This is a genomic window from Wolbachia endosymbiont of Spodoptera picta (genome assembly GCF_018141665.1).
Lineage (GTDB): Bacteria > Pseudomonadota > Alphaproteobacteria > Rickettsiales > Anaplasmataceae > Wolbachia.
The window spans coordinates 57,672-173,014 of record NZ_CP067976.1 but is presented as its reverse complement, the minus strand read 5'-3'; the positions used below and the strand labels follow the sequence as shown (position 1 = coordinate 173,014).

The window sequence follows — 115,343 nt, the reverse complement described above, 5'->3', positions numbered from 1 at the left end:
GGGATTAATAGGCGGATTCTGTCACTTATCAATAGGGCAAGAAGCAGTTGCAGTTGGGACTCAAGCTGCATCAAAATCTGGTGATGCTTTTATCACAAGCTATAGAGACCATGGCTTAATGCTTGCATGTAACTCTGATCCGAATGTTGTGATGGCAGAACTAACCGGCAAAGAAACAGGGTGTTCAAAAGGCAAAGGTGGCTCCATGCACATATTTGATGTTGAAAAAAATTTCTTTGGTGGACATGGAATAGTAGGTGCACAAGTCCCAATTGGCACAGGAATAGCATTTGCTAATAAATACAAGAAAAAAGATAACGTTGTATTCACATATTTTGGTGACGGTGCTGCAAATCAAGGACAAGTATATGAATCATTTAATATGGCATCTTTGTGGAAGTTACCTGTGGTTTATATCATAGAAAATAACGAATACGCAATGGGAACTTCTGTACAAAGATCAACTTTAGTAACTGAACTATATAAAAGAGGAGAGAGTTTTGGTATTCCTGGAAAACAAGTTGATGGAATGGATTTTTTCTCTGTCTATGAGTTAACAAGTGAAATAGCTGAGCATGTACGTGGGGGAAAAGGACCTCTCTTGCTTGAAATGAAGACATATCGATATCGTGGCCATTCAATGTCAGATCCTGCTACTTATCGCTCAAAAGAAGAAGTTGAAGATATGAAGCAAAATCATGATCCTATAAGCACCCTAAAGCAGTATATAACAGACAATAAAATCGCTTCTGATGAAGAATGCAAAGCTATTGATAAGGAAATACGAGATTTAGTAAAAAAGTCAGAAGATTTTGCTAAAAATAGTAAAGAGCCAGGCATTGATGAACTATATACTGATGTTTATAAATTTGTTAGCTAATCAGTTGCCATCAAAATTATGTTTTGGCCTACTATAGATATTTTTTGGCAGCACTTAACTTTATTATATAACAGCCTAGTCAATAGAAACTGTAGTAACTCTTATATTATTGATATACAACGCTCTTGGATCATAGGTTAAATGAGTTTTATTTGACTTTTTGTGCTAGTTTGCAGAATATAAAGTTATTAATTGAATAAAATACATGACAAAAGAAAACTGGGAGACAGTAATTGGACTTGAGGTACACGCTCAGGTTTCTTCTAAGACAAAGCTATTTTCTAGTTCACTAACGGAATTTGGCACTGAGCACAATACTCAAGTTTCTCTAGTTGATGCAGCAATGCCAGGTACATTGCCAATATTAAATTATTTCTGCATAGAGCAAGGAATATGTACCGGTCTTGCACTTTCTGCAGAAATTAATAAATGCTCTTACTTTGATCGTAAAAATTATTTTTATCCCGATTTACCACAAGGTTACCAAATAACCCAGTTCTTTGAGCCAATAGTTAAAAATGGTAAAGTGTTTATCAATAATAATGAAAAAGAAATAAGAATCGCAAGAATTCACTTAGAGCAAGATGCAGGAAAGAGTATTCATGAAGAAAGCAAAACTTACGTAGATTTAAATCGTGCAGGTGTTGCTTTAATGGAAATTGTTTCAGAGCCAGATCTTCGTTCATCTGCAGAAGCTGCAGAATTCATGAAAAAATTGAGGCAGATTTTGCGTTACATCGGTTCATGTGATGGTGATATGGAAAAGGGGTCACTTCGCTGTGATGCAAATGTTTCTGTTCGCCCAAAGGGTAGTAGCACATTTGGCACTCGTTGTGAAATAAAAAACTTAAATTCAATACGTTATATTGTACAAGCTATAGATTATGAAGCACAAAGGCAGATCAAAATTTTGGAAAGCGGAGGAGAAATAAGTCAAGATACCTTATTGTTTGATGTCACTTTAGGAAAAACAAAAGTGATGAGAAGCAAAGAAGATTCAAGTGACTATAGATATTTCCCTGAACCTGATTTGCTACCTGTTGAAATAAGCCAAGACAAAATTGATTCTATTAAATCATCTTTACCCGAGTTGCCAGATCAAAAAAAACTTCGATACATAGAGGAATTAGGTATCAATGAATATGATGCAGACGTTATCACTTCTGATAAAGAAATTGCCGATTATTTTGAAAAATTAGCAAAAAAGCATGATTCAAAGATTGCAGTTACCTGGTTAACCGTCGAGCTTTTCGGTCGTTTAAATAAAACAAATATTGATATTGTTAGCTCTCCAATTAAAGCAGATGCTTTATCCGAACTCCTCGACTTTATCGTCGATGGAACGATCTCTGCTAAACTTGGTAAACAAGTTTTTGATATTATGTTTGAAACTGGAAAGCCTGCATCCCTTATTATAGAAGAGCAGAATCTCAAGCAAATAACTGACACATGTCAAATCTCAGAGATAATAGATAAAATCATCAATGACAACCAAGATAAAGTTCAAGAATATAAGGGTGGTAAAACAAGATTGTATGGGTTCTTTGTTGGTGAAGTCATGAAATCCACCAAAGGAAAAGCCAGCCCTGATGTCGTAAACTTGGTTTTGAGTGAAAAATTAAAATTGAGTGCCTAGGTGTACGGTCCCAGATCTTTTGCTATTTGCTTGACTTGTTTCTTTACATAGCTTCTAATTTAAATTCTGCTGTCTATTCTCTTTCATTCATAACCTTTTGCAAAACGTTTTTGCTTTCTTCTCTGCTGGTCACTATTGCTTATATAAAGCAAGTACAGTACTGAATGATGTTGCAAGCACTCAGTTCGGCAATATTATCGATTTAAGACGAAGTTAAGATTTCGATTTTTTATTCAAACTCTTCTGAAAGTTTTTATACATATTGAAGACATCTTGATAATTTAGGTGAGTGTAAACTTGAGTAGTTTCAAGGCTTGAGTGGCCAAGCAGCTGTTGTATTGATCTTATGTCAATATCTTCCTGAAGCAAATGAGTAGCAAAACTATGGCGAAATGCATGTGGAGATAAAATTTCTGGTAAGTTTAAAAATCTTCTTATTTTTTGCAAACGATTAGCAACATAAGTTCTTCCCAATTTTTTTCCTCTTACCCCCACAAAAAGATGTCCCGCTTCGTCAAAGTGGGGACAAGCTTTTATATATTTTTGTATACACTTTTTTACTACTGGAAGAATAAATACCTGCCTTTGTTTATCTCCCTTACCTGTTACTATTAAACTTTCATTGCTAATATCACTAACCTTAAGATTCAGTGCTTCAGTGATTCTTAAGCCCGTACCATATAGCAGAACGACAATTGCAATTTCTCTTTTTACCACCCAAGGCTCGCCTAGATCAGGCAATTTCATTTCTTTCAATAGAGTTTCTATGTTAGATATTGAAAGTGCTTTAGGTAGAGTTCTTCTCTGAATTGGCCTTGATAAAGAAAATACCGCTTCATTATTTATTTCATAATTGTTTTTTATATATTTGAAAAAATTTCTGATTACTGACAATGCGCGAGTGTTAGATCTTGCATTTACACCTCTTGCATAACGAGAGGTAAACCAACTTCTCAGTTCAGGTATGCTTAATTTTTCTAAAGAGCCAACATTTACTTCTTCACCAATGTGAGTATTTAGGAAACTTATAAGATCTTTGAGGTCCCTCATGTATGACTCCAAAGTGTTTGGTGAGTAAGACCTGTTGTACTTTAGCCAATCATACCATTTTTCAATGATTGAACCGAGGTCCACAGTTACTTTTTAAAGAAAGCATCGATGCACGCATCCCTAAAGGCTTCATTTATATCAGGATGAGAGTGACAAATTCTGTATATATCCTCTGCTGCTGCACCATATGCCATTGCAACCGCTGCTTCATTGATTAGCGTATCAGCGTATGCTCCTATGATATGTACACCGAGTATTGTATCTGCTTTGCTACAAGTCAGAACTTTCACGAATCCCTCAGCATCGTCAGTGACTTTTGCTCTACCGTTTGCAGCAAATTGACATTTACCAACTTTATACTTTCGACCAGCACTTTTTAGTTCTTCTTCAGTTTTACCGATTGAAGAAACTGCAGGGTGGGTGTAAATGACTGACGGTATGATTTCATAATCAACGTGAGGCAATTGCCTTGCTAGTATCTCTGCAACTGCCACCCCTTCTTCCTCAGCTTTGTGAGCAAGCATTGCTCCACCAATCACATCACCAATAGCAAATATTCCTTTCACATTAGTTTCATATCTGTTGTTAACTTGAACGAAACCGCGATTATCTTTTTCCATTTTTTCATCAATACCAAGACCATCAGTACATGGTTTGCGTCCTGCTGCCACCAATACCTTATCCGCCTCTATAGTGTTTGTTTGATTATCTTTTACAGAGCAAACTTTCACACTCAAAGAGTTACTACTTTGTTTTATTCCCTCAACTTTAGTGCTAAGTAAAAATTTTATTCCTTGTTTTTGTAGACTAGAAAGTAGAGACTTACTTAATTCTCCATCCATTGCTGCAGCGATTCTGTCAAAAAATTCTACTACAGTGACTTCAGACCCTAGCCTCCTCCATACAGAAGACATTTCAAGCCCTATTGCTCCGGCTCCGATTACGACAAGTTTTTTTGGTACTTCAGTTAAAGACAATGCACCAGTTGATGAAATAATACTTTTCTCATCGATATTAATTACTGGCAAAGAAATAACGTCAGAACCGGTTGCAATTACTATATTTTTTGTCTTCAGCACCTTACCTTCAACTGAAACTTCAAGATTGCCTTGATCAAAAGAAGTAATTTTTCCAAGTCCATTGATCTTAGTAATTTTGTAAAGGTTAAACAGATATTCTATGCCTTTTCCAAGTTCCTGAACTCTAGCGTCTTTATAGCCTATCATTTCTCTCAAATCGAGACTTACATCCTTAACTTTTATGCCAAGTTTTGATAGATTATTTTTCGCGCTAGCATACTGATAAGAGGAATGGAGTAATGCTTTTGATGGTATACACCCAACTCGCAAACACGTGCCACCAAAAATGCTATTTTTGTCTATACAAGCAACTTTGAGTCCAAGTTTTGCAGCAGCAATAGCGCATTTGTAACCACCTGGACCACCACCTATAATAATCAAATCATAATCAGTCATAAAAAACAAACCTATTTTCTAAAGAATAAACACCATTTCCTTCAGTCGTTATATACATCTTACCATGGGTAAATACTGGAGGATGAAACACATTACCGGGTATTTTAATTACCCTTCCTGTACTTTCAGATCCAGGAAAAGCAAATATTGAACCTTTATTACTTGTTACCCAAAGCGTATGGGCATACATAATTGGAACAAACAATTGCACATTCTCTATAAAATCAGATGTCCAAACTGTTTTTCCACTTTGTATGTCGATGCCAATTACCTTATTATCTTTAGTCACCATGAAAATTCTTCCGCCTTCTTTTCGTTTCTCTGCAGGAATAAGAGGGCTATAATATGACTCAATGTTTGATATACTTTTTACTTGTAGTGGCCTTGACCATAAAATATTTCCTGAGTTTACGTCAATGCTATAAATATAAGAGTTGCTCGTAGCTATTAAGATATTATCGTGTACTCTAGGTGTAGTAGTTACATCTGTAAGCTGTGTGTCTAAAAGATTTGTAGCTAATTTTTGGCTCCATAGTTTTTTACCTTCTTCATTAAAAGCTATTAACTCGCCATTTGAAAATGGTGCCATTATTTTATCATTAGAGACTGCTGGTGAGATGGAATATAAACCTCGAACCTCATTTATACCATTTTGATAAGCCCAAATGGGGCTGCCATCTTTTATATCAAATACATGTAGATAGTTATCAATAGTCAATACTACCAACTTATTGTTTATTACTATTGCTTTCCCTCTTGCCGGAGCTCTTAATTCTTTTTCCCATTGAATCTCCCCTGTTTTCGCATCTATTGTGTGTAGAATGTTATCCACTACAAAGAAAACATTTTCTTTGTAGCTCGATAAACTCATATTACCAATTTTTTTCCTACTTGAGAGGTATAATTTCCAATTTATAACTCTTGGGTTATCGATATCAAAGGAATATAAGGTACCGTGCTTGTCTGGTAAAATAACGCTATTTTCTGTAAGTATTGGAGCTACATATCCTTGAGATAATTTTTTATCTACTAAACTTATTCGTTCGCTTGCCATTGTATAGTTACTATACAATAACATTATCATGACAATTATTATTTTCATTATTTAGTGAAAACAAGATCCATTAATATACATACTAGAAACGTAAATCACAACGAAAATGTTCTTAATTGTGGATCAAAAGCATTAACGTAATGTCATGCCATTATGTAAAGATTCTCTTACTGTAATAATTTTTATCAAGTATTGGTTAAAACACATTTCGATAGCCCAGACTAACGCTGTCAGTAATATTACCATAATATGAAATGGAAATGGATGCAGCATTTTCACGATGAAAGATATTGTTGTAATGTCATTCATTTAAACTATGCATATCAATTTGAAAAATGTACATTGTCTTATGCTATAGTACCTAAAAGTAAATGCTCAACATACAAAATAACGCTTCACTTTGCAGGCAATGGATATTCTTGGCAGTACTTGCTCTTGCTTGTTCTGGACTGCTGTCAATAATTGTTATTTTTCTACGATTGCCTTTTATTTCTTCTCTCATTCCTTCTGCACAATATATCTTTGATAATGCACTGGTGATACACGTAAATTTGTCAATTTTGGTATGGATGTGCTCTATAATATCTCTGCTATTCATCATAAACTTAAAACACACCAATCATTGGTTTAACTTCTCATGGATTCTTTCAATCCTTTCCATGCTGCTAATGTTTATATCTGCATTTGTTCCAAATACTGAAGTTATCAAAAGTAACTATATACCTGTATTACAAAACAAATTATTTTTACTTGGACTCAGTCTTTTCATTACCAGCATATTGATAAATACAGCTCTAGCCTACATATCAAATAAACAAGACTCATATCTTTCAATCGGACAAATTGGCCTGGTCATTATACTTGTGTCATCATTTCTTTGTGTTGTTTTAGCACATAAAAATATGCCTCCAGGTCTATATCACTCAGACAAGAATTTATTTTATGAATATCTCTTTTGGGGAGGCGGACATTTACTGCAGTTTGCCTTTGCTCAAGCAATGTTTTTAGTTTATTTGATCATACTGAATGCTCGCTATATTAGTCTAAATAAAATTACCATTTTACCACTATTTATAAACACAGTTTTGACCGTAGGTGCGCCGTTTATATACTTTATTTATTCGGCGGATAGTGCTGAATTGATACAGTTTTTTACCTGGCATATGAGAATTGCTGGAGCAGTTCTGCCGTGCTTTTTAACAATATTAGTGTATTGCAACACAAAAACTCTGCTCAATGATAAGGGCAATTATCTTCTCCACTCGTTTGTATTGTTCATTTATGGAGGTGTGCTTGGAGTGCTAACTATTGAAGGAAATGTCACTATCCCTGCGCATTATCACGGTTCTGTGGTTGGTATTACTATAGCTTTTATGAATTTTGTCTACTGGCTGTTACCAAAATTGGGCTGTAAAGAAATAAAAAGCTCCATAGTAAGATTACAGATTTATGCATATAGCTTGGGACATTTTCTCCACATTACTGGACTTGTTTGGCTTGGTGGATATGGTGCCTTAAGAAAAGTTGCAGATCTGCCAAGTATTTCATCAATGTTGGCACGTGCTTGTTTTATTACGGGTGGAGCTATATCAGTTATTGGTGGAATGTTATTCGTAATAATTGTGATTTTACATCTTCTTAAAGGCAAGGCTCGTACCAACTAACCCACAGAAACAAAACTAAAAATTTTAGTGTAAAATTACTATATTTACTTTGTACTATGGCTCAAACAACCTGCTTCAAATTTGGAAAGGCAATGAAATGAAAAAAACTATATCAAGCTAGACTGAATTCTTATTTGCTACTCCTTGTGGTTCTTGTGTTCCATTTACTTGAGAGCTAGGTTTCATTATTAAACCACCAGCTAAGAATGCAGATACTGTTGCTATAACAACGATTAACCACATGTCCAATTTAGTTGTATGTTCAAGTGTAATATACACTACTAACCCAACAGCAAGACCAGTACTAGCAGTAGCGATGTATGTTGCTTTTTCTTTTAGTTGTTTATTTGCTTCATTTTTGGTTTCTAATATTTTCTTTTCTTGCTGTAACTGCTGGATTTGAGTATTTATTTTTTGTTTCAGTTCATTCGATACTTCACTTTTTAGTTCATTTTTTATTTTATTTTTTAATTTAGATATTGCCTTTTCTGGGCTTTTTTTAACTTCTAGTTCCAACACGTCCTCAAGCAATTCTGCTAGTTTTATTTTTTCGTTGGAGGGCAGATAGTATGGATCATATAGAGCATTAACAAGATCTTGTAAATCAGAAAATTTAAAATCAGGCATAATAAACCTCAATACTAAAAATTTATCGTGTAATACATAAAAAACTAAAATCAAGAAATTTTGTATTATAAACTAAAATGTCAGACATTAAAATTGCTGTATTTGCTCAATTGTGCTAACTTAAAGCTTAAAACTGAAAAATATTTATGTTGGAAGAAAAATACAGCTTTAGAGAAGTTGAAGACAAATACAATGTATTATGGGAAGGAAGTAAAGTTTATAAATGGAGTAGTGAAAAGGGTAACACTTTCACTATAGATACGCCCCCACCAACGATATCAGGAAAGTTGCATATTGGCCATATATTCAGCTATTGCCACACAGACTTTATTGCAAGGTTTCAGCGTATGCTGGGAAAAGATGTATTTTATCCAATTGGGTTTGATGATAATGGCCTTCCGACTGAAAGGTTAGTTGAGCAAACCTATAAAACCCGCGCAAAAGAAGTTGGCAGAGAAAAATTTATAGAGATGTGCCATGAGGTTATTGAAAAATCAAAGCAAGAATTCAAGGAATTGTTTAAATCAGTTGGCATTAGCTATGACTGGGATTTGGAATACCACACGATCAGCAAGGAAGCTGTGGCACTTTCTCAAATGTCATTCATTGATCTATATAATAAAGAGTATGCATACAGAAAAATGCAACCTATTCTTTGGGACCCAGTCGATAAAACTGCAATTGCACAAGCAGAAATAGAGGATAAAGTCTTTGAGTCATTTTTGAACACGATAGTTTTTTCCACTGAAGAAAATGAGCAGATTAAGATTGCAACTACACGGCCTGAGTTGCTTCCAGCATGTGTTGCAGTTTTTTGCCATCCAGAAGATGCACGCTACACTCAGCTGATTGGAAAAATAGCCGTGGTGCCAATAACAGGAGCAAAAGTTCCAATAATAGCTGATGATAAAGTTAAAATAGATAAAGGTACTGGGCTTGTTATGTGCTGTACGTTTGGTGATGAGCTCGACATATATTGGCAGCAAAAGCATGGTCTGCCGATGAAAATTATTATCGATCAGGATGGTAGGATAAGTCTAGATTCAGTGTATGGTAATAATAGATCCCAGTGTCAAGGCACTGGGATGACAAAGGGGAGTGACATTCCAGTGCTTGACACTGGAATCCAGCCATTAGAGGAGACACACGCTCCAGCGCGTGACGCTGGAATCTACGATGAAATAAATGGCCTAAGGGTTAAAGAAGCAAGAAAGAGAATTATTGAAATCCTAACTGAAAAGGGCCTTTTGATAGAAAGTACTAACATTTCTCATTTCGTAAAGTGTGCAGAAAGATCTGGTGCATCACTTGAAATATTACCAACTTATCAATGGTTTATCAAGACTTTAGAGCAAAAAGCTCAAGTGTTAGATAAAGTAAAAAAGTGTAGTTGGCATCCAAAGTCTATGCGTAAACGCATGGAGGTATGGATAGAAGGGCTAAATTGGGATTGGTGCATTTCAAGACAGCGTTATTTTGGTGTGCCATTTCCGGTGTGGTATTCAAAACGTAAAGGGGAGGAGGGTAAAATCATTCTAGCTGAAGTAAAGGATTTGCCTATCGATCCACTCAAAGATTTGCCAAAAGGGTATATTAAAGAAGAGGTTACCCCAGACCAAGATGTAATGGATACGTGGGCCACAAGTGCGATCACTACTCAACTAAGTGCACTGGCAGTAAACAGTGAGCTCGGTTTACCAAGCCATCGGTATGATAAGATATTTCCTGCAGATCTGCGCAGCCAAAGCCATGAGATAATAAGAACTTGGGCTTTTTATACGATTTTGAAGGCACATTATCATGCAGATTCACTGCCGTGGAAAAATATCATGATTAGTGGTTGGTGTTTGGCCGATGATAAAAAAAAGATGAGTAAATCAAAAGGTAATATCATCACTCCTCATGTAATGCTTGAAACCTATGGAGCTGACGTAGTACGCTATTGGGCAGCAAACTCAAGACTTGGAGTTGACACAGTCTACTCTGAAAATATCTTCAAAATTGGCAAACGACTTGTTACGAAACTTTGGAATGCTAGCAAATTTGTTTCCATGTTTATGGAAAAACATCAAGCATTGAGCATAAATTCCATCAGTGAGACGATGGATAAGTGGATATTGTCCAAATTATATAAAGTGATAGAAAAAACGACGAACAACCTATTACAGTTTGAATACTGCGAAGCTTTGAGCGCAATAGAAGAATTTTTTTGGAAAGATTTTTGTGATAATTACTTAGAGTTAGTTAAAAAACGTGCATATGGAGATGCATTGGACAGCGAGGCAAACATGAGTGCGAAACAGAGTTTGGCATATGTACTCAATATTATTTTGCGGTTATTTGCACCATTTTTGCCATACATTACAGAGGAAATATATCATCAGTTGTATAGTTATAACTCTGTTCACAATAAAAGTAATTGGCCTAACAAGGAAGAACTTATCTATGATAAGTATTCTGAGGAAATGGGAGATAATTTCGTACAGATATTAAACCTTGTGAGAAAAATAAAAGCAGATAATAACGTATCAGTTAAGCATCTTATACAAAAGTTGATGATAAAAGCGAGTGTAAAAGAGGATGAGTTAAATTATTCTGCTCAGCATGATTTGCAGTCAGTTTGCAATGCTGAAGTGATAGAATGGGTTGAGAGTACAGAAGCAGAGATTATAACTGAGAATGGAAAATTTACTGTAAGTTTATTGATTGATGTAACTTAGCATTCATATTACTATACTAATTATTTAGTTGTAAGATAATAATGATTGGTAATTCATATGATAATAAAATTGAAGAACAAAAAGATGATTATCATGACTTCATTCAAAGGTTTTTGTTTTTGCTCGGTAAGATAAAAGAAAAGAATAAATCAATTCACACTGCTGTAGCTAGTTTTCGCATATTATCTTTTTTAATAAAATACAATGCCAATTTTAATGAAGATGAAGTGTATAAAGCCGTTATCCAAGATTTCAATAATGTAAAGGAGGCGAGACTAGAGCTTCAAGATAAGGCTAAAAAAGTATTGAATGGGTATATTGAAAGTGGCGTTGAAACAGTGTCAATATATGGTAGTTGTGCGGAAGTTAAATTGGGAGCTAATAAAAACAAATTCAAAGTCAGTGAGTTTTTGAATAGTAATTTGTGCCAAGATAATGGAATTTCAGGGTTTTCAACTCTGCATAGCAATGGAAAAAATGGAATGCACGGTTTTGTTTCTGAAGAAGGAATAAGGCACTATGTTGTAACTGATGGTGCATACGAAATGACTCTGAATTGGTGTGATGAGGACGGAAAAAAGTGCACTATTATAATTAATATTGATGCTAATTGTATAGAACTTATCGAGCGTAATCGTGTTACTGATGATCAATTGAAAGCAAATAAAGATGTAAAAATAGGTAACTTATTCTTGTATCAAATAAAATTTAGAAATAAGGAGAAAGGCAATCATAAATCATCTGAGATTGTGATAGAAAATAGTAATAGAAATATTAACATTCAAACAACTCAAGAAATTGAGCGTGGCAGCAAAGAAGCTCAAATAGGCAGTACTAAAATGCAAGACAAAATTGCACAAGTTGTAGATGACAGCTTAAACGAAAGAATTAATAAATTGGAAAAAGGAAATACAAGATTAACTGGAAATAATCAAACTATATTAGAACAATTACAGCAAAAAATGAGAAAGGTGGAGGAATTAAATGGAAAGGTAAGGGAAAAAGATGAAGTTTTGGCTGAAGTAACACAAAAACTCAAGCAGCTAAGTGATTCGGTAGAGAGTGAATTTGAAAGGAGAAAAGTAGAGAAGGAAAAGTTAGAGGAGAAGTTAAGGAAAGCGCAAAAAGAGATACAAAAGTTAAGTAAAGAAAAAGCTGAATTAGTGCAAGAAAAGCAAGGCTTGGAAGAATATGCTAAAATTCTAGTTGTCAAAATACAAAAACTAGTTAATCAAATAGGGCGATCAGATCTTAAACTGGATGAATCAATAAATGAAAATAAAAGGTTAGAACAAGAATTGAATGATACTAAAAAAGATTTAGGTGATAAATATAGTGAAATCCAGAGATTAGAAAGTCAATCACATGAATTAGAATCTAAAAAAGTAACAGAATTGATGACATGTTTAGAAAAGAAAGAGAAAAAAATAGCAGAGTTAGAAGCGCAGTTGCAAAAAGAAAGTTCTGAAACTTATGATTTAATACTTAAATCATCGGATTTAGAAGAAGAAAAAAGACGATTACAAGAAAAGTTAAATGAAAAAACTCAAGAAGTGATTAAACTAACTGTAGATTTAGAAGAACTAAGTAAGCAATCGGAAGAGAAAGAAACTAAATATTTCAGTAGGATTAAAGAGTTAGAAAAAATTCTTAATAAAGAAAGAAAAAACAGTGAAGAGTTGGAAAATTATAGCATCAATCTGGAGGAAGAAAGTCAAATTCAACATGAAAAGTACAAAGAGTTACTATTTGAGAAGCATTCTATAAAAGAAGAAATTTCAGATTTGAATGATCAATCTTCATTAGTTCATCAGAATCGTGTGAGCTTAGCACAAGATTTGGCAAAAAACATGATATATTTGTTCAAAGAGAATGTAAGAGAAGGAGATAAAGTGATTATATCGCAGGAAACTGTATTAGAGATTGTGAATAGATTGGAGGAATTAATCAAGAATGTTGGAGTCAGTGATCAAGAAATAAAAGGAGTAATTGAAGAAATATCTGTACAAACTAATGATAGCCTTGTTCCTTCAGATATAAGTAATGGAGATTTATCAGCACTACCAAATAAAGAGCTGGATGAAGCTTCATATTCAGAAGATTTTGGATATTCTAGTAGATGTTCTATTCCCGTCTGATGCCACCTTGCATTTTGAGTTTAGTTAGAATATCAACTAAAGCTTATCACTGGTACAATTGTGATAAGTGTTCTCCTCTACAGGTAAGACAATTTTAATCAATATATACAAGACTGCTGAAGTTTTGTATATGGGTGATGAGCAATTTACTTAATAAATATAATACATTTTATTTTATAGCTAGTTCTCTGACTACTCTCACGTTACTTACATCTTTAGCGCTTATTAATGTACCTAGTTCTTTAATTCTCGCTTTAGCTGTATTATCTGTTTTGGCTTTTATGATTTTGTATAAAATAATTATTGACACTAGTAAAGTGGAGAAGAAATTTGCTCACAAAGAGCGTGAGTTGACTCAAGAAAAGCACAATTTATACGAGGAAGAAAGAAAATTTGGTCAAAAAATAGAAGCTGAGAGGAAATCTTTTCTTAAAGAAAAAAAATCTTTGGAGGAGAAATTAGAAGCAAAAATGATCCATATAATTGGAATAACAGACGAATTAGAAAAAGTAACGAAGGAGAAAGATGAGCTTGCTGCACAAGAAAAAGAACTACTCCATAAAATCTCATATTTGTGTAAACAGTTACAGGAAAAAGAAGCTAATCTAACTGAGAGGAAAAAACTTATAATCGAATTGAAAAGAAAAATAGACAATGATAAATATGAAGAATTATATAAGGAAGTAGAGAAATTATCTAAAGAAAAAGAGGAGTTATCTAAGGAAATAGACAAATTACGTAAAGAGAAACATATACTATATATGAAAAAAGAAGAATTACATAAAAGAAAAGAAGAACTTTGTGTGAAATTAGATGAATTACAATGTAAATTTAAAGAAATTGATCAGAAAAATAAAAACTTATCTCAAGAGTTAAAAAGGAAATTTGAAGAGCTAGATAAAGCAGACGGTTTAATTAAAAATCAATCTTTTGAGTTAGACAGAATAAGACAAGATTGTAATAACGAAGTGAAAAATTTAAGAAATTCACTTTTAGAGCGAGACAGTCAAATAAAACAACTTCAATATGTGATAGATAAGATAGAAGAATCGATAAGAGAAAATGAAACAATTAAAGATTATAGCAAAAAAATAATATTAGGGGAGACTCAGAAAATAAAATTTATATTAGGGCAGCTTGTGCAATTCAAGCCAATTAAAGGTTCCAAAACATCGGAGGAAACGTCTGATTTTTTACAGGAAGATCTTGGATATGCCAGTCGTTCACCCACTCCGACCAGATTATCGTGTTCAGTGTCTGTACAAAGCATTGCAAGTGGACCAACCCCTAAATATGGATTGTAAAATGCAACAATTACTCTTATTATAAAAAAAATTATACAAGATAATGAACCCAATAATATGCGCACTAGATACACAAGATTTGAATAAAGCTATATCTTTAGCTAATGGTCTGCGTGATAAGGTTGGCATGGTCAAGCTTGGGTTGGAATTTTTTGCTGCACATGGCCCTTCTGGAGTGAGAGAAGTTGCAAAATGCAATATACCAATTTTTTTAGATCTGAAATTGCATGATATTCCAAACACTGTCGCTAGAACGATTGAAGCAATCAAGATTCTAGATGTTGAAATGCTAACATTGCATATCAGTGGTGGAACAAAAATGCTTAAAGAAGCACTAAGTGTAGTGCAAGGAAAGAAAATAAAGCTAATTGGAGTAACAGTACTAACCAGCATGATCAATGAAGATCTGAGTGAACTCGGAGTAGCAAGGGAAGCAAAATCACAGGTAATTTTGCTGGCAAAGCTTGCAAAAAAGATTGGACTACATGGAGTAGTTTGCTCTGCACTAGAAGCTCAAGAAGTGCGCCAAGAATGTGGTAAAGACTGTAAAATTATTACTCCAGGAATCCGTATGAATTCAACTCATAATGATCAAAAAAGGACAGCAACACCAAAAGAAGCAATAAATTCAGGAGCTGATTATATCGTAATTGGCAGACCCATTACAAAAAGTGACAATCCCGCAAGTAGTGCAGAGTTAATATTGAAATCCCTTACTGATTGAAGCAGGGCAGATAAGGTAGCATAGGGTAAAAGCAACAAACGGTATGTATCCGTTCAGCAGGGTGGCAAAACAAGGTAGACGAGAAAAGATAACTAAATGGGTGTCATCCCAGTGCTTGACACTGGGATCCAGATATAAAAAGTATTTGCAAATTATGCAGTAAACAATAGTCCTTAAGGACATATGTCAAAAACAATGTCCAAAAACTAGATCCCAGTGTCAAGCACTGGGATGACATCATAGACACGCAAAGCTACTTGTTTCGAAAACAGTATGTTAAACTAATTTTGCCCGAACACAAAGGCAGTGCTTGACGCTGTTTACTATGCAAGTTGCCACAATGTTCGTACAGCTGTGACTGAAATGATAAAAAGAGGATAATTAAAGGATACCATTTATTGTTTTAGCAAATTTGTACAGCTACGTACTTTATTTGCACATTCTTCTGAACAGATACGCAGCGAAAAAAAATGCTTAACACAAAAAAATGGATGCTGTATAGTGCTAACAATTAAGTATAATATTTACCGTGGTGTAATACTACACTACCTTTTTTTACTTCAACAAGTAATCATTATTATTTTTTTCTCACTACCAAGTAGCTTACGTTCATTTGTATCTACCATGAAGCCAATGCTAAAATCCAGAAAAAAGACCAGTGAATGGCAGGCGCGAGCATTATACGTATACAGTTGTATGAACGTTGTTTACCATGAGGGCGCCATCCCAGCACTGGGATCCATATTGTAAACAAGCGTTTGAGTTATAATAAGCTGCCATTCACCGGTCTTTTTTCTGAATGCAGTTTACATGATAACAAAAAGGTACTGAGATTAAAGATTACCTTCAAATTACAATACTATTCTAATTTTATTTTTAAAGGAGGCTATTATGTCACTTACTGATATCGCTCACCGTGTTAATGAACTCGCTTCATCATGGGAGCAATTTAAATTAATAAATGATCGCAAACTAAAAGAAATCGAAAGCAAAGGACCTGCAACGATCGAGCAGCTATGCAAGATAAATAGTAATATTGATAATTGCAAAGAGCGCTTAGATTTTATTGAAACCTCAGCTCAACGCCCAGAGATTAGCACAGATTTTAATACAGGTGATAAATATTTTTCTGATTATATTCGCAAAGGAATGGAAAACAGGTTATCACATAAAACCCTAAGTGGAGATGACAATGATATTGGAGGGTATTTAGTTACTCCTCATATTGTAAAACGCATAAACAAGCGTGTAACTGATTCATCTCCAATGCGGCAGATATGTTCCAATCAAAGAATCTCTACTGAAACGCTGGATTATATTATAGAAGATTGTGACCGTGCTGGTGCAGGTTGGAGTGGTGAAGTAGTAGACGACGAAGATGGTGGCTATAAATCCAAGTATGATTTTGCACAAGACACAAGTACACCTAAAATTCAAAAGATTTCCATCACAACTTATGAGCTCTATGCTCAGCCGCAAATATCACAAAAATTGCTCGATGATGCATTTGTCAATGTTGAAAATTGGCTTGTAGAAAAGGTTACCGAAACTTTCAGTAAGAAGGAGAATGAAGCCTTTATTAAAGGTGATGGCACTTTTCAGCCTAAAGGAATTTTAACTTACGAAAATGGAAATGGTCATAATAAGATAGAGCAAATTAAAGCTGATAAGCTAGACAGCGACGCCATAATGATATTGTACTACTCTCTAAATGAACATTACTCTAAAAATGCATCATTTTTGATGAACAGGAGTACGTTAAAGGACGTGAGGCTACTAAAATCTGAAACAGGTCAGTATCTTTGGCAGCCGAGTTTATCGCTTGAAACACCAGATACTTTAATGGGAATACCAGTATATCAATCTGTTGATATGCCACCTACAATGATTGCAGTAGCGGATTTCAAACAAGCTTATAAGATCGTAGATAACAGAGGAATGAGAATACTTAGAGACCCTTATACAAACAAACCTTATGTTAGATTTTTTGTCACTAAGCGTGTTGGCGGGGAGGTTGTCAACACCAGTGCTATTAAATTGTTGAAAATTGCGAGCAAGTACTAAAATTTTTATGAAATAATTGACATATTATACTTTTTATGTAATAATTAAATTATTATTAATTTAAGGAGTAAAATATGTTAAAAAAATAAAAGAGTTTTTTAAGTGGATTGCAGGAAGAATTGCATCAGTCTGGAACAGCATTAAAAACTTGTGGTCTGGTCAATCGGATCAAAAGATTCTAACGAGAAAAGATGTGATGACGAAACTAATAAATGGTAAAGCCAATTTTTCTTTTGCTATTGTAGAAGATAATAGTAAGCGGTTAGTAATCCATATAAGGGACAAGGACATACTAGAATCTCTGGATTGGAGAAATATTAATTATGAAGATCCATCAAAATATCGTGTATGTGTCAAACGTGACAAAGATATATTCAAAATTACTTACAGCGAACTTGTTGCCGTGAACAATAATTTTGTATCCTTTATAGTGAACTCGGTAGACGATGGTAAAACTTCGTCTTGTGAGTTAGAAGGAATGAAAAAGATGTTGGGTTTAAATAGTAATCGTGAAGTTAGTATTATAGAGAAAATATCTCAGAAACCTGAAGTTGTAAGTTCTACATCTAAAGTGCCTGCAAGTGATAGCAAGGTACTAAGCTCAGAAGCTGGTAAACCTAGTAAGTTGCTAGATAATCTATCTAGAGAACAACTTATGAAGTCAAAACTTATTATACCAACTTTCTAAAGAGTATCTTTTCTTCACAAAAGAGCACCTCCTTTGGTGCTCTTTTTTTCTTTATAAGTTTTCTCCATAGGAGAAAATTGACTAATTACAATTTGTATCTTCCTCGTATCAATTTTCAATAGATTCATCGATGTATAGCTATAGTTTTATCAGTGTAAGGCTAAATATGCTAAGCTTATAAAGATGACAAAGCTTCAAAAAAAGCCTAACATAGTGGAAAAAGCTTTATGAAAATCAAAGTTGGAGTAATAGGCTGCTTAGGCAGAATGGGTAAGAAAATACTCAATGAATTAATTACAAATACCAAAGTGGAAGTAGCAGGTGCTGTTGCTCGCTTGGGCAGTGAGTATATAGGCTTAGATATTGGGCCTATTGTAGGAAATAATTGCAATTTAGGAATCAAAATTACAAGTTCTATTAGTGAGGTATTTGAGTCGTCCGATGTTGTAATAGATTTTACAACAAAAGAATGTATGCTAGACTGCCTTAAGGCGGCCGTGAAATTTAAAAAACCGCTAGTTAGTGGCACAACTGGAATAGAAGGTCTAAATTTAAAAGAATATGCTGCTAAAGTTCCAATATTATGGTCAGCAAATATGAGTATAGGAGTTAATGTGTTGCTGAAATTGGTAAAAGAAGCTGCCAAGCTTTTAGGTAATGAGTATGACGTTGAAATTTGGGAAATGCATCACAATTTAAAAAAGGATTCACCATCTGGAACAGCTATAGAGTTTGGTAAAGCAGTTGCTAACGCTGCAAAAGTGGATTTTGAGCTCAATCAATATTCACATAATAATTCAAATATAAGAGGGAAAGGGGGAATAGGCTTTGCAGTATCTCGTGGAGGTGGAGTAATAGGAGATCACAGTGTCATGTTTGTCAATTCCGATGAACGAATAGAATTAAATCACAAGGCAATTAATCGTACAACGTTTGCTAGAGGGGCGGTTCAGGCAGCAATATGGTTGTGCGAGAATAAACAGGAAATACCAGGACTTTATTCAATGCAGGATTTAGTATGAGCGATAAATATGCTTTCGTTAAAAATTTAAATCTTTGGTATGGCTCTAAACAAGTTTTATTCGATATAAATTTGAATATTTGCAAAAAGAAAGTCACAACTTTTATCGGACCTTCTGGGTGCGGTAAATCGACATTTTTGCGTTGTTTTAATCGTATGAATGATTACGTACCTGGATGTAGAGCGACTGGTGAACTGGTAATCGATGGGCTGGGTAATATATATTCACGTGATATGGATGTTGTATTGCTCAGAGCAAAAGTTGGTATGGTATTTCAAAAACCCAACCCTTTTCCAAAATCAATATATGATAATGTTGCTTATGGGCCTAAATTGCATGGCATGGTAAAAAATAAGCAAAAATTAGATGAAATAGTAGAAAGTAGTTTAACTAAGGTTGGTTTATGGGAAGAGTTGAAAGATAGATTGCAAGATAGTGCACTAAATTTATCTGGTGGCCAGCAACAAAGATTATGCATTGCTCGTGCAATTGCAGTAAAGCCAACTATTTTATTAATGGATGAACCATGCTCTGCTCTTGATCCAATGGCAACCAATGCAATCGAAAATCTTATACAAGAATTGAAATTGAGGTTCACCATAATTATGGTAACTCATTCGATGAAGCAAGCTAAAAAATTATCTGACAGCATAGTTTTCTTTTGCAATGGCAAGATTGTTGAATTCGGAAGTACTCAAGAAATCTTTGAAAATGCTCAGTCTCCTTTAACGAAGGAGTATATTCTGGATCATTAGCTTAATAGTTGATATTTTAATTTTTTCTATGTATAATTTTATCAAGTTTGTTGTGATAGGGGGTTAAAATGTTTAGTACAAGTGAAGCAACAAAAAAGTTGTTTAAAGCTATTGAATTTCAAAATGCTAGTGGTGAAAGAATAAAACCTGAGGAAGCTTGGAATCATTTTCAACAAGCATTGAAAGAAGGAGCGAATGTTAACGCTTTTGAGGATGGGATGACACCTTTGATGTGCATTGCTTCAGCTTTTGTTACTAGTAATAACGAGGAACATCAATATTTAGAGCTTATGGCTAAGTTGCTTGTAGAACATAAAAAAATCGATTTAAATATTAAAAGCAAGCAAGCTGTTATTAAGAAAAAACCAAAGGAACATGATGGTTATCCAGTGTACGAATTTGAGGGGAGAGAAGTAGTAGATAAGGGTATAAGGGGTTGTGTATACCTTGACAATTTACAACCTGTTAATGAAGGATTTATACCTCAAAATTATGCTCGTGCAGAGGAGGAAATTAAGACCGGCAAGAAGGAAAAAAATACAGCTCTACACATTGCTTGCAAGTTGGGAAATGTAAACATGATAGAAATATTACTTACACATCCAAATATCAAACCTAATATTAAAAACTATGAAAACAAAAGTCCAAGAAATTGTATTGCAGAACATGTTAAGGAAATAATAGAACCAGAGTTCATAAAGGTAGAAGAAGTTGCTCAAAAAAGGAAACAAATTAATTATGCTTGTGCTTTTTTGTTATCTGGAGTACTTGCTGCTGGTATATGTTTCGCAGTTGATAACCCAACTCCGCTTGTTGCAACTTCGTTGCTTTTTCTTGCAATAGGATGCGGTTATCTGTATAGAGTAAATACAGTTATTAATGATGTAAGTTTCTCTCAAGTTATTGTGAACGAACGTGCTAGTGATGTATCTGTTCAGGTAAGGTATCATTCCAGCACTTGATGCTGGAATCAAGTTTTTCATTTAATCTCATTGAATTTAGCATAAGCTCAGTTTACTTGTAAATTTTTCTGGATCCCAGTGTCAGCTACTCGGATGACAGGAGTATGAAATGGGGCTACTTGACCATTTAGTTGTCTTTTCTCATCTACCTTATTTTATCACTCTGCTGAACAGATACCTTTACTTTTTATAATTTCATTGGCAATAATACGGCTTTCAAAATCGACACTTATTATGTCAGATAGTGAGTTAATATCAGAGTACTTGTCAAAGTTTTCTATTGTTGATTTTACTACCTCTACTACTTCTAAAAAGCCAATTCGTGATTTCAAGAATTCATTAACAGCTATCTCATTTGCAGCGTTCAAAACAATACTATTTGTATGTGGAGAAGAAGAATTTAACACTTCCATGCTTAGCTTTAGTGAAGAAAAACATTTGTGGTCTGGTTCTTGAAAGGTCAATTTTCCTTGCTTTGTTAAATCTAATTTATGATTTAAAGTTGATCTTTCTGGCCAAGATAAAGCATATGCAATGGGAATTTCCATATCAGTTTCTGCAAGCACAGCAAAGCTGAATCCATCGTGATAAACGACAATTCCATGTACTATCGATTCAGGGTGCACTACTGCTTCAATTCTATTTGGACTAATATTAAACAAATGATGTGCTTCTATTATTTCTAGTGCTTTATTCATCATTGTTGCACTATCAACTGAGATTTTCTTTCCCATTTTCCAAGTAGGGTGACTTAGTGCCTGATTTACTGTGATATTTCTTAATTGTTCAAGGCTATAATTTAAAAATGGTCCACCAGAGGCAGTGAGTATAATCTTTTCTACACATTTATCATCATTTTGCAAAACTTGAAAAATTGCGTTGTGTTCAGAGTCGATGGGAATTATTTGTACGCTCCTTTCTTTAGCTTTTTCAAGCAGTAACTTGCCACCACAAACAATGCTTTCTTTATTTGCTAGGGCAATAACTTTAGTACCGCTTTCTATAACCTTTATAACTGGCTCAAGGCCTGCGATGCCAACTATTGCAATAACTGAGAGATCAACGGGTAGAGAAGCAACATTTGCTAGACCTGGAGCACCAACTTCTACTTTGACGTTTGTACCAAGTAGATCTTCTTTTAAATCTTTGTAGAACCTTTCATCAGAAATGGCAGCATATTTTGCATTAAGTAGATTTGCCTGTTGTGCTAGCAGAGCAAAGTTAGAATTGGCACTTAGTGCTTCCACCTGATATTCTTCCTTTCTCTTTAAGAGCAAATCTACAGTCTTTTTTCCAATGCTTCCTGTTGATCCTAAAACTGAAACTTTTTTCACTAATTACAATAAAATCTTCTTAGTTATTTAGTAACCAAGCTCATGATCATCACCAACAGATGGTGAAGGACCAGGTGAAAAAGATTGGCCATGATGATCACCTGCATCATGCATATCATGCAAACTATCGGCACTTTGAGCTATTTCATTGTTAGAGTGGGGATAATCATCCGGATGATGCCCCTCATCACCGTAGTCCATACCCATTCCTTCTGATGGCATATCTTCTCCACCACCACCTGAAAAATATTCAGCAAGACTTTCAAGAAATTTTATGCCAAACATATTACCTGATTTCCCAAATAACGTTACTAGACTGCTACCACTTACCAAACCTTCGAATACATTATTATAAGCAGCAATTGCTCCTTCATGAAAGTTGAACATCCACTTCATTCCATCCACAATTGTTGCAACAGAGTCACTATGACCAAGACCGAAACCACTTTTCTCACTAGCGGCTTCCTGGTGTTGCTGCTGTGCCTGCCATTCTGCAATATTTGGACCTTGTGCTTCACTCATAAACTTTTATTCTAAGCCTTAAGCTATTATTTTACCAAAAACACTGTAAAATATCAATTGTTTAAGAGAGGTTATCATAAAAATAGCTAACACTAAGCTATTTTTATGATTCTGATTACTCTATACCAAAACATCGATGATGTGCTGTAGTAACAAAGTGATGAAGGAAGGTCCTTGAGGTTTAAAACAGCTTCTATTTTTTCTTAGAAGACTGCTCCTCTCTCTTTCCTTTTTATTTTATTATCTTAATGTTAACTTACTCAAAAATTATTGACAAGTACTAATAATTTAGTTATTATTAGTAATAAGGAAGAGAAATGCTTACTAATGATTTATCTAATAATAAAATACCTGCACCGCCACCACCACCTTCCCCACCTCCGGGTTGGAAAAACACTTGTAAGCATAACGATAAAGATGGAAAATCTCCTAGTGTTATTGCAGAAAAAAGCAGCAGTGGCAATAAGCCAAGAAGAGATCAATCTAAGAGTCCTGTTCAACAACCAACTGTAAATCCTACAAATAGTAAACTATTCCGGAAAAAACAAAAAGAACATAATGCGAATGGCGAAACTGCAGATAAAGGAAGCAATATTAGACAGAGTGAGAAAAATAGAAGCTCAACTCCCAAGAATGTATTTCCTAGAGTTTTTAGTTCTCAACAAGATAATTGTAATAGTAACAAACCTTCCAGTAATTCAGGAACTAACAATAGTACTCAATCAGAAAAAGGGGCTATTTGAGAATTCTATTCAACTTGCAACAGAACAAAAAATCGATACTCCCATTTTGATTAATACTTTAGTTGGAATAAGTAAGACAGCTGCCTTAAAATATTCAATTGCTACTTTGTTGCTATGTATATCTAGTGTTACAGCTGTTATATATACATATCTTTCGATTTCAGTAACACTAAGTGATCCAGTACTTTTCACAGTTATTGCTTTTGTTTCTGCATCGGTTATGTTGAGCTTAGCTGCATATCTTATCAATTCACACCTTTCTGCAATAAACAGCGAGAAAGGAGTTGATCCTGGTAGAAAACAATCACAAGATTTACAGAAAGCAAAGGGACTTGAACACAGCAATACTTATACATCCAGGAGGTGGCAAGCAACAAGAAAGTGGAGGTTTTCATTATCACTTCCAGTAACGCTTGGAACACCCAGTGCACCGACACCACTTACTCTAAAGAATAATACTACTAATAAATCCATACCCTCTGAGTTGTTCAAAGTGTTAAAAGAACGAAGGAAAGCAATTGATGAAGAGGACAACGTACAACAGCAAAACAACGAAGTATGTCAAAATCAATCACAAGATAGTAGTTTACAGAAAGCAAAAGAACTTGAACATAGCAATACTCCTACACCATCATTTCCAGTAATGTCTGGAATACCCATTGTACCACTACTACCTCCGCCACCTCCTCCATTGCCACAAGGTGCTGTTTCACCACCATCTCCTCCTTCAGCTCCAGATGGAATTAATTCATTGAAAAAGACCAATGGTTCTGATAAGCCTGGTGCTGAAGTTAGTAATAACGCTAATCAATCGGATGCTAAAAATGCTATGCTTGCACAGATAAAGCAGGGTGTTAAGTTGACAAAAGTTGTCGATCAGCCTGAAGCTGCTAAAAAGCCAAGTAATAACGGAGGTGGAGATCTTATGAAGAATGCATGGGACACAATGATGAATTCTCCTCTTCTAGGAGAAGGAACTAAATCCTCAGATAGCAAAAGTGATGACGAAGATGATGATCAAAATCGTACACCCGATAGTGAGTGGGAAGATGAGTCTCCAACCCCGCAATCAGACAGTAACAAAAGAAGCGAGAGTCCTGACAGTGGTCATGAATCTGATGATAATGTAAAACCTAAATCCACAACTCCACCACGTTCTACACTAAAGGCAGAGAAGCCATCGATATCGCCTAAGCCTGTTAATTCAAAAACGAAATATGAAGCTTCTCCTGCAGCACAAGCAAATAATGTTGACTCAGTGAATAGTGAGGTGCAAAAACCATTTTCTTTGGTTGATCAAAATTATGGTGGAAAAGCAAAACCATTTCAAGTTCAAAGTGTCATAGATCGAGGTAAGAGCAGTAGTGCACCCTTCTTAAAATAAGTTTACCTACAGGTCTGATTGTATTAAGATTACTTAGTACAATCAGATTTATCAAATGCGCTTATCTCAATATTACCTGCCAACTTTAAAAGAAACCCCTGCTGGTGCTGAGATTATTTCTCATCAATATTTATTACGTGCAGGCTTAATCAAGCAGACAGCATCCGGCATTTATTCTTGGCTGCCGCTTGGTCTTTTGGTACTTAAAAATATTGAAAATATTATCAGAGATGAAATTGGTGCGATTGAAGTGTTGATGCCTTGTGTGCAGCCAGCAAGTCTTTGGCGAGAGTCAGGACGTTACGATGATTACGGCAAAGAAATGCTGCGCATTAAGGATAGGCATGGGAGCAATATGCTTTTTGGTCCAACACATGAGGAGGTGGTAACTGATTTGATTAGAAATACGGTAAAAAGTTACAAAGATTTACCACTTTGTTTATATCAAATTCAGTGGAAGTTTCGTGACGAAGTAAGACCTCGTTATGGCGTTATGAGAGGCAGGGAATTTCTGATGAAGGATGCATACAGTTTTGATGTAGATTACGAAGGTGCACTGAATTCATATAATTTGATGTATACAACTTACATAAAAATCTTCAAACGCATGGGACTTACTCCAATTGGAGTTCGAGCTGATACGGGGCCAATTGGAGGAAATTTGAGCCACGAGTTTCATATATTGGCAAACACTGGTGAAAGCACTTTATATTATGACAATAAATTTTCTGAACTACTAGAGAGTGAAGATATTGAAAGTCTGAAGAGCATATATGCAGTTGCAGACGATATGCATGATCCTAAAATTTGTCCTATACCGCAAGAACAGTTAAATGTTAGTAAAGGTATTGAAATAGGGCATATTTTTTATTTTGGCGACAAATATTCAAAGCCTATGAAGGCAAGTGTTACTTCTCAAGATGGAAAAAATGTTAATATGCATATGGGTTCATATGGTATTGGAGTTTCAAGGCTTGTTGGCGCAATAATAGAAGCTTTCCATGATGATAAAGGAATTATCTGGCCAGAGGCAGTAGCTCCTTTTAAAGTTGGTTTGATCAATTTACAAACGAAAGTAATGGAGGCTGCAGATAAAATATACAAAGCTTTGAAAAGCGATGAAGTGCTTTATGATGATACGGACGAAAGTGTAGGAGTGAAATTTGCCAGAATGGATCTGATAGGCTTGCCGTGGCAAATAATTATTGGAAAGAAAGCAGTAACTTCAAATATAGTTGAAGTAAAAAATAGGGCAACTGGCGAGGTAGAGGAAATACAAGTTGAAGAAGCAATAAATCGCTTTAGCACAAAATGATATACGGTATTGGCACTGACATAGTATATATACCCAGAATATTGAGAATATCACAAAAATACGGGGAAAAATTTCTCAATAAAGTCTATACTAAGAAGGAGATAGAGATAAGCAAAAAATATAATAGCCAAGAAGTAAGAGCAAAATATTTTGCTAAACGCTTTGCTGCAAAGGAAGCTTTTGTTAAAGCGCTAGGCACTGGATTCAGCCAGGGAATTATAATGAAAGATATAGAAATATACAGTAATATCAGGGGAAAACCACATCTTGCTATCACAAAGGATTTCATCTCGAAAGACTACAAGATACACCTTTCTCTAAGTGATGATCAAGATTATGCTACTGCGTTTGTTGTAATTTGCGTTGAGTAGATATTGTTTAGTACATACGATTTCAAAAATTTTTTTGAAATTATACTTTGACCTACACAGATCGACCTTTCTGTGAATCCTGGTTTCTGCTTTCTTCAACTTGTTTTGCAAAAGACGTCTCTTGTGTATTCATATGTTGAAGTGGTTTAGCAATTTCGCGTACAACGGCAGTAACTGTAGTTAAAAACGCCTTGCACAGTCCACCTAAAACTCCACCAACTGCTTCTCTACCGTACATACGAGCTTGCTTTTCATTGTCATCAGCAGTTTCCCCTGCCCTCCTTCTTGGATCCATTCTATGAGCAATAACTGAAAACAACACCCCCCTAATTGAAGACTTCACTCGTGCTTTTGCCTTCTGAACATCTTCATCACTTGCTACTTCATGTTTTTCCCTACTATTCATTAGCTCCTTTTGTTGTTGAAAACTTAAGATCTCTTCCATCAGTTGTTTCTTTCTCTTTTCCAGAACTCTTTTCTTGGACTCTGATTTATCGCGAGTGTGTTTTGTGGTTTCAAGTTCTACATCAATATCCTCAGATGCTGCTTGGCTATATAAGGTTTCTATGAGCCTATCTATACTTCGCTTTACTTGCATAGTCCTTTCGTAACTATCTAAATTATCAACTCCTTCATCAATTTGACTTAAAATATCCTCGAAAGGTTTTAAATACTCTTTAAATTGCTCTTCGAGCTGATTTTCATTCTTCAAACTCCTTTCTCTTCTGTCATCGCTATTCTCTTCAACATTATCATCGCCTTCTTCGAAAAGATCCTCATCGTTCATAATTTTTTTTAGTTTATTCCCACTTATTATTATTGTATATGAAAAAATTAAATTAACACTAATGAAAAGTGTTCACAACTTCAGCACTGGCTAAAACTACAGTGAAGCTGTCAAAAGTGGCAGGATCATAATATCTCTCATACAATTCAACCGAACACCTGAGTTTTATCTTCTCCTTAGCATTAAAACTAATCTCATAATCATTATTAGAGTTTAACATTGCAGAATTACGCAATAATTCATCAGCCAATACTGAATTTAAAATGCCATTAATTTTTATTGTAATCTTTCTACTTCCAGCACAATCAAGCACTTTTCTCCAGCCAAAAGAGGAAATCTCTTTCATCTCCTCTTTGTTATTACGCAAAGTAAACCTTAAGTTTCGTATATTATTCAGCACAACAAAATTATTGTCATGACCTTTAATTTTCAGCTGTAATTTGCTCATCGCTACCTCCTTGTATTAAAATATCAAAATTAATTGTTGAATGTAAAACTTCATCATGCTGATTTATAGCACAATTACTTTCCAAAATGGTCTCACTACTAATGCTCTTTACCACCAAGCTAATATGCTCTATAGCAGCAAGCATGCTGCTTATATGATAAGTATATATGTCGCATGAAAATCTTACTTTTGTAGCAAAATTAGATAGCATATGCAGGTTAACATAATTTACTATGCGCAATCTCAGATAAGGAATAGTAACCTGCTCAGGCAGGTAATCATAGATGTTAGTAACATATTTCTTTAAATCAGAGTTTGCTTTTAATTCTGCATAAATACTATTATACAACTCATTTATAATTTGAATTTTTTCCATCTCACAGATACGGCTAAGAACATTGCAATTTGTAGGTACAACAGATGGTGTCATCACATGCCCAGACACTGGTTCACTTTATAATGATGTCATTCCAGTAGCTCTTTCTTGTCATCCCAGTGTCAAGCACTGGGATCCAGGAATTTTATTAAGTTGGTAAGCATAAAAGTAGCCGTTTTATTTTAAAATACAACGTTTTGATGATCATGAAAAAACTGGATCCCAGTGCTTGACACTGGGATGACATCGAAGGGGATACTCGGATGACACCATCTGTTGTATCTGCTATTGAATGACAAACAGGAACTACAAAACAACCTTTGGTTCGCGAAATGGAGAATACACCTTCTTCACTTCAGATAAATGGCTACTTACTTCTGATTCACGATTTTTATAGAGAGCAGAAACATGCTGTATAATACCTAGCTTTATTTGCTCAGGAACACTATCATAACCAGCTTCATATACAACATCAGCTCTTATTATGCTCAAATAATTGAAAAATTCAATATAGCTTCCTATATCACTAAAATAATAACTAAGTTTTCTATTCTTATCAGTAGCCAATATTATTTTATTCACAGGACCATAGCTTAAATAGATTCTACGAGGTATATAACCTTCATATGAAACTTGCCACGTTTGCTTTACTAGAGACTTTTCCATATGCCACTGAGCATAATCAGTTGCCATAAAAATAAAACTTGAAATCAACTTATCATCTTGATCATTTTCAATTCGTAAAAAAAATTTAACCTCTCCTAAAGTTACTGGAAAAGATTTAGGCTTAGACTTACGTTGTATATTTATGATTGGATACTTTAGTCTTGTTGACATAACAACCCTCCTTTTCTATATATAGCTAAAATAAGTAAGACTTATCCATAAAAAATCTTACTTATTTTAGTTATCACTTAATATTAAATTGCAACAGCAACTCTATCGTACAAGTATATTGAGAAGAGAACGTATTAACGCTGTTTCTCCTTTTTTATTGATCAAGTTTACTAAGCCAGATTTTAGTAGATTGACATTCTGAGAATGAATGTTATTGAAAGTGGAGTTTATTTCTTTAGCAAGTAGACTGCGAAATTTCTGCACACTTTCATATGCGATATTTTCAAGTTCATGTGCAAACTTATCTTGAGCTACAGCTGATATGTCTTCAACTTTCTCATTGAACTCTTCTAGCTTTCTTTCCTTACCTTTAAAATTTTTCGTAAAAGTTTTCATATTAATTGGCCTCAACTATTCTTATAATTATAATGACAATAAAAAGACTACCGAAGTAAAAAATTAGCACTACAATACTGCAAACAACAGCAGCACACCAAACCGGTTCACTTTATAGCGTAAATTCAAGTATGTCATTCAAGTAGCCCCTTTGATGTCATTCCAGCGCGTGACGCTGGAATCGAGTCTTTCAACCGTTGTGTTTTAGCATAAAGCAACTACTTTTGTGCTTACCAACCTAATAAAATTTCTGGATGCCAGTGTCTGGGCACTGACCATTTGCTGTCTTCAAAAATGAATGTTCGTACAATTATGTGTCACGTGCTGGAACATAAGGTGTCATTCAAGTAGCCCCTTTTTTCTCATCCCAGTGCCCAGACACTGAGATCCAGGAACCAGCGTCACGCGCTGGAAAATGACACCCTCTATACAAACGTACTGTTTTAAACGTTTTATAAGCCCGTTTCAGCTTATATTAGGTAGAAATTATTGTGAAGACATAAAGTGCACATAGCGGAAAGATTTATAAGACGCCAACTGTATAATACTTTTGTCGTTTAATCTGAACAGATTGAAGGTAATAAAACACTTTCAATTTTATAGTAAGGAAGCTGAAAGATTTGTCAAGTAGTTTTCTTACCTTTTACAGGTACAATTTACATGCTACAATCAAATTTTCATAACTAGTGAATAAAAATGCAAAGAGATAAAATTAAAGTAGAAATAAAAAAGTTATCACATGGCGAAAGCCTGCCTCTTCCCTGTTATGCAACTATGCAGAGTGCTGGTATGGATCTTTATGCTGCATTGGACGACTCTATTATTTTAAATCCACTTGAAAGGTTACTTATTCCAACTGGCATTGTGATTGCAATACCAAACGGTTTTGAAGGACAAGTTCGCCCACGTTCTGGGCTTGCTGCAAAACATGGAATCACTGTCTTAAATTCTCCGGGCACTATAGACTCCGATTATCGAGGTGAAGTTAAAGTTTGCCTAATCAATCTAAGTAATCAGCCATATGAAATAAAAAGAGGAGAGAGAATCGCACAAATCCTCATCACTCCTGTATCTCAGGTAATTTGGGATGACAGAGAAGAATTCTGCACAGAAGAAACCGTCCGCAATGAAGGGGGCTTTGGCTCAAGCGGTAGGTAGTTCATTATATGTAAGTTGACTGTATTGATTTTTTGATATATAATATTAATATATTATTAACTTATTTTAAGAGGAAATTATGTCAATTTAAAAAAAACACCGTCACAAAACAAACATTGCACTTGCAGCACTTACTTCTCTATGCGTCATAGGTGCAGTAACAACACTTTCAGCTCCATATTGGGTGTCTTCAACTTCGATTTTAGCGCCACTTGCAGTTTTTGCAGCTACACCACTTGGAATGAGTCTACTTGCAACTGTTGCCGTTGCATTGGTTAGTTTAGCAATATATTCCATCATCAAAAACAATAAAATATCTGAGCCTAAAACTCTGAACATTGTTATTATAATGAATAAAAAAGATCTATTTGTGAAAGTAAAAAATGAAGATTTTGAGTATATCAAAAAACACAACCAAAATAAGAATCAAGATGGCAGTGTTATCTCCGATGAGTATCTTATATATTTTAGCTTAGAAAGTAACAGTTACTACATTACTGCTACAAGTAAGGAAATGGATAACAATGATGGATTATTAAAGATAAATTCATTAGGAAGAAAAAATGATCAAGGTGAGTATGAATTAATAGATGAATATAGAAAAAAGTTAGAAACGTTAGGTTTAGGCGTTGAAGAAAATGGTCCTAAAGAACTCATCATTAAACTTGTGCCAAGCTCAATTATTAGATCACCAGAAATTGAGCAACAAGAGAAAGAAAGATCATTATCCAGACAAGTATAAAAGGGGTAGACTAAATAAGCCTGCCCTTCATTTTTTAGTGTTAGTTATTTAAGCTTATTATAGAAGCTGTCTCAAAGTATCCGTTCAGATGTATGACTAATGTGTAAATATCGAAGCAAAAGTGGTATCATCCCAGTGCTTGACACTGGGATCCAGTTTTCTTGATAAATTTACCAAAAGTGTTTCATTCTATAACGCAAAATCCATACTTACCAAACCGAATGCATTACTTGCAATCTCGATCCCAGTGTCAAGCACTGGGATGACAGAAAAAAGAGCACTGCCATCATATTGGATAACACCATTTATTTCTATAGCTGTCTTTTCTATCTTATTTTGCCACCCTACTGAACGAATACCTTACGAGAAGTTACTAAGGATTTTTATTTAGTCTGACTGCATCCTTTACCTTATCTAACAACCCATTAATAAAGCCAATTTTGTTTGGAGCATCAAGTAAATCAGATGCAATGTTAGTATATTCATTAATAACAATTGGTGCTGGTGTATCAAAATCAATTAACTCACATACTGCAATACGCAAAATAGATAAGCTTATAAGATTTAATCGTGAAAGTGACCAGCTTGGGTGTAAATAAGACTCTATTATTTTATCATATTCTTCACTGCTTTTTATAACTTTACATAACAAGTTTTCTAAGAACTGATGTTCAAATTCTTCACATTCAAATATATCTTTCAACGTCCTTATGTAGTCCTTAAGCTCACAATTTTCCAATTTAAAAGTGCTTTTGTTGTAACTTACAAAAATATTTGAATAAGCAATTTGTACAGCAAGAAATCTTGCCGTACTTCTTTTTATGCGCCACTTTTTATCTACTGGTTTTTCCTCCATTATTTTAATTTATTGTGTAGATCTATCATATGCAAAACAGTTGAGGCTGCATGGCCACCAACGTTCTTTTTATTTTTGTCAGCTCTAATTAGTGCTTTATCTTTGCTGCCAGCGGTAATTACGCCCATACCAAGGGGTATTGCATAATGCATAATAACTTCATTTAAGCCTTCGATTACTCCTTTACAAACGTATTTATAATGATCAGTTTCACCGCGAATCACGCACCCAAGAGCTAAATAACCGTCATAATTAGCATTCTTGCTTTTTACTGCAAAGAGAATTGTAGCTGGTATCTCAAATGCACCAGGAACTTCAATTATGTCATAGCTTGCATGACTTTCTTTTAATCTATCAACTGCACCTTCAAGCAAAAGGTTCGCTATTTCAGTGTGGTAAATTGAATTAACTATTAGTATTTTCGACATTTATCCCCACTTTTCTTGTTAAAAGCAACTTTATTAATGATTGTTGAACCAGAGTTATAACATTACTAAATATCCAATATATTACCAGGCCGGCAGGAAAAGAAGAAAAAATAAAGACAGAAATGTAAGGTAAAAACTTCATAACATTTACTTGAATATCATCTTTACTGGTTTGATCTTTCTCACTTAGCTTCTGCTGAATTATCATGGTAGCGCCGAAAATTATAGGTAAAATGCCTATAGAAATAGGAAAGTTATAATTAAACAACCCAAATAATGTAAAAATGTTTGTTGGATCAGAAGCTGAAAGATCCTTAATCCATAAATAAAAAGGGGCGTGTCTCATCTCTATAGTAACAAATAATACTTTATACAGAGCAAAAAATACTGGTATTTGTATGAGCATAGGGAAAATGCTCGACATTGGATTTACATTGTTTCTCTTGAACAACGCAATTGTCTCTTTGTGCTGCTTTAAGCTGTCATTTTTGTACAACTCTTTTATACGAGTTAATTCAGGCTGCAGGCTTTTCACCTTGAACATCGAAATATATGATCTATTAGATAAGGGAAGCATCAAAAGTTTGATTACTAAAGTTAGCAATAATATTGCTAAGCCAAAATTTTTCAAAACAAAGTTAAAATATTCAAGCAGTAAAAACACCGGCTTGGTTATAAAATAAAGAACACCAAAATCTACAGCCTTATCAAACAAAGGTATATTGAGAGTGTCTTTATAAGAATCAAGTAAATTCAATTTCTTTGCCCCAGCAAAAAAGTAGTTCAGAGTAGAAGCACTTGTACCAGGGAGTATGTGTGTGTAAGGTCTAACAAAATCTGCTTGAAACTTATCAATGTTATTAACATTCGTGTGTTTAATGCTCACATTTATTTTATCTGATTTCTCAGGTATGATGGCTGTAAGCCAGTATTTATCAGCAAAACCAAACCAATTTTTTCCACTCGTGCTTGCCTTTATTAAACGCTTCTTAGAAATATCCTTATATGTCCACTCCTCTAGCTTATTGTTAAATGCACCTAGTACTCCTTCATGTGATATCCAATAGGATTCGTTAATATTATCACGTTTACGATTGATTTTACCATAGGGAACCAAAACTACATTATCTTTTGTATTGTTTTCAATAATTTGCTCAACTTTAAACATGTAGTTATCGTCAAGGCTAATTTTCATTCTAAATAAAATGCCATTTTCATTATCCCAAAATAAATTGACCTCTTTTTGATTGAGTTTATCTGCTTGCCATACTGTTTTAGAATCTGGAACTTTAATCTTTTCATTCGGATCGAGCCACCCAAATTCTGCGAAATATACATCTTTTGATTCTGCAGGTGACAGTAACACCACTTGTGGAGAAGAAGAACTCGGTTCTAAGTGGTAGTTAGTTAGGATTAAGTCATCAAACCTTGCACCTTTCAGAGAAATTGATCCTTCAAGCATGTTATTGGTTAAATTAACTCTCTGTTCTCTAGTAGAATTAATAATTTCAGAACGATTTTGGTATATCATAGGAGCAAGGTCGTTAGAAGATTCGATATGTTCAATATTTTCAATCGATGGTTGGCTTTGGCTCGTGTTAAGAAAATTATCATAAATAATATGCCATAATACTATAATTAATATAGAAAGAATTGTTGCTAAAATTAAATTTTTTGCTTCTGACATGAAATTAAATCGAACATACCTCCTTAAAGTATATATTAAATATTGTACTAAAACAATAAAATTTACTTATTTTTAATAATAGCTTTTAACGCTAATCTTAAAAATTTACTCTTATGGCTTCAAATTTTAATAATATGAATGCAGCAAAAAATCTAGTTATTTGGCTACTGATAATAGTCATTACTGCAATGTTTATTGATTCACAAGGGGATAAACTAAGCAATAGGTTTCTGAGCACTTTTCTACCGTACAAAGGAAGGGTTCAAAATGGCGGAAGTATTGAATTTACAAAGTCATACGATGGACACTTTTATATTCAAGCTCAAGTCAATGATCGTAATATAACGTTTTTGCTTGATACCGGAGCAACTGATATTGTTCTATCGCAAAAAGATGCGTTACATGCTGGTATTAACTTACAAAACATTCAAGACTTTAAAATATATGAAACTGCAAAAGGTCAAATAAAAGCTGGAGTGGTTCAAATACCTCAAGTTAAAATAGGAAATTTTTTAATTAATGATGTGCACGCTAGTGTTAATACTCACTCTATGTCCCATTCATTACTTGGTATGAGCTTTTTGAGATATTTTCATTTCACTATTAGGGATAACAAGCTAATATTATATCGTAGTTAAACGTTCTATACTCTACTTATCAACGCTCTGCAGGTCAATATAGGAGCAGAGATAAATATTGCGGAACAGGTGCCGATTGCAATGCCAAAAGAAATGATTAAGCAGAAGTCTCTGACCACACCTGTACAAATCAGCACTAAAGGAAGAGCGGCAAGAAGAGTAGTACCTGAAGTTAACATAGTGCGAAATAGCGTCGAATTAATGCTGGCATCAACTACTTCACCTATTTTTGCATTTTTTCCACTTTTTTGATACTCTCGAATCCGATCATATATAACCACTGAGTTATTGATTGAGTAGCCAATTACGGTAAGGAGAGCTGCAACTGATGAAATATTAAACTCAATACTCGTTAAACTGATAAAGCCAAGAGTTAAAATCACATCATGGATCAGTGCCATTATTCCACCAAGTCCACACTGCCAGTTAAATCTAAGCCAAACATAAAAAAATATTCCAATAATTGCAATTAACATAGCTGATATCCCTTCAAATATCTGCGTTGAGCCTATTTGTGGACCAACATAATCTATTTTGCGATAAGTTACTAAATTACCTAATTTGCTCTCTAATATACTTTTAACCTTTTTAATTTTATCTTCATCTCCCTCATCTTTAAACCGCACAACTAAGTTATCACCAGCTTTTGAACTCTGTATCGTAAATCCACTCTCTTTTAATATACCGAGAATAGCATCATCCTTGCTTGAAGATTTTATCTCTATCAAAATTCCACCTGTAAAGTCTATACCCAAATTCATTCCACGCAGCATAAAAGTAAGCATTGAAAAAATGATAAGAATAACGCTAACAAGTGCTGTCAAATTTCTATATTTACTAAATCTTATATCAAGATTATCTGGAATAAGTCTAATTGCCATAGTTCCTACTTAAATTGTGATTTTATATACTTTTTAAGCAATCGACTAGCTATTTTCTCTTAGCTTATACTAATAATGATCTTTGATTTACTTAATCTACTTGAACAAGATATTTGATCAAAAAAATGAAAACAGCCTGGTTGTCATTAATAAAGTGCTACTTAAACATCTTTTTTAATCGATTGATTTCATCAGCAAATTTTGGGTCAGTTCTTATGAAATTTTCCACTTGTTTGACTGCGTGTATAACAGTAGCATGATCTCTACCACCAAAATTTCTTCCAATATCTGGTAAACTTTTTTGCGTAAACTTCTTTGCGAAATACATAGCTATTTGTCTCGGCCTCGCAAGACTGCGAAGCCTTCTATTAGATTGCATATCTGCAACCTTTATATTGAAAAATTCAGCTATTTTTCTCTGTATTTCTTCTATTGTAATTGACCTATGATTTGACCTAAGAAGATCAATTAGGGTCTCACTAGCTGATTCTACTGTCATGCTTCTTCCAATTAAAGAGGTATGAGCAACCTTATTTAATGCTCCTTCTAGTTCTCTTATATTGGATTTTATATTCCTTGCCAAAAATTCTAGGACATCCTTTGGAACATACATATTCATTCGTTCCACTTTCGCCTGCAATATACCAAGTCTTAATTCAAAAGTTGTTTCATTAATATCTGCAACTAATCCCCAACCAAGTCGCGATTTTATTCTTTCTTCTACTCCATCAAGATCACTAGGAGACCTATCAGCTGATATAACCAATTGTTTATTTTGGTCTATCAATGCATTGAAAGTGTGAAAAAATTCTTCTTGTGTACTATCTTTACCACTGATAAATTGCACATCATCTACCATCAATACATCTACTGATCTAAATTGCTCTTTAAATAACATAATATCTTTGCTCCGCAGCGCCGTAATATATTGATACATAAATTTCTCTGCTGATAAATATACCACTTTTCTTTTTGCTGACGGAGAATTGACTATGTACCAAGCTACAGCATGCATTAAATGTGTTTTACCAAGTCCCACTCCACCATATAGAAATAAAGGGTTGCTTCCTGATATTGGATCTATAGATTCCGCTACACGCTTTGCCGCTGTAAATGCTAACTCATTTGACTTTCCTACCACAAAATTATCAAAAGTGAATCTGGTATCTAGTGGTGAACCAAGATTATGATTATTTTCCTCTCTATTTTTTAGTATCGTATTAGAATTTGAATTTCTTTCTTCAATTAATTGAATATCAATAGAACATACACTTTGATCTTCGCTTTGCCATAATGATAATATTTTTTCCATGTAGTGAACTGTAATCCACTCCTTTATAAATCTTGTTGGCACAGACAACAAAACTTCTCCATTTCTGTTGCTGATAAATCTTAGTGAACTCAGCCAGCTGTTATATGTTGCTTCTCCATAGAGATTATGGAGATAATTTTGGATTTTTTCCCAAGTAACATTGTGGTCCGTTACTGTAATAATCTGATCAAAAAACATAGTAGAAACCTTAGGGTTAGTTAAGTTCATATACCACACCAAGAAAGAACAATAATCAGAAAGATGCAAGATAATCAATAGCTTACTGTAAGATAAAAAGCTAACACTACTTAATACATACCTAAAATTATGAGGATTTTTTGACGAGTTGTAAAGAGTATAAAAGCACTAAAATTGATCATTTTTTTGAAATAAAAACAATCAATTTGTAAATGTCGCTTGTACCGAGGATTAGAAGTATGTTATTAAAAAAATAGTAATATATTATGTATAAATAAGATATTAAATTTACTGATAAATAAGTAAAGTACTTGTATAAATATAGCTGATTTAGTATAAATTTATTGAAGTAAATTTGTGATTATATTAAGTAATTTGAGTCATAATACTGTATTCGGTATTGAACTGGAGTTTTACACTGAGGGAATAAAAAAAGAATATTTATTTCTGAATAGCATCAAAAATAAAATAGCTTCTCTTGGATTTTTTTGTGAGAAAGAGAGTTCTTTAAACCAATATGAGATAAAAAGTGACTGTTATACGAGCTCTGATAATTTAATTATGCATTTTGAGTTGGCAAAACAATTACTTACTGAAGTAGGACAAAAACTTGGGGGTAATGTTTCTTTTAAAGCAAAACCTTATTTGGATAGAGCAGGCAGCGCACTAAATGTACATGTTAGCCTCATGGATTCAAATAATCATAACTTATTTTATGGCAATAAGCAAAAATATAGTGACCACCTGATTCACAGCATAGGTGGATTATGTGCAATGATGAAAAAACATATGCTATTTTTTGCTCCAAATGATGATTCATATTTAAGATTTCAGTACCCAGATATTCATACTCCAACTACGATTAGTTGGGGAGTGAATAACAGAACTGCTGCGATAAGAATTCCCTATTTTGGCAACGATTCCAAAAGATGCCGCCTAGAGCACCGTGTTCCTGGAGCAGATTGTAACCTTGAAAAAGTACTCACAGCAATAATTGAAGGTATAGTTTTTGGTATAGAGAACAAAATTGCTCCGCCAAATAGAGTGTATGGCATTGCATCTGATCCTCAATATAAGATGGAGAGTTTGATATAGCAACTACCTGTTAAACCCTAACCCATTAAACTCCTTTGAGGTAATTGGCCATTCTAGCACTTTCCTCACATCATTATTTACATTCCCATACTGTAATAGCAAGTCTGCAGCAGATAGTTTCTGCGTACTTTTAGATGATCCAAGCCCTATATTGGTAAGGTTGCTCGGTGGCTGCTCAGGAAGTGGATTACCAAGTGCATCCATGTGTTTAGGTAAAGGTTCCATAACAATATTTGTAGCACTAGAAACGAAATGACTATCTGTAGTATCAGCACTTTTAGAAAGTGAATTACCTTTGAAATCCATATGTTTAGGTAGTCCATTTTTCATTTCTTCTTCTGCTCTTTTATTTTTTAATTCTTCTTCTAGCTCAGTTTCAGTTCTTTTTGGTTCTTTTACGGTATCTTTTTCTTCACCTTCATCAACACTGCTATACCCTTCATCTTCTGACATATCATCAGTTTTAACAGACTTAGGTCTTGCTTTATTAAGCAATGAAAGTAATGCGTAAGTAACTGCAGCAGCAGTAACTATAATGGCTATCTTTGCAGCAATGTGAATCACTGTCAAAAATACTAAAGTTGATGAAACACCAACCAACCCAGATACGATCATTTTATTCTTGCCTTCTGTCACACTTAAAACTGCTACCATAATAATCCCTCAAATACCATACTAAAGTCATATTATATAGAAATTTTCTTACGCTTGCAAAACTGTAAAAATTTTAATCATTTACATAAAGACATATAAGGATTAATTAATATATAATTTATCTTAGCTATAATATGATATAAATACGTATAATGTTTGGCATGAAAAGCTTACTTGTAGAGAGGAATAGAACAGTAATATTATTGCTTATCGTGATTTTTACCTTCGGCTCATACACTTATATAAAGATGCCAAGAGAAAGCAATCCTGATATACAGATTCCTATAATTAGCGTATTTGTTGGGTTTCCTGGTATTTCTGTCGAGGATAGTGAAAAGTTATTAGCTATTCCAATAGAAAATGAACTAAGGTTCATTGAGGGCGTGAGAGAGCTAAAGGCACTTGCAACTAATGACGGTGCTCACATGATAATTAAGTTTGGTACAGAATATGATAACAAAGAAGTACTTGATAACGTCCGTTCAAAGCTTTTAAACATAAAATCAAAATTACCTATTGAAGCAGAATCTCCGATAATCAACGAAATAAACTTGAGCTTATTTCCGATACTAAACGTTGGCTTGATTGGTAATTTGCCGGAAAGAGCTTTAACTGAAATAGCACTCAAACTAAAGAAAGAAATAGAATCTCTGCCAAATGTTCTTAAAGTTGAAGTGGCAGGTATGCGTAAAGAAACAGTGGAAGTTATAATTGAGCCCACAGTTCTAACAAAATATAACATTCAATCAAATGAGATATTTCAAGCTATATCAAACAACAACAGATTGGTAGGAGCTGGATCACTAGAAAACGATACCGGTAAATATTCGATTAAAATATCAGGGTTATTAAAAGACATAGAAGATATTATGAATATTCCTATTAGATCTCAAAGTGATGCAGTTTTGAGAATCAAAGATATAGCAAAAGTATACTTTGGGTTTGAAGATCACCAAGGATTTGCTCGTATTAATGGACTACCTAGCATTGTACTAGAAATTTCAAAACGTAATGGAAAAAACATAATAGACACGGTAAATCAAGTAAAATACTTAATGGACAAAGCAAAAGATCAATTACCTGAAAATTTAAAAGTAGTTTATTTGAATGACCAGTCAAAAAATGTACGTGATGTGCTTGAAGACTTGGAAAATGGTATAATATTTGCCGTATTACTAATACTAACCATAATAATGCTCTTTATGGGAAAAAGGGCTGCTATTCTTGTTGCACTATCAATACCTGGCTCCTTTCTCATAGGAATAATGGCTCTTTACCTAATGGGTATTACTCTAAATATAGTTGTGCTCTTCAGTCTAATTATGGCAGTTGGGATGCTGGTTGATGATGCAATTGTAATCAGCGAATATGCTGATAGAAAGATGATTTGTGGGATGGATAAAGTAGAAGCCTTTTGCACCTCAGTTCATGATATGTTCTATCCAGTTTTATCATCAACATTAACTAAATTAGCAGTGTTTTTCCCTCTGTTACTCTGGCCCGATACAGTCGGTAAATTTATGCAGTACATACCAATTACAATAATTCTAACTTTAACTGGATCGCTAATTATGGCTTTGGTTTTTATACCAACACTTGGTGCAATATTTGGTGAACCTTCAATAACTTCAAAAAAAGAAATAATAAGAATGAGTGCTATAGAAAGTGGTGAGGTAAAAAATACTGGGCTTATAATAAGAACTTATGTACGTATGTTAGAGAAAGTCTTAGATCACCCCAAAAAATTTGTATGTGTTGTTGTATTTGTTTTATTTTTGTCTAGTATATTATATTTTACTTTTGGTCCTGGATTAAAGTTCTTTCCGAATGTAGATTCAGATAACATTTTAATCAGCGTTAAAGTAAAAGAAAGCTTATCAGCCAAAGAACGAGATTTGATACTTAAGAAAGTAGAAGAACGTATTTTGGGTGTTAAAAAAGAAATTTATGTTTTTTATGCTCGATCAGGAAAATTTTTAGACAACGTTATTGCCAAAATTCAATTGGAACTTGTAGATTGGCGCTGCAGGCGCAAAGCTAAGCAAATACTAAATGATATAAGGAGTAGTGTACAAAACATAAAAGGAGTAATAATTGATGTACAGGAACAAAAGTCAGGACCATCAGCTGACAAGCCAATACAAATTAACTTAAGCGGAAGTGCATCCAACTTGAATTCAGTAGCAGAGAAAATCCTAAAAATTATGGACCAACCTTCATCTGGATTTATAAATATTCAAGATAGTAGATCAGCACCTGAAATAGAGTGGAATATGAGTATTGATAAGAGTAAGGCTACAAGCTCTGGAGTAAGTGTTGCAACCATCGGTGATTTTATAAAGATGGTTACAAATGGAGTATTAATTGGAAAATATAGACCAAATAACGCAGATGAAGAAATTGATATTGTACTACGCTTTCCCAGAAAGAATCGCAACATGAAAACTATAGATAACCTTTTTATCAATACAGCAAATGGACCATATTCTATGAGTAGCATAGTGAAATACGTTCCCGAAAAAAAGGCAAACAAACTAAGTAGGATTGATGGGTCACGCACAGTAACAATCTCTGCTGACGTTGATACTGGCTATCTTGTTGATGAAAGAGTTAAGTTCATTCAAAATTCGATTACTCAAGACTGTAGTAAAGGAGTAAAGATTGATTTCAAAGGTGACAAGGAAGATCAACAAAAATCAGGAGCATTTTTATTAAAGGCTTTTATATTAGCAATTACATTGATGATATTGGTGCTAGTGGCACAGTTTAACAACATATACTATACATTTATCGTAATGACAGCAGTGTTTTTATCAACAACATGTGTATTTTTCATTTTCTTTCTTATTCAGAAAGTTTTTGTAGTTGTCATGTGTGGAGTGGGGATAATTGCTTTAGCAGGAATTATAGTGAATAATAATATACTATTGCTTGATGCCTTTCATCAGCAAATTAAGGTGCGCAAAAATAACATTAAGCAATGTATAATAAACGCTTCAATTTCTCGCATCAGGCCAATACTACTTACCGTTGCAACTACAGTTCTTGGTTTAATACCGATGATTACTAGGTTAAATATCAGTTTTTTTACGCTACAAATCACATATGATGCTCCATCAAGCCAGTGGTGGGTTGATATTTCAGCAACCATAGCAAGTGGAATATTGGCTGCAACGGTCTTAACTTTATTCTTTACTCCGGCATTGCTTATCATACAAAGACATGAAAAAACTTGACTTAAATTAGCAATCATTTAACATTTAAGATAGCGTTCTTTACCTGTTGAAGCTATAATTATAACTAATTAAATTGGATTTATTTATATGATTGCTAATCGTAAAAGCAGTGTTAAGCAGAAAAGCAACAAGAATAACATAGTTGGAAGCCTTGATGTAATAAAAACAGCGGGAGAGCTCTCACTTCAAAAAGGTTTGGATTTTAATATTATAATAAATGCACTTAAAAGTGCTATCGAAGCAGTAGCTCAACAAAAGTATGGTAGCAAAAGTAAAATTGTAGTTAATATAGATAGAAACACAGGCAAAGTTACCTCATATAGACAACTAAAAGTCATTAATGATGAATCAAATGAAAATGAGTGTGACTTAATTAAGTTGACACAAGCTAAGTTAATAAAAGAAGATGCAAAAGTTGGAGATACTATTAGTGAGTTGATTTCTCTTAACACTGATCTTGTTTCAGCAAGAATTGCCCAGCAAAAGATTTCTGAAATAATCAAAAATGAAGAGTTAAAAAAGCAATATGAGGAATTTAAAGATAAGGTAGGAGAAATGAGGTATGGCATCGTTAAACAAGTAGAATATTCAGATCTTATTATAGACATAAACGGAATTGGAGCATACCTCCCTTTACGAAACTTAATTGGTGGTGAGTCATTTCGTGAAGGCGATAAGGTTAAAGCTTACATACAAGCTGTTAAGCGCTCTGACGATGGACGTCAAATCATTCTTTCTAGGACTCATGAAGGCTTTTTAGAGGCATTGTTGAATCAAGAAGTACCAGAAGTTGCTGACGGATTGATAACAATTAAAGGTATAGCTAGAGACGCTGGTTCAAGATCTAAAGTTGCTGTTTTTTCATCTGATAAGAATATCGATCCAGTAGGTGCTTGCGTTGGAGTTAAAGGAGATAGAATAAAAACTATTATACACGAATTAAACGGTGAAAAAATCGACGTCATACATTACTCATCAGATTTGGGTCAATTTGTTATTAAAGCCATTACTCCTGCAGAAGTATCAAAGGTCATTATTGACGAAAATGAAAATTGTATAGAGTTAATAGTTGCTGAAGATCAATTGAGTTTAGCTATAGGAAAAAAGGGTCAGAATGTAAGATTAGCTTCAGAGCTTGTTGGATGGAAAATTGAGATATTAAGCACTCAGCAAGAATCAGAAAGAAGAAATAAAGAATTTAGTCAATGTTCAGTTTTATTTGCTGAAGCTTTAAACTTAGAAGAGATTATGGGCCAATTATTGGTAACAGAAGGTTTTTCCAGTGTAGAAGATATATCTAACACTTCAATTAAGGAACTTGCTTCAATAGAGGGCTTCAATGAAGATATTGCAAATGAACTTCATAATAGAGCAAATAATTACCTGAAAGCAGAGAATGATAGAAAAATAGAAGAGCTAAAAAATTTAGGTATGGAAGACGATGTAATCAACTTAGCCTTATCAATAGATAATAAAATTGCTCTTAGTAAACATAATATTAAAACTTTAGAGGACATAGCAGATTTATCAAATTATGAGTTTTGTAGCATAATCTCTTCCTCAACTAATAATAAAGAAAATCTAAAAGATACAGCAGATTTAATAATCATAGAAGCACGTAAAAAGCTTGGATTAATATAAAAACAATATGAATAATGAAGATATCAGTAATAAAAAATTAACCCTACAAGGCTTAAGCAAGCTTAAATTAGACATTAATTTAAACTCTTTAGATAGTCAAAGTACTGGTACTACAATAGTAAAAAAAAGAAGAAAAATTCATTCTGCAGAAGAATATAGTTTATTTGACGAGAGTAAATTAGGCTCTTTAACTGAAAAAGAACAAATTTCCCGCATTAATGCTGTACAGAATGCTACTTTGCTGAAAGAAAGGAATCAGAGAGAACAAGAAGAGAAAATAAAAAAAGAAGAAAGCAATCAAGAAGCTGAAGATAAAAATGAATCACACTCTGTACCTAAAGAAATAAATAAGGAAGTTTTAAGTAATACTAACTCAGTTGAACAAAAAGAAGATAGTATTGAATATGAGAACAATGATAAAAAGTCTTTTAAAGCTAGCAAAGATATATACTCTAAGCATTCTAAGCTAGTAATTACACAGGCAATAGATGAAAGAAATGAACACCTCCCTGTATTTAAGCAAAAATTTGGTATAAGAAGTAAACAATCAAAGTTTACTAAGGGTAAAAATATATCAAGAGAAGTTATTATACCAGACAAAATAACTATCAGAGAGTTATCTATTCGTATGGCAGAAGAGAGCAAGAGTGTGCTAAAAATGCTCAAAGAAGAAGTTGGGGAGAGCTATAGAGTAGATGATCTAGTAGATCCAGATATAGCATGCGAAATAGCAAAAAAATTTAGTCATACTGCTAAACGAGTAAGTGATGCTGATAAAGAAAAGAATTTACTCTTCATAAGCAACAGAGAAAACTTACCTAAAAGACCAAAACCACCTATCGTTACTTTTATGGGACATGTGGATCATGGTAAAACATCATTGCTCGATGCATTTCGTGAATCTAATGTTGCAGAAAGAGAGTCAGGTGGAATCACTCAACATATAGGTGCTTATCAATTAACGACAAAAAATAAGCAAAAAATTACTTTCATTGATACACCAGGGCATGAGGCGTTTACTGCAATGCGTGCACGTGGTGCCAATATTACTAATATAGTTGTGATAGTAGTTGCAGCTGATGATGGAATCATGAAACAAACAGTTGAAGCAATAAATCATGCAAAAGCAGCAAATGTCTCTATTATAGTTACCATTAATAAAATTGATAAATCACAACCTGGCGATGTAGAAAGAATAATTAATAGTTTGCCTCAGTATGACCTCATCCCCGAAGAACTTGGTGGTGATGTTATAATTGTGCCAGTATCAGCAAAAAACAAAATCAACTTAGATAAACTAGAAGAGGCAATTTTATTAATTGCTGAATTAATGACGCTAGAAGGAATAGAGGATTGTCGAGCACTTGGATGGGTGATAGAGTCGAAAATAGATAAAGCTAAAGGAATATCAGCTACATTAATAGTTGAAGAAGGAACATTAAAGATTGGTGACATATTGATAGTTGGTACAACATACAGCAAAGTACGCAGTATGATTAATCACCTTGGTCAAAGAGAAAAAGCGGCACTACCTTCTACTCCAGTTGAAGTTACTGGTTTAAATGGTGTACCAAATGCTGGAGATAAATTTGTTGTTGTAAACTCTGAAAGGCAGGCTCGTGAAATTGTTGAATACAGGTTAGAATTAATCAAGAAAAAGAAAGAAGATTTAGACGACAATAATTTAGATATATTCAGTCGTAATGATAGTGAAACAGAAGAACTATCTGTAGTTTTAAAGTGCGATGTCACTGGTTCTATTGAAGCAATATCAAGCTCAATTGATAAGCTTGGTAAAGACCAAGTGAAATTAAATATTCTACACAAAGCAGTAGGAGGAGTAACAGATTCAGATGTGCTGCTTGCAGAAGCATCAAGCGCAGTAATTTTAGCTTTTAATGTAAAAGTGGATTCAAAAATAAGAGAATTAGCAAAACAAAAAGGTATAGAAATACATACTTACAATATAATATATGAGCTTATTGAAGACATGAGGATGTATCTAACTAAAATGTTAAAGCCTGTTACACGAGAGGTTCGTGTTGGTTCTGCATCTGTAAGGCAAATATTTAATGCATCCAAAGCCGGTAATATAATCGGATGTTATGTCACTGATGGAGTTATAAAAAAAGATTCTTTAATTAAGGTAGTACGTGGCAGCAAATTGGTGCATGAAGGAAAGTTAAAAGCACTACGTAGATTTAAAGATGACGTTAAAGAAGTAGGTGTAAACTTTGAATGCGGAATATCGCTAGAGGGTAATATCGATATTAAAGTTGGAGATATTTTGGAAGCTTATCAATTAGTGCAAGAAGAAAGGACGTTATAGTAGTTGAATATGAAAAAGGAAATTAGAAACCTAAAAGTAGCATCGGTATTACATAGGGCAATATCAAAAGTCTTAATGGAAGGTAATGTTCTTAATGAAAAAGTAGTAGTATCTGATGTAAAGCTAAGCAAAGATTTGAAGAAAGCAGATGTATATATTGTGTTATCTTCATTAAACATCCAAAATGATAATGATGATATCAGCACTGTTGTTAATGAAATGAACCAATCTGCATGGTCAATACGTAAATCTATATTATGTTATGTTGATTTGCGATTTATACCTGAGTTAGTTTTTAAGCCTGATTTAGCATTCGATAATTTTGTCAATGTAAGCAAAATATTACATAATCACACTTAATTAATGTATTTCAACCATTATTTCTCATTAATGAGAATACACAGTTTAACAGGTTTATGGCTTGTGCTATTTTCTAGCTTAAGCGGCATTCTTTTAGCCTCAACTTTTCTATCGTATCAAGCTCTTTTTCTCCTTGTTTTGTTTACTATAGGTGCATTTTTAATGAGACCCGCAGGATGCATAATCAATGATATCTTCGATAGAGAAATAGATGCACACGTTGAACGAACAAAATACAGACCACTTGCAAGTGGTGCATTAAACATAAAGCAGGCTTTGGCTTTACTTTCACTGTTACTGTCTATTGCCCTGGTAATCTTATTATTAACCAATAAAACTACTCTTATACTTGGAATAATTTCAATGTGCATGATAGTTATCTATCCCTTGCTAAAGCGTTACGTTTGGTGGCCACAATTATTTTTAGGGTTTACTTTCAACATGGGATCACTCATGGGTTCAGCAGCAATAACAGACCAGATTAGCATAGAATCCTTGCTATTTTATATAGGATGCGTCTTTTGGACGCTTAGTTATGATACTATATACGCTCATCAAGATAAAAAAGATGATGAGAAATTAGGAATGAAATCTACTGCATTATATTTTGGCAATACAACAAAATCTTGGTTGAAAAGATTTTATTTAATATCCTTAATGGCATGGTTGTACGCTGGTATACTATCATCATTAAATAACATCTTTTATATTGCTTTACTTGCCATAGGATTCATATTTCACCACCAACACAAAAATTTCAATCCAGACGATTCTAATCAATGCATGTCCATATTTAAAAATAATTTCCAGATAGGACTCCTGCTCTTTTTCGGTATCCTTTTAGATAGAATTGTAAATTCTACTTTTGTATCCGTTCAGATGCATGGCTAATGTGTAAATATCGAAGCAAAAATGGTGTCATTCCAGTGTCAAGTACTGGGATGACAGAGAAAGCATCATATTGGGATGACACCATTTATTTCTATGGCTGTCTTTTCTATCTTATTTTGTCACCCTGCTGAACGGATTCTACTTTTTAGAACATATCTTGAAAGAAAATCAGGAAGATAATATGATAGGATCAGTAAAAAATATATCCAGGTGATGTAAGTGACAAAGAATGGAAATTTCTTGAGCCAAGAGTTGCACAAGGTGTGGCCAAGAAAGCACAAAATAGGAACAATTATTAATGTTATACAATACATAATGAAAGGTATTTGCCAGTAGAGCAAAAGATTTTCCTCCATGGAAGACAGTGTATGATTATTTTTTTAGGTTGCATAAGTAGTCACACATTGCTTGAATGCATACAAAATAAAGGCTGGTGTGCCCATTGATGTTATAAGATCAAATTACCAACCTTTTACTAGATGAAATCAAAAAGCTAAGGAATTAAGCCTTACCTTGATTGATTAAACCTCTATCCTGAATTAAATGACCTTGAACAGAAGTATTACTTAAATAACTTTGAGGCTCTAAGTTTATTTGCTGTTCTTCAACTTCTAATGTACTATCTCTATTGTGTAATATCTGTTGCATTGATTGATTTACTATTAAATCTAGTTCCTTATTAAATACAATCATAAATTTGTTAAACTTCTTTGGACTTAACTTACCTGTTTCTCTATCGTGGCATGCTTGCTCTACATATGAGTTTAAAAATCCTGAAATCTCATTAAACTTACCACCCGTGATTTTTGCAGTAACCTCTTTCTGCATTTCTACACAATCAATATTTAACCGATGTATTGATATCCCACTTTTTAATGCAGCTTGCTCTACTACTTTCTCAAATTCCTCTATAATATTTAATGCATAGCCCTGTGCTTCTAATTGTGATATAGACTGAACTACTGTGGAAATATACTTCTGACCTGTGATTTTCCTTATAAATACATCTAATAAAAGAAGTATACCGTTGTTATCAATACCTTGAACTGTAATAGCTTTAGAAGGTTCCATACTTATAGCTGCCTTAAAAGGAGAAGAAACAAACTGAAAAATACCTTTCATAGTATCTACCGTAGTGTAAGCAAAAATATTGATAAATGAAGATGGCTTACTTGTTCCGCTTGTAACTCCTATTTTATTAGGACCTATCTTATCATTTTGCAATGAATTTTCATCTTCTTTTACAATACTACGGCGATTATGGACACGTGTTGATAGGAAGCTGCTTTCTTCTTGTAAGTTAAGATGTTGGGTGATTTCTTCATTTCTTCTTATTCTTCCTTCTAGAAGGTTTCGTATTTCTAAGCTGTCTTCTTCATTAAGCGTATTTGCCACGGCTAAAGCTCCTCTAGCATCAACATAATCACTTTTATCAAGAATGAGCTTAACTATATTTAAATTGCCATAAGCAGCTGCAAAGTGCAAAGATGTCCAACCATCTTTATTTTTAGCGTTAACGTCAGCATGATTACTTATAAGAAATTTAGCTACTTCTAAATGACTGCTTTTAACAGCCCAATGCAAAGGAGTATTGCCATTATTGTTCTTAGCATTAACATCAGCCCCTCCCTCTATAAGCTTTTCTATTACACTTAAGCTACCATAACCTGCAGCATAGTGCAGAGGACGCATGTTATTTTTATCCTTTATATTTATACTAGCTCCTTCCTCTACAAGGTATTTAATAATATCTAAGTGACCATATATAGCAGCAAAGTGCAAAGGACACATACTATCTTTGTTTAATGATTTTATTATAGCCCCTTGCGCTACAAGGTATTTAGCAATATCTAAGTGACCATATACGGCAGCAAAGTGCAAAGGATTCATACCTTTTGTGTTATTTAGATTTACATCACCCCCTTTCCTTACAAGATGCTGAACAGTACCTAAGTGACCATGTATGATAGCATAATCTAAAGAAGTAAAATTCCTTTCATCAATAGCATTAATAATTTTGCTTAATTTATTAGGTTCTATTTTCTCTAATATCAGCTTAATAACTTCTTCATTACCATCTTTGGCTAGTAAATGTAAGATAGTACTTCTATCATAAATAGAATCAATAAATTCATTAACTAATCTGTCATATTTACTTGCATGACTCCAAACAGATATAATGTTATTCGGATTTATAATGCAAAATGATGTCATCATTTCTCTTAAAGTTTCTTCTTCTATTCCTGTTCGTTCTTTCTCTACTCTTACTGTTTTTTGTATCCCTTTATGAACTCTTGCTATTGACTCCTCCAGCTCAATCACTGAAAACTTATTGAGTAGATTAAGAGCATCCAAAACTTGTTGCTTACCTTTTTCTGATTTCTTCTGGAGGAAAATTTCTTCTATATCAATTTGATTGGGATCCAAGTAAGCCATATATGATACAATATCATGCGATTGCTGCCCAACATTTTTTTCTCTTCTTATTTTATTAAGGTTAAGCGTCAAAGTTATAAATAATTCTTTGGTGAGACCTAGCGCCTCGAGACAATCAGGATTCGGTTTTTTCATTTCTTCATTATAGAGTTTTAGATATTCACTAACATTAATCTTTTCTTGTTTAATATATGCTGTTGCTTGTGTCAAAGCTAATGGAAGATAGCCCAATGTTTGTGCTAACTCTACTAGATAGTAATCCTGTAACCTATCTTTTACTTCTAAGGTTCTTTCAATAAATGTTATAGCTTCTCCTAGAGAAAATCCATCATTCAACTGTGTCTTTTCTATTTCTTTTTCCCAATTCTTGCTACGAGAAGTAATTAAAACGTAAGGCTTTTCTCCATGAAAAAACAAATTAGGAAAATAGGATGGTAAAAATTTTTCGATCTCCTTATACTTACTGGTGTTATCAAAGATGAAAAGACTTTTTACGTCTCGAAAATACTGGTACACATCCTGGACAATAGATTCTATTTCTCTATCTCGAACAACATTAAAATCCATATCATTATCATTTTCTGTAGGAATCTCTAATTCTTTAGCTAAATTACGAAATGAATTGAAAAGAGTGTCATATGTTTTAGCATTTATCCATATAACTTTTGTCCAAATATTACTCTCCTTACTATATGCGTAGCTTCTAGCTAATTCACTTTTTCCTGTTCCATATTCTCCATTAATCAAGACCATTCGTGACAGTTCTACTTCTTGATTTTTACTATCTAACTTCTTTTTTAATTCGTCTAACATCACTTCTCTTTTTATAAAGAATTTTGGTAAATAGCCCAAATTAAAGGAAAATGTATTTTTACCTTCTTTTTCATGAAGTATTCGTAAATTTCTGATTTCTTCACGCAGTTCTTGTATATCCTTTTTTTTTGCTGAATCGTTTTCATTGATCTCTTTTAATATACTACTAGCCAATCCTTTCTTTTTTTCCTCATCTAAAATACGCACATACTCTCTTTTTTTAGATGTTTCACTAAGTACATATTTTTGTTCTAACTCTTCCCAACTTTCTAATTCCCACTTAAAGGGAAGCCGATAGCCGTATTTTTCAGCAAAGTCATGCTCCTTCAATTGATAATACTTAATAATCTCACCCTCTGCTTTCTCTATTCCCACCTTTTCATATAACTCTGAAGTCATCAACATTTCACCACTTTGTTTATCTTTTACTTGATGTCCAGTACGTGTAGTAAACGGGTACTTTCTTTTTGATTTACCTAAAATAACACCTTTAGTTATGTGAAGATTGGGAAATTCTCCTTTCTCGTTGCAAGATGTAGTGTAATTTATTACTCTGGATACAGTATCCATTGCTAACTTCTCAATCCCCCTATTATAAGACAACTGATTAGTATCCACAATTTTAGTGAATTGTTTCTCAAAACTTTGAAAAATTTCCAAGCCAGCTTCTATTAAAATCTTTCTTAAGTTACCTTCTGAAGGCGCAACTATTGTAGAAAATATTTTTGCTTTTTTCCTATGTTGGTTTGTAGAAATAAAACTCACACACTCCATAACTTGAGAAGTACCTACTTTCTCCACACTTGGTGGAATATAATTACCCACAGTTGATACAACCTTAGCTACTACTTTACCTGTTTTACGTACTTTTGAACCTGGTTTTGCTTCTTTAGAACATTCAGATAGTTTTTCCTCGAATTCTTTAACAAAAGTCTTAACAAAAAAAGTTGCTTTTTTCACTATTTCATCACTTGTAATGCTTATACAGCTAAACATTTCTTCATCATCAGTCGATGTACTACTGCTGCCTATAGATGAAGATCTTGTTACTCTAGGGCTCTCTTGACTTCGTCCACACTGAAGTTCTTCACTAGATAATATATTTTCATAATCAACTATTGCTGATCCAGCATCTACATAATCCATTTGATTATCTGCTACTTGTTCTCCTATATTTTCTTTACCTAACATAAAGCCGCCTATATTTTAATATTCATATTTTGATTGTTTTGTCGTAAACCTCTTTTCTGAAGATTGATTTCAACATTTGATTCTTATGCAGCTGTACCAAACCAAACTGCTGTGGAAACCTTACGGTAATCCTAAGTAACTTTAATTGCTGAGTAACAGTGTGCTTTTCTTTTGACTTCTGACTAAAATAGATATATTCTTAAAAAATTCAGAATTGCTTTCTGAGTGATATACATAATACAATGCATCTAACTCACACCCCATTTGTTCATTACGTTAGACTGGATTGTAGCTAAAGAGACCTAGCAAAGCAAGAATTTTTTTGCATACTTTAGCATTTTATTTTAGTTTTTATTTTAAAACTAAAGCAGCTCAGTTTCATGTATTTTTATTTCTTTATCGACTGTTATTTTTTTTCTTCAATGCATCTATGAGTAATGATAACGTGGACGGTAAAGCTTGTAAAGCAATTTTTTTATATAACAAGATTCAGCTATTTAATAAAAAGATCGTGGCTAGACCAAAAAATATAAGAGCTGAGAGAATATCAGTTGTTGCTGATGTTAAGATTGAAGACGAAACAGCAGGATCGGATCTTAAACGATGAAGCATTATAGGAATGAAAGTTCCGATGAACGTTGCAATAATTGACATCATAATCATGGAGACCACAAAAATCATCTCCACTTTGACATTGTGAAACCTTATTGCTAACACTACTAATGAAATAGTAGATAAGATCACCCCGTTTATAAGACCTATTAAAAATTCTTTCATCAGTATTCTTTTTGCATTTTGCTCAGTTAGATATTTTGTTGCGATTGCCCGGATAGTTAGTGTTACTGTTTGGGATCCTGCATTTCCGCTCATCGATGCAATGATTGGCATAATTATTGGCAGTACTATAAAATTTTGTATTACGTTATCGAAAAAGCCAACTACTATAGAACATATTGTTGCAGCTAAGAGGTTAAACAGTAACCAAGGTAGTCTTTTAATTATAGTTTTATGTATAGGGGCATTTATATCAGATTTAGAAGATACACCGCTTATTTTAAGCACATCCTCTTCTGCTTCTTGTTGAACAATTTTGATTACATCTTCAATAAGGATTACACCTATAATTTTACCATTCTTATTTACTACTGGAGCTGATAATAGAGCGTAATCTTTAAATATTCTTGCTACTTCTTCTTGGTCCATTCCAGTTTTAATTATTTTTATATCTTGACTCATTATCTCTTTTATTATTGTTTCTCCTGAGTGAGATATTACCTTATTTAAGTTGAAAATGCCTATGGGTTCTAATTTTGAGTTAATGATGAAAATTTGATAAAATGTTTCTGGTATTTTTTTATAGTTGCGCAAGAATTCCATTAGCTGATTTATCGTCCAATAATATGGAGCTATAACCATATTTTTATGTATCAACCTTCCTGCACTTTCTTCTGGGTATGATAACAATTCCTCTACTAATTTTTGAGTTGCATTGGGTAAGTAGTTAAGTATATTTTCTATAGACTTTCTATCTAAATCTTTCACTATAGCTACTATGTCTTCTATATCAAGAAGCATTAGTAACTTTGCTGTATTTTCTATTCCCAATATTTCTATGATCTCTACTTGTAAATCTGGTACTACATGTACTAAGGCATCACTTAACAAATGTTGATCGAGGATATTAACTAATTTCTCCCTGTGATCACTGATCGAAGTAGATAAAAAATAAGCTAACTGAACGCTATCTATCGTTTTTACAATATTACGAACATTCTCTAATTCTTGATTATCGAGAGACTCTATTAAATCATCAATAGCCTTTTTGTCTAAACCATAATGAGAACTTGTTTTAATATTCATTACTTTACCTTATTTTTTTAATAAATATACACACTTGATTTTATTGAACATTCAAGTATAATAAAATTATTTTGAATTAACTATTATATGGTTAAATTTCTATTTTGTTTGCTGTTATTGTTAGTGATAATAAATATATTAAAGTCTAAAGTATAATGAAAACCCATCCAGAAATCCTTGAATACTTTCAAGGCTTAAATAAAAGTATTTCTCTTATCAGGAGGTGTCTTTGACATAGAAAAATTGAAGTTGCGTCTTGAAGAGCTGGATTCTCAAGCGTTGAATGATAATCTGTGGCAAGACAATCAAAAAGCACAAGAAATTTTAAAAGAACGCTCTAAAATTAAGCATGACATAGAATCGTTTTCAAAGCTAGAAAGCGATTACAACGATGCTATCAGCTTGATGAAATCTGCTATTGATGAGAATGATGAAGAATTTTTTTCTGAAGTTAAAGGTGAGTTAGTAAAGCTAGAGAAATTAATCAAACTTAAAGAGACAAAATCCTTATTTACTGGTGAAGCAGATAACAATAACTGCTTTTTAGAAATCCACTCAGGAGCTGGTGGAACAGAGAGCAATGATTGGACTGAGATGCTCATGCGCATGTATACAAGATGGGCAGAAATTTATCACAATTTTAAAGTTGAAGTTGTAGAAAAATTAGATGGTGATGCAGTTGGTATAAAATCTACAACAATAAAGATCATCGGAGAAAAAGCTTACGGGTGGGCAAAAAGCGAAAGTGGAGTTCATAGATTGGTTAGAATATCACCATTTGATGCAAATGGTAAACGTCATACCAGTTTTGCAAGTGTAGGAGTAACTCCAGTGATTGAAGATTCAATAGATATTGTTGTGGATGAAAAGGATTTAAAGATCGACACTTACCGTGCTTCTGGAGCAGGTGGTCAGCATGTAAATAAGACTGAAAGCGCGGTACGTATTACGCATATTCCAACAGGCGTTGTAGCTCAATGCCAAAATGGTCGTTCTCAACATCAAAATAAAGATGAAGCACTTAAACTACTTAAAGGACGTTTATATCAAATTGAATTGGAAAAAAAAGAACAGAAAATGGCCGAAGAATATGGCAAGAAATGCGATATAGGTTGGGGCAGTCAGATCAGATCGTATGTTATGCATCCATATCAAATGGTAAAGGATTTAAGGACTGGACATGAAGTTGGCAATATAAATTCCGTTTTTGATGGCAATATAGATTGTTTCATAGTTAGTGTATTGGAGTTAAAATGAGATTTATTAAAAAGCTAAGTTTTATGCTCTGCTAATAAGGGGAAAAGAAAACCAAAATCTATTGAGAAAAATGGAACAATTTTGTGAATATATCTATTATCCAAGTAGCTGATGAAAATGGCAACTCGTTTCTTATGGGCACAAAAATGTAATATGAAGAGAAATCTTCGTACATTAAGTTGTAGCCGCGCAACGTCTGCCATTGATGATTATTTCACCTACTGTAACTGCTGCTAAAATAAAGCAGTAATAAACTTGTGTTAACAAAGAAATAGGTGAGACAGAAGCAATGCTACCTGCTAGCAGCAGCTGGGAACCATAAGGCAAAATGCCTTTTGTAACGCAAGCAAAAATGTCTAACAAGTATGCACTACGGTATGACGGAATATTATGCTTTTGCGCGAGCCTTTTTGCAATATCGCCACTTAATAAAATAGCAATGGTATTATTAGCAACTAAAACAGTAAACATAGATGCTATACCCGCTATTACAAATTCAGCTTTAGTTTTTGTGATATTGCTTTCATCGATAAGTTTGTGTAATGCCTTTTGACCCTGCTTGTACATTATATGACTCAATCCGCCAATAAATAGAGCAAATATCACTATCTCGTTTACTTTTTTGAAACCGTCATATATGTCATGAGAGAGTTGAATGATAGTATAGTCAAAAAAAGTCATCCCTAATACACTAGCAACAATTATATTTATAGTTATTGTTACTAAAGTAGTAACTTCAAATAACCCCATGATTATTAAAGAAATATAAGGAATAATCTTTATTACTGATAAATAATCTAAATTTGATGTAGGAATAATTTTTGTACTATCTGCCATAATTGCCAGATAGACAAGCGTTATAATGCTGGCAACAAATGCTACTTTAGAATTCACTTTAAGTTTATCCTTTATCGTGGCCCCCTGTGAAGAAACAGATGCAATAGTAGTGTCAGATATCATTGAAAGATTATCACCAAATACGGCACCTCCAACTACAGTTGCAGTTCCTATTTCAAGACCAAAAGCCCCACTTTTTGCTAAGTTAACAGCTATTGGTACCATTAATACAACAACTCCCATAGACGTACCAATTGCAGTTGATATAAAAGCGGAAGCCAAAAATACTCCAGGCAGTAGTAATCTTGCTGGAAGGAAATTGAGAATTAAATCAGCAACAGTATCTGCACTACCAATTGATTGAGTCACCACAGAAAATGCTCCAGAAAATAGAAAAGTTAAACACATAGTAAGGGTGTTTTTATCGCCCATACCCTCGATGACAGTATCGATGTTACGTTGAATTTTACCTGCACTGCATGCAACAGCAAAAAATAGCGCCGGTAGTAGGCAAATTACCGGTGAAACTTGGCGAAGCGGATTATCAATTCCAATAAAGGAAAAATAGACACCACTTCCAAGGTATAAGATCAAAAAAATAACCAAAGGAAAAAAAGCTGTCATTTTACTGCCTTAAAACCTATGATTATAATCAATTAAGTGGTTTCAGGCAAGCTTGGTTTTCTGTAAGTTAATAACAGTCCTTTTAGACTCTCAAGTTACGCTATGGAAAATGCGTTGACTATTCTACCATAATATATAGCATCAAAAAATACTCTATAGTATGAGGTAAAGCTATGGTAATGACATATGAACAGTGGAACATAATATTAGGTGTAATTGATCAAGAGGTAAATTTAAGTAAAGACAATGTAATTGAAAGAATAAGAGAGCTATTAAAGGAAGTAAAGATACTAGGGCAAGCAGAAACATCAAGAATGTTAGAAGAGATATCGCATGGATTAGAAGTATCAAGCAAGATTCCAAGAGTACAAGAGACACAAGAGCCATTAAAAAAGAGACTAAAGGTGGTAAATGTACCGCAGACAAAAGAAGAAGCAAAAAAGATACTAAAGAAGTCAAGGGTGTCAAATGCGCAACAGATGGTAAAAAGAATGCTAAAAAGGTTAGGTGTACAAGAGACATCAGAAGAATCAAAAGCAGTGGCGCTAGAGGATGTGCTAAATGCACGAAAGATCTCAGAAAAGGTACCAGTGATGCTAGATACACAAAAGATACTAAAAACATTAAATAGACTAAAGAAAGTAAAAATGTGTATAAAGAGTGGAAGAAAGCCAAATTTGATGTAAATTATTGGTTTGAAATAGATTGTTTGCATGAACGCTTTTCATACACGTTATTATATTTAGCTATTGATTTTAAGCTGAGCAATTTAATAAATGCTATGCTTAAAGTAAAAGGAATCGATATTAATGCACCAGGTCCGTTTTCCGAATGGACTGCTTTACATTGGGCTGTTGAAGATAGGAACACAGAAGTAGCACGCAAGCTAATAGAAAAAGGGGCAAATGTTAATCAGTTGGATTCATCTCAACGGACTACTTTATATCAGCCAGCTGTAAATGGCGATATAGAAATAACAAAAATCTTAGTAATGAATAAGGTAAATCCTAATGTGGAAGATCTGATGAACTTGACTGCTTTATATGAAGCTGCCAGGAATGGCCATAAAGAAGTAGTAAGGTTCTTAATGAATAATGGAGCAGATGTTAAGAAGAATGGGGCGCTTAAACTTACTCCTTTACATATTGCTGTTGCAAATGTTGATAGAGCAATGGTGGATTGTATAATAAAAAACGACAAGAATATTGACAAAAATATTGAGATAGTAGATGTATTTGGATGGACTCCTGTATATTGGGCTGCTACAAAGAACGATATTTCAATATTAGAAGCCCTATTAAAGTGCATATCAGAACATGGAGCAGATGTTAATCTAGAGGATAATTTAATTGGACGATCTCCCTTACATATTGCTGCTACGAATGGTAATGTGGAAGCAGTAGAGCTCTTAATAAAATATGGAGCAAATGTTAACCATAAGGATGCATGGGGATGGACTCCTTTTAATTGTGCTGCTACAAAAGGCAATAGAAAAGTAATGTATTATCTAATAGCCCATGGAGCAAGTATTGAGACGAATGATCCACAGAAAATATTACTTTCTATTTGTCCATATAATTATCTAGAAGCAGTAACTACTATGATACAACTTGGAATATGGAAGGATGTGATGAAATTGATGGGAGCTGAGTTTTTACGTTGTGCTGCCGGACATGGTGATACACTAATGGTACATGCTCTATTAGAAGCTGGAGTAAATGCTAATGCAGGTGATGATTTAGGATCAACTGCTTTACATAAAGCTGCCAAGTATAACCATCCGGAAGTAGTAAAGATCTTAATTTTATATAGAGCAAATGTTAATGCGCAGAATGACTTAGGGGAATCTCCTTTAACTTATGCTGTCGAACGTAGAAACTGGATAGTAGTAATAACCTTACTATGCTATGGCGCAAATCCTTCATTGCCTGATAATTGTTATGAAACTGTAAGAGATTTAGCTAAACGTCAAGGTATAAGTAATCTTCTAGTGGAAGCAGAACAAAGAGCACTAGCTATACTTACACAGCTTGACTTAGAATCAAGTATACTCAGAAACACAGCATTAATGACAGTGCAACACATAGCATCACATATGTTGAGAGAAATAGAATTACATCTATCTATCAACTTTGAACGTATGATAAGAGATCAAGCTAATCAAATTGAACAATTACAGTATAACGCTAAACTTAATGAAAAAGGAGTAGCACTTATAACTGACCGCATTAAATGTGTGCAGTTAGGGACTAACACTAAAGCGTGTCCAGCTGAAATGGATGGAGTAAAAGAACAAATATTACATAGTCCTTTCAGGTGGTCATATCGCACTAAAAATGTTAATGTAGGAAGAGTAACATCTTTAGCTAACGGCATTGAGTGTATGAAGTTAGGGCCTAACACTGAAGCGTGTCCAGGCCCTAGTATTAAAGAGCCTAATACTCACCTCTCTATGATCGAGAAACTATCATTGTTACCACTTTACTCAGCTGTAGGAAAATATGAAGCTGTTATAAATAGTTAAATAATCCTCTAAATTCCAGCACGTAGCACTCGATGCAAGTAGCTGAAACTGAGGAGTACATTAGCTATGTTAGATTTTAGTTTACACAATAAAATTTTTATAAGTAAGATGTCAGAAGGTATCAAAACTATATTAGTAGAAGACAATAACGTTAGGCTCGATAGGTACATCAGAAGAATTTTTCCCAATTTGAAACAATCTGCAATTGAGAAGTCTTTAAGGAAAGGATTAATCAAGGTTGATAATTGCACGGCAAAATCCAGCGATAGGGTAAGCTCTGGGCAAGCTATAATGATAAGATACTTAGACTATATTGAGAACACTAATTCTGACTGCAAATATAATGAAAAGTTAGTGAATCTACTAAGAGAGAACATATTATATGAAGACGAATATATACTAGCTATAAACAAACCCGCAGGGGTCATTGTTCAAGGCGGCATAAAGGTAAAAATTAGCATTAGTGATTTACTTGACCAAATAAGAGAGAGAGAAATATTTAAAATTGTTCATAGGCTGGATAGGGATACAAGCGGAGTAATAATATTCGCACGCAATGCTAGCGTTGCAAGATACCTTATGGAAGAATTTAAAGGACGGAGGATAAAAAAAACTTACCTAGCATTAACTTCTGGTATACCGAGCAAAGATAATGGAACAATAGACTATCCGTTGGTGAAAAAATATATTTCAGGACAAGAAAGAGTGGTCATTGATGAAGACTCACTACAGAATGCCACTACACACTTTTCAATTGTGTCAGGGCTAAAACACAATGTCGCTTATCTAAAATTACAACCAATTACTGGTAGAACCCATCAGTTACGTGTACATTTAGCTCATATAAATTGCCCTATTCTTGGTGACGGTAAATATGGCGGTAAAAAAGCTTTTATTGATGGAGTAGCAAATCAGATTCACCTGCATTCATATTCTTTGTCTTTAAAATTGCCAAATAATAAAGAAGTCACTATTACTGCTCCTGTCCCTAAACATATCGAAAAATCTATTGAAGCGCTATCTTTTGACTGAAGCGATTTCACCAATCAATTTTTTTGTCTTTGGCTTTAATTTGAAGTACAGATATTAGGCTAATCAATGCACAAACAGTAAGGTAAATCCCTGCTGCAAGTTTTGTTTCAGTTTTTTCTATAAGCCACATGCATATCGATGGAGAAAGGCCACCAAAAATACCTGCTGATATGTTATGAGCTAAGCTGAAGCCAGTGCATCTAACTTTCGTTGGAAATAACTCGCAGGCAAGAGAATTATATATTCCAAAAGATGCACCTATCGGTATGCTCATCAACAGAAAAGTGAATGTTATAATATAGTGATTATCATATGATAATAGCGAAAGTACCGGCAAGCTAACACAAGCTAAAGTTACTAATGTAGGAATTATCACATTTTTTCTTCCAATTTTATCAGAAAGTATTGCAAACAGCACTGCAGACGTTCCAAATGTGATTTCAACCATGATCCTTACTAGATTTTTAATATCAATGCCTGAGAAGGTAAGTTCTTTGACAGATATGTTATAAAACATAATTACCGAATAAACGATTGCATTTTGGGCAATACCAAGTCCAATTGCTAATATAAATGCTTTTTTGTAGGTTTTGATTAGTTCAAAAAATGGAGAACTAGATAAGCTTTTATTTTGGTCATGAGTTTTGTACGCTAAACTCTCTTCCATTATGTATCTTATTAAAAAGCCTATTACACCCATAATAGAGCAAAAATAGAAGGGCAGCCTCCAGCCCCAAATTTCATAACTTTCACCTGTAAACTTTTTGCAAATAGCTATCATTACAAAGCATAGAATAGAACCAAGAGCACCACTAAAAGCTTTCATGCTACCTAAAAAGCCTAGATTTTTTTTATCGCTTGAATGCTCTATTAAAAAAGCTGAATTGATACTTGTTTCTCCACCTGCTGCCATTCCTTGTGTTATTCTACAAAGCAGAAGCAATATAGGAGAAAATATTCCTATTTCTTTAAAGCTTGGTATAATCGCAATTGTAGTAGATGATATCGAAGCTAATATTACGGAAGTCAGCAAAATTTTCCTTCTGCCGTATTTATCTCCAATGTAACCAAAAATAAATGCACCAAGTGGTCTAAATCCAAATCCAATTGCAAAACTGCCAAGAAATTTGATTGTGCTTAAATAATCACTTTCTGAAGGAAAAAAAACGTTGCTTATTATATGCGTTAAAACTCCAAACAGAGTTATTTCATACCATATAATCATATTGCAGATTATGCTTGATAGTATTGCTTTTTGAATATTGTTCATGATTTTTAACTCACTATAATTTAACTTACTAATAACAAGTATTTTTGTCTATAGATTGTAGTTTAGAACTTTGTAACTGTTTTAGTATAAAATTGTTTACAATATGCTCAAAAGATATTCATTAAATTTTCACTATTATATTTTATATTCAACATTTATTGTAATTATGAGGTTAGTATGAGTGAAAAAGGTATAGACGTATCTCATTGGAATGGAGAGATTGATTGGTCGAAAGTTGCAAAGGATGGGGTAAGGTTTGCATTTGCCAAAGCAACTGAGGGAGAAACTTCTCAAGACACTAAATTTGGACAAAATTTTCAAAGTATGAAAGATAATAATGTGCAAGCTGGGGCATATCACGTATTTAGGATGACCTCAACACCTGAAGGTCAGTTGAATAACATAGTTAACGAACTTAAAAAAGCTAATTTTGAGCCAGGTACAAATAAGTTAGCTGTTAGTGCTACAACTGGTATTTGCGAAGGAAGAACAACAAAATGTGATGATCCTACAAAACACACTAACACACAGAGAGCCGAAAAACTTCATTCTTTATTGACTCAATTGAATGAAAAAGGATACAGTCCAATTGTATATGCTTCACCAAAAACGTGGAATGATTACTATACACAAGAAGAACATAATTTTTCTCACTACCCATTATGGGTTGCTGATTGGAGAGGAAGATCGGAGCCTGAATTACCTAAAGATTGGAAGGATGCGGGTAAAAACTATACTTATTGGAATTACACCTCTCAAGGAGAAGTAGACGGAACAGAGGGCCAAGTCCCGCTAGACCAAACGTTTTGATATCCTAAAACTATAAAGTAGTGCTAGGCCCTAGCACTACTTTAACAGAATTCAATATTCTTGTTTTTTCCCCACCTAAACTCAAGTTATATACAACTTTATTCAACAACCTTTAAAGACAACTCACGTAAATGCTTATCCTCTACTTTAGAAGGAGCACCCATTAGAACATCTTCACCTTGCTGATTCATAGGAAAACAGATTACTTCACGAATACTAGGCTCATCAGCAAGTAGCATAACCATTCTATCAACTCCTGGTGCTATTCCACCATGAGGTGGCACTCCAAACCTAAATGCACGCACAAGCGCACCAAATTTTGTATCAACTTCTTCTTTACTGTAGCCTGCAATGGCAAAAGCTCTGTACATAATATCTAGTTTGTTATTACGAATTGCTCCACTTGACAGCTCTATTCCATTGCAAACAAGATCATATTGGTAAGCAAGGATATCCAGTGGATTCTTTTCTTCTAAATCTTTCAAGCCACCATGTGGCATAGAAAATGGATTATGAAAGAAATCAATTTTTTTACTTTTATCGTCATACGCAAAGTAAGGAAAATCAATCACCCAACAGAATTTGAAGATATTGTCATCTATAAGACCTAGTTCTGATCCCAAAAGAATACGCACTTTCCCTGCAATTATTGCTGCTTCATTTTCCTTATCAGAAGCAAAAAATACACTATCTCCAGGTTCTATATTTGTTATTTCTTTTATGGAATTTAACCTATTGTCATCAAGGAATTTAGCAATTGGTCCTTTTGCAATTCCATCTTTATCGAACGTTATATATCCAAGACCTTTAGCACCGAATTCCTTTTGTGCATGTTCTATTTTTTTATCAAAAAAGCTACGAGGTTCCTCTGCTGTTTTAGGAGCAGGAATGGCTCTCACTACCATACCGCGTTCAATATTGCTTTTGAAAATATTGAACTCTGAATCACGGAAAATTTCTGTTACATCGCTAATTAATAATGGATTACGCAAATCTGGCTTATCAGATCCATATTTGAGCATTGCTTCTTTGTATGTAATACGTGGAAAATCTTTATCGACAGACTTGCGAGAAAATTTCGCGAACACTTTATATAAAGTAGATTCAATAACCTGAAATATATCTTCTTGAGTCACAAAAGACATTTCAAGGTCGAGCTGATAAAACTCCCCAGGAGAACGGTCAGCCCTTGCATCCTCATCACGAAAACAAGGTGCAATTTGAAAATATTTATCAAACCCTGAAACCATAAGCAACTGCTTAAAAATCTGTGGAGCTTGTGGTAATGCATAGAATTTACCAGGATTTAGTCTGCTTGGCACTAAGTAGTCACGTGCACCTTCAGGAGAAGAGGCAGTAAGTATTGGAGTTTGAATTTCCAAAAATCCTTGCTCTATCATGAGCCTCCTGAGCTCTGAAATGATCTGTGAACGCAGAATAATGTTATTACGAACCTTTTCACGTCTTAAATCAAGAAAACGGTATTTAAATCTCATGTTTTCTGGGTATTCTTGCTCGCCGGCGATACTTGCTAATATACTCCTTTCTTCTTTTGCTATTTCTTCATCACAGTGGAACTCAACTTCCGATTCAACTTGTAAATTACTAACTATAACTTCAATTTCTCCTGTGTAAATAGAGCTGTTTACCGTATCTTCAGTTCTAGCTTTGACTGTTCCTGTGACAGTAATCACACTCTCTGATTTTAAATTTGAAATTTCATCAAAAAAGTCTTTGTCATTATTGAATACCAGTTGAGTAATTCCATAAAAATCTCTTAAATCAACAAAGATTAGGTTACCATGGTCACGTTTACGGTACAGCCACCCACAGAGAGTAACTTCCTTTTCTACATCATTCTTCCTTAATTCATTACACGCGTGAGTTTTATAGCAGTTCATTTAATTGAAATTTCTAGAATACAGAAAGATTATAAAATAAATTAACCTTTGGGCAAGATAATATCTAAAGATCCTTTACAAACAATTCCGATTTGGATATAATTTCTTTGATTGTGTGTGTTGAGGTGTATTTATGAATCCTGAAGAACTACAGAAAATTCTAGCTGAAAATAAGAAGAAAGATTCTGTATTAAAAAAGCTTCTTAGAGCTGTTAAGGAGAATGACTTAGAAAAAGTAAAATCAATTTTTGAGAAAAACAGCTCTATTATTAAAGATGTTGTTGCTGAGATTAATTCCCAAAATGGTACAAATTTATTAGGTTATGCTGTTGATAGTAAAATGGCCAAATATCTAATAGAAAAGGGTATAAGCTTTAGCGCTGCAGTCACAAAGGCAGTTCGAAGAAGAGATTTAGAGTCAGTAAAATCAATCTGTCAGGTGAGTAGCTTAATAGCTAAAGATGAGTTACAGCAAAATCCTGAGCCACTACAATCTGCAACTTATGATCACAAATTTAATGATAAAATTGCAAGGTATTTGATTGAACAAGGTGCAAATCCTAATGCAACTGATCATCTTGGTCGTTACTTACTTCATCTGCAAATTGCAAAAAGCAATTTCAAAGGAGCTAAGGCTTTAATAGAAAACGGCGTGGATGTTAACTTAATAAATCAAGGGGTAAAAAGCTATCAGACATTAATTATGGGTGGTAGTGAGTTGAAGGGTGAAACTGCGTTGAATTTTGCAATTAGAATATATTACAAACATAAAGACATAGACAATCAAAAATCTGATGAAACCTTAAAATTTATAAGTTATTTAATAGAACAAAAAGCAAACTTAAATATTAAAGATTGTAATGAGATGGTCCCTTTAGATATTGCTATATTTCATAATTCTCCAAAGATAGTAGAATTATTGATAAAAGCTGGTGCTGATCTTAATGTTGGAAGGGAAAAAGCAGAAGGTGTTTTAAAGTATGCAATTACTGAAGGGCATATAGATATAGGGAAAGCTGCAATTAGATATATTTTGGAACATGACTCACACTGGTTAACAACTTCAAATAAACCAGATCTTCTCAATGACCAACAAGAGTTATCAAACTATTGGGATGAATATAAAGCTCAAGTTAAAGAGCTTCATGATATAGTGGGAGATAGAATTTACTTGACTGGTGACCGCTCTACCCGTCCTATAATGAGAACAGTGAGTGGCTTTTTAGATCATGAAAGTAGAAAAAATCTAGTAAAATCATCATTCATATCTAGTGCTGAGGCACCAGAAAATTTTTGTCCGAGAAAGCTGGCTGTTATAAGTGTAGCTGCAATAACTTGCGCTTTAGCATTATATTTTCTTGCTCCATTAATCATTGGGTCTTCTGCTGGAATTGGTACTCAACTAGCATTAGGAGCTGTAGGTGCAGTTGTAGGTGGTGGAATTGGAATCTTGACCAATGTGGCAATAGATCAATGCTACGTTAATTCAGCTACTCAGAAAGCTGACTAAAATTAAAGCGCCATAGATTGCTAAAACTCCATAATTGTGGAGTAATATAATGTTACTTTCCTCAAGCCTTTAGCTCCTCAAATACTTCTCTTGCTCTGTTTAAAACAGAATCAGGAAAACCAGCAAGTTTTGCTACATGTATTCCATATGACTCATCTGCAATGCCTTCAATTACTTCATGTAAAAAGATGACTTCTCCTTTCCATTCTTTTATTTTCATACAAAAACATTTCACATCTTCTAAGTATTCACCTACTTTAGTCAATTCATGATAATGAGTTGCAAAAATGGCGCGGCACTTATTTATGTTGTGAATGTGTTCAATCACCGCCTGTGCAATAGATAATCCATCATATACCCCTGTGCCCCTACCAATTTCATCAAGTATCACCAAGGAACGATCTGTTGCCTGATTTACTATCGTTGCTGTTTCGATCATCTCTACCATGAAGGTAGAATAACCAGCTGTTATATTATCTGTTGCACCAACCCTGCTAAATATCTTGTCAATCACTCCTATATGCGCACTCTCTGCTGGCACAAATGACCCCATGTGAGCTAAAACTGCAATGAGAGCGTTTTGCCTCAAAAAAGTGCTTTTTCCCGCCATATTAGGCCCAGTAATTAGATGTATACCAGCTAAATTGATGCTATTTGAAATGAATTTATCGTTAACTTCAACCACTGGATGTCTTCCACTACAGATATTGAACTCTTTACTGTCATCGATAATGGGTTTTACGTAATTATTTTGCACTGCAAGCTCCGCAAACGTGGCTCTAATATCAAGTTTTGCCAAAGCATTTGCAGTAAGAGCAATTTTTTCAGATTCTTTAGCGACTTTACTACATAGTTCACTAAAAATTTTCACTTCTAAGCCGATTGCAGCATCACGTGCCGTAAGAATTTTATTTTCTAGTTCTTTCAATTCATTAGTAGTATAGCGCATGCTATTTGCTAAGCTTTGCCTATGAATAAATATATCCGAAGTTATTTTGTGATTTGCCGACACTTCAACGTAGTAACCAAGTATATTGTTGTGTAATATTTTGAGTGCAGCAATGCCAGTTAGGTCGCGATAAGACTCACGGAGCTTAGTTACCAACTTGTTACTGTTGTTCAATATATAATATAATTCGGATAATTCTTGATCATATTTTGGATTGATAAATCCTCCTTCTTTTACGGAACTGAGGTTGTTATCAAGTATAGCACTGTTTAGAAGCTCGAATAGATCTTTATGATTACCAAGACTTTTATGTATTGTGCTTAGTTCACTTTCGTTACTACTTATCACCTGAGTAGTAGACTTTTCTCTGTTCAAGCATTGGAATGACATCTGAGAGTTAGCTGCCGGTTCTTCACTTAAACAATAATTATGCAAGGTAGACAGAAACTCAGATAACTCTAAAGTTTTTCCTAGGCCTATTTTTAATAGGTTCATATCCTTTGGCGAACCACGTCCTAGTATCAAGCGCGATAAAGACCTCTCAATATCCGGAATGTTAGATAATATCTCTCGTATTTTTCTACGTGGCTCATAATTATTTACAAAAAATTGAGTGGTGTTGAGCCTCAAATTGATTGCCTTGGAGCAAGCAAGTGGTGAAGCAAGCATTTGTTTGAGCAGGCGTCCACCAGAAGCTGTAACTGTGTGATCAATAACTGAAATTAGTGAACCTTTCTTTTCACCAAATTGAGTTGAGAATAACTCAAGATTTCTCCTTGCTGAAGCATCAATAAGCATGAAATTTTGTTGCTTATAGGTTTTCGGGAATTCAAGCCTTGGAATGGAGCACCTTTGTGTTACTCTGACATATTCAAGCAGTGCACCGCACGCCATGATTTCTACTTTGCTGAAATTTCCTATACTTCCAAGTTCCCTGATTTTATAAAACTCGCATAACGTTCTGTGAGATTTACTATACTCAAAAAAACTCTGTACGTGTTGTGTAATTGATATTTTATAATTTTTTAAAATCGATCTAATTTTTTCGTCCTCAATGAATTTTTCAGAAATTAATAATTCTCTTGGTGATATACGCAATAAATCACTATCTAGAGCTTTCAAACTCGTTAAAGTGTGAAAAAATTTTCCCGTCGATAATTCAAGCCAACTAATAGCATATTCGTCATTTTGTTCAACTATGGATGCGAGATAATTATTGCTTTTATCCTCCAGTAGTGAATCTTCTATAATTGTACCTGGAGTTACAACTCGCACTACATCACGTTTTACTATGGATTTATAGCCCCTCTTTTTTGCTTCATCAGCAGTTTCTAATTGGTCACAGATTGCTACTTTGAATCCTAAATCTATTAGCTTGTGCAGGTAAGACTCACTACTGTGTGCTGGCACTCCACACATTGGTATTTCTTGTCCATTTGAATTGCCCCTCTTGGTTAGCACTATATTCAGCAATTTCGCAGCTTTAATAGCATCATCGAAAAACAATTCATAAAAATCGCCCAGTCTATAAAACAATAGATGATCCGTGTATTGAGCTTTCAAATTTAAATATTGCTCCATTACAGGGGTATTTTTTTCTCTTATTAAGTTCATAACATTTTTAAATATGTTAGCAGCAAACCACTTACTCTGGTGTTGGTTATTTTATTATGGATAAATAATTTTTTTTAGCTATAGTACAAAAACAAATAGTTTGAGGTATAATTATGGAATATGAACGGTTGTTAAAAATATTAAGGACAATAAGTGACTTAAATGAGAACAATATAATCGAAAGGGTAAAAGAGGAATTGGAAAAAGAAGATTCAGACACGTATAAAAAGTGGCAAGATAATGAATTTAACATAAATTATACATTCGATGATCAAAGTACATTGTTACATATAGCTGCTAGAAATGATCTTGTAAAGATAGCAGAGCTTTTAATAAAAAAAGGGGGTAATGTTAATACAGCAGATCAAGATGGATGGAATCCTTTACACTTTGCTGTTGCAAGTGGCAGTATAGGAGTGGTAGAGATTCTCATAGCAAACGGGGTTAATGTTAATGTAGCAGATCAAAATGGGTTTACTCCTTTGCATTGTGCTGCTCACAATGAAAATAAAGAGATAGTAGAACTCCTATTAGACAAGGGGGCTAATGTTGATGCAGTAAATCAAAATGGGTGTACTCCTTTGCATTGTGCTACTATCAATGGACATGAAGAAATAGTAGAACTCCTATTAGAGAAAAGGGCTAATGTTGACGTAGCGGATGAATACGGGCGTACTGCGTTATGCTGGGCTATTAGAAATGGCTATTCAGAAATAGCAAGAATTCTACTTGAAAACAAAGCAGATCCTTTATTGGGACATAAAAGTTTTAACACATTAAAGCTTTTGATTGAATTAATAAAAAATGATTTTAAGCACTCTAAGAAAGCAGAAGAAACACAGCAACAAGAAGATGATGAATATGAATTGATTAAATACTCGTTGCTACTTCGCAATGACTGCTCCTTAACGGATGTTGTCGAAAGAGGTGCATTTGGCAAGCTGATATCTACGTGGCTTGTTGACATATCCAACTTAACAGAGAGTCAGAAGGAGTTGAATAAAAAATTCTTAAGTACTTTTAAAGACTTTCCACATGTTACTTATAAGGATTATAAGAACGATGTTGAAAAAATTAAAAAATTTTTACTAGATCATAAAAGTAATCAAGATCTAAAAACCATTCTCAACCTTAAAAGAGGAGAATCTAAACTGACAATACTGCATATTCTATCAAGTATGGAATGTAGCAATTCAGAAGAAAGCATAGATTTACTGTTGAATTCAGGCGCTGATCCTAATGAAAAGGACGACACAGGAAGAACGCCTTTGCATTATGCTACTCGTTCTGGTCATTGTGATACAATTATCAAATTGCTTCTAAGGAAAGGAGCTAATCTTGATATAAAGGATAAAAAAGGTAAAACCCCAATAGAATTTGCAGTTAATAATCCCAACCTTAATATTAAAGAGTACTTTTTAACTGATGATGTTATTTATGGAACTTTTCGTAAAAAAACACAAGTTGACTATAATGGAAAAAAGTATTTGTGCAAAAGTGTAAATCTATGGGGAGAGGATTTTCTACTAGATGAGCAAGATCCAGATAAATATTTTTGTAAATTAGATGAAGTTCAAGACATAAATCAGCTAGAACAGGTTGTAAATGAAGCTATAAAATCTAGGGTAAGGTTCAATCTTACTTGTGAGGGAAATATATATGAAAATACTTATGAGAGTAAGTATAATTTTACAGATTATGTAATAAGAAGAATTAGTGAATTAAAGATTTTTCAAGGTGAAAGGGACATAGAAGTTGCTAGTCGCATAGTATGTAATTTGGTAAAAAGAGGTGCAGTATTTGAAACTCTAAGTAGTATAATTGTAATTGATAAACTAGAGAAGTTTAAAGACCACAAAGCTAATCTTAAAGAAGCACGTAAAAGCTATATACATTACTCTCTAAGGTTTTTGGAAGCTGCAAAAAACGCAACTACTGGTAAGGTAAAAGAGGCAAAAATGGACAACTTCACTTTCTACTTGAAATACTCAAAGAATAGTATAGTCGAGGTTGCAAAAATCATAAATGGAACAGATGAAAGCACAGAATTTCGAAGAGACGTGATAGCAATCGGTAAAAGCGAGACAGAAATTTTAACAGAAGGTGGGGTAAGAAATTATACTGACCTTATAGGTAATATAGTACTGACTTTTCATACTGATTTGGGAAAAGTAGATGCTAGATTGTATTCTGATGTGCAAGATGAAGGAAAAATTATAGTAGAAGTGAGTAACAAGGAGGAAATATTGGAAAAGTTTAAAAATTATAAAGAAGAGTTAGGTGAGAACTGCTTGCTTGGTGGTTCTTCTGTCTACGACGCTATTAAGCAGGGATATTTTAAAAGGCCTGAGGAAGTAGATTCCATATATCATGTAAGCTCTTCATTAGAAAATATATCTTTATTGCCTATTGTACAACAGAACATAGAGAAAATTCGCTAGCAAGGTTAGTGTTGCTTAGCTTAAGTTTAAATTGCCAAAAAATGCAAACTTTATGATACTGAAGGAACTACTTTTTTGCTAGAAGGCAAAGCAGCAAGGAGCGAACCAAAAGCGATAAGAAAGGATCCAAGCCAGATTATAGACATTTCAGGTTTATAGTGCACTTTAGCTGCGATTTTGCTCTTACTCTTATCAATCTCTCCAATTACAACATAAATATCAGAAAATAAATTGTGGTAGATACTGCTTTCAACATTTTTCTGACCTTCCGCAAGGTAAAATCTATATTCAGGAGTTACTTCACCTAATATCTTATTATTCAGCAAATTCCTGATATCCATTGTACCCCTCACTGCATGGAAATTTTTTTCTTTTATTAGCTCAATATTTCGTAAAGTAACTTTAAATTTATTGACTGTTATGCTGTCTCCTATTCCCAAGTAGTTTTCTTTTTTCTCCTGCCAACCAACTGAATAAGATATACCAAGCACCAGAATTGCCACTCCAGCATGAGCAAGCATCATTGCATAGTAGGACTTAGAAACTCTTCTTGCTAATAAAATTGATTCACCAAATGCTACCTTAAATAAACAAATTCTTTTACTATATGCTTCTAAAACAAAGATTAATAATGCTATGGAGATGGTAATTGATAGCACAATCATTAGCTCCATGTGAAAGATAAACGGCAAAATAGCTGCAGCACTACAAAATGAAAATCTATATTCACGGAATATTGGCAATAGACTATTTCCCTGCCAACTGCAGTATTGCCCTATCATGGTGAGCACTAGAATAGCTAGTGCAATAGAGTTAAATAAAGAATTGTAATATGGTGCTCCAACTGAAATTAATTCACCGGTTAAATACTCAAGCACTGTAGGGTATAAAGTGCCAACGAACACGATGAAAAAGGCAGTGATGAATAATAAATTGTTCATCAGCATCATCGTAAGGCGTGAAAAGAATCTTCTACCTTCTGTCACTTGAGTAGTAGATTTCTTTTCAGATTCCAATATCGAATACTGGAAAGATGTGTGATTCTTTCTCGTAAACACTACAAATATTACTAAGCTACTGACTGTAATTACACCAAGTAGAGCTAATATATACAGTCCATATCTTGGGTCATCTGCAAACGTGTGCACTGAGGTAAGTATTCCTGAGCGGACTAGAAATGTTCCAGTCACACTCAATATAAAAGTTGTAAGCGTAAGTAAAATAGTAAAATTCCTTAAAGTATTGAAATTTCGTACAACGAGCAACAAATGTGTCAGCGCCACTGCAATTAGCCACGGCATCAAAGAAACGTTTTCCACTGGATCCCAAAACCAAAATCCACCCCAACCGAGTTCACGATATGCCCACCAGCTACCCAAGCTGATGCCCAAAGTGAGCAGCGACCAAGAAATAAGTACCCAAGGCCTGACAATTTTAGCCCAAACATTTCCTTCAGTATTTAAAATTAATCCAGCTATAGAGAGCGAAAAAGGAACGCTAAATCCAAGGTACCCCAAATATAATACCGGTGGATGAATAGCAAGGCCTATATCCTGCAATATCGGATTAAAACCCAGTCCATCTGTTTCAATGCCTGGCATTTTAGTGAAGGGGCTGGATTCAAGTAAAGTGAACAGTAAAAAACAAAAGCAAATCAAGCCTTGGGTGATAAGAGATATTTTTTTTAATTTACTACCATTAGTTCGTTCTGGTGTCATTCCAGTGCTTGACACTGGAATCCAGTTTTTATTACACTGCCATTTGATGTACTCATTTGCAATTAAATTGTCTGGATCCCAGTGTCTGGGCACTGGGATGACAGAAGGTATATAAATATCCATTAGTAATAAATACATGACAAGCACTAAGGTCCAAAGCAACATAGACCCTTCTTTATTTCCCCAAACACCACAAATCTTATAGATCAAAGGTTTTGTTGTGTGTGAGTGGTAATATACGTTTTCAAGTGAGAAATCATTTTTAATGTGGCAGTAGATCAAAATAGCCATTGATGCTGACACAAAAAAAAATATGGCAGAGGAGACGAATCGGTAAGAACTAAACGGTAGAAACAAATACGTTAAAGATAACAAACAGGCTACCAATAACAATATATTCCCAAATTCAGGCATAAGATTCATATAATGATATTACTAATAATAAATTGGGAGTTAAAGTTTTAATATAGGAACAAAGTTAATCTTCAATTATATTAATAGTAAGTAAAAATTAATCATTAAGCTTTTATACTTTATATTATATAACATTAATATTGTGAGGTAATATTATGGGCACAACTAAGATTAGTGAATTTCTATTCAATATAAAAGGTAAAGTGGCAAAACAACATGCTGAACCAATAATTGAAAAAAATCTCTATACTATTTTAGGATTCAAAGATGTAGAAGATTTAGAACATAAGACAAGTAAGTCCGTTAACAAAAAAATTTGGCAGCTATTTATTGATTGCTTTACAAAGGAAATAGATTATGTAGCAACTAAGCAAGTTGTAAAAAACGTTGTTTGTAATATTGCCAAAAGTGCCCAAGGCAATGCTTTTACTGAAGCTGAAAGCTTAATCTTAAACGAAAAACAAGATAATAAAAAGAGAGAAAGAGCGATTAAAAAAGCTACTAGTATTTTAAAAAAAATCAATCCAGAAAAAGCCTTCAATGAACTTTCAGTAATAAAAAAACAAGCCGAAGATTTTTTACAAACCGATTTTTATAAGGCGCAGAGCAAACCACTGCCAGGATTTGCTACATCTGGTGCGCAGCTTTTTGCGGAAACTTTGAAATATATAGAAACACTAGAAAAATTATCAGAAGTTAAAAAGGAAGATTTAACTAAGAGTTTCCTATTAAATTATATTAGTTCACTGAACAAAAAGTATCCTAAATCACAAGGTAAAAGGGAAGATGCTATACGAATACTATCAAGCGATGAGTTGAAGAATTTTTATAATAAAGGTGTAGAGGAAGGAATACTACAACCGCTGGTATCATATAAAGAATGCAGAAATCTGTATGATAAAATGAGCCAAACAAAGAATGAATGTATAATCAAAAAAGAAGATCAGGTGAAAGCAAGTAAGTCAATAACCAGTATAATTAGTGACATAAAAAAATGTAGAGAAGCAGTCCTTAATTGCAAAAATTTTCAGAGCTCCTACATAAAGGAAAAAGCAGAACACCCATTTAGAGGCACCTCATGTCAAAAAATGATTGATATATATCAAGAGGGAATTGCTGGATATCAGGAAAAAATTCGTCAAAATCTAAACCAAATAAGAGCAATATTAAAAGATACGCCGCAAGATGTGGAAGAATTTAAGGAAATAATCAATTGTGTGCATGAAGCAGAGCAGTATGATGAAATTTTTGATTCGGCTTTAATTTGTTTATCGAACATACAGAATAAGCTAGATATTCAACCAGAAAATTCCCTAACAGAACTCAGAGCTTCACAAATTAACGTTGAAATTGAGCTAACTAGGCTCTGTGAACAAAATATTAGAGTAAGCATGTGAGTGCTTCAACAAAATTCAAAAAACCAATAAAGACCTCATAAGTCTTATCAAAACAGGAGATTTCTAATAGTGGCAAATACCATGTATTTCTTTCAATTTGCCACTATTACGCCACCTAAATCACACATTGTCTTCCAGAAGGAAAATTTTTGTTCCACTGGCAACCACCTCATGTATAGCTTTACTTCCATAATAAGAAAAATGGTAAAAGCAATTTTAGATCTACTCTAATAAAAGCCTATTTTCCTTGAAACTAAAATAGCTACTAAATGTGATAATAATATGATCTATTAATTCTATTCCTATGCTTTTGCAAGCTTCTGCAAGCTGTCTGGTGAGAAACATATCGCTACTTGAAGGTTGTATATCTCCACTTGGGTGATTGTGGGATATTACAATCGATGTTGAGCCAATCAAAAGAGCACGTCTTATGATCTCTCTAACGTAAATAGGAGTTTGATCTATTGTACCAAAGTTCTGCAGATCTTCCGCTATTAGACGATATCTTTTATTCATATAGATGACGCGAAAATTTTCTTTATTAAGGCTTCCTATACTTACTTTTAAATAATCAAGCAAATTTTCCCAGTTATTGATTATAGGTAGGTCCTTTACTTCTTCTCGTGCAGAACGAACAAAAGCCTGTTTAACACAAAAGATAGCAGATATAGCTGCATTACTAACTCCTTCGATATTCTGCAGTGCTTCTAAATCGGCATTAAAAACCTTATTCAAACTGCCGAAAATTTCTATCAAATTCTTTGCTACTGGCTTTACATCAATTCTACTATATGCTGAATATAAAATGTGTTCTAAAATCTCATAATCAAGTAATGATTGTCCGTTATCTGAAATAATTCTCTCTCTTAGGCGCTTTCTATGACCTTTTTTGTAATCTTTCATTATTCATGAATTGCTTATCTCTTATAATAAGAAATTGAATTTTTAAGTAAAATATTTAATAAAATATATGAAGCATAATTGTAAATTTTTGAAGACAGCAAATGAAAGTAGCCCCTCTCTTGTCATCTCCTATTCCCTCCTTCTTGTCATTCAAGTAGCCTCTATCCCAGTGTCCCTTCTATATATCATCCCAGTGCTCCTTCTATATCATCCCAGTGCTTGACACTGGTTTCTTACCAACAAAAACCTAGCATAACTTTTGTGCTCAAAAAATTTCCAGCATCAAGTGCTGGCCTGAAGCTTTAGCTGTAAATGTTAAGAAATTTACCAAGCGAAAAAAAGGCAAAAAAATCCCCGTGTAACGAGTTTTGACCCTATAATAATGTAAATTGGCGCTGTAATAATGTGCTAACGCTTAAAATAAGCGCGTTTTGGCTGAATGTAGAAAAAATAAAAAAGACATGCAATCGCTATAATTTTTATGTAATTTGCCAATAAATATCTGAGTTTTTTACTGAATTTTTGTTATTGAACCCGCGCGGATCGAAAACAAGGATAAATACTCTTATTGTCATAAGAAGGGGGCTGGCGCAGTTTGTCAAGGAAGTTTTATGCGAGAGATCTATTGAAATGCTCGTGCAAAATCATACTATTAATTAGTACACTATAAATTTAAAATTATAAATATGTTAAGCAAATTAGTAACTTTGCTATTAATTTTTATATTTCCTTTTTACTCATACTCATATCAGTTTAGAACCAAAGCAAAGCAAGCAATTGTCTTAGATTTAGCTTCAGACTCGTTCATTTTTGAACACAATTCCAGGGAAAAAATGGCCCCATCTTCAATGAGCAAATTGATGACTTTATATGTAGCTTTTGATTATCTAAAAGCTGGAATAATAAATATGGAAGATAAATTTCGAGTGAGCAGAAAAGCGTGGGAAAGAAAAGGCTCTTCTATGTTTTTGAAAGAAGGTCAATTTGTTACGGTAAAAGAACTACTTGAAGGAGTTACAATTGTCTCAGGTAATGATGCATGCATAGCGCTAGCCGAGGGTATTGCAGGATCAGAGGAGAATTTTGTTGCTGAAATGAATGAAGTTGCACAAGATTTAAATCTTAATGATAGTCATTTTGTTAACTCAAGCGGGTGGCCAGATGAAAACCATTTTATGAGCGCAAAAGACTTGGTAACACTGGCAAAAAGAATTTTCACCGATTTTCCTGAATACTATGATTTATTCTCTGAACAATATTTGACATATAATGATATTGTACAAAAAAATAAAAATCTTTTACTTTTCCATGATATTGGAGTTGATGGTCTAAAGACAGGTCATACAAGTGCTGGTGGTTATGGCATTATAGCATCTGCAAAACGGAACGATAGGAGAATTTTTGCTGTTGTGAATGGTTTGGACACCGAGAAAGAGCGAATAGAGGAAGCAAAAAGACTAATACAATATTCCTTAAATCATTTTAATACCAAGAAAATATTTGCTAAGGATAGCGTAGTTGAAGAAATAAATATTGTTTATGGAAAAGATAAAAAAGTGCCCGTTACAGTTGCAAACGATGTTACCATAACTTATAACCGCAGATTACATGATAAAATTAAAGTGCGTATTGAGTATAAAGATATGGTACCCGCACCAATTAAAAAAGGTCAAGAAGTGGGCAAAATTTTTGTAGAAATACCTGGTACTGAGCAAAAAACTATACCTGTTTATGCAGCAAATGATGTGCAGGAATTGAGCTATATAAAAAAAATTTTTAGAAAGTTGTTTTAATCAGCAAATGTAAGTTAAGGAGACCTGAAATACTAATCTACTTTCAACCTCTCAGCATGTAAACTGCGTGGTAAAGATTCCAACTCTTTTGCAGCAGTGAGTTCTTTATTTTTTGCATGTATACCAAGCTTATTGAATTCTCGGGCAGCAGGAAACACTCTTGCCTCAAGCGAACCAGCAGTTTTATTGTAATGATCAACAGCACTTTTTAAGCTTCTGCGTAAATTATCAAAATTTTCGCCCATTGTGCAGATTCGCTCATATAAAATATGGCCTAGTTCACTTATTTTCTTTGCATTTTCAGCTATTATCTCTTGCTTCCACCCATAGGCTACTGCCCTAAGTAGCGCGATTAAAGTGATTGGTGTTGCAATAATTACTTTTTTTTCTATTCCAATTTCTATCAAAGCTGGTTCACATTCTAGTGCTGCGCTGAAAACCCCTTCTCCTGTTAAAAAAAGCACCACAAACTCTGGCGTATTTTCAAATTGGTTCCAATATTCCTTTCTGCCTAGATTATTTATATGTTTTTTTATTGCCAGAGAATGATTCTTCAATTTTTCCTTTTGTATCTGTAAATCATTTTGCGACATAGCATCCATGTAAGAATCAAGTGGTACTTTAGCATCTATTATTATTTGCTTTCCTGATGGCATTTTTACTATTAAATCAGGACGTAACAAATTGTCCTCATTTTTATCAATTACTGAGGCTTGAGTAAAAAAATCGCAATATTCAATCATTCCCGCCATCTCTATCACTCTTTTGAGCTGCATTTCACCCCACTTACCTCTAATGTGAGGTTTCCTCAAGGCGTTAGCAAGGCTAGAAGTTTGGTTCATTAATGCTCCAATTTGCTCCCTTAAACCTTCGTAGGCCCCTACCCTCTCTTTCTCTAGCTCACGTATTTCACTGTCGAATTTTTCTAATTTTTCTTTTATTGGAGTGATAACTTCGTTGATCGTTGCTTGCCTTTTTTTGAAGTCACTTTCTGTTTCTTTTAGCTTATTATCGATCACTTCTTTTGCTAAGTTCAGAAAATTATTATTGTTTACCTGAAGAGCATCAAGAGAAAGTGCTTTAAAAGTGTTCGTAAGCCTCTCCTCTGCTTTTGTTAGTAATTCTATTTCCTTTTTCTTTTCTTCACGCTCTTTTTGAAGAATTACTTCAAGTTCTGCGTTCCTCACTTTCAAATCAACTATTTCCTTATTTTTATCTACTAAAGCCTGTTTTGCCTCTTGAAGTTCATGTGCTACTTTAAGTAAATTCTTCTCAAGATTCTCACTAAATTTTCTGTTCTTTCTTACAACAATATAGAGAAATAGTAGTAAAAAAAGGAAATTCAATACAAAAGCTATAGAATTGAAAAGCATCAGAACACAGAAAAAACCGCACTCACAATACTATCTAATTTTTTTATATATAAAAAAGAAAAAAAGAGCACCTGAAGAGATGCGCTTACTGAAGGGCTTGGTTTGCTAATTAATAACCGTTTTCTTCTACACTTGGATTAGTAACAGAATGTCTTTTTATTGAAAATCTTATGTAATAGTTATTTTTATAATATCAAATAGCACATATATTAACAACTCAATTTTACTCTCATTATTACAATACTTACATACCAGTTACTTCACTAAAAACTTAGCTTCAATCCGGCCAAAAGCACATATCCGGAGTTATTATCTTCCACTGCAAGCTCCTTAGTACTAAATCTTACAATATCAAAGTAATATGAAGTACCAACAGCTAATGGATATTCAAGACTGAAAGCCTGTGATGTTAATTCGTTTGTACCTTTGTCTGCAATATCCCTAACACTATTAAAATATGTTAAGCTCACTTTACGAGAATCAGAATGATAAGCAATACCTGCATTTACATAATGCATATTATTTGTTTCATGACTACGCTTCTCACCAGATTTACCACCATTCCCGTACGACAAAATGCAATCAAGTTCAAAAAGCTTTAGTTTCACACCAAAATTCCAGTGTAGTAATTGATTATGACACTGAAGATCGCTAGAATTTTTGTTTGTACAGTCAGTTAAATTTTCCCTTGCAAATTCGCCAGTCAAAGCAGTAGTAAAATTTATTTCATCTGATAGGGCATTTTTATAGGAAAGACCAGCGGCTATTAAATTATTATATTGTAAATTATTTTTACCTGGAACATAACTGAATCCAAGTTGAAAGTTATGAATTTCAGGAGAAATATAGTTTATCATTGGTTGTTTTAACTTCAGCTCTAGTCCATTATAGTCGCTGTAAACATTGGGTTTTACCCAAAATACCTTGTCCTTATCGTACCCAGAGTCATCATCTTTTTTTCCATTACCGCGCAGATTTGCATAGTTTGTCCAATGACCATTTATTCCCCCAGCAGCTGTATAAATTTTTGAAGTGTTAATTAACATACTCTGACTAACTAAACTTCCTTTACCATATTCAAATGATCCAAACTCCTGATTCTTTATGACAAAATACCACTTCTCCATTTCTAACTTTTCTATGTCTAGTGCCTTTAAGTTTGCAATACCAGAAACTCCTGCCTTAACATCAAAACCCATTTTAGTATTTGGATAAACTTGCTGTAAATAAAGCAAGCGCAGGTCTGAATAACTTGAGGTCTTGTCTTTGGTAGAGCTAAAAGAATCTCTATTGAAAGCGTAGCCAAATCTTAAATCTACTTTTCCATCTAGTTCTACATAAGACATCTCCTTATCCAGAATTACCCTAGCGTTAGCACTTCCTCCCACGAGTAATGATAAAAACAGTGTGATTAGTAACCTCATAGGTAAGCTTAAATTCTTAATATAAGCTTAACAGAAATAAAAAACAATCCTTATATTGTGTAGAACTTAGATACTACAAACCAATTAATGACAAAAGCGTTTAAGCATTCTTCACACTATGCTTTTGAATTATATTTCCATAAATAATTGATATACTTGGTAGTTTTCGCTTTAATAACTGCTTATTAATAGCAGAGCGTATACGATTCACTATTTTAGACGTGTTTTTTGTACCACAGTTCATCAAAATAAAAAGTACCTTATTCTCATCAATAAATCCCAAAAAATCATCACTACGGCAATTTTTATAAAAATGCTCTATGATAACGTTCAATGGATCGTTCGTCTCACTCAATTTACTATTGAAGCCTATTATCCCTATAACTGCATTAATTTGATATTCAAAGGCAAAATTTAATACAACATATAACTCAAAAATAGTGGACTCATTGTCTGGTATGTTAAACAAATTGTGGTTTTTATATTTTTTACCTATCAGGTATTTATCCCTAAACATTCCTAGCTTATGAAACAGGCTAATGTCACGTATTAATAGCTCATAATTAATCTTGCTATTAGTAAATTGCGTTGTGCGAAAAACTTTTACCTTTGTTTTTATATCTTCTCCTTTAGCAGCGATTAAAGAAAAGCCTATCACTTTTGGCAATATATCGGGCAAATCGCGCCCATCTTCAGTATACTCCAAATAGCTTTTCATATCTTCAGCTGCTCTTTTACTTAAAATATTGATTAACGGCTTATTAAGTAAATTCTCTTCCTCACATTTTAATAAATTCCTTGCAGCTTGATTGAGTCCCAAGATTAATACGTTCTTTTTCTCATTATCCTGACAAACAGATATCACAGCATCATCTTTCCTTCTTTCAGTTATAAAATCTTCCATATCTTCTCACATACAACGTATTTATAAGTATAATAAGATTGTATTAAAATTCATTTACCCATTAATATACTTGATAAAGTATAGACAAATCGTCATGTTGCTGCATGTTCTAAGTCATGCTACGTCAATTCCGCTTGCTGTAACAGCAATAGTGGGGTAATTTTTGTATATTACACTGTTTGCTGCAGTATCAATCCCTCTTGCAAGACCAGAAATTACGATGAAACCAGCTTCGCTTAAATCGAGTGCCAACTTATTGGCAAAATTTCTTCCATTCATTGAAGAATTACGTCCACCGATTATTGCAATTATCTCACGACTTAATAATGATACATCACCAAGTGTAGTTATTACAGGAGGACAACCAGAGATATTCCTTAAAATTTCAGGGTAATCTGGATCACATGCTGGTGTTATTTTGGCTCCAATTTTTTCTGCATTCTTAATTTCTTCTCGTGCATTTTGAATTCCATAATCCTTGTTAGTCAACTTATTAAGATATTTAAGCACTTCATATAGCGACCCATATGCTCTAAGTATACTAAAGAACTTTACTGGTCCCACAGTTCTAGCCAAGCTTAGCCATATTTCTAATTCTTCGTTATTTAATTTATTTATCTTCATAAAAGGCTTGAATTTCTTATCAATTTAGTGTACCCAAGATAATGTAAATATACAGTGTTTTATGACGCATTTTGTTACAGATAAATGCATAAAATGTAAATATACGGACTGTGTAGAAGTATGTCCCGTTGACTGCTTTTATGAAGGTAAAAATATGCTCGTGATTAACCCAGATGAGTGTATTGATTGTGGAGTATGTATACCTGAGTGTCCAGTGGATGCGATTGTAACTGATGATTCCATAAAAGATATTATAGAACTAGACGAAGGCTTGCTGAACAATGAACAAAAAATCTTTAAATCATTTTACAACATAAACGTAGAATATTCGCAAAAATGGCCAAACATTACAGCTAAAAAGCAACCCCTAGATACAGCAGAAGAGTATAAAGAAAAAAAGGATAAGACAGCTTATTTTGATGAAAATTTAGGGTCATAGAGTACAAAAATAGACTTACATTTTTTTGATTAAATAGACATTGAATTGTAAGCGTCTATTTCATCTGCCATAGACGATAATTATGCACTCTCAAAACGGAGATTGTTTGCAATTTCTACTAATTTCTCACTAATTTGTGAACGAGGTTCAGGCACTGGAAAGAAAGCGTCACATCTAGTCTTGCATAGAGGTTTGTCTGTTTCATTGAACGCCTCTTCACAGTTTTTGTGGCAAATATGAGATAGGTTACGTGCCTGAAACGTTAATGAATTCGAGTTTTGTGTAGGTATAACCATAATATACTCCTAAATTAAAAAACTAACGCCACGGTAGCATTTATGTGTTAATAAAATTGTAATATTTATATCAGCATAATTACTTTCCAGATAAGTTTACTTTCTTGAAAATTTCAGGAAAATATTGTACAATTACTCATGAACTTTGGCAAAACTTACGGCAAATGCTAATGTATCTTTCAGTAAAAAAACTTTACAGCATTTTACTAAACTAGTTGAGCTTACTAAGCAGCCCACTCAAGAATCAGCAGAAAGGTTTTTAATAGATCATGAAATGGAACTATCTGTAGTTGCTGATCAATATGACATTGAAGGTGTAGAAACAGTTGATTACAAAGATGTAAAGTGGAAATCAAGTGGATTACAAAATTAAATTTTTAAAGAATATTACTGAAAAAGATCTTCCAGTTTTACTTGCAATCTGGTGTCTGATCATAAAGGAACCAGTTTGCATGACACCATCTGCAAGTTTCAATATCTGTACAGCTGTGGAATTTTTCAAAGCGTTTTTTCTATTGAAGATAAAAGTATCTTTTATATATGATATATAGCAAAATATTAGGGTGCTTATGGTTCCAACTATAGCAATTTTAAGTGGTGGATTTTCTTGCGAAAGAGAAATATCGCTTATGAGCGGAAAAGCAGTAAAGAAGGCGCTTGATAGCCTTTCATATAATGCAATAGAAATAGATGTTGATAGCAACATTGCTCAAAAGCTTAAAAAAACTAATCCCGCTCTTGCTTTTATTGCTCTACATGGACCTTATGGTGAAGATGGCTGTATTCAAGGTTTGCTGGAGATTTTAGGTATAAAATATACACACTCAGAAGTTATGGCTTCGGCTGTTGCTATGAATAAAGTGATGTCAAAGCATATATTCCATTCTCTTAATATCGACACTCCAAGAGGTTATGTAATTAGTCGAGAAGATGTGCTAAAAAATAATATTAAAGTTGATTATCCGTACGTCTTAAAACCGATTAACGAAGGCTCAAGCATTGGAGTACACATGATTTTCTCACATGAGGATTACTTAGAGCTAAAAAATAACAGTTCTACTATAATGGAAAAGATAATCATAGAAGAATACATACCGGGTATAGAGTTACATACTGCTGTATTGCTGAACGAAGCAATTGGCACTATGGAAATACGACCAAAAAATAAATTCTATGATTATGAAGCAAAGTATACAGATGGATTTGCAGAACATATATTTCCTGCTAAAATTCCTGACAACACATATAGAATGACCTTGGAACACGCACTAAAAGTTCATCAATTTTTAGGATGCAAAACTGTTTCCCGCTCAGACTTCCGTTATAATCCCCAAAATAACACTTTAAAAATGCTTGAGATTAATACACATCCTGGCTTTACTGAATTATCGTTAGTACCAGAAATTGCAAAATTGACAAAAGGAATTGATTTTAATGAATTAATTAAAATTATTGTCAAAGACAGTTTACACCACAAGAATATTAGAGATCAAGCCGATGTTGAACAATGTTACTAGAAGCCAAAGGAGTTTTTTGCGCAAGTGTGCTTTCATGATTATAACTGCACTCTTCCTTACACTAGTACTTTATAGTTCACTTGATAAAATAACAAATCGATTCAATTACTACTTTACTTGGTGTAACGATCGCTTATCGAGCTTATTAATTAGCAATGGATTTTCAATCGACAAAGTAACCGTTACTGGAAACAAATTTACAAATGAACAGGACATTCTAAGTTTAGTAGATAGAACACAACCTATCATGTATGTATCACTCTCAAAACTAACAGATAATATACAATCTGTAAGTGAATGGATAAAACATGTAAGAATTTATAGGATTTTACCCAACACCTTACTCATTGATGTAAATGAACACAAACCTTTTGCTCTTTGGAAAGATGATAACAGAACTTCAGTAATTGACTCTGAAGGTAAAGTAATCGTAGATGATTACCAGATAGATAACCTCGTTATAATCAAAGGACAAAATTCGTTATCAAGCCTAAAATTCATTAAGTATATACTAGAGAGGAAAACTCAATTAAGTGATCATATTTCTTCTTGTGTTTATGTAGGAAATAGAAGATGGAATATCATACTCGATGACAGTGCCACAGTAAAATTGCCTGAAGATAATCCTTATAGCGCATGGGATTATTTAAGCCACTTGCAAAATACAACCGACTTTACTTTTAGCAATTGGAGCATAATTGATATGCGTGTTGCTGATAAGATCCTTGTGAAGAAGTGATCTGCTCGGTGCTCCTTTTCATGTCATGCAAGTAGCCCTTTCTCTGTCATCCGAGTAGCTTAAAACTGGAATCCAGATTGCAAGTAATCAATTAGGTTGGGTGAGTATGGGTTTTGCATTATAGAAGGAAGCATTAACCATTACTAAACAAAAAGCCTTGATCTGGAGTAGAATGTTTTAAAACAGAAACATCACAAAGATCTCTCTTAGAATGAGAGTTTTCTTTAGCATGTTTGAGTCGTTTAAATATTTCAGTGTCTGTACCTATATTCTTCTCAGCATAAGTACATAAAAGATCTAATAACTTTCCACCAGCTTTAATAGCAATTTCAATAGTCGTATTTTCATTATTACCATCTGGAGAGTAGTTTAAGCTTGGTTTGAAACTATACTTATTTTTTGATTCCAGTAATTCATCTACTTTATTTTCATCTATTTCTGTTGCTGCTTGTTTTAGCATATTAAACAATTCATTATCTTGAAGTCTTTTTTGAACAAGATTTTTTTTGCTTGCACTTTTTCCAGTAATAAGTTTAAGATCTATACAACCAACATTAATATTTGGGTTAGAAAGCAGAAGATCAACTATATCTATACGATCATTTTTTGCTGCAAAATGTAAAGGAGTAGCACCTTTCTTATTCTTAGCATTAACATCAGCCTTTTCCTTTAGAAGAAGATTAACTATATCTTTGTGACCATTTTGTGCTGCCAAATGTAAAGGAGTAAAACCTGTAATAGCTTAGACTTAATCTGACACTTTAAAAAAGTAAGTTATAAAATAATAAAAGAAAGGAGTGTTAGAAATGAACACAATACAAACAAAAATATTAAAACCAAAACTAGGTTTATTAGAGCTAGCAAAACAGCTCGGGAATGTATCTCAAACCCCAGTTATGGATTAACCAACACAGTAAGGCTTAGAAATAGAAGGCTTTTTTGACTGCATGGAATATGAAATTAATGTAGAAAAATATGTACCAGAAAATTTATTGGCGATCTGTGCCGTGTATTTTCAAGCTCAAATTTATTTTTTAAACAACCAAAGACTGTCTCAATACTCGACCTTTTTCTCAATAAAGCCTTCTCTTTTAGTGAGATTAGTGCGTTTTTCATGCCTTTTTTCACTTTAGTGACAAGCTTTAAACCTCTATCGAAGAGTTCCTCAAAGAGCTCCTTCTTGATATAGCCTTTATCTCCGAACAAAAGTCCTGTCAGTCTTTTAGTTATAGTTGGCACAGGTTTTCTGTCATCAACGTTACCTTTGGTTAGAGTAAGTGATTGAATTTCTCCAATTTCGTTAATCACCAAGTGCAATTTAAAGCCAAAAAACCAACCATACGTGCTCTTACCAATTTCTGCTAAACCATCAAAAACTTTGTTCCTAGAGATCCTTTTCTTGTGGCAAATGGCAATCGTAGAAGTGTCAATGTAGGAAGTACCTGTCATTTTCGCTTGTTCGCAGAACCATTGAAGAAGTAATGCTAAATACCGTAAAACTCTCGGCTTTAAGGCAATAAATCTGTGATATGAAGGCATCTTTGAAAATTCTGATCTATAGAGTAACTTAAGGTAACAAAGATAAAAAGCCTTGAAGTTTTTACATGGCGATTGGTGGTATAACAGGATTATGGTTAGCATTTCTGAGTGCGCTATTTCTGGTACTCTGGTTGGTTTTTTGCCATTTGATAAGAACTTATTTGCAAAATTTTCATCTACTACACGACAAAAATCCTCGACGCAGCAGTAAAGTTCTGTAATATCTTTCTTCATGGGTAACCTCTTAAATTATTGCTAAAATACTTGAGTTTACCCTATTTCCCTCTTTATTAATTCTACTTTTATCTGTTTTCTAATCCATAACTGGGGTCTCAAGCGTGCAAGGTAATGGGATATTCAAGAGATACGTTTTATAGATTCAAGGAGTTATACGAAAATGGAGGAGAAGAGGCGTTACATGAAATCAGCAAGAAAAAAACCGCTGTTTGCAAACAGAGTTTCCGAAGATATAGAAAGAGCAGTAGTAAATATTGCAACAGAATTTCCAGCATATGGACAGCAAAGAGCTGCAAATGAGCTAAGACCACTGACAGAGTTCTCCCCTTCTCCATCTAATGCTTAAGCTTAAAACATTAGATGCTTTGTTCAAGATACAAGGCCAGCGAGTGTAGTAAAGGAATTAGTAGAAAATGCAATAGATGCTGGAAGTTCAGAGATAGAGACCAAAATAGAAAGTGGTGGGCGTAATCTTATAACTGTGACAGATAATGGAAATGGAATAGAAAAGGAAGATTTGGAACTTGCGTTTATGCGCTACGCTACTTCAAAATTAAGCGATAGTGAGTTAATAGAGATCAAGCACCTTGGGTTTAGAGGAGAAGCTTTACCTTCAATTGCAGCAGTAAGCAGAATGAAATTATCGTCTAAGGCAAGTGGAGCAAAGGAAGCATGGTCTATAAGGTATGAGGGAGGAGAAAAAATAAGAGAGATTACACCTTGTTCTTTGCTACAGGGTACATATATTGAAGTTCGTGACTTATTTTTTGCCACTCCAAATAGATTAAAATTTCTAAAAACCGAGAGGGCAGAAACACAAAGCATTGTTGACATTGTAAATAACTTAGCAATGATTAACTATAGTATTGGGTTTACTCTCACTTCCGGTAATAAAAAGCTCTTAAAATATGTTAAGCAAACTTCATTATTTAACAGATTATGTGAAACAGAAGAAGAATTTCAGAGCAATTCGCTGGAAGTTAAAGAGGAAGAAGACGGCATCAAACTTACGGGACACATCTGTAAACCAACTATTAGTCGTGGCAATTCAACTCAGATCTATACGTTTGTTAATGGAAGGCCAATAAAAGATAATCTACTTATTGGTGCAATTAGATATGCGTATCAAGATTTTATTCTAAGTGGGAGGTATCCTTTTGCAGTGCTGCACTTAGAGATACCATACGATCAAGTAGATGTAAATGTGCATCCAAATAAATCGGAAGTAAGATTTCAGAATAAAAGGCTAATATATGAAACAGTGAGAAGAGGGATAATAAAAGCATTATCAACGAGGTTTGCAGCAAGTGGTCAAGGTATTGAAGAGGAGCTAATTTTTAATGATAGTAAAAGCCAAGAGCAGGTTGATAGTAAAGAGAAAAAGAATCAAAAAGAGTTTTATGAAAAGAGACCAAGTCTTTTAGAAAATCGTCTAATGAAAGAATTCAATGCACCAGATGAAAGAAGGCAAAGCTTACCAGAAACGTTTAAATATGGAGAATCTCCATCCCAAAAGGGAACGATGGTTTTAGAAAGGAAGCAAATTGATTTAATAGAGGATTATCCTCTGGGATATGCACGCTGTCAGGTCTACAATACTTACATTATTGCTGAGGCTGGAGATAGGCTGATTATAGTAGATCAACATGCAGACCACGAGAGATTGATATACGAGTGCTTAACAAGCATAAAAAGACAGAAACTTCTTCTTCCTGAAACAGTTAAAATCAAAAACCAAGCTGGAATGGGGATGATTGAAACTTATAAAGATGAGCTTTTTGAAATGGGTTTTGGTATTGAAATAGAATCAGAAGATAAAATAATGGTGAAAGAAATACCTTCAATCTTGGGAACAATAGATATAAAAGGGATGCTAGTTGATATAGTAGATAAGTTAACGGAAATGGAAGATACGTTGTCAATAGAGGATAAGGTGAATAAAATATCAGCCACAATCGCTTGCCATGGAGCAGGAAGAAAAATGAAATTGGAAGAGATGAATGAGATACTAAGACAAATTGAGAAAACTCCATATTCTGGTCATGAAAGACCAACGTATATAGAAATGAAAATAAGTGATATAGAAAAATTGTTTGAAAGGAGATGAGTTCAGTTTGTCAAAAAGGTTGCCAATTAAGTATACGTAACAGCTCTTCTGATTATGGATGGCTTTGTTGCATAGCACTGATAGGCATGTAAATCACAGTGAATTTACGCAGCTAATTTAAATTTAGCCATACCTATATCAGTAAATTTGTTCAATAAGTAGCACTTAATTAACAGCTCTTTTTCACGATTTACCTCTGATTTATTTTTCAAGCTAAACCCAAATATTTGCTTCAACCTATAGAAAAAGACTTCAATATAAGACCGTGCTCCATACTTAACTTTTTTCTTCCATTCATTAATACCATCTTCATAATTCTCATATGACCTAATTCTACTAATATACTTGTTTCTTTCTGATAAGTAGTCAGCTAAACAAATTTTAGTATCCTTCCTAGGGCAAATAATAGGCACAATATTGTATTTTCTGCATTCTTTATACACACTTTTTATATCATAAGCCGCATCTGCTCGAATAGAACAAATGTTATATTTATCACTGACTTCTTCTAACATATCGCAGACCGGCAAATAGTCTACAGCAACACCACTAGTGTAGTTCATGCTTATTGCTTTCTTATCATTTATGTTTAAAACAACATGTAATTTTCTTACTTGACCATAACCACTGTATTTTCTTTTTCAAATATTAAGCTTACTATGCCCACCGTTATTATTGTAGATACTAACTCTAGTGCTATCTACGGCAATTTCAACATTTTCCAGATCGTCTTTATTGCTTCTATGGTCATCAATCTTCAAATTAAGCTTTTTAAATCTTCTGGAAGCTTGTGTATAGCTGATAATCTTAAGTTTTTTGCCTATTTGTACCATATAACCTTTTACAAAACCTACAGCTTGTCTCAAGCCAATTCTAAAAAGATATGTGTATTAAAATTACAACTTTATCACTATAAGTGTTATTGCCACCTGCAACTTTTGGACTATTTTCATACCAATTTTCTATGGCTTGATTAACAAAATGAAAAACATTTCCTCTTTTTTTGAGAAACTCGTTATATTCTCTTTGGTTACTTACTCTCATTTTTTGTGGCATAAGTTGTACTTGTTTGAAAAATGCCTATTTTACAACAAAATGCGTTAGTAGCCATATATTAAAAAGCTTTTCTTCTTACAATAACCTCAACCAACACTAGCTATGCAACAAAGCCATCCAGAAGCAGATCCAGAACATCACATCAGAAAATCACTAAACACAATCCAAAGGACAATAAAAACCACCTTAGCTAAAAAGTTAGGACTAAACATCGATACGTAATGATTTGATTCAAACAGTTGGTTGGCCTGGATCATCGCGTAAAGATTATGGTTACCGTATTAACCCTTTCACTGTGCTGATAAAAGTAGTTCGTTAACTGTGTTGAAGAGAAGTAAAAGATGTTATAATGGAAAAAGTAAAATTTGTGACAAGGCTTGTGATCAAGTTTTAAAGAAGCGTTCTTTGGTTGGTATTTTACCCTAAAGTCACATCTAGCTTTAAAATACAGTTTTTGTCTCATCTAAAAAAATACAAATTCTCAATTATGTAACTTACCAAAAGCCTAAATTTCTTTTGCTTTCTTCAATCTTTTCTACTCTGTTCGTTTGCCGACTTTTGTGTTTTAAGCACATCTACACTCAATGACCCTATACTAATATATACCGGATTTCTTACTACTTTTTCCGGGATTTTTTGAAAAAAAAGTTAAAATAATTTTAAGATAGCTAAGGAATTAAAGAGCTTTGAAAATCAGCTATATCTTTTACAGTAGCTTCTTCGCTATTTGAGTTGTTTCCATTTTGGAAATAACTGTTTATTTGGGTTTAAAAGAGATTATATGAGCTTTTGGCAAAACATATCCTCCCCTATCTAAATCATCAATAACGCTATAATAGCCCTTTAAAATATTTTAAAGAATTAAGTTGCAGCAGAGAGATTGTTTTGGCTCCATCCCCTTTTTGTAAAGCTAAAGATACTAATGTTAGCAAACTCTATGAACTTAAGAATAACTGCAGAAACTACCATTTTTTAAGTCAGAAAAACCATTACTTACAATTCAATAATTTTCCAAAATCAATTATGTGTGAAAAGTAACCACTATCTATAACATCATCACTTACATCATTAACGTGGATAAGGACTGGACGACATGAAAAGCCTTTTGGACGATTTAGTGCATCTATTTTCTTTTGTACCTCTTGTATTATTGAATGACCAATTTTATCTTTTGAAAATTTGATTTCGCAAATGTAGAGAGTGTTAAACTTCGTTTGAATCATATAATCAATTTGACAACCTGCACTATTACGGGTTCTTTTCTGAAAAAATGGATTCTCGCTTATTATTCCATCAATTCCTAAGATATTATGTATACTCTTTCTATTGTTCAGCACCAAATTTTCAAATTGAAGCCCAATAATTGTATACCACTCTGGTAAGAACCCTATAGAATAGGTGTCACGACTAATTTTTCCTAGATCTTTTTCGATATATTTTAGATAAAACCTTAAATAATTATCTTGAAGTCTGTACCTCCTGAGTCGTGAATCAGTACCAGTTTTTATACTCCAAGTATGATCCTTTGCAATAAAACCAGCAAGCTCAAGTTCATATAGATACTCAGAAATGCGTCCATGTCTTACGATATTTAAAGTAGCACAAATTTCTTCTTGTTCTTTAGCTCCAGTAGAAAGAGCTCTGACTATTTGCTTATAAAAAGCAGTTTTTCGCATGAATAAATCTGAGAATATTTGATTAAATTCTTCAACTAAAAACCCACCTTTTGTAAAACAAAGCCTTTTAATATTTTCTTCAGCGCTATGTTTAAAATTTACCTCCTCTAAATACTTTGGAATTCCGCCAGTTACTGCAAGCACCTTAAACTTTTCATATGCTGAAATATTTTTTGGCCAAAATTCGTTGCAATCAGAAAGTGATAATTCTCCGAGTGTTAAAGTTAACGATATTCTCCCTACGAAACCAGTGCTGCTAAGTATATTTTTCTCGATCCAGGATGAAGCTGATCCACAAACAACAAAAATTAGCTTGTTATTATTTTTTAGCTGCGTATCCCAAAAATTTTTTATTTTGCCTAAAAAGGTTGGATCTTTTGAGCCCATCCAAGAAATTTCATCAAACAGCAATAATGTTTTTCCTGATAGTAGACGTTCACCAACTGCCCATAGTAAATCGCTCCAGTCATCATACCTAGCAAAAGATGTATTAAATTGTCTAGCAACTTGTCTAGAAAATTCATTAAGTTGGTAGGACGTTGTAGTATGCCTTTCTGGTGGCAAACCTATAAAGGAGTAATATTGTTCAAAATACTTACCAAACTCTTGAATTAAACGACTTTTTCCTATACGACGTCTTCCTTTGACTACTACAAAAGATGCAGTATTTTTGTCTGTAAGCTCCAGTAGTTGTTTTAACTCAGTTTTCCTACCAATAAATAATGGAGACATAAAACACAAAATATAAATCTTTGTCTCCATTATACGAGATAAAATTAGAGACGTAAATAAATAAATTTAGATCTTTGTCTCCATCTTGAACTATTGAGAGGGTTTTGTAGCTTCTGTTTCTTCTTCTATGGCAGTAGCTAGAGACTTTTTTCCTTGAGCTTCATCTACAATTTGCTGATTTCATCACTGAGAGTTTTGCAATTAATTGCTCAGAGGTTTTAAACAAAAGCTGTTCTACTGACATACTTTGCTATACCGAAATTATGAAAACTGTTTACTTTTTTGAAAAAATATTTTACAATGAATAAAAAACTTGATAAACTAAAGTGAGGTTTTTTTATAACAAGTAAAAGATAATTTAGAAATACCTCATAATCGAGTTTTAAGCTATCTTACATGATTAACCTAGGTCTTGGTAGTATAATTGTACCCTGAAGTTGTAGAATGGCTTTAAAACGCAATTACGGGCCATTTGTTTTTTCTGAGCGTTTTCTTTCGTTTCTTTTATCAGATAACTTTGAAAGAGAGCTTTCCATTTGTCTTTCTGAGATAGGAGTAACCAAGCTTGGAGGTAATCTCAATAGGTAGGTTATAATATAAGAGGTAATATGCCAAGTAGTGGAAAATTTAAAGTGAAGGTAGCCAAAATAATTAGGGAAACAACCAGTAGCAAGTTTGATAGTCTTAATGCTAAAATGGATGAAGTAGACATTAAATGCTAAGTGATTAATGTATTTTCCATATTGAACTTACAGCACGTAGCTTTGATATAGAAGTTTGGGTAACGTCATGATAGTAATTTATATAATTCTTTGTGCAATCTTCATAGCTGTTTTAGACAGTTCATTAGACTCTTAGTTAAGGGATATGTCTAACTTAAGAAAGGTTTTCATAAATGTTCGAGTTAATAAGTAGGAATATTATGTTTTTTCCTTGAGTTGCAAGATTTCAGAATGAGAGAGACCGGTAATTTGAGCTATAACATCTATAGAAACACCGGCCTTAAGTGAGTTTTTTGCAACTTCAATTTTACCTTCAATTTTACCTTTTTGATGGCCGATTTGGATGCCTTCATGTTTAGCATCATCGATTTTTTGTTCCAAGATAGCAGCTTCTTTCTGTAAATCCATTACTCTTTCTTCATAAGCTACTAGGTCCTTCTCATTCCAATGAAACTTATCTAATTCATCATATGCTAGCTTTATTATTGGTGACTTTTCTGCTATTTTTCTTAAATCTTCATCCGTAGTTTCTTCTGCATACTTAAAGAAAAAGCACCATCTCTCAACAGTAGTTTCCAACTGCTCTACTTTACTTTTTGTAAATTTAGGTAGTTCAATGAAGACAAATTGAAAATCTTTTAAATAGTGCCCGTTAGTCTTTATATCGCTTATATTATGAGTGGAAATATAATAAACATCTGAAGGAAAGAGAGTACTATTGGAAATAGCAATAAAGAATACTGTCTTAAAATCGATGTAATTGCCAGACTGTCTTGAGTAAGCCTTAGCAGCATAAAGTTGGGCACGTTTCTCAAAGCCTTTATCACGAGCAAGCTGCATTTCTGCAATATACCTATTTCCGAGAGAATCCTTACAGAGGACATCAACGATGCTTTGTTTATCAGAAGCAATCTCAGGATTCATAATGGTGCTGAGAAACTCAACATCCTGAATAGCATTGACTCCAGTAAAGCCTAAGATATCATTCAAAAAATGGATAAGGATATTCTTATTTTTTTCAGTACCGAAGATTTTCTTAAATGTTAAATCTAATTTTGGATCGAGAAACTTCGAAAGAGCCATGAGAAAGTAAGATAAAAAGCATTAATAATTATACACAATTGTGAAGAAATATTCAACTAAAATGCAAACATTTTGTATATCTTTATTTGATAGTATTAACCCATATAATATTTATGGCAAATATCTCTACAAGGTATCAGATAGCAGAAAAAGTAAGGAGCTGGAGGTTAAAGCGAGGTTATACTCAAAAAGATTTAGCGGGAAAAATCGGCGTAACGTATCAAATAGTACTACAATATGAAAAAGGAACACGTAAAATTTCGATTGAAAAGTTGTATGCTATAGCAGAGATATTGTCGATTGGTATTATAGACCTAATTCCTGTATCAAATGAAAAAATCTGTTTTGAAGATGAGGGAGAGGAAATATTAAATCTAGTAAGAAAATATAAAAAGATTAATGATCAGGAATTACGTAGAATGTTTTGTTTACTAACCAAATTTGTTCAAGTTAGTGAGAAAAATAGTAAAAAAACGGAGAGAATAAAAATTGCAAAAGGTCTGGTTAAAGGAGGAGTTTCTGTTGATATTGTTGCAAAAACAATTGGTCTCTCTGCTGATGAATGTGTTGAAGAAAAAACGGGTTCTATATACTGCAAAATAGGGAAAAAGATAAAGGAATGGAGGGCAGTACAGGAATATACTCAGAAGGATTTAGCAGAGAAAATGAGTACAACACGTGACGAAATAAGCAATTATGAGCAAGGAAGAGTTGCTGTTCCACTTGATAAATTATATGCAATAGCAGAAACATTATCGATTAGTATTACAGATCTTCTAATAGAGGAAGGTAGTAAAGTAGAAAATGAATTACCGAATTTAATTGAAGAATACAAAAAGATTGAAAGCCAAGAACTACGTAATGTACTAATAAAATCTATGTTTAAAAGCATACAAATTTGTGAGGAGAAAATTAGAGAAGAAGAAAGAATCAAAATTGCAAAGAACTTAGTTAAAAAAAGCATACAAATTTGTGAGGAGAAAATTAGAGAAGAAGAAAGAATCAAAATTGCAAAGAACTTAGTTAAAAAAGGAATTTCTACCGATATTATTTTGCAAATAACAGGCCTCTCTTTAGGCGAAATTCAACAAATTTAAGTAAAAAAATCAGTATCTATTAACATCTTTACTTTTTGATGAAAAAATAAGTAAAAAAGATTGAGAAATTGATTTGACTTCACTCGGAAGCTATGGCTCTATGCCAATGCTGATAAAAAAACAGCAGTAAATATTTAAAAAAAGTTTGTTGTTAGTGAAGGGTAAATTATATGAATAAAAGTAAAGAAGAAATAGAATTCAGAATATTAGAAAGCAAAGGCAAAGCACTACTTGATCGTGAAATAATGGAAACATTTCTAAGTGCAGTACATGAAAGGCCACAGGCTCAAGAAATTGCTAAAAATCTGGTGAATACTTATACGGGAGTAGGAAAGATTTTAGGTAGAGAAATGGATGACCTGAAAGTTATAGAAGGAGTAACTGATTCTGCAGTAGCAATGATTATGTGTGTTGAGGAAACACTAGAAAGAGTACTGAGAGAAAAGCTCAAGAGTGAGCCAATAATGGACTTACAAGGGCTAGTAGAGTATTTGAACGTAAGTATAGGACACTTAGAAAGGGAATGTGTAAAAATACTGTATTTGAATAAAAGGCGCCAACTAACCGGAGAAGAATCCTATATTGGTGAAATGGAAAAAGCACCAGTATACATAAAGGAAATTACAAGAAAAGCATTAATAAAGAATGCAACATTAGTAATAATGTCACACAACCACCCTGGGGGAAGTTTAGAACCTTCAGAAGAAGATCAAGCAGTAACAAAGAGCTTGGCAGCAGCGTGTAGTACTGTAAGCGTTAGATTGTTTGATCACATTGTTATCACAAGTGCAGGCTATTTTAGCTTTCGAGAAAACGGATTGTTATAGCAGAAAGTATTTGCAAATCTGCTCACTATAATTTATAATGAGTAATAAGGTGTATAATAACTGTACACTTAGAAAAATAGCGGAGGCTAATATGAATAATAAAATAATTGTACCTTTTAGTGATAAAGGGGGAGGTGTTTACGAGTTAAACGTTGATCTTGATAAATTGTCAAAAGGTGAGATGTTAAATGCTATTGTAGGAATTGGTCATGCTAACCAGCAGTCCACTTTTGTAAGCAAAATTGATAAGGCTAAAAAACCTGGAGAAGTGCCCTTCCCTAATAGAGACGTTCAAATCAACTACGGAAAGGGACTTGATTACATATATGGCACAAAACCTATAAGTGATCAAGAAGATAAAAATCCATTTGCCTCAGCTTTGCAAAAAATAAAGCCAAATACAGAGAAGCTGAGCTGGTTTAAGAGTTCTATAGTAGAGGCAAAAAACGTAAATGAATTGCACAAAGTTATAGACCAAGTACTAGCCTCAGGAGCAAGAATAAATGCATGTGATGACGGGGAATGGAGTTTTGCAGAGTATGTAGTATTAGGTACACATTTTCATAAATTTGATAAGGTTGATCGTAAAAAGCTAATACGTAAATTAATGCTAAGCGGCGCAGAGTTTCATGATACTCTACTACAGAATAAACTGATAGGTGAAATCTATAATGAGCTACAGCCAGAAGTTCAGCCACAGATAGATGAGAGACTAGAAGAACTAGAAAAAGCTGGCGAAAGTGCTGTGCAAGAAGGAGAATTAATAGATATCGAGATAGACAATACAACATCGTATATAGAATTTTCTGATAATAGCAAGGTAGAGGTAGCAAAAATACTGAGAGAGTTAGGAAGTAATATTTTAAAAATTGGTAATAATGCAGTTGAGGTTAAAAGTGAGAAAGGAGGTATAAGAAACTATGTCGATGTGTCAGATGGCAGCTCTATTGTATTAGAATTTCCTACAAGCATTGGTAAGCTAAATATTGTATTGTACCAAGAGGCAGATCAGGTGCAAGTGAGAGTAGAAAATAAGGAAATGTGGGCTGAGTTAAAAAAAAGAGGCGAAGAGATAGGAAAAAATTGCCTCTTTGGGGGAGTGAAGCTTAAGGAAGTGGTAGAAAGAGGTAATTTTACTAGATGTGGCATATGGAATGAAAAGTATGCTATAAAAGAGATTAGCAATGATGAAGTATTGTCTCCGTGGGTAAATAGGATACGTGAAGGTAGTAAAGAAACTTTTAGAAAACTTTAATGTGTCTATAGTCACCTTTAAGGTTCCAGAGGTTTTTTCTTACCGTTATATCTGGAGCCTTAACAAAATTGAGCTATAGTAGAAAATATTATACGCATGGTTGTTTTCGTGGAAAAAAGTCTAGACTGTGAAGTAGGGGAAAAAGTAAAAAGTTGGAGGTTAGAGCGAGGGTATACTCAAAAGGATTTAGCGGAGAAAATTGGTGTAAAGTACTGGGTAATACTGCAATATGAAAAAGGGAACCGTAAAATTTCAATTGAAAGGTTATATGCTATAACTGAGGCACTATCAATCAGTATTACTGATCTCATTCCTGTGTCAAAAAGCTGTCTTGAAGATGAGGGAGAGGAAATATTAAATCTAGTAAGAGAATATAAAAGGATTAACGATCAGGAGTTACGTAGAATGTTTTGTTTGCTAACCAAATTTGTCCAAGTTAGTGAGAAAAGTAGTAGAAAATCGGAAAAAATAAAAATTGCAAAGGGTCTGGTTAAAGCAGGAGTTTCTGTTGATATTGTTGCAAAAACAATTGGTCTCTCTGTTGATGAATGTGTTGAAGAAAAAGTTGGTTCTATATACTGCCAAATAGGAAAAAAGATAAAAGAATGGAGGCTAGTGAGAGAGTATACTCAAAAAGATTTAGCAGAGAAAATGAATACAACCCGTCACGAAATAAGCAACTATGAACAAGGACGCGTAGCCACTCCACTGGGAAAATTATATGAAATAGCGGAGGTATTATCAATTAACATCATGGACCTACTTGAACTAACAGGAGATAAGATAGAAAATGAGCTGCCTGATTTGATTAAAGAATACAAAGAAATTGAGAGCCAAGAATTACGTAATGCACTAATAAAGTCTTTGTTTGAAGGGATACGTATTTGTGAGGAGAAAGTGAGAGAGGTAGAAAGGATTAAAGTTGCAAAGGATCTAGTAAAAGGGGGAATTTCTATTGATATTATCTTGCAAATAATCGGTTTATCTGCTGACCAAATTGCATAAAAGTTTATTTTTTTAATTGAGGTATATGTTTGTTTCTGTAAGTGATGTTAGTCCTATACGCTACAAAATAGGGCAAAAAATAGAAAATTGTAGGTTAATGTGAGGTCATACTCAAATAGAATTAGCAAGTAAAATAGGTTTAACATACCAAGAAGTGAACAGCTATGAAAATGGGTATATTCCTATTCCAGTTGGAGCACTATATGTAATAGCAAGAGTATTATTAGTTGATGTTGTAGATTTATTACCTGAACCAGTAGTAGTAAGAGAGTATGAAGATGAAGAAATACTCTATCTAACAAAAATATATGAGAATCAAAAGTTAGGCAAAATAGTACCTTCATTAGTAAGATTTGTTCATATTAGCGAGAAAATCAATCAAGAGGAGGCAAGATTAGAGGTAGCAAAAAATCTAGTTAAAGAAGGAGTATCAGTTGACATAATTTCCCAAGCAACCGGCTTATCTATTTACGAGTATAATGATACAAGAAAAGAAGTCTGCACTGACTCTATATATTACAGAATAGGACAAAGAATAAGAGAATGGAGGTTGATAAGGAGATATACTCAAAAAGATTTGGCGGATAAAGTTGATTTAACGCTCAAGGAAATACACGAATATGAAAAAGGATGTACTGCCATCTCATTTGATAAATTATATGAAATAGCAAGAGCATTATCAGTGAATATTAAAGTTTTGCTACCTGAAACGAGAGAAAGTAAAGAAGAAAATAGGCTATTGAGTTTAATAGACGAGTACAGAGAACAAGAATCATTAGATACGTTAGTCAAATCTCTATCTGAAGATATAAAAGATAGTAAAGAAAAAGTTAAAAAAATGGAAAAGATCAAAGTTGCAAAAAATCTAGTGAAGGAGGGTGTTTCTACTGATGTTATTTTGCGAGCAAGTGGCCTAACTGCTGATGAGTGTGAAAATTGAATTGTGTTAAAGACAGTTGGTAGTGTTAAATAATATATTAAGATATAAGTAAATATAGTTATATATTTAATACTTCTATGCAGAATTTGTTTATCACTTTTTGATTATCCTCTATCATTGCATTTGCCTCCTGCTGAAGAGATTTGATATTTTTTGATGTAATATTATCCATGTCAGCCGACGCTAGCTTCAATTGCGATTGTATTCTTACGTATCTATTGCCTATTACTTGATTCATCTGATAATTTACGCAGTCCAATCCAGAGGCAAACATCACATTTAACAAAGGTTTTATCCAGCCTATTTTTCCAAATCTCTTTGAATTGGCATACTCTATGCTTCTATCTGTTCTGCCAGTACCTATCGATAACAGTAGAATATCGTCATTTGGAAATAACCTTTTACCACTAGCATAAGCACATGCCGCTGGATTATTGGCAAAAACCCCTCCATCCACTAGTACCATTTCCTTTTGGTTGATTTTTAAATATTTAGGTGCAAAGTAAGTAGGTGCTGCAGTTGCTGCTCTTAATACATCCCTTAAATTTAATAAAATTCCTATCCTCTTTCCAGCTTTTGAAGAAAAAAGGAGCACTGTTCTTAATATCGTAGCTTGTAAGCATTAAATTATTTGTTGCATCTGCAAGAGTAGAATCACCAAAATATCTATTCAGAACGCATTCAATATTTTTGCATGAATACTGTGCACAATTTAGCCAGGAAAATATTGATCTTCTGAAAAATGAAGACTTAAAGATATGTGGCCCGTCTTTCTGATAGAGATCAACTAAGTCGAGAGCAGAGTATTGTTTATTACATAACCCGGCAACGATAATACCACCTGTAGAAGTTCCGACCATTAAGTCAAACATTTGAGAGATTGGCTTTTTTGTTCTATACTCTATTTCAGCTAGAACAATAGCAGGTATAATACCTCTTATGCCTCCACCGTCGACTGAAAGAATACATTTGGCCATGTTTAGATATTTATTGATTTTTTTAACTTGTTTACTTTTATCAGGTTGTGTTTCTTGTCCAAGTACTACTGTATGTTTCACTCCTAGAGAAAATTGCACCAACCTAATAATTGATTCCGTGGGTCATGCTAAAAAATCCTTGTTGGTTCAGGCATACCAATTTACCTCAAAGCCTATTGCTGAATCCTTGGTTCAAGCTAAAAAGCGTGGAGTTGATATTAAGGTTATTCTAGATGAATCACAAACTAGTTCAAAACATAGTGTAATTAACGAATTATTTGAGCACAAAATCCCGATATGGATTGACTTTAAACCCGCTATTGCTCATAGCAAGGTAATTATTATTGATGAGCAAAAAATCATAACCGGATCATTTAACTTTTCAGATGCCGCTCAGCAAAGAAATGCTGAAAACCTACTGATCATAACAGGAGATTCTCCACTAGTTGAACAATACGTCAAAAATTGGAAAAATCGCCAATCGCAGTCTAAGCATTATACACCAGACTTTAAGTTGTTATCTAAGTGAGGAAAGTCACCTCTCCCCACTCGACTTCAAAACCGGACTTGATAGTTTCCCATCATCCGGCTTCTCTCTAATTTGGCGCTTTTCATGCATACTCCCATGTAATTCGTCGTGACAATGCCCATGCAACAAGGATAAATTTTTGCTCATATTATTACGTCTATTCCGGTCTTTATGGTGTATCTCTAGGATATCATCATTTTTGAACCAAAGTTGACATTGATCACATTTACCTTGTTGCAACTTCATTAATTTTATTACTCGTGGTGATTTTCCTGGAACTTTACTTAAGCGATTTGCCCAATATAACCAATCTCCGTCATATAAAGATCTAGATCCTTTCACTTTGATATGCCTTCTTATGGCATGATCTACGTGCCTAACAAGCAGTAAATTGTTATTCGTCATAAATCTCCAATTATCGTTATCTTTCTTTCGAAAGTATTTTCTCTTAATCCAATGCTTCCCTTTGTTACAGTGTCTAAAGACTGCCCATTTCCAAAGCTTTCCATGCATATCATGATCTAAAGAACTAAATACTTTATGTGACACTACCGAAGAGTAATACTGACTCCATCCTCTAATAACTGGATTAAGGTTTTTAATTACTGCTTCTTGAGGTGCTGCACGCATTTCTTTAAGTTTTTGCTTAATGATTTTAGCATGTTGTTTTATAGAGAGGCGACTTGGTTTAATTAATAATTTATAACCTTTCTTACTTTGTTTTGTTAAGTATTGTCGTATTGTGAACCCAAGAAAATCAAAACCTAGTATTTGTCCTCCATAAGTTTTTAACGTATGAGATATTTTTGTCTTTGATGGCTTTAACTCTAATCCAATGGTATTTAACCATCTTTCCGTTAGATTTTTTGCCTTAAAAACAATTTCCTCATTTTCATGGAGAATCACACAATCATCTGCATAAGTAATCACACTTAGTGATTGACCAGCATGTTTATGTGAAGCTTTACCATATTTTTTCTTTTGATAATCAAATAGTTCCTTTCTCAATGCCATTTTTAGGTAATATTCTAACCCATGTAGAGCTATACTTGCTAACAAAGGTGAAATAGTTCCGCCTTGTACTGTACCACTCTTTGTGGGTCTAAACGCTTTACCTTCCATAACTCCTGCTTTTAGCCACCTTTTTATAACTTTAGTTAATGTTGGTGTGGTGTTAAGCTTTTTTTGTAATGCATTATGGTTGATGTTATCAAAGCACCCTGAAATATCTGCATCCAGTAAAAATGCTGTTTTCTGTTTTAGTGCTATGAATATAGCTTCAATGGCATCATGACACGACCTACCAGACCTAAAACCATATGTGTTTGGCTCAAATTTTGCTTCCCACTCCGGTTCTATCACCATTTTTACAAGTGTTTGTTTTGCTCGATCTGATATTGTAGGAATACCAAGCGGGCGATACTCCGATGGCTTACCAGGTTTTGGAATCCAAACTCGTCTCGATGGTTTTGCTTTTTCTCTTATATCCAAAGAATATACTAATTGTAACCTTTCTTTTTGATTAAGATTCGCTTTTCCATCTATACCTGCAGTCTTTTTTCCTCTGTTATCCTGAGTTACCTTTCTAACAGCGAGCGTTCTTGCACTTGTTGATCTGAGTAACAATCTCTGAAGATTATGCATCTTTTTGATATCATTACATTGTGAAGCTCGGTAAATTCGTTTTTGTAGCTTAAATGAAGATTTCTCCAGCTTGCGCCAAGGAATTTCATTCCATTCATACCTAACATTTTGTTGGCTCATAACATATTCACTACTATTCACAACTTTATCTTCCAAACTACAGTGTCTACGTTTGCATATCCTAAACATTACCTTAGGCATTAGCTTCTTAGACAATCCCTCTACATAGGAGCATTCGGCTGGCTACCTTCTTAGTTATCCTTTTGAAAATAAAGAATAATAAGAGCTTCTATGTAGTTACTCCGTTCCATAAAATCGTTTCTCGTTAAACTTAGGCTCTTACTATCTGCCGGAAGATTGGAAGCATCTTAATCAGGAAAAGCCGATCCTAATTACCCGTTTCTTCATACCTTTTGGTATATGCGTATTCAACCTTATTTCGCATATTCGAATTAACGACAGTTCAAACATAAGTTTCTTTTCGTAGCCATATCTAACTCTTCTCGAGAGGATTTATCATAAGGTTTGATATTACTCCCTTTTGATCCATGCTTACACCATGAGAATTTGCCACTTTCTTAAGGTGTGGATCATGATTTTACCCAGATGCTATGGGAGATGGAATTTAACCATCACGACATTTATGACCTTCGGGCCGCACAGCAATTAATTTATCGTAAGAATCTAGATTATCAGACAATACATCATGTATATCAGAAAGAGCTTGTTCATATTTGAAAAAGTCTTCCTCATGTTGGCAAAATAACTCATCCAATTGAGGAACAAATGTTTCGTTTAAATCTTTGACTACTTTATCCACAATCTTGTGAACATAACTAACTTTTACATTACTTTCTTTCATTTTCTCAAATGATAGAGGTTTATGTTTAACTTCTATTTCATCGATTATTTTTAGATTGCTTTGTTTAGTGTCATCACTCATATTAACTCCTATAAAAAATTAAAATTTCAAAATTAGATAAATTACATAACATAGATAATCTTCTCGAATTACCTAAATTAAATACTCACTCTCAATATACTTTCCCATCATCGTTAACTCAGTATCAGTATTTTGATGATATTCTGCCTGCCATCCATCTTTTTCCAGATCTAGATCGTTTCCATCTTTAGATTTATTCGCCTCTATCAGCAGCAGACCTACTGATGATCCATGGCCATTCTTAACAGCATAATATAAAGGAGTGTGTCCACTATTATCTTTTGTATTAATACCGATTTTATCTGACTCCAATAGAACACTCACTGTGTTTATACAGTTTTTCTCAGCAGCTAAATGTAAAGGAGTCTTTCCACTATCATTTTTTGGATTAACATCGATCTTATTTGACTTTAATAGAGCTTTCATTGCGTCTTCCTTGTCTTCCCTAGCAGTTAAATGTAAAGGAGTATTTCCAATATAACATTTTGAATTAACATCGATTTTATTTGACTTCAATAAAGCCTCTATTGAGTTTGCACGTCCTAACCAAGCAGATAAATGTAAAGGAGTATATTCATCATTATCTTTTGAATTTACATTGATTTTATTTGACTGCAATAGAGCACTTATTGCATCTACACAATCTACATTAGCAGCGAAATGTAAAGGAGTGCGTCCATAATCGTTTTGTTTGTTAACATCAATTTTATTTGACTTTAATAGAGTATTTATTGCATCTACATTGCATCTTATGGCAGCTGCATGTAAAGGAGTGGCTCCATAGAAGCCTTCTACATTAATATTGATTTTATCCGACTGCAATAGAGCCTTCATTGCTTCAATATTATCCATCTTAGCAGCTAAATGTAAAGGAGTATCTCCATAATCGTTTTGTTTATTAGCATCAATTTTATTTGACTTTAATAGAGCCTCTATTGCTTCTGGATAGTCTTCAATAACAGCTTTATGTAAAGGACAAGGACGCTCTACTTCATCGCACATTCGATTAAGATTTACTCCTTTATCTACACAATCTTTTATCATTTTAATATTCTTTTCTGCAATAAAATTGCATAAGTCATGGTGTGAATAATTCATCTGTAAACTACCTTTCTAAAATAGTAATTTTAGCATACAATCTTTAATAACTTATGAATTTTATATTCCTCAATAATAGGTATTTTCGTATTTTATTTTTATAAATGGAAAGAATCCTGTTTTTTTAATACAAAGCTGCAAGAATTTTTCCTTCATCTCTGAATAAATTATACTAACTTAGTATCATATATTATTAAAAAGTCAAATAATATAACCATTTCCAGCAACCAAACTCAACAAACGTGAGAACTGTTTATTTTGGGATCTCATGGTCTACCACGTGTACCATACGAACTTTTTAATATAGTGATTTCATTATACGCTAAAACTAGCCACATTAGCACATTTCATCCATATCTACATACGAACTGTTTTGCCTAAGATTATGGAAATAATTTAAATTTTCTATTTTTATAACCCTATTTTACGTGGCTTGTTCTCGCAAATGTATGACCTTTTTTGAAGGAGTAAATAATTGAAATCCTTATGACACTAAGTTGAGTGTTTTTCTATCCAATTTGAAATAAAAGATATTTTTCTACACCTATATACAACAAATTTGCTGTTCTAAAAAATAAACTCTTGCTAATTATATCAAGTGTATAATAATCAAAACATGGATTTTTAGAGTGAGGTAAATTATGTATCCTAATGTACACGAAAGTAATGGTAATACTGAGTTACATTGTGCTGCTAAAGATGACAACTTAGAAGCAGTTCAAGCTTTACTAAACAAAGGTGCTGATGTTGAGGTACAAAACGACAATGGCGATACTGCTTTACATATAGCTGCTCAAGAAGGCCACTTAGAAGTAGTTCAATTTCTGTTAGAAAAAGGGGCTAGTGTTGGAGAACAAAATAGCGAAGGCTGCACTGCTCTTCATTGTGCTACTGAAAATGGTTGCTTAGCAGTAGTTAAGTACTTTATAAATGAAAAAAGAATCAATATTAACCAAAAGAACGATGATAATGACACTCCTTTACATATAGCTGCTGAAGATGGCCACTTAGAAGTAGTTCAATTTCTGTTAGAAAAAGGGGCTAGTGTTGAGGAACCAGGCAGCGAAGGATGTACTGCTTTGCATTATGCTGCTAGAGGAGGTCACTTAGGAATAGTTCAAGCTCTATTAGATAAAGATGCTGATATTGATGCACAAAACAACAATGGCGATACTGCTTTGCATCTTGCTGCTGAAAATGGTTGCTTAGCAATAGTTAAATACTTTGTAGACGAAAAAGGAATTAATATTAACCAAGAGAACGATGATAATGAAACTCCTTTGCATATTGCTGCTAGCGAGGGACGCTTAGAAGTAGTTAAATTTCTGTTGGAAAAAGGAGCCGTTTTTGAGGCAAAAGAAAATGATGACTTAACTGCTTTGCATTATGCTGCTACAAATAGTCACTTAGAAGTAGTTCAAGCTCTATTAGATAAAATGGATAATGCTGACATACTAAAGAAGAGTTTCAAATATGTCTTGCATATTGCTGCTCGAGAGGGTTACTTAAAAATAGTACAAGCTCTACTAGACAAAGGTGCTGATATTGATGCACAAAACAAGGATGGCGATACTGCTTTGAATGAAGCTGCTGGACGTGGTCATTTGCAAGTAGTTCAATGTCTGTTAGAAAAGGGTGCTAGTTTTGAAACACGAAACAACGAAGGCTGTACTGCTTTGCATATTGCTGCTGAAACTGGTCACTTAGAAGTAGTTCAAGCTCTGTTAGACAAAGGGGCTAACGTTGAAGCAAAAAGCAAAAATGGCAGTACTGCGTTGCATGAAGCTGCTAGAATGGGTCGCTCAGACATAGTTCAATATCTTGTAGAGGAAAAAAAGGCTACTATTGATGTAAAGGACGTTGATTGTAATACTCCCCTGGATTTAGCTGATAGAAGCGGCCACAAAAATATTGTTGAGTATCTTAATTTTCAAAAAAAGAAGCATTCTGAAACTTCAAGAGCAATAAAGACCGGTTTCTCTGTAGGTGTAATAGCCACGTTGACAGTAACCATTGGATGTATTGTTACTCATATAAGTTTATCAATATTAGTTATTGCTGCATTGATAGTTGGAGCCATTGCTAGTGGCATTACATATGCAATATTAAAGCCTAGTACTAAGCTAAATGAATATGAAATAGGGAGACAAAATTTACCAGAACCAGTTACACCTTAAGAGTAAGTGTTACATAGCTCTTGTTTTTTATGTCAAGTATATAATAATAAAATATGGAGTTTTAAAATGAGGAGAGTTATGAGTTTTGATAAGTTGGAAGAAATACTAGCTTCTATTGATACTGACGTTGGTTTAAGTGAGAGTAATGTGTTCAGAAAAGTAGAAGAGAAGCTAAAACAAATAGATACATCTGGCCTATTACAGCTTGCTGTTTTGAAAAATAATAAACGAATGGTAGAGACTCTTATACAAAAAGAGGCTGATGTTAATGGAATGGATATATACGATCGTGATCCATTATATTATGCTATCTTGCATAGAAATACACGAATGGTAGAGGTCCTGATAAAGAATGGGGCAAGTGTTAGGAAGAAATATAATGATGGAAGTACTCCTTTGCATTATGCTATCTTGGGTAACAAAACAAAAATAGTAGAGCACCTAATAAATAATGGGGCTGATGTTAATGCAGTAGATGAAAAAGGTAGGACTCCATTATACTTGGCTGGCCGAAATACAAAAATGATCTCGATTCTTATGAAGAATGGAGCATGTCCCTTACTGGAAAATAGAAATGTTGAATTTTTGAAGTATTTAATTGCACTCATTAAAGATGGTGATATAGATAATTTGGAGAAGAGAGAAGCGAAACAGAAAGAAGAGCAAGTAGATGATGAATATGAATCACTTAAATACTCATTGCTGCTTAGTGATAACAGCTCTTTGATCTCTATTATAAAAAGGGAAGAATTCAATAATTTAATATCTGAGTGGTCTTCAGGTGCACCTGACTTAAAAGAGGGCCAAAAAAATTTGAATAAGGAGTTGTTAAGTCTCCTAAAAGACTTTCCATTTTGTAACATTACAAGGTTTGAGAATTTTTTACAAGACAACAAAAGTAATGATGATCTAAAGATTGTTCTCAATCTTCAAAGAGGAAAGTCCAAGTTGACAATACTGCATGTAATACAAAGTATGGAGCGTTTGGCAGTAGAAAAAGATATGGCCTGGGCAGTTGGAGCATTTATAACTTTACTTTTAAACGCTGGAGCTGATCCTAACATAGTTGACAGTGAAGGACAAACACCTTTGCACTATGCTGCTTATTATAATACTTTAAATATACCTTTACTTCTGAACAAAGGAGCACGTAATCAACCTGATAAACAAGGAAAAACTCCTCTAGATATTGTAATTATTAACAAAAAACCTTTTGAAGTGAATATTTTAGAACAAATCTTTTTAACTCAGGAGCAAATGAGAGCAAAAAGCCATTTAGAAGATATTTGCGGTCATAGCCTTGACACTAATCAACTAAGAGAGTTTTTAAATCAGCACAGAGGAAATGAAGGTCTTAAAGAGATTTTAAATCTTCGTGATTGCAAAGGAAAGTCTCGTATTTTTCAAAAGATTAGAGATGCTTGTTATGGTGATAAAATTCGTTTTAAAGAAGCAGAAAGGTTACTGTTAGAAGCAGGAGCAATTGATTACAAAGGATGGAAGGACAAAGAACATTTACCTAAAGCTTCCACTTTATGGGACATTTTAATATTAAATCAACGGGAGGAATTGAAAACTTTTTTAGATATGGCCAATGCAGCCGAAAACATGAACGAGTTAGAGCAAGTTGTAAAAAGAGCTATAGAAGCAGGAGTAATGCTGAACTTTGCTGTGTCAGGAAGTTTATATGACAAGAAATATGAGAGTAAATATGGCTTTGCAGATTGTATAATAAGAAAAATTAGTGAATTAAAAAAGAACTCTAGAATTGCAAGTGATGTAGAGGTTGCTAGTCGTATAGTATGTAACTTAGTATCAAAAGGAGTAGTACTACATACTATAAGCAGCATCCTTGTCATTGATGAACTAGAAGAGTTTAAAAGCCACAAAGCTAATATGGTAAAAGCCTATGAAAGTTATGCAAAGCGTAGTTTGAAATTTATGGAAATTGTTAAAAGTGCAACTACTGGCAAGGTGAAAAATGTAAAAGTGGATAACTCTATTCTCTATTTGGAATATTCAGAAAATAGTGTAGTTGAGGTTGCGAAAATCATAAATGAAGCAAATTTAACTCATGGAAGTATAGAATCTAGAAGAGATGTAATAGCAATCGGTGAAAGTGAGGTAGAAATTATAACGGAAGATGGGATAAGAAATTATACTAACCTTACGGGCAATATAGTACTGACTTTCTATACTAGTTTGGGAAAGATAGACGTTAAACTGTATCCTGACGTACAAGATAAAAGCAAAATTATAGTAGAAGCGAGTAATAAAGAGGAAGTATTGGAAAAATTCAAAGGTTATGAAGAAGAATTAGGTGAGAGTTGCTTACTTGGTGGAGATAGGGTCTACGATGCTATTGAGCAAGGATATTTTGAAAGATCTGGTGGATATTTAATACGTCCTGAAGTAATAAGCGAGTCTAACAACAAATGGACAGAACGTGAAGAGTTAAGAAGGACTTCTGATCCTAGGAGAGAAGTTTCTAGGTAGATTGATTTGCTAAAAAAGTTGAAGATTATTATTTAAATATAAACTACTATAATTTATAGGTTAAGGAGTTCGTACCAATGTCTTCTAAGAATACTCTTTTATGTTGTTTTTAAGCTGGCTACAAAATGAGGATATGGAGCATACAATTGGCTGGGCTGCCTTTTACACTCCAGGTCTACTATTAAAATATGCAGCTAAAATTGGATCATTTTCTACCATTATTGCATCTAACATACTAAAATCTTCATTATTTATATTGATATTTTCACATAATTGATTCTGTAACATTGACTTACTTTTCTATATCAATTTCAGCATCTTTTGTGTGGCTCTTTGTAGTAGCTCCTTTTGCAATAACCTTTTTTAATTTTCTGGCACATACTTTTTTCGATGTTTTTTCATATTGTTGTTTTTATAAACGTTACGATGCTGAGCCGTAAAATTTCTTCAATTGCTCACCCCAAAGCATCGGTATTTCACTTGGGGAGAATCTGGACGTTCTATGATTCGCAGTATTTTAGAGTCAGCTCGTAATATTCATACAAATGACACATCAGAAAAAGCAGTTCTTGCGCGAAAAATCAACTCAATTGCAGATTTAAACGGCCTGGAGTTCACAGCAAAAGTAGGCATTGAGGCTAATAATACCTATGGAGATAGGAACAGAATTGCTACGGTCATTACTCCTGAACAAGAGAAAAATTCAGACGCTGATTGGATACCATTCTAAATAAATTGCAACTATTTTTATAGTAAATTAATCGGAGGTTACATGGAGTTTTGCATTACTGAATCAAGACAAGAGATAAAAATGTTATTGGCTCACAATATTAAAGAGTGTCTGTCTTACTTATTGCCTGGTGGTAAATTTGGTTATGGGTTCTATTCTGGAAATATTAATAAAGACCACTTGATGGTAGTGGCAGAAGGTAAGCAAACTGGCACTTGGTATAACTGTGATAAGAAAACTAACGGAGATATTATTGAACTCTGGAGCATAATAACCAATAAAACTGATTTTTCTGAGATTACCAGCCTTATAACCAAATGGCTTAGTGAGCGTATAATAGCAAAATATAGCTACCTTGATAAAAATAATGAGGCTATAGCTTATGTTTATTTGTATAAAAACAATTATAGACATATATGGAATCTAAGAACCTCTAGGAATGGTCTGAAGCCATTATATAACATTCCCGGTATTATTAAGTCTGATGAAGTGATTATAGTTAAAGGTGAAAACCGTGCTGATAGTTTAATAAAGAGAGGTTTTACAGCAACAACTGCAATAGATGATGATATTGAGAAAACGGATTGGTCTATGCTAACAGATAAGCATATAATAATTTGGCCGGAAAAAGATGAACAATATGTTAAAAAAGTAGCAGTGGAACTAGACAATTTAGGTATGTCCTGTGAGAATCCTGAAAGTTTAGGTATATCATCTGAGAACCGTGAAAGTTTAAGTGTATTATCTGAGAAAAAAGCATTTCCTGCTAGTCATTATCTAAATGATAAATCTCCATCACCAGAGGATATAATTTTACCGAGAATTCTTACTCCTGGAGGACTTTTACTACTTAGAGGAGCTCCAAAGGTTGGCAAGACTGATCTACTGCTTTCTTGGTTAGCACATCTGTCAGTGGGACTACCGTTTTTGAGTATGGTTCCAATTAGACCATTAAAGATCTTTTATCTTCAAACTGATCTTGAATATCCCTACATTAAGGAACGGCTACAACAATTGAAATTTGATGATAAATCTCTAGAATTAATATCAAAAAATTTAATTATTACACCAAAAACAAGCTTACTTTTGAATTCTCAAGGAGTAGAAGAAGTAAAAGATATTATAGCAGAGAGACTAGACGTTAAAACAGTTGATATCATTGCTATAGATACACTACGTGGTGTTTTTGATTTCAATCAATATAAAGGAGAAAATAGTAATAGCTCGATGTTTTGTTTTTTAAAAGATAGAGTTGAAAAATTGAGGTCTATAACAAACCCTAGTTGTGGAATCATTTTAACGCACAATACTAACAAGGTATCGAAAAAGTCATTAGTAGAGGAACCATTTCAAAACTTTAGCGGAGCATCGGCTTTAAGAAGTTTTTATACTTCAGGGATAATGATGATCAAGCCAAACGGAGAACAAAATACTCGTCAATTGATATTTGAACTTAGAAATGGTAAATCTATTTTACCTATGCAGATCGAAAAAGTAAATGACAGTTGGCAAACTGTATCAGAAAAACCAACTGTAAAACAACGTCGAAAAAAAAGTTATGACATCATTTTACGGTTAATTAATGAGAGAGCAGCTAAGGGAAAATTTTATACTAAAAGCCAATTTTGCTATTTATTTGAAGATACATTTGGTTTGAAGAGTTGTCATTCCATTCGTAGATATGTTAACGCATTAGTTGCTTCAGGTTATATTAAATTCTATGAAAAAGAAATACCAGAGCGCGTAAAAGTTATGAAAGTGGCTGAGCATTTAACGAGGAGAGATATTTAATAACACTCATTTTTTAAGAACAATAGTAAAAGGATTAAGCCTGTAGCCATATTCCTTAGTACCTATCCCTGACCATGGCAGAGTTTGAATAATATCGTCTTTTTTGACATTTAAACCTAAAGTTATAGCCAATTTCTCTGCTATAGTTTTTTGCATTCTATTTATTGGTTTGCGAATTTGTTGTTCAACATCGTGAATGTTTTCTAAGCGATTTGCAATTTCTCCAACGTTTAAAGTTTTGTATTGCTCTGGAGAAATTCCACTTTTAAAGTCATGAAAAAATTGATCTAAGAAAATAAAAAATATTCTTCCAGACTTTGACTGTGTTTCGATAACTCCTATACCATTAACACAAATGTCATTGCCTTTAATATGGAGCTGAAAAGTCTTTTCTGCTGGAGTAGACTTAGTCTGTTGCAATGGAATGTAAGAATAGCAATTGAATGCCTGAAAAGAAACATTAGGTAATAATTCTGGTACTCCTTTTTCTACTGTTTGATGCAATACTTCATTTAAACTTTGATCTTCGCAAATTAGATCTGCTATAGGAACAATGTGTAGATTCAGTGGTGGCTTAAGACTCTCCTTATTAAAAGTTATTAAAGCAGTAGGGGTGGTTTTTAACTTATCCACAGCAGAGTATGAGTTATCAGGACAGCATTCGGGAATAATTAAGCTGATAAGGCTTGTGTCAACAATAACATAATAAACTCCGGTTGCTACTTTATTACAAGTAATCTTTAAACTTGCTAATTGCTTTTCAAACCATTCTATAACTTTCAAATGATTAACTTTTACCTCTAAAGAAAAGTAACGCTGTTTTTTATAAGTATCAGGTAAAATATCACGTTCACAGAGGTCACACATTATTGGGTTATCATAATCTTCATCATAATCGCTGACAATTTCTAATCTATTGTTGCAGAAAGGATTTATTACATGAAAATCAAACTCATCTTCATCATTAGCACAGATTATAAAGTAATATTCTCTTAAATTTACAAACCCAAGACTTGACAGGTATTGTGCAACTTCTAAATAATCTCTGCTAGGTGTATCATAAGAGTCACTCCACCGTAGCAGATTAGTAACTATTTGCCTGTAGAAAGTTGGATTTTGCTTTTGACAGAATGGTAAGTCCATAAGTATTGGAAAACATTAACTTAAAATCTTCACGTTCTTTTTTATCAAGTACGTGTTCTGAATAATTGATCGCTATATAGTCTGTATTGGCATGAAAAGATAGAGTAACTTTTTTGTTTCTAAATATCACCTTTATATGTTGAACAAGACTAATATTGTAGATTATACTGCCAATTGAAGGCTCTAACACCTTTAACCACTTTTCTATGGAATTTGTGTTTAATGTAAAATAAGTGCTTGGTTCAGGTGACGTAAACTTTAATTCAATTAATTTGATGTCTTTTATTAATTCATGTACACAGTCAGTCAAGAATGTACGCACTTGGGCAACTTTATTCTGATTACGTAGATTAATAAATGAGCATTCACGTTGAAAATATCGACTGGCAATGCTGTTTGCTATTTCTAAGCCACGTTTGAGGTTTTTAGTACACAAATTTACCTGATTGCTATTTAAAGAGAAGTCAAGAATAATCCAGTCAGGTTTGTAACCGTGTATTACTTGGTTTGAGCTAAGTACCAGGTCTGAATCACTAGCACGACGTATAAATAAGTAAATGCGGTCTTGGTAGTAAAAAAAACCTTTGAACTTACTTTCAAAGTTGTCATTTGCTAGAGAATCATGTTGAGTTAATATCTCTCGCAGTACCTCTTTCGACAAAAAATCTTTAAATGAGCTCTGTCTTTGTCTTGGAGGATTATTTAAAATAAATGATGAAAAACTTCTTTTTTGAACTTTATTAAAAAGAAAGACGTGCTTCAGCAAGTTATGGTCAATAAGAAAGAGAGTAAATAGTATAGATTTTTTATCATATTTTACATCGCCACTCAATATAGGCTTTGCTATCTCAATTATGGCTGAATCAGACTTCAAACGGCTAAAGTAGCTGATTAAATAATAATTAGGTAAATAATCAAGGTTGCTGTCGATAAGGAATTTACGCTTTTGCTGAACTGACCTATAGTCATAATAAGGACTATTATCAAACAAATGCTGTTGATAATTGAAGTGTTGTTTAAGAATAACATTTAATTGCTTATTATTAAGAGAGTTAATCCAACTTTTGCACAAATCAGGATTTTGAAAACTCAATAGTAACTCAGTAGCAGGAACTTCAAGATCATCTTCCCAGAATTCTTGATTGGCAATCATTATCCAAAAGAAAAAATATTATGATAACTGTAGTATATTAAACAGTTGCGTCAATACTACCATAAAAAAAAAATTGAACAAATTGAAGAGAAAAAGCTATTATATATAATAGGAGGGTTGAAAACAGATAATGTCAATTCTAACGCAATCAGGCAGAGCAGCAATAGCAGCAAGCATAAAAAAGCAATCTATCCATCTTGCTTGGGGAAGTGGTGATGGAAGCTCTGGAAGTAGCCATAAAGTAGAAAAAACTTTCGTTAAGGGTGAAATAAAATTTGATCATCAACCTATTAAAGATGTGAAGGTTGTTACAGGACAAACAACTTATCAGCCAAGTATTGACTATACAGTTAATGGCAGTACTGATGTAATAAAACGTACGGAAAATAGCTCTATTCCAGTAAGTGATAAAGTTACTGTAGAGTATAGTGAAAGCACACCACCAGAGCTGATAACTTCTGAAAAACTGCTCAATGAACTTGGCAGACGTACTGCAGACGAAGTGCTATTCTGCACAGGTGATGAAAACGGTGAACTTATAACTCCATCTGGAAGGTTTAGGCCCTCAAATGTACCAACTAATAATCTCTATCTCAAATTTACTTTCGATTTCACGGATGCAGCAAATCAAGTAATCAGAGAGCTAGGGGTTATGGTTGGTACTAAAATAAAAGAAGAATTACCTGAAGGACAGAGATATTTTGAACCTCAAGATATAGAAGAACATGGGATTTTATTGATTTTGGAACATACCGTACCACTTATCAGAACTGCTGCAACTCGGGAAACTTTTTCATTTGTTGTAACTTTTTGAATTTTTCTAGCATTAAATGACTTTAAACGCCTATTATAACCGCTTTAATCCTGACAAAGAATACGAAAAAAGCTTGTTTCTAGCAGGAAGAGGTCTACAGTCTGCAGAACTAAACGAGACTCAGGAGTATGCTCTCTCTAAGATTAAAGGCATAGGCGATGCAATATTTCGTGATGGTGATGTTATAACAGGAAGCAATTGTATTATAGATAGAGAAACTGGTAAAGTTAAACTTGAGGGAGGAAAAATCTATCTGCGCGGTGCAGTTAGAAAAGTTGAAAAAGAAGAATTTATTATTCCACTTAATACTATAGTTCGCATAGGTGTTTATTATGTAGAATCTACCATCACAGAACTTGAGGATGAAAATCTTCGTGATCCTGCAGTTGGTGCACGTAATTATCAAGAAGTTGGAGCTGCAAGGCTTAAAGTTTCCACCATTTGGGGTTATCAAGCTCAAGGTTTTTTTTACGTTTTTCTGAAGGAGAATTTTATCCAATTTATAACATTGAAAACGGAGTTCTTGTTCAGTATTCACCGCCACCACAAGCAAACATAGTAACTACTGCTCTTGCTCGTTATGACAAAGAAGCAAATGGTTCCTACGTCGTAAATGGTCTTGAAGTAATGTTCCTGCAAAAGGAAGAGGGAGAAGGAGGAAAAAAAATATTTGTGATTAATGAGGGCAAAGCTCATGTTGATGGCTATGAGATTGAACTTCCTCACAGTATTCGTGTTTCTTTTGATGAAGATCCGGATATAAAATCAGTTGAATCAGAACCACATACTTTTCAGCCAAATAGCCAAAGAGTAATGGAACTGAAGGTTAATGATTTTCCAATAAGTGAAATTAAAAAAGTAGATATAACTGTTCAGAAAACTATTACTGTTACTCACGGTTCATATTCTGGAGCTATTGATCCGATACCTGACTCTGCAGTACTTGAGATTATTCAAGTTAAACAAGGCAATGTTATTTATGAAAATAGTATAGATTACAAACTAAACGCAGGAAACGTTGATTGGTCATTACCTGGTAAAGAACCAGCTCCTGGAAGTAGTTATCAAATAACTTACCACTGTCGCACTCATGTAAGTCCTGAAGATATAAGTGAAGAGGGATGTAAAGTAAAAGGAGCAGTTGATAACAGCTTGGTTCTGGTTGATTACACCTGGAAAATGCCCCGCTATGATTTAATTACTATCGATAGCAAAGGAGTGGTAAGAAGAATAAAAGGAATTTCCCACCCTTGGCGACCATCAATGCCTAAAGCACCTAGCGGACAACTTTTGCTCTGCTACATTCATCAGACATGGAAAAACGGAGAAAAAGAAGGGGTAAAAATAGTGAATAATGCTATTCATGCTGTACCGATGAATGAGCTTGAAGCAATGAAAAAAGGAATAAATGATCTTTATGCGCTGGTTGCACAGGAACGTCTACGCAATGATGCAAATTCAAGAGAACCTACCAGCAAAAAAGGAGTATTTGTAGATCCGTTCTTTGATGATGATATGCGCGATCAAGGAATTTCGCAGTCTGCAGCAATAGTAAATAGAGAGCTAGTTCTGCCAATAGA

At 33.7% G+C, this 115,343-nt stretch carries 88 protein-coding genes and 8 pseudogenes (2 of these 96 cut by a window edge); 52 read left to right on the top strand and 44 right to left on the bottom strand.

All coding sequences use genetic code 11. The annotated features are described in order from the left end of the window. Nucleotides 1–880, top strand: the 3' portion of a protein-coding gene (pdhA, locus tag JKF54_RS00750) for a pyruvate dehydrogenase (acetyl-transferring) E1 component subunit alpha (RefSeq protein ID WP_010401363.1). The gene continues 101 nt to the left of window position 1, outside the view; 880 of the gene's 981 nt are visible here — the last part of the coding sequence; its start codon lies off the left edge, out of view; it ends in the stop codon at nt 878–880. Nucleotides 881–1,085: 205 nt separating this feature from the next. Further along, entirely contained in the window at nt 1,086–2,516 is a 1,431-nt protein-coding gene (gatB, locus tag JKF54_RS00745; RefSeq protein WP_211908216.1) for an Asp-tRNA(Asn)/Glu-tRNA(Gln) amidotransferase subunit GatB, read from the top strand. Between the two features lie 213 nt (nt 2,517–2,729). On the opposite strand, the gene JKF54_RS00740 is transcribed toward gatB, so the two are convergent. The 4 genes from JKF54_RS00740 to JKF54_RS00725 form a co-directional block, all read right to left on the bottom strand. Next, nucleotides 2,730–3,650 (bottom strand): tyrosine-type recombinase/integrase, encoded by a 921-nt coding sequence (locus JKF54_RS00740; protein WP_010401376.1) that lies wholly within the window; start codon nt 3,648–3,650, stop codon nt 2,730–2,732. Nucleotides 3,651–3,652: 2 nt separating this feature from the next. Further along, nucleotides 3,653–5,041: a dihydrolipoyl dehydrogenase gene (gene lpdA / locus JKF54_RS00735; RefSeq protein WP_211908214.1), complete on the bottom strand. Its 1,389-nt coding sequence runs from the start codon at nt 5,039–5,041 to the stop codon at nt 3,653–3,655. Next, entirely contained in the window at nt 5,034–6,143 is a 1,110-nt protein-coding gene (locus JKF54_RS00730) for an outer membrane protein assembly factor BamB family protein (protein WP_211908212.1), read from the bottom strand. Before JKF54_RS00730 ends, lpdA begins: the two co-directional genes overlap by 8 nt. Before the next feature lie 84 nt (nt 6,144–6,227). Beyond that, a complete protein-coding gene (locus JKF54_RS00725) occupies nt 6,228–6,404 on the bottom strand; it encodes a hypothetical protein (protein WP_211908210.1) in 177 nt (58 codons plus the stop codon). 62 nt (nt 6,405–6,466) lie between these two features. Between JKF54_RS00725 and JKF54_RS00720 the strand changes: the two genes are divergently transcribed. Next, entirely contained in the window at nt 6,467–7,759 is a 1,293-nt protein-coding gene (locus JKF54_RS00720) for a cbb3-type cytochrome c oxidase subunit I (RefSeq protein ID WP_211908208.1), read from the top strand. A 117-nt stretch (nt 7,760–7,876) separates the two neighbouring features. Here the strand turns inward: JKF54_RS00720 and JKF54_RS00715 are convergent, their stop codons facing one another. Then, entirely contained in the window at nt 7,877–8,386 is a 510-nt protein-coding gene (locus tag JKF54_RS00715) for a hypothetical protein (protein ID WP_246433196.1), read from the bottom strand. Between the two features lie 146 nt (nt 8,387–8,532). Here JKF54_RS00715 and JKF54_RS00710 point away from each other — a divergent pair, with 146 nt between their 5' ends. From JKF54_RS00710 to JKF54_RS00670, 9 genes are all read left to right on the top strand, one after another. Next, nucleotides 8,533–11,106: a valine--tRNA ligase gene (locus JKF54_RS00710; RefSeq protein WP_211908206.1), complete on the top strand. Its 2,574-nt coding sequence runs from the start codon at nt 8,533–8,535 to the stop codon at nt 11,104–11,106. Between the two features lie 41 nt (nt 11,107–11,147). After that, on the top strand, nt 11,148–13,244 hold the full coding sequence (locus tag JKF54_RS00705; protein WP_211908205.1) for a coiled-coil domain-containing protein: 2,097 nt from the start codon (nt 11,148–11,150) through the stop codon (nt 13,242–13,244). Between the two features lie 137 nt (nt 13,245–13,381). Next, the gene (locus JKF54_RS00700) at nt 13,382–14,548 is read left to right on the top strand and encodes a hypothetical protein (protein WP_211908204.1); all 1,167 of its coding nucleotides are present in this window, start codon (nt 13,382–13,384) and stop codon (nt 14,546–14,548) included. Between the two features lie 43 nt (nt 14,549–14,591). Continuing rightward, nucleotides 14,592–15,272, top strand: a complete 681-nt coding sequence (gene pyrF / locus JKF54_RS00695) for an orotidine-5'-phosphate decarboxylase (protein ID WP_211908203.1) — start codon at nt 14,592–14,594, stop codon at nt 15,270–15,272. Nucleotides 15,273–16,163: 891 nt separating this feature from the next. Further along, entirely contained in the window at nt 16,164–17,336 is a 1,173-nt protein-coding gene (locus JKF54_RS00690) for a phage major capsid protein (RefSeq protein WP_211908202.1), read from the top strand. 196 nt (nt 17,337–17,532) lie between these two features. Further along, nucleotides 17,533–18,024: a hypothetical protein gene (locus tag JKF54_RS00685; RefSeq protein WP_211908201.1), complete on the top strand. Its 492-nt coding sequence runs from the start codon at nt 17,533–17,535 to the stop codon at nt 18,022–18,024. Nucleotides 18,025–18,251: 227 nt separating this feature from the next. Further along, a complete protein-coding gene (gene dapB, locus JKF54_RS00680; protein WP_246433194.1) occupies nt 18,252–19,046 on the top strand; it encodes a 4-hydroxy-tetrahydrodipicolinate reductase in 795 nt (264 codons plus the stop codon). Next, the gene (pstB, locus tag JKF54_RS00675; protein WP_010401422.1) at nt 19,043–19,801 is read left to right on the top strand and encodes a phosphate ABC transporter ATP-binding protein PstB; all 759 of its coding nucleotides are present in this window, start codon (nt 19,043–19,045) and stop codon (nt 19,799–19,801) included. Before dapB ends, pstB begins: the two co-directional genes overlap by 4 nt. 68 nt (nt 19,802–19,869) lie before the next feature. Beyond that, entirely contained in the window at nt 19,870–20,763 is an 894-nt protein-coding gene (locus tag JKF54_RS00670) for an ankyrin repeat domain-containing protein (protein ID WP_211908200.1), read from the top strand. 158 nt (nt 20,764–20,921) lie between these two features. Here JKF54_RS00670 and dxr read toward each other — a convergent pair whose 3' ends face one another. Both dxr and JKF54_RS00655 read right to left on the bottom strand, forming a co-directional pair. Then, nucleotides 20,922–22,097, bottom strand: coding sequence for a 1-deoxy-D-xylulose-5-phosphate reductoisomerase (gene dxr / locus JKF54_RS00660; protein WP_211908198.1), 1,176 nt, complete (start codon nt 22,095–22,097; stop codon nt 20,922–20,924). A 27-nt stretch (nt 22,098–22,124) separates the two neighbouring features. Next, on the bottom strand, nt 22,125–22,619 hold the full coding sequence (locus JKF54_RS00655; RefSeq protein WP_211908196.1) for a hypothetical protein: 495 nt from the start codon (nt 22,617–22,619) through the stop codon (nt 22,125–22,127). Nucleotides 22,620–22,936: 317 nt separating this feature from the next. On the opposite strand from JKF54_RS00655, the gene JKF54_RS06200 reads away from it, so the two are divergent. The 4 genes from JKF54_RS06200 to JKF54_RS00635 are packed head-to-tail and all read left to right on the top strand — an operon-like array spanning nt 22,937 to nt 26,432. Further along, nucleotides 22,937–23,362 carry a hypothetical protein gene (locus JKF54_RS06200; RefSeq protein WP_246433193.1) on the top strand — a complete coding sequence of 142 codons (426 nt, stop codon included), beginning with the start codon at nt 22,937–22,939 and terminating at the stop codon, nt 23,360–23,362. After that, entirely contained in the window at nt 23,253–24,746 is a 1,494-nt protein-coding gene (locus tag JKF54_RS06195; protein WP_246433192.1) for a hypothetical protein, read from the top strand. The genes JKF54_RS06200 and JKF54_RS06195 overlap by 110 nt, the downstream gene beginning before the upstream one ends. A 55-nt stretch (nt 24,747–24,801) precedes the next feature. Continuing rightward, nucleotides 24,802–26,061, top strand: a complete 1,260-nt coding sequence (gene proS, locus JKF54_RS00640; RefSeq protein ID WP_211908194.1) for a proline--tRNA ligase — start codon at nt 24,802–24,804, stop codon at nt 26,059–26,061. After that, nucleotides 26,058–26,432 (top strand): holo-[acyl-carrier-protein] synthase, encoded by a 375-nt coding sequence (locus JKF54_RS00635; RefSeq protein ID WP_007302804.1) that lies wholly within the window; start codon nt 26,058–26,060, stop codon nt 26,430–26,432. The genes proS and JKF54_RS00635 overlap by 4 nt, the downstream gene beginning before the upstream one ends. Before the next feature lie 52 nt (nt 26,433–26,484). On the opposite strand, the gene JKF54_RS00630 is transcribed toward JKF54_RS00635, so the two are convergent. From JKF54_RS00630 to JKF54_RS00610, 5 genes are all read right to left on the bottom strand, one after another. Further along, a complete protein-coding gene (locus JKF54_RS00630) occupies nt 26,485–27,219 on the bottom strand; it encodes a hypothetical protein (protein WP_211908192.1) in 735 nt (244 codons plus the stop codon). A gap of 58 nt (nt 27,220–27,277) precedes the next feature. Next, nucleotides 27,278–27,667, bottom strand: coding sequence for a phage tail tube protein (locus JKF54_RS00625; protein ID WP_211908190.1), 390 nt, complete (start codon nt 27,665–27,667; stop codon nt 27,278–27,280). Continuing rightward, the gene (locus JKF54_RS00620; protein ID WP_211908687.1) at nt 27,642–28,043 is read right to left on the bottom strand and encodes a DUF3168 domain-containing protein; all 402 of its coding nucleotides are present in this window, start codon (nt 28,041–28,043) and stop codon (nt 27,642–27,644) included. Before JKF54_RS00620 ends, JKF54_RS00625 begins: the two co-directional genes overlap by 26 nt. A gap of 306 nt (nt 28,044–28,349) precedes the next feature. Further along, nucleotides 28,350–28,880: a head-tail connector protein gene (locus tag JKF54_RS00615; RefSeq protein ID WP_211908188.1), complete on the bottom strand. Its 531-nt coding sequence runs from the start codon at nt 28,878–28,880 to the stop codon at nt 28,350–28,352. 102 nt (nt 28,881–28,982) lie between these two features. Then, nucleotides 28,983–29,276, bottom strand: coding sequence for a hypothetical protein (locus JKF54_RS00610; protein ID WP_063631247.1), 294 nt, complete (start codon nt 29,274–29,276; stop codon nt 28,983–28,985). A gap of 696 nt (nt 29,277–29,972) precedes the next feature. On the opposite strand from JKF54_RS00610, the gene dut reads away from it, so the two are divergent. Next, a complete protein-coding gene (dut, locus tag JKF54_RS00605; protein ID WP_211908186.1) occupies nt 29,973–30,434 on the top strand; it encodes a dUTP diphosphatase in 462 nt (153 codons plus the stop codon). 102 nt (nt 30,435–30,536) lie between these two features. Here the strand turns inward: dut and JKF54_RS06190 are convergent, their stop codons facing one another. Then, nucleotides 30,537–30,773, bottom strand: a complete 237-nt coding sequence (locus JKF54_RS06190; protein ID WP_246433191.1) for a hypothetical protein — start codon at nt 30,771–30,773, stop codon at nt 30,537–30,539. 10 nt (nt 30,774–30,783) lie between these two features. On the opposite strand from JKF54_RS06190, the gene JKF54_RS06185 reads away from it, so the two are divergent. Further along, nucleotides 30,784–31,176 carry a hypothetical protein gene (locus JKF54_RS06185; protein ID WP_246433190.1) on the top strand — a complete coding sequence of 131 codons (393 nt, stop codon included), beginning with the start codon at nt 30,784–30,786 and terminating at the stop codon, nt 31,174–31,176. Nucleotides 31,177–31,549: 373 nt separating this feature from the next. Here JKF54_RS06185 and nusB read toward each other — a convergent pair whose 3' ends face one another. Genes nusB through yidC form a run of 3 tightly spaced genes read right to left on the bottom strand, consistent with a single transcriptional unit; the run spans nt 31,550 to nt 34,147 of the window. Continuing rightward, on the bottom strand, nt 31,550–32,032 hold the full coding sequence (gene nusB / locus JKF54_RS00595; protein ID WP_211908184.1) for a transcription antitermination factor NusB: 483 nt from the start codon (nt 32,030–32,032) through the stop codon (nt 31,550–31,552). After that, a complete protein-coding gene (locus JKF54_RS00590) occupies nt 32,032–32,460 on the bottom strand; it encodes a 6,7-dimethyl-8-ribityllumazine synthase (protein WP_211908182.1) in 429 nt (142 codons plus the stop codon). The genes nusB and JKF54_RS00590 overlap by 1 nt, the downstream gene beginning before the upstream one ends. Beyond that, nucleotides 32,438–34,147 (bottom strand): membrane protein insertase YidC, encoded by a 1,710-nt coding sequence (yidC, locus tag JKF54_RS00585; protein ID WP_211908181.1) that lies wholly within the window; start codon nt 34,145–34,147, stop codon nt 32,438–32,440. The genes JKF54_RS00590 and yidC overlap by 23 nt, the downstream gene beginning before the upstream one ends. A gap of 113 nt (nt 34,148–34,260) precedes the next feature. Here yidC and JKF54_RS00580 point away from each other — a divergent pair, with 113 nt between their 5' ends. After that, entirely contained in the window at nt 34,261–34,785 is a 525-nt protein-coding gene (locus JKF54_RS00580; protein ID WP_010401102.1) for a TIGR02281 family clan AA aspartic protease, read from the top strand. A gap of 5 nt (nt 34,786–34,790) precedes the next feature. Here JKF54_RS00580 and secF read toward each other — a convergent pair whose 3' ends face one another. Together secF and dnaA are read right to left on the bottom strand one after the other, a co-directional pair. Beyond that, complete coding sequence (gene secF, locus JKF54_RS00575; RefSeq protein WP_211908179.1) at nt 34,791–35,666, bottom strand: protein translocase subunit SecF; 876 nt, start codon at nt 35,664–35,666, stop codon at nt 34,791–34,793. A gap of 157 nt (nt 35,667–35,823) precedes the next feature. Beyond that, nucleotides 35,824–37,206 carry a chromosomal replication initiator protein DnaA gene (gene dnaA / locus JKF54_RS00570; RefSeq protein ID WP_211908177.1) on the bottom strand — a complete coding sequence of 461 codons (1,383 nt, stop codon included), beginning with the start codon at nt 37,204–37,206 and terminating at the stop codon, nt 35,824–35,826. 327 nt (nt 37,207–37,533) lie between these two features. Here dnaA and JKF54_RS00565 point away from each other — a divergent pair, with 327 nt between their 5' ends. After that, nucleotides 37,534–38,271: a type I glutamate--ammonia ligase gene (locus JKF54_RS00565; protein WP_211908175.1), complete on the top strand. Its 738-nt coding sequence runs from the start codon at nt 37,534–37,536 to the stop codon at nt 38,269–38,271. 3 nt (nt 38,272–38,274) lie between these two features. Here the strand turns inward: JKF54_RS00565 and JKF54_RS00560 are convergent, their stop codons facing one another. After that, nucleotides 38,275–38,925, bottom strand: coding sequence for a hypothetical protein (locus tag JKF54_RS00560; RefSeq protein ID WP_211908173.1), 651 nt, complete (start codon nt 38,923–38,925; stop codon nt 38,275–38,277). Nucleotides 38,926–39,086: 161 nt separating this feature from the next. Here JKF54_RS00560 and JKF54_RS00555 point away from each other — a divergent pair, with 161 nt between their 5' ends. The 5 genes from JKF54_RS00555 (at nt 39,087) to ubiA (ending at nt 47,382) form a co-directional block, all read left to right on the top strand. Further along, nucleotides 39,087–42,161, top strand: a complete 3,075-nt coding sequence (locus JKF54_RS00555; RefSeq protein WP_211908171.1) for an efflux RND transporter permease subunit — start codon at nt 39,087–39,089, stop codon at nt 42,159–42,161. 87 nt (nt 42,162–42,248) lie between these two features. Next, a complete protein-coding gene (gene nusA, locus JKF54_RS00550) occupies nt 42,249–43,802 on the top strand; it encodes a transcription termination factor NusA (protein ID WP_211908168.1) in 1,554 nt (517 codons plus the stop codon). A gap of 7 nt (nt 43,803–43,809) precedes the next feature. Next, a complete protein-coding gene (infB, locus tag JKF54_RS00545) occupies nt 43,810–46,131 on the top strand; it encodes a translation initiation factor IF-2 (RefSeq protein ID WP_211908166.1) in 2,322 nt (773 codons plus the stop codon). Nucleotides 46,132–46,140: 9 nt separating this feature from the next. After that, nucleotides 46,141–46,491 carry a ribosome-binding factor A gene (locus JKF54_RS00540; RefSeq protein WP_006015187.1) on the top strand — a complete coding sequence of 117 codons (351 nt, stop codon included), beginning with the start codon at nt 46,141–46,143 and terminating at the stop codon, nt 46,489–46,491. A gap of 3 nt (nt 46,492–46,494) precedes the next feature. Beyond that, nucleotides 46,495–47,382, top strand: a complete 888-nt coding sequence (gene ubiA / locus JKF54_RS00535) for a 4-hydroxybenzoate octaprenyltransferase (RefSeq protein ID WP_211908164.1) — start codon at nt 46,495–46,497, stop codon at nt 47,380–47,382. Between the two features lie 501 nt (nt 47,383–47,883). Here the strand turns inward: ubiA and JKF54_RS06180 are convergent. Further along, the gene (locus tag JKF54_RS06180; protein ID WP_246433189.1) at nt 47,884–51,822 is read right to left on the bottom strand and encodes an ankyrin repeat domain-containing protein; all 3,939 of its coding nucleotides are present in this window, start codon (nt 51,820–51,822) and stop codon (nt 47,884–47,886) included. Nucleotides 51,823–52,311: 489 nt separating this feature from the next. Further along, on the bottom strand, nt 52,312–53,682 hold the full coding sequence (gene mgtE / locus JKF54_RS00525; RefSeq protein WP_211908162.1) for a magnesium transporter: 1,371 nt from the start codon (nt 53,680–53,682) through the stop codon (nt 52,312–52,314). A 155-nt stretch (nt 53,683–53,837) separates the two neighbouring features. Here mgtE and prfB point away from each other — a divergent pair. Beyond that, a protein-coding gene (prfB, locus tag JKF54_RS00520) for a peptide chain release factor 2 (protein ID WP_246433188.1) occupies nt 53,838–54,939 on the top strand; the annotation gives its coding sequence in 2 pieces (ribosomal slippage) (nt 53,838–53,903 and nt 53,905–54,939; 1,101 coding nt in all). Nucleotides 54,940–55,113: 174 nt separating this feature from the next. Here the strand turns inward: prfB and JKF54_RS00515 are convergent. Beyond that, nucleotides 55,114–56,400, bottom strand: a complete 1,287-nt coding sequence (locus JKF54_RS00515; RefSeq protein ID WP_211908158.1) for a Na+/H+ antiporter NhaC family protein — start codon at nt 56,398–56,400, stop codon at nt 55,114–55,116. A gap of 173 nt (nt 56,401–56,573) precedes the next feature. Here JKF54_RS00515 and JKF54_RS06175 point away from each other — a divergent pair, with 173 nt between their 5' ends. From JKF54_RS06175 to JKF54_RS00505, 3 genes are all read left to right on the top strand, one after another. After that, nucleotides 56,574–57,086 (top strand): hypothetical protein, encoded by a 513-nt coding sequence (locus JKF54_RS06175; protein WP_246433187.1) that lies wholly within the window; start codon nt 56,574–56,576, stop codon nt 57,084–57,086. Further along, nucleotides 57,050–58,924, top strand: a complete 1,875-nt coding sequence (locus JKF54_RS00510) for an ankyrin repeat domain-containing protein (RefSeq protein ID WP_246433186.1) — start codon at nt 57,050–57,052, stop codon at nt 58,922–58,924. The genes JKF54_RS06175 and JKF54_RS00510 overlap by 37 nt, the downstream gene beginning before the upstream one ends. A 108-nt stretch (nt 58,925–59,032) precedes the next feature. Continuing rightward, nucleotides 59,033–59,956: an RluA family pseudouridine synthase gene (locus tag JKF54_RS00505; RefSeq protein ID WP_211908683.1), complete on the top strand. Its 924-nt coding sequence runs from the start codon at nt 59,033–59,035 to the stop codon at nt 59,954–59,956. 7 nt (nt 59,957–59,963) lie between these two features. On the opposite strand, the gene JKF54_RS00500 is transcribed toward JKF54_RS00505, so the two are convergent. Further along, entirely contained in the window at nt 59,964–61,226 is a 1,263-nt protein-coding gene (locus JKF54_RS00500; protein WP_211908156.1) for an MFS transporter, read from the bottom strand. Nucleotides 61,227–61,403: 177 nt separating this feature from the next. On the opposite strand from JKF54_RS00500, the gene JKF54_RS00495 reads away from it, so the two are divergent. After that, nucleotides 61,404–62,036, top strand: coding sequence for a glycoside hydrolase family 25 protein (locus JKF54_RS00495; RefSeq protein ID WP_211908154.1), 633 nt, complete (start codon nt 61,404–61,406; stop codon nt 62,034–62,036). A 98-nt stretch (nt 62,037–62,134) separates the two neighbouring features. Here JKF54_RS00495 and aspS read toward each other — a convergent pair whose 3' ends face one another. Further along, complete coding sequence (gene aspS, locus JKF54_RS00490) at nt 62,135–63,937, bottom strand: aspartate--tRNA ligase (protein WP_211908152.1); 1,803 nt, start codon at nt 63,935–63,937, stop codon at nt 62,135–62,137. 133 nt (nt 63,938–64,070) lie between these two features. Between aspS and JKF54_RS00485 the strand changes: the two genes are divergently transcribed. Continuing rightward, nucleotides 64,071–65,447 carry an ankyrin repeat domain-containing protein gene (locus JKF54_RS00485; protein WP_211908150.1) on the top strand — a complete coding sequence of 459 codons (1,377 nt, stop codon included), beginning with the start codon at nt 64,071–64,073 and terminating at the stop codon, nt 65,445–65,447. 61 nt (nt 65,448–65,508) lie between these two features. On the opposite strand, the gene mutS is transcribed toward JKF54_RS00485, so the two are convergent. Then, nucleotides 65,509–68,010, bottom strand: coding sequence for a DNA mismatch repair protein MutS (gene mutS / locus JKF54_RS00480; protein WP_211908149.1), 2,502 nt, complete (start codon nt 68,008–68,010; stop codon nt 65,509–65,511). Nucleotides 68,011–68,123: 113 nt separating this feature from the next. Between mutS and JKF54_RS00475 the strand changes: the two genes are divergently transcribed. Continuing rightward, a complete protein-coding gene (locus JKF54_RS00475; protein ID WP_211908148.1) occupies nt 68,124–70,451 on the top strand; it encodes an ankyrin repeat domain-containing protein in 2,328 nt (775 codons plus the stop codon). A 50-nt stretch (nt 70,452–70,501) separates the two neighbouring features. On the opposite strand, the gene JKF54_RS00470 is transcribed toward JKF54_RS00475, so the two are convergent. Further along, nucleotides 70,502–72,583, bottom strand: a complete 2,082-nt coding sequence (locus JKF54_RS00470; protein ID WP_444875952.1) for a heme lyase CcmF/NrfE family subunit — start codon at nt 72,581–72,583, stop codon at nt 70,502–70,504. Between the two features lie 155 nt (nt 72,584–72,738). Between JKF54_RS00470 and JKF54_RS00465 the strand changes: the two genes are divergently transcribed. Continuing rightward, nucleotides 72,739–73,980 (top strand): hypothetical protein, encoded by a 1,242-nt coding sequence (locus JKF54_RS00465; RefSeq protein ID WP_211908146.1) that lies wholly within the window; start codon nt 72,739–72,741, stop codon nt 73,978–73,980. A 222-nt stretch (nt 73,981–74,202) separates the two neighbouring features. Here JKF54_RS00465 and radC read toward each other — a convergent pair whose 3' ends face one another. After that, complete coding sequence (radC, locus tag JKF54_RS00460) at nt 74,203–74,883, bottom strand: RadC family protein (protein WP_211908145.1); 681 nt, start codon at nt 74,881–74,883, stop codon at nt 74,203–74,205. A 686-nt stretch (nt 74,884–75,569) separates the two neighbouring features. On the opposite strand from radC, the gene JKF54_RS00455 reads away from it, so the two are divergent. After that, nucleotides 75,570–76,676, top strand: a complete 1,107-nt coding sequence (locus tag JKF54_RS00455; RefSeq protein WP_211908144.1) for a D-alanyl-D-alanine carboxypeptidase family protein — start codon at nt 75,570–75,572, stop codon at nt 76,674–76,676. A gap of 32 nt (nt 76,677–76,708) precedes the next feature. Here JKF54_RS00455 and JKF54_RS00450 read toward each other — a convergent pair whose 3' ends face one another. The 4 genes and pseudogenes from JKF54_RS00450 to JKF54_RS00435 all read right to left on the bottom strand — a co-directional run. Beyond that, nucleotides 76,709–78,049, bottom strand: a complete 1,341-nt coding sequence (locus JKF54_RS00450) for a DNA recombination protein RmuC (protein WP_211908142.1) — start codon at nt 78,047–78,049, stop codon at nt 76,709–76,711. A gap of 263 nt (nt 78,050–78,312) precedes the next feature. Continuing rightward, nucleotides 78,313–79,473, bottom strand: a complete 1,161-nt coding sequence (locus tag JKF54_RS00445) for a porin (protein WP_211908140.1) — start codon at nt 79,471–79,473, stop codon at nt 78,313–78,315. Between the two features lie 100 nt (nt 79,474–79,573). Beyond that, complete coding sequence (locus JKF54_RS00440) at nt 79,574–80,377, bottom strand: hypothetical protein (RefSeq protein WP_211908138.1); 804 nt, start codon at nt 80,375–80,377, stop codon at nt 79,574–79,576. A gap of 120 nt (nt 80,378–80,497) precedes the next feature. Beyond that, nucleotides 80,498–81,001: pseudogene (locus JKF54_RS00435) on the bottom strand (DNA-processing protein DprA); the annotation flags it as partial. 61 nt (nt 81,002–81,062) lie between these two features. On the opposite strand from JKF54_RS00435, the gene JKF54_RS00430 reads away from it, so the two are divergent. After that, nucleotides 81,063–81,440, top strand: a complete 378-nt coding sequence (locus JKF54_RS00430; protein WP_211908136.1) for a ferredoxin family protein — start codon at nt 81,063–81,065, stop codon at nt 81,438–81,440. Nucleotides 81,441–81,520: 80 nt separating this feature from the next. On the opposite strand, the gene JKF54_RS00425 is transcribed toward JKF54_RS00430, so the two are convergent. Next, nucleotides 81,521–81,736 carry a hypothetical protein gene (locus JKF54_RS00425; RefSeq protein WP_211908134.1) on the bottom strand — a complete coding sequence of 72 codons (216 nt, stop codon included), beginning with the start codon at nt 81,734–81,736 and terminating at the stop codon, nt 81,521–81,523. A 145-nt stretch (nt 81,737–81,881) separates the two neighbouring features. On the opposite strand from JKF54_RS00425, the gene JKF54_RS00420 reads away from it, so the two are divergent. The 3 genes from JKF54_RS00420 to JKF54_RS00410 all read left to right on the top strand — a co-directional run bounded on the left by JKF54_RS00420 (nt 81,882) and on the right by JKF54_RS00410 (nt 83,992). Further along, on the top strand, nt 81,882–82,109 hold the full coding sequence (locus JKF54_RS00420) for a hypothetical protein (protein WP_211908132.1): 228 nt from the start codon (nt 81,882–81,884) through the stop codon (nt 82,107–82,109). Between the two features lie 190 nt (nt 82,110–82,299). Next, nucleotides 82,300–83,253 (top strand): D-alanine--D-alanine ligase, encoded by a 954-nt coding sequence (locus JKF54_RS00415; RefSeq protein ID WP_211908131.1) that lies wholly within the window; start codon nt 82,300–82,302, stop codon nt 83,251–83,253. After that, complete coding sequence (locus JKF54_RS00410) at nt 83,234–83,992, top strand: cell division protein FtsQ/DivIB (RefSeq protein WP_211908130.1); 759 nt, start codon at nt 83,234–83,236, stop codon at nt 83,990–83,992. Before JKF54_RS00415 ends, JKF54_RS00410 begins: the two co-directional genes overlap by 20 nt. 133 nt (nt 83,993–84,125) lie before the next feature. Here the strand turns inward: JKF54_RS00410 and JKF54_RS00405 are convergent, their stop codons facing one another. Together JKF54_RS00405 and JKF54_RS00400 are read right to left on the bottom strand one after the other, a co-directional pair. Continuing rightward, complete coding sequence (locus tag JKF54_RS00405) at nt 84,126–84,731, bottom strand: ankyrin repeat domain-containing protein (protein WP_211908681.1); 606 nt, start codon at nt 84,729–84,731, stop codon at nt 84,126–84,128. Nucleotides 84,732–84,893: 162 nt separating this feature from the next. Then, nucleotides 84,894–85,765, bottom strand: a pseudogene (locus JKF54_RS00400) (IS982 family transposase). Between the two features lie 96 nt (nt 85,766–85,861). Between JKF54_RS00400 and JKF54_RS00395 the strand changes: the two are divergent. Then, nucleotides 85,862–86,072, top strand: a pseudogene (locus JKF54_RS00395) (helix-turn-helix domain-containing protein); the annotation flags it as partial. A 51-nt stretch (nt 86,073–86,123) separates the two neighbouring features. Continuing rightward, entirely contained in the window at nt 86,124–87,875 is a 1,752-nt protein-coding gene (mutL, locus tag JKF54_RS00390) for a DNA mismatch repair endonuclease MutL (protein ID WP_369800775.1), read from the top strand. Between the two features lie 104 nt (nt 87,876–87,979). Here mutL and JKF54_RS06840 read toward each other — a convergent pair. The 3 genes and pseudogenes from JKF54_RS06840 to JKF54_RS00370 all read right to left on the bottom strand — a co-directional run bounded on the left by JKF54_RS06840 (nt 87,980) and on the right by JKF54_RS00370 (nt 93,144). After that, nucleotides 87,980–88,931, bottom strand: a pseudogene (locus tag JKF54_RS06840) (IS5 family transposase). A 989-nt stretch (nt 88,932–89,920) separates the two neighbouring features. Then, a complete protein-coding gene (locus JKF54_RS00375) occupies nt 89,921–91,339 on the bottom strand; it encodes an AAA family ATPase (RefSeq protein WP_211908129.1) in 1,419 nt (472 codons plus the stop codon). Nucleotides 91,340–92,259: 920 nt separating this feature from the next. Further along, complete coding sequence (locus JKF54_RS00370) at nt 92,260–93,144, bottom strand: Rpn family recombination-promoting nuclease/putative transposase (RefSeq protein WP_211908128.1); 885 nt, start codon at nt 93,142–93,144, stop codon at nt 92,260–92,262. Between the two features lie 113 nt (nt 93,145–93,257). Between JKF54_RS00370 and wmk (JKF54_RS00365) the strand changes: the two genes are divergently transcribed. From wmk (JKF54_RS00365) to wmk (JKF54_RS00345), 5 genes and pseudogenes are all read left to right on the top strand, one after another. Beyond that, nucleotides 93,258–94,241 carry a WO male-killing family protein Wmk gene (wmk, locus tag JKF54_RS00365; protein WP_211908127.1) on the top strand — a complete coding sequence of 328 codons (984 nt, stop codon included), beginning with the start codon at nt 93,258–93,260 and terminating at the stop codon, nt 94,239–94,241. Nucleotides 94,242–94,411: 170 nt separating this feature from the next. Beyond that, nucleotides 94,412–95,068 (top strand): JAB domain-containing protein, encoded by a 657-nt coding sequence (locus JKF54_RS00360; RefSeq protein WP_211908126.1) that lies wholly within the window; start codon nt 94,412–94,414, stop codon nt 95,066–95,068. A gap of 91 nt (nt 95,069–95,159) precedes the next feature. Further along, nucleotides 95,160–96,323, top strand: a complete 1,164-nt coding sequence (locus JKF54_RS00355) for a hypothetical protein (RefSeq protein WP_211908125.1) — start codon at nt 95,160–95,162, stop codon at nt 96,321–96,323. A 96-nt stretch (nt 96,324–96,419) separates the two neighbouring features. Next, nucleotides 96,420–97,328 carry a WO male-killing family protein Wmk gene (wmk, locus tag JKF54_RS00350; protein WP_211908123.1) on the top strand — a complete coding sequence of 303 codons (909 nt, stop codon included), beginning with the start codon at nt 96,420–96,422 and terminating at the stop codon, nt 97,326–97,328. A gap of 25 nt (nt 97,329–97,353) precedes the next feature. After that, a pseudogene (wmk, locus tag JKF54_RS00345) lies at nt 97,354–98,268 on the top strand (WO male-killing family protein Wmk). A gap of 58 nt (nt 98,269–98,326) precedes the next feature. Here the strand turns inward: wmk (JKF54_RS00345) and JKF54_RS00340 are convergent. Further along, a pseudogene (locus tag JKF54_RS00340) lies at nt 98,327–99,245 on the bottom strand (patatin-like phospholipase family protein). Here JKF54_RS00340 and JKF54_RS00335 point away from each other — a divergent pair. Further along, complete coding sequence (locus tag JKF54_RS00335) at nt 99,244–99,774, top strand: phospholipase D family nuclease (protein ID WP_211908121.1); 531 nt, start codon at nt 99,244–99,246, stop codon at nt 99,772–99,774. The pseudogene JKF54_RS00340 and the gene JKF54_RS00335 sit on opposite strands and share 2 nt — an antisense overlap. Before the next feature lie 6 nt (nt 99,775–99,780). On the opposite strand, the gene ltrA is transcribed toward JKF54_RS00335, so the two are convergent. From ltrA to JKF54_RS00320, 3 genes are all read right to left on the bottom strand, one after another. Next, the gene (gene ltrA, locus JKF54_RS00330) at nt 99,781–101,607 is read right to left on the bottom strand and encodes a group II intron reverse transcriptase/maturase (RefSeq protein WP_211908091.1); all 1,827 of its coding nucleotides are present in this window, start codon (nt 101,605–101,607) and stop codon (nt 99,781–99,783) included. 436 nt (nt 101,608–102,043) lie between these two features. Further along, nucleotides 102,044–102,361 carry a hypothetical protein gene (locus JKF54_RS00325; protein WP_211908119.1) on the bottom strand — a complete coding sequence of 106 codons (318 nt, stop codon included), beginning with the start codon at nt 102,359–102,361 and terminating at the stop codon, nt 102,044–102,046. Nucleotides 102,362–102,433: 72 nt separating this feature from the next. Continuing rightward, nucleotides 102,434–103,459, bottom strand: a complete 1,026-nt coding sequence (locus JKF54_RS00320; RefSeq protein WP_211908116.1) for an ankyrin repeat domain-containing protein — start codon at nt 103,457–103,459, stop codon at nt 102,434–102,436. 641 nt (nt 103,460–104,100) lie between these two features. Here JKF54_RS00320 and JKF54_RS00315 point away from each other — a divergent pair. Continuing rightward, nucleotides 104,101–105,636 carry an ankyrin repeat domain-containing protein gene (locus JKF54_RS00315; RefSeq protein WP_211908113.1) on the top strand — a complete coding sequence of 512 codons (1,536 nt, stop codon included), beginning with the start codon at nt 104,101–104,103 and terminating at the stop codon, nt 105,634–105,636. Between the two features lie 78 nt (nt 105,637–105,714). Next, nucleotides 105,715–108,132: an ankyrin repeat domain-containing protein gene (locus JKF54_RS00310; protein ID WP_211908109.1), complete on the top strand. Its 2,418-nt coding sequence runs from the start codon at nt 105,715–105,717 to the stop codon at nt 108,130–108,132. A 162-nt stretch (nt 108,133–108,294) separates the two neighbouring features. Here the strand turns inward: JKF54_RS00310 and JKF54_RS06655 are convergent, their stop codons facing one another. Beyond that, entirely contained in the window at nt 108,295–108,420 is a 126-nt protein-coding gene (locus tag JKF54_RS06655) for a hypothetical protein (RefSeq protein ID WP_255521123.1), read from the bottom strand. A 190-nt stretch (nt 108,421–108,610) separates the two neighbouring features. Between JKF54_RS06655 and JKF54_RS00305 the strand changes: the two are divergent. Together JKF54_RS00305 and JKF54_RS00300 are read left to right on the top strand one after the other, a co-directional pair. Then, a pseudogene (locus JKF54_RS00305) lies at nt 108,611–108,862 on the top strand (hypothetical protein); the annotation flags it as partial. 42 nt (nt 108,863–108,904) lie between these two features. Further along, on the top strand, nt 108,905–110,653 hold the full coding sequence (locus tag JKF54_RS00300; protein ID WP_211908108.1) for an AAA family ATPase: 1,749 nt from the start codon (nt 108,905–108,907) through the stop codon (nt 110,651–110,653). Nucleotides 110,654–110,659: 6 nt separating this feature from the next. Here JKF54_RS00300 and JKF54_RS00295 read toward each other — a convergent pair whose 3' ends face one another. Together JKF54_RS00295 and JKF54_RS00290 are read right to left on the bottom strand one after the other, a co-directional pair. Continuing rightward, nucleotides 110,660–111,796, bottom strand: coding sequence for a hypothetical protein (locus JKF54_RS00295; protein ID WP_007303017.1), 1,137 nt, complete (start codon nt 111,794–111,796; stop codon nt 110,660–110,662). Further along, entirely contained in the window at nt 111,738–112,949 is a 1,212-nt protein-coding gene (locus JKF54_RS00290; protein WP_007301877.1) for a hypothetical protein, read from the bottom strand. Before JKF54_RS00290 ends, JKF54_RS00295 begins: the two co-directional genes overlap by 59 nt. 130 nt (nt 112,950–113,079) lie before the next feature. Between JKF54_RS00290 and JKF54_RS00285 the strand changes: the two genes are divergently transcribed. Next, the gene (locus tag JKF54_RS00285; protein WP_211908107.1) at nt 113,080–113,763 is read left to right on the top strand and encodes a hypothetical protein; all 684 of its coding nucleotides are present in this window, start codon (nt 113,080–113,082) and stop codon (nt 113,761–113,763) included. A 16-nt stretch (nt 113,764–113,779) separates the two neighbouring features. Further along, nucleotides 113,780–115,343, top strand: a pseudogene (locus JKF54_RS00280) (DUF4815 domain-containing protein) (it continues 370 nt past the right edge of the window).

Bases quoted from the DNA above. Each gene is read 5' to 3' on its own strand.
- gatB (WP_211908216.1), top strand. From the start codon at position 1,086: ATGACAAAAGAAAACTGGGAGACAGTAATTGGACTTGAGGTACACGCT.
- lpdA (WP_211908214.1), bottom strand. From the start codon at position 5,041: ATGACTGATTATGATTTGATTATTATAGGTGGTGGTCCAGGTGGTTAC.
- JKF54_RS00730 (WP_211908212.1), bottom strand. From the start codon at position 6,143: ATGAAAATAATAATTGTCATGATAATGTTATTGTATAGTAACTATACA.
- JKF54_RS00725 (WP_211908210.1), bottom strand. From the start codon at position 6,404: ATGAATGACATTACAACAATATCTTTCATCGTGAAAATGCTGCATCCA.
- JKF54_RS00720 (WP_211908208.1), top strand. From the start codon at position 6,467: ATGCTCAACATACAAAATAACGCTTCACTTTGCAGGCAATGGATATTC.
- JKF54_RS00715 (WP_246433196.1), bottom strand. From the start codon at position 8,386: ATGCCTGATTTTAAATTTTCTGATTTACAAGATCTTGTTAATGCTCTA.
- JKF54_RS00710 (WP_211908206.1), top strand. From the start codon at position 8,533: ATGTTGGAAGAAAAATACAGCTTTAGAGAAGTTGAAGACAAATACAAT.
- JKF54_RS00705 (WP_211908205.1), top strand. From the start codon at position 11,148: ATGATTGGTAATTCATATGATAATAAAATTGAAGAACAAAAAGATGAT.
- JKF54_RS00700 (WP_211908204.1), top strand. From the start codon at position 13,382: ATGAGCAATTTACTTAATAAATATAATACATTTTATTTTATAGCTAGT.
- pyrF (WP_211908203.1), top strand. From the start codon at position 14,592: ATGAACCCAATAATATGCGCACTAGATACACAAGATTTGAATAAAGCT.
- JKF54_RS00690 (WP_211908202.1), top strand. From the start codon at position 16,164: ATGTCACTTACTGATATCGCTCACCGTGTTAATGAACTCGCTTCATCA.
- JKF54_RS00685 (WP_211908201.1), top strand. From the start codon at position 17,533: ATGACGAAACTAATAAATGGTAAAGCCAATTTTTCTTTTGCTATTGTA.
- dapB (WP_246433194.1), top strand. From the start codon at position 18,252: ATGAAAATCAAAGTTGGAGTAATAGGCTGCTTAGGCAGAATGGGTAAG.
- pstB (WP_010401422.1), top strand. From the start codon at position 19,043: ATGAGCGATAAATATGCTTTCGTTAAAAATTTAAATCTTTGGTATGGC.
- JKF54_RS00670 (WP_211908200.1), top strand. From the start codon at position 19,870: ATGTTTAGTACAAGTGAAGCAACAAAAAAGTTGTTTAAAGCTATTGAA.
- JKF54_RS00655 (WP_211908196.1), bottom strand. From the start codon at position 22,619: ATGAGTGAAGCACAAGGTCCAAATATTGCAGAATGGCAGGCACAGCAG.
- JKF54_RS06200 (WP_246433193.1), top strand. From the start codon at position 22,937: ATGCTTACTAATGATTTATCTAATAATAAAATACCTGCACCGCCACCA.
- JKF54_RS06195 (WP_246433192.1), top strand. From the start codon at position 23,253: ATGTATTTCCTAGAGTTTTTAGTTCTCAACAAGATAATTGTAATAGTA.
- proS (WP_211908194.1), top strand. From the start codon at position 24,802: ATGCGCTTATCTCAATATTACCTGCCAACTTTAAAAGAAACCCCTGCT.
- JKF54_RS00635 (WP_007302804.1), top strand. From the start codon at position 26,058: ATGATATACGGTATTGGCACTGACATAGTATATATACCCAGAATATTG.
- JKF54_RS00630 (WP_211908192.1), bottom strand. From the start codon at position 27,219: ATGAACGATGAGGATCTTTTCGAAGAAGGCGATGATAATGTTGAAGAG.
- JKF54_RS00625 (WP_211908190.1), bottom strand. From the start codon at position 27,667: ATGAGCAAATTACAGCTGAAAATTAAAGGTCATGACAATAATTTTGTT.
- JKF54_RS00620 (WP_211908687.1), bottom strand. From the start codon at position 28,043: ATGGAAAAAATTCAAATTATAAATGAGTTGTATAATAGTATTTATGCA.
- JKF54_RS00615 (WP_211908188.1), bottom strand. From the start codon at position 28,880: ATGTCAACAAGACTAAAGTATCCAATCATAAATATACAACGTAAGTCT.
- JKF54_RS00610 (WP_063631247.1), bottom strand. From the start codon at position 29,276: ATGAAAACTTTTACGAAAAATTTTAAAGGTAAGGAAAGAAAGCTAGAA.
- dut (WP_211908186.1), top strand. From the start codon at position 29,973: ATGCAAAGAGATAAAATTAAAGTAGAAATAAAAAAGTTATCACATGGC.
- JKF54_RS06190 (WP_246433191.1), bottom strand. From the start codon at position 30,773: ATGTTCAGAGTTTTAGGCTCAGATATTTTATTGTTTTTGATGATGGAA.
- JKF54_RS06185 (WP_246433190.1), top strand. From the start codon at position 30,784: ATGAATAAAAAAGATCTATTTGTGAAAGTAAAAAATGAAGATTTTGAG.
- nusB (WP_211908184.1), bottom strand. From the start codon at position 32,032: ATGGAGGAAAAACCAGTAGATAAAAAGTGGCGCATAAAAAGAAGTACG.
- JKF54_RS00590 (WP_211908182.1), bottom strand. From the start codon at position 32,460: ATGTCGAAAATACTAATAGTTAATTCAATTTACCACACTGAAATAGCG.
- yidC (WP_211908181.1), bottom strand. From the start codon at position 34,147: ATGTCAGAAGCAAAAAATTTAATTTTAGCAACAATTCTTTCTATATTA.
- JKF54_RS00580 (WP_010401102.1), top strand. From the start codon at position 34,261: ATGGCTTCAAATTTTAATAATATGAATGCAGCAAAAAATCTAGTTATT.
- secF (WP_211908179.1), bottom strand. From the start codon at position 35,666: ATGGCAATTAGACTTATTCCAGATAATCTTGATATAAGATTTAGTAAA.
- dnaA (WP_211908177.1), bottom strand. From the start codon at position 37,206: ATGAACTTAACTAACCCTAAGGTTTCTACTATGTTTTTTGATCAGATT.
- JKF54_RS00560 (WP_211908173.1), bottom strand. From the start codon at position 38,925: ATGGTAGCAGTTTTAAGTGTGACAGAAGGCAAGAATAAAATGATCGTA.
- JKF54_RS00555 (WP_211908171.1), top strand. From the start codon at position 39,087: ATGAAAAGCTTACTTGTAGAGAGGAATAGAACAGTAATATTATTGCTT.
- nusA (WP_211908168.1), top strand. From the start codon at position 42,249: ATGATTGCTAATCGTAAAAGCAGTGTTAAGCAGAAAAGCAACAAGAAT.
- infB (WP_211908166.1), top strand. From the start codon at position 43,810: ATGAATAATGAAGATATCAGTAATAAAAAATTAACCCTACAAGGCTTA.
- JKF54_RS00540 (WP_006015187.1), top strand. From the start codon at position 46,141: ATGAAAAAGGAAATTAGAAACCTAAAAGTAGCATCGGTATTACATAGG.
- ubiA (WP_211908164.1), top strand. From the start codon at position 46,495: ATGTATTTCAACCATTATTTCTCATTAATGAGAATACACAGTTTAACA.
- JKF54_RS06180 (WP_246433189.1), bottom strand. From the start codon at position 51,822: ATGTTAGGTAAAGAAAATATAGGAGAACAAGTAGCAGATAATCAAATG.
- mgtE (WP_211908162.1), bottom strand. From the start codon at position 53,682: ATGAATATTAAAACAAGTTCTCATTATGGTTTAGACAAAAAGGCTATT.
- JKF54_RS00515 (WP_211908158.1), bottom strand. From the start codon at position 56,400: ATGACAGCTTTTTTTCCTTTGGTTATTTTTTTGATCTTATACCTTGGA.
- JKF54_RS06175 (WP_246433187.1), top strand. From the start codon at position 56,574: ATGGTAATGACATATGAACAGTGGAACATAATATTAGGTGTAATTGAT.
- JKF54_RS00505 (WP_211908683.1), top strand. From the start codon at position 59,033: ATGTCAGAAGGTATCAAAACTATATTAGTAGAAGACAATAACGTTAGG.
- JKF54_RS00500 (WP_211908156.1), bottom strand. From the start codon at position 61,226: ATGAACAATATTCAAAAAGCAATACTATCAAGCATAATCTGCAATATG.
- JKF54_RS00495 (WP_211908154.1), top strand. From the start codon at position 61,404: ATGAGTGAAAAAGGTATAGACGTATCTCATTGGAATGGAGAGATTGAT.
- aspS (WP_211908152.1), bottom strand. From the start codon at position 63,937: ATGAACTGCTATAAAACTCACGCGTGTAATGAATTAAGGAAGAATGAT.
- JKF54_RS00485 (WP_211908150.1), top strand. From the start codon at position 64,071: ATGAATCCTGAAGAACTACAGAAAATTCTAGCTGAAAATAAGAAGAAA.
- mutS (WP_211908149.1), bottom strand. From the start codon at position 68,010: ATGAACTTAATAAGAGAAAAAAATACCCCTGTAATGGAGCAATATTTA.
- JKF54_RS00475 (WP_211908148.1), top strand. From the start codon at position 68,124: ATGGAATATGAACGGTTGTTAAAAATATTAAGGACAATAAGTGACTTA.
- JKF54_RS00470 (WP_444875952.1), bottom strand. From the start codon at position 72,583: ATGCCTGAATTTGGGAATATATTGTTATTGGTAGCCTGTTTGTTATCT.
- JKF54_RS00465 (WP_211908146.1), top strand. From the start codon at position 72,739: ATGGGCACAACTAAGATTAGTGAATTTCTATTCAATATAAAAGGTAAA.
- radC (WP_211908145.1), bottom strand. From the start codon at position 74,883: ATGAAAGATTACAAAAAAGGTCATAGAAAGCGCCTAAGAGAGAGAATT.
- JKF54_RS00455 (WP_211908144.1), top strand. From the start codon at position 75,570: ATGTTAAGCAAATTAGTAACTTTGCTATTAATTTTTATATTTCCTTTT.
- JKF54_RS00450 (WP_211908142.1), bottom strand. From the start codon at position 78,049: ATGCTTTTCAATTCTATAGCTTTTGTATTGAATTTCCTTTTTTTACTA.
- JKF54_RS00445 (WP_211908140.1), bottom strand. From the start codon at position 79,473: ATGAGGTTACTAATCACACTGTTTTTATCATTACTCGTGGGAGGAAGT.
- JKF54_RS00440 (WP_211908138.1), bottom strand. From the start codon at position 80,377: ATGGAAGATTTTATAACTGAAAGAAGGAAAGATGATGCTGTGATATCT.
- JKF54_RS00430 (WP_211908136.1), top strand. From the start codon at position 81,063: ATGACGCATTTTGTTACAGATAAATGCATAAAATGTAAATATACGGAC.
- JKF54_RS00425 (WP_211908134.1), bottom strand. From the start codon at position 81,736: ATGGTTATACCTACACAAAACTCGAATTCATTAACGTTTCAGGCACGT.
- JKF54_RS00410 (WP_211908130.1), top strand. From the start codon at position 83,234: ATGTTGAACAATGTTACTAGAAGCCAAAGGAGTTTTTTGCGCAAGTGT.
- JKF54_RS00375 (WP_211908129.1), bottom strand. From the start codon at position 91,339: ATGTCTCCATTATTTATTGGTAGGAAAACTGAGTTAAAACAACTACTG.
- JKF54_RS00370 (WP_211908128.1), bottom strand. From the start codon at position 93,144: ATGGCTCTTTCGAAGTTTCTCGATCCAAAATTAGATTTAACATTTAAG.
- wmk (WP_211908127.1), top strand. From the start codon at position 93,258: ATGGCAAATATCTCTACAAGGTATCAGATAGCAGAAAAAGTAAGGAGC.
- JKF54_RS00360 (WP_211908126.1), top strand. From the start codon at position 94,412: ATGAATAAAAGTAAAGAAGAAATAGAATTCAGAATATTAGAAAGCAAA.
- JKF54_RS00355 (WP_211908125.1), top strand. From the start codon at position 95,160: ATGAATAATAAAATAATTGTACCTTTTAGTGATAAAGGGGGAGGTGTT.
- wmk (WP_211908123.1), top strand. From the start codon at position 96,420: ATGGTTGTTTTCGTGGAAAAAAGTCTAGACTGTGAAGTAGGGGAAAAA.
- JKF54_RS00335 (WP_211908121.1), top strand. From the start codon at position 99,244: ATGTTTAGATATTTATTGATTTTTTTAACTTGTTTACTTTTATCAGGT.
- ltrA (WP_211908091.1), bottom strand. From the start codon at position 101,607: ATGTTTAGGATATGCAAACGTAGACACTGTAGTTTGGAAGATAAAGTT.
- JKF54_RS00325 (WP_211908119.1), bottom strand. From the start codon at position 102,361: ATGAGTGATGACACTAAACAAAGCAATCTAAAAATAATCGATGAAATA.
- JKF54_RS00320 (WP_211908116.1), bottom strand. From the start codon at position 103,459: ATGAATTATTCACACCATGACTTATGCAATTTTATTGCAGAAAAGAAT.
- JKF54_RS00315 (WP_211908113.1), top strand. From the start codon at position 104,101: ATGTATCCTAATGTACACGAAAGTAATGGTAATACTGAGTTACATTGT.
- JKF54_RS00310 (WP_211908109.1), top strand. From the start codon at position 105,715: ATGAGTTTTGATAAGTTGGAAGAAATACTAGCTTCTATTGATACTGAC.
- JKF54_RS06655 (WP_255521123.1), bottom strand. From the start codon at position 108,420: ATGTTACAGAATCAATTATGTGAAAATATCAATATAAATAATGAAGAT.
- JKF54_RS00300 (WP_211908108.1), top strand. From the start codon at position 108,905: ATGGAGTTTTGCATTACTGAATCAAGACAAGAGATAAAAATGTTATTG.
- JKF54_RS00295 (WP_007303017.1), bottom strand. From the start codon at position 111,796: ATGGACTTACCATTCTGTCAAAAGCAAAATCCAACTTTCTACAGGCAA.
- JKF54_RS00290 (WP_007301877.1), bottom strand. From the start codon at position 112,949: ATGATTGCCAATCAAGAATTCTGGGAAGATGATCTTGAAGTTCCTGCT.
- JKF54_RS00285 (WP_211908107.1), top strand. From the start codon at position 113,080: ATGTCAATTCTAACGCAATCAGGCAGAGCAGCAATAGCAGCAAGCATA.